Source organism: Rahnella sp. Larv3_ips, from assembly GCF_003697865.1.
GTDB classification, from domain to species: Bacteria; Pseudomonadota; Gammaproteobacteria; order Enterobacterales; family Enterobacteriaceae; genus Rahnella; species Rahnella rivi.
In genome coordinates this window covers 376,376-485,651 of record NZ_MJIB01000021.1, presented here as the reverse complement: position 1 = coordinate 485,651, position 109,276 = coordinate 376,376, and the positions used below count along the sequence as shown (strand labels likewise).

The window sequence follows — 109,276 nt, the reverse complement described above, 5'->3', positions numbered from 1 at the left end:
CGGCCCCCCGCCGACACCGCCGCGCCGCCAGTGGCTCAGCCGGTGCCCTCAGAATATGCGCCCCAGACCGATACCACGCCGGTCAACAACAGCGAGTCGGCAAATGCTGCGGCTGTGGCTGCCGATCCTGCCGCCGCGCCTGCTCCGGTGATCCCGCTGGTTCAGCCGGTCACCAGCAACGTGACCGTCGCCGAAATGGGCCAGCCAAACGGCCTGACCCTCAGCGGCGGCCAGTTACAGTCGGGTATTCTCTTCACCCTGCCTGCGGATGAAGTGGTGACTAACGCCCATCTTTCGCTGGCACTGAAAATTTCTCCCGCGCTTATCGCCCGCGATACCACGCTGGAGCTGATGCTCAACGGCCAGCCGCTGGGCAATCTGCCGCTCAACCAGAGCAGTAACGGCGGCGATGTCTATGAACTGGATATCCCGTCAGCGATGGTGGTATCGAGCAACAACCTGAGCTTTCGCGTGCATGACAGCAACACCATGACCTGCGAGAAAGATCAGTCGGATAAATATTGGGTCACGATTTTGCCTACCACCAGCATTGGTCTGGAAGGTCAGCAGCTGAACATTGGCCGCAATCTGGGCAATTTCCCGCGCCCGTTCTTCGACAGCCTGCAAATGCAGGAGTCTAAAATCACCATGGGCTTCTCCTCGGCGATGAAACCGGGAGATGTCAGCGCAGCGGCGATGGTGTCTTCGTATCTCGGCATGTTATCCGATTATCGCGACGTGGATTTTCCGGTGATCCTGAACGATTTGCCCGATCAGAACGGCATTCTGTTTGGCAAACCGGGGGACAAAATCGGTTCGCTCACCCTGCCGTCCAGCAGTGGTGCATCGATTCAAATCATCGATAACCCGATCAATCCGGTCTACAAACTGCTGCTGGTGCTGGGCAATGATGATAATCAGCTGCGCCAGGCGGCTTACCGTCTGATAAGCGGCGGTATGCCGAACAACACAGATCATCTGGGCGTCACGCAGCAAACTATTCCGTCGAGCAAACCTTACGATGCGCCACGCTGGATAGACACCTCGCGCCCGGTCACGCTGGGCGAACTGGCGGGTAAAGATCCGGATTCACTGATTTCTAACGGCATTTATCACGATGGTATTCAGGTTGCGTTCCGTGCTGCGCCGGATCTGTTCATGTGGGACGGACACAATATTCCGGTGCGCATTGATTACCGCTTCCCGACCGAAAACTGGATCGATGAAGACACCTCACGGCTCAATGTGTCCATCAACAGCAACTTCCTGCGCAGCCTGACGGTCAACAAAGTCGGTCTGGTGGAAAACCTCTGGCGTCGCCTCGGCGGTGACAGTCGTCAGGAACGCTACACCATGCAGCTCGCGCCGTACCTGATTTACGGCGACAACCAGTTGCAGTTCTATTTCGACATCAAACCGAAAAAAGACGCGCCGTGCAGCATTCTGACCAGCGACAACATCAAGAGCCGCATCGATCCGAAATCCTTCATCGACCTGAGCGGAAGTTACCATTTCGCACAGTTGCCGAACCTGTCGTATTTCGTGGGGGCTTCTTATCCGTATTCCAAACTGGCTGATTTCTCGGACACGCTGATGTTGCTGCCACCGCAACCGAGCGCTGATGAAATTCACACCTTGCTGAACCTCGCCGCGCGCGCAGGGAAAGCCACCGGCGTGCCGGTGAGCCATGTGCAGGTTGCCTTTGGCCTGTCGGGTGATGAACAGGGAAACCCGCTGTTTGACCGCGATATTCTGGCTGTCACGACGCTGGGCGACGCCGCCTTCACGCAGCAGCTGCTGGCCGATTCCCCCTTTGGCGTCAACGCGAACTCGATGGGCGTGAAAACACCGACGCAGGTGCAGCGCATGGTGGCCTGGCTGACCGGCGACTGGTATCGCCAGCCGGTGGATGCCGACCGCTATCTGTCGTCAACCGGCGCATGGCGCGGCTTTGTCAGCTTCCGCTCCCGCTGGTCAAACGATCACGTCGTGGTGGTCGCCACGGGGACTGACGATCAGCAGCTGCTGAAAATTCACAACGATCTCAAATCGCCACAAATCAACGCCAACGTGCGTGGCGATCTGGCGATCATCACCGATGAAAACGGCATCCGCAGCTTCTCGGTCGGCCAGCAATTCCCGACCGGACAAATGCCGTGGTACATGATGGTGCTCTGGTACGCCAGCACGCACATCGTGATCCTGTCGCTGATTGCCACGCTGGTTTCGCTGGTGGTGGGCCTGAGCCTGTTCGTCGTTCTGCGCGGGCACGCGGCCAAACGTCTGGGTCAAAAATGAAAAGCCTCGAACGAAGAAAAAGAACAATAAAGGTGGCCGTTACTCCCGGCTATAACCTGGCGATTACCGGAGCTGGAAAATGAAAAAACATAAACTGTCCCTGGCGGTGATCAGGGCTATTTATCTGGTAGGGATCGCCGGAGCCGTAAGTTTCAGCGCCGCCACATTGGCGGCGGACACCACCAATCCGGCCATGAAAGCGCTGTTTGATCAGGCCGCTTACTGGCACGAACGCGCCCATGACGATCTGGCAAAAGACGCCTTGCAGAAAGTGCTGCTGGTCGAGCCGAACAACGCACAGGCGCTGTACCTGATGTCGCTGTACTCCATGCAGAGCGGTGACAAAACGGCGGCGAACCAATGGCGCGAAAAACTCTCGGCTGCCTCACCGGACGATCCGCGTCTGGCCTCGCTCAACAGCGCCAAAGCCATGCAGTCGATTCCTCCGGCGCAGCTCGCCTCTGCCCGCCAGATGGCCGCGCAGGGCAACGTCAGCGGTTCACTCTCGGCCTACCGCACCATCTTCAACGGCAATCAGCCGCTCGACAGTCTGGCGACCGAATATTACCTGACCATGGCGGGCGATAAGTCGCTCCAGCCGCAGGCAATTCAGGGATTACAGCAGCGCGTGGCCTCACGCCCGGACGATACTCAGGCGCGTCTGGCGCTGGGTAAAGTGCTGACTTATCAGGAATCGTCGCGCCGCGATGGCATCAAACTGCTGAGCACGCTGGCGGGCAGTAACAGCGATGCTGACCGGTCACTGCGTCAGGCATTGCTGTGGATGGCGCCGCAGGAAAGCGATCGCGACCTGTATCAGGGCTATCAGGCGCGTCACCCCAATGACACCGGCGTGATGGCCTACTTCCAGAAAAATATCGGCGGCGCAGCCAAAGGTCAGGGCTTTACCGCGCTCAACAGCGGCAACGTCACCGACGCTAAAGCCAAGTTCGAAAGCGTGCTGGCAGGCGATCCGAACGACGCCGACGCGCTGGCCGGTCTGGGGTATATCGCGCAGCGCAGCGGTGATTTCGAAGCCGCCTCGCAATACCTTAGCAAAGCCGCCGCACAGGGCGGCCCGAACAGCGCACAGCTGAGCAATCAGGCGCAGGACTCGGCATTTTATGCCCAACTGGCGAAAGCCAAAGACGCAGCCGGTTCCGGCAGTTACGACGCCGCACTGGCGGCGGTCACGCCGCTGACCCAGGTTGGAGGCGAGAAAGGTCAGTCAGCCGGTTTGCTGCGCGCCGACATTCTGCGCCGTAAAGGCGATCTGGCCGGTGCCGAGCAGCAATACAGCGCGCTTGGCGACAATGCTGATGCCCGCGCCGGGCTGTTCTACGTGCTGCGTCAGCAGAACAAATCTGCCGAAGCCAGCGAAGTATTGAAAACGCTGCCTGCGGATATTCAGAACAAAATGAATCCGCCGAAAGTGGCGGATGTCATCGAGCCGTTACGCCGTCAGGCGGCGCAGGCCGTGGCGAATAACGATCCGCAACGGGCGCTGAATTTACTTCAGCAGGCGCAGGAACGTCAGCCGTCAAACGTCTGGGTTAAACTGGATATGGCGCGCATCCTGCAATCGCAGGGGCAAAGCGCGCAGGCGCAATCCATCATGGCGCCGTCTTCGCGTCCCGGCGCGTCTTCAGCCGATCTCTACGCGGCCGCCTTATTTGCCTCCGAAACCAAAAACTGGTCCACCGCCAGCGCCCTGCTCTCGCGCATTCCGCGTGGCAGTCAGAATCAGGGTATGCGTGAACTGGCACAGCGCGCCAACTTCAATGCGCAAATGGCCGATGCGGAGAACTATCTGCAACAGGGCAACAGCGCGGCCGCCGCCAACACCTTACGCGCACTGGCGCAGAATCCGCCTTCCGCGCCGGCTGACGTCGGTGCGCTGGCGAAAAATCTGGCCGCCACCGGGCAGCTTCCGCTGGCGGTACAACTGGTGCGCCAGAACATGCGCAACGGTGTGAAAGGCAACGCCGGGGATTACGCCGATCAGGTGACGGTGCTGAATCAGGCCGGGCTGAGTAACGAAGCACAGGCCTTCCTGCAAAATCCGGAGATTCAGTCCGGCACCTCACCGACCGCGCTGGCGAATCTGCGCAACGGTTTCGTCATCACTCAGGCCGATCAGCTGCGTGAACAGGGCCAGTATGCCGCGGCTTACGACAAGCTTATCGTCGCCCTGCAGGCCGATCCGCAAAACCGCGATCTGATGCTGGCGATGGCACGCCTGTATCAGTCCGGCAAGCTCAATAAACAGGCCGGTCAGGTCTACAACTACCTGATGACCAACGACACACCGAATCAGGATGCCCGCGTGGGGGCGATCAATATCGCGCTGGGCGAAGGCGATACGGCGCGCGCGCAGCAACTGATGAATGGGCTGACCGGCCCTCGCACGCCGGACCGCCTGTTACTGGCTGCCCGCGTTGCCGAAGCGCAGGGCGACCACCAGCAGGCGATGGCGCTGTTGCGTTCCGCGAAGGGCAAGATGATCGGTCTGGAAGGCGCAGACGGTTCGGCGCAGGTCGCCGGATTGCAGCTTTCCGACAATCCGTTCATCAACCGTTCGACGCGCACCACGCGTTCCACCACCCAGTCCACTTATGGCACGGTACTGCCGTGGCAACAAACCGATCAGACCTCGGTTAACAGCACGGTGCCGGTACCGGGTGCTGCGCCAACCGCCGTGGTGCAGCGTAATGCAACGGAAAAACAGATCGACGACATGCTCGACGATTTGCAGGGCAAAACCGCGACCTGGGCGCAGGGCGAGATGTCGATCCGTGGACGTGACGGCGAAAGCGGCCTCAGTCAGCTGACCGAAGCCAAAGCGCCAATGACTTTCGCCTTCGTGCCGTTCGATACGTCGCGTCTGAGCATCGGCGTCACGCCGGTTTCCCTCAGCGCAGGCAGCCCGGCCGGTACGGCCAATGCCCGATTTGGTCAGGGGGCGCTGGCACAGGCGCAGTCTGCACAGAAAGATGTGGCAGCGGCGGCAACAGCGGCAGGTCTGAACATCGCCGATTACAGCACTTTCGCCAAACTGCAGGCGGCGGCTTCCACCAATTCCAGCGCAAACTGTAGTTCGACCAACGCGGCCTCGGCGCAGTGCGTGGCCTATAACACCATTACGGGTACCGATCCGACCACCTATTCCGCTCCGGATGCCGGTAATCAGAAAGCCACCGGTGTAGAAGTCAACGCCGCGCTGACCGGTGACAGCTATAAAGCCGATGTGGGCAGTACGCCGCTCGGGCAGGATCTGAACTCGCTGGTCGGTGGCGTGCAATGGGCACCAAAACTGACCGACTTCACCACGCTGACGGTCACCGCAGAACGCCGCGCAATCACCGACAGTATTCTGTCTTACGTCGGTACCAAAGATAACTACAGCGGAAAAGAGTGGGGCCAGGTCACCAAAAACGGCGGCAGCGTCAATCTTTCCTATGATGACGGCGACGCCGGGTTCTATGCCGGTGCCGGTTATTACAGCTATCTGGGTAATAACGTGAAGAGCAACCAGTCGGTTAACGCCAACGCCGGGTTGTACGTTCGTCCGTATCGTTACGATGATCGCGAGCTGAAAACCGGCATCAACGTCGGTTACATGGATTTCGACAAAAACCTCAGCTACTACAGCTACGGCCAGGGCGGTTACTTCAGCCCGCAGAACTACGTCAGCGTCTCCTTCCCGGTGGAATACACTCAGAAGTATGACGACTGGGATTTGAAATTGTCCGGCTCTGTGGGTTATCAGTCCTATTCTCAGGATAAGAGCGCCTACTTCCCGAACAACCCGGACTTGCAGAAACAGCTGGAAGATCTGGTGGCCGCGGGCTACGGCACCGAAGCGTACTATTCCGGTAAAACCGAAAATGGTATCGGCTGGAATGCGGGCGTGGGCGGCAACTATCATCTGAACAAGAACATGCAGATTGGCGGACAGGTTGGCTACGATACTTTCGGTGATTACAACGAGAGCAAAGCGCAGGTCTACTTCCGCTATCTGATGGGCCAAAATTAAACCGGTGGAATAAAACCATGCAGGAACAGAACTATACTCAGGTCGCGCAGGATTATTACCGCCAGCGTCACACCACACCGGGCTGGCAAAGTCTGGTGCAGGTGCTATTTTCAGGTATTCTGGCCTCCGCCGACGACGAGGATGGCCGCCGGTTTCTCACGCTGATGGGCGGCAATCTGGCGCGTCAGCATGCGTTACCGGTTTCCGCCACGCTCGGCGAACTGGAAGAAAACATTAATCACCTTCTCAGCCGCTTTGACTGGGGCGTGGTGAAAATTGAAGCCACCCAGCAGCAGCTCACGCTGGTGCACATCGCCTGGCCGGTTTCGCCTCAGGGCGAGAACGACGAACTGTGGCGCATCGCGCTGATTTCGCTGTTTGAAGGGCTGTATGCACAATGGTTGCAGGCGCAAGGCGGGCAACCTTACGTTCCGCTGCGCTGGCAGGAAAGTACACCCGAAGGCGCATTCGTCTTCCGTTATCAAAATGGTTTGTAAGGAATTTTTATGTTGGCATTTCGACGCTACGGCCTGGTGCTGTGGTTCGGTCTGGTTTTCTCATTATTCACCACGGCAGTAATGGCGCAGGATCAGGGCTGGTCAGCCTTCAAAAGTCGTTTCCTGATGCCTGATGGCCGGATCATTGATACCGCCAATAAAAACGTCAGTCACACCGAAGGCCAGGGGTTCAGCATGCTGCTGGCCGTCTTTAACGACGATCAGGCGACCTTCGACAAACTGTGGCAATGGGCGAACAACACGCTGTACCGCAAAGACATTGGCCTTTACTCCTGGCGCTATGACCCGAATAACAGCGTCCACGTGGCCGACAAAAATAACGCCTCCGACGGTGACCAGCTTATCGCCTGGGCGCTGCTGCTGGCGGGCGATAAATGGAGTGATTCGCGCTATACCAAGGCTTCAGAGAAATTGCAGTCGGCGCTGATCAAATACAACGTGATTGATTACGCCGGTTACAAAGTGATGTTGCCGGGCGTGACCGGGTTTAATCAAACCAGCAACGTCACCGTCAATGCGTCCTACTTCATCTTCCCGGCGTGGAAAGCGTTTTACGCTCACAGCCACCTGAAGGTGTGGAAAGATCTGGATGAAAGCGGCACCGCGATGCTCAGCAAAATGGCCTTCGGTGAGTTCCGTCTGCCGACTGACTGGGTTGATATGCAAGCCTATGGCAGCATGAAACCCGCCAGCCGCTGGCCGACGCGCTTCAGTTACGACGCAATACGTATCCCGCTGTACCTCGGCTGGGCACATCCGGGCAGCCCGCAGCTGGCACCGTTCATTCTGTGGTGGCAAAAATCGCCACGCACCGCGACCCCGGCCTGGATTGACGTCATGACCGGCACCAAAGCGGGCTACAACATGTCACCGGGATTACTGGCCATCCGCGACTTCACCATGGCCAATGCCGGTGCAATCAGCCCGAACCTGGCCCCGAAAGACGATTACTACTCTTCAACGCTGCAACTGCTGAGCTGGTGGGCGAGTCAGAAAGGGTAAGTGCGGTTTGAAATAACACTGACTAATTTCGATGGTGTATTGAGTTTATGAGGATCATCGCCACAAAATGGATGTTAATATTCATTTTGTGGCTGCTTCACTATTTGATCATCACCTATCAAATAAGAAATTTTATTATTTTCATCGTGTAGGACCGTCATTATTTCACTATTATCTTTCTCATGGTCTTCCACCTGACAGGTAAATGTCCGTTTCCATTTCAGTAATGAAAGGCCTGAACCCGAACTTTTCATAACGTTGCAAAACAAACCAAATTCTGAAAAATCTCAGAGCACTATATTTTACTTTCAAAATATTTCCTTATTCAGATAGAAGAAATTGTAAAAACCTTCACTGATATAATTCATAAGAATGGTTTGATAAATTCATTCATCACCGAAAATGTAATTTATTTCACCCACTCTTTTACTTGTTACTCGCATAAGAATATTTTTCTCGATACAGCTGTCTTCTGATTTAACTTCATCAAAACAAATCAGATCAGTAGTAGAAAAAGAAAACCATATTGAATCAGCCTCTGAATTTTTTTTGAATCCATCTCCTATATCAAAAATAAAAATATGATAATGGCCGAACTCATCAGCTTTTGGTATTCCATATTTTCCCTTTAAATATAACTGGTTATCTTCCCACCATTTAACTCTTCCTCTCTGAGTCAAAGGGAATTTGTTCACCACTATATCTGTGAATTCATCCCCCTGGTGTACTAATATAACTTCAGGCTCCCTTAAAGAAAGAAGTAAAGAAATTACAAAAAGTAGTATTGCAATAACGAATAGTGTTATCTTAATCCTCATGGCTTACGCCATGAAATACGTATAGTACACTCCATCTCTGTGACGAAAGGTTTGAAAGCCATTTTGTTATAGTGCTGTAAAAAAACCAAATCCTAATAAATCTAAACGAATTATATCCTAATCCCAGAACTTCTCGTTTATCTAGACCGAAGTGTTTTTCTACTTTAGAATGAATTAACTCTTTAAGTGAACTACTGATAAGCGATAGTGATTTAAAAGTTATTTGTGTAGCAAAAGTATCATGTACTGTCATCCCAATAGCATTAACGCTGTCTTTGAATCGGTAAATGTTTGTAACGATCCACCGGCTTATCGACAAGCAATTTTCGCCTGCGGTGGTGATATATATTATTTCTGGCGGTCTGATTTTTGACATATAAATTCCTTTTAAAGAAAAATTTATAATTATTTTTGTGGCGATTGTATTATTTCATCATTCCCAATTCGGATCATCGCTTTTCCGTTTTCCCAATTTTCTATTTCCATAAATATATTTTTCTCAATACAATTTCTCTCGGAATCTATTACCGAAAAACAATAAAGATCGTTGGTTCCAAGACTAAAAAGTGTTGAACCCACAGGTATCGTCTTAAAGCCATTACTCCCATCCCAAATAACGATATTATAGTTTCCATCTGGATCTGGCTTGGGTATTTGGTATTTGTTTTTTAAAGCAAATTTATTTTCATTCCACCACTTTATTTTTCCATACTTTGTTAAATGGAAATTTTTTGCCACTATATCTGTGTAGGCCTCGCTTTGCTGAATAAGCATAATCTCAGGGTTTCTTATGAAAGAGTAATAAAGCGTTATAAATCCCGCCGAGATAAAGATAATCGTCTTTTTCATTTTCATAACTTACACCTTAAAACCTTATGTTATAATCATTCCATTAATTTATAATATATTTTTCATTTAGTAATGTACCTCCCTTCTATAAAATAGTCTGTTTTGTTTTTCATTCCATTACTGATCAGCATAAGAAAACTTTTCTCAATGCATCGATCATCTGACTTAATCTCATCGAAACAATAGAGATCAGTATGTTCAAAACTAAACGAATATAGATTAGCTTCTGTAACTTTCTTAAAACCACCACTGCCATCTAATATAGCAACGTAATAATTTCCATCAGTATCAACTCTGGGTAGTTTATATTTTTCTTTAATTAAATTCTTATGATTTTCCCACCAGTAAATCTTACCCCACCCCGTAATGGGGAAATTTCTTACTATGATAAAGGTACTATCTTCATCTTCTTGAACATAGATGATTTCCGGCTCTCTTGAAAAAAATAAATAAGTGAGTACAAGAATTACAAAGATTATAAGGATAGCGAATTTCTTATTCATCGAATGCCTCCTTTAATAGAAACATTTACTTCCATCTCAGTCGTAAATGGTTTAAACCCAAATTTTTCCCAGCGTTGAAGAACAAACCAGATTCGGAAAAACCGTAAGGTTTTAAATTGAAAATTTGAAATATCTTCTTTATCAAGTCCGAAATGATCCTGAACTTTATAATTAATGGTGGCCCTATAATCATTTTTTATAATAGAGAGTGATGTCAGAGTTATCTGAGTAGCATAAGTATCGTGAACAGTGATACCCATACCATTAAAGTTATCTTTGAATCTTTTGAATTTTGGAAGGACGCAGGACTGTAAATTTTTTCTCAGTAATACCTCAATATTTTTAGGGTAAAGGTTACCTCCAAAATTTATGTTCTTCAGCAGTGTCTCTTTTATAATGTTTAAACTGCTAATCTGGGAATAATCATATTTAATCTGTCTCTCCAGTGCCTTATTTAAAAGATAATCCCTGAATGGTAACCCGCTGTTCTTTTGCATATGGTTGATCATCTTCACGATCAGTCCGCTGTAAACACCATATAATGCGAAAGGCTTAGACAGTTCCCTCATCTCATCAAAAAGAATGTCGCTGCATTCTTTTGTTGAAAGTATGTTTTTTCTTTCTTCGTGTAAATGAATAAAGCGCGACTGTATTTTAGGGAAGTAATCGACGAGAAAAGAAGCGGGCCGGTCTGGAAAATTGCGATCCATAAACGGAGAGAGTTCCATAGATGGATCACGTTTTATCTCTTCAATTTTAGTCAGGGTAAAAGGGTTTACTCTTGCTGAAACATCATCCAGATGGTAGACAGACCGGAGTTGCTGCTCCGTCATATCACCATACTGCAAATCGTCCGAGGATTTCGCTCCTGCGGGGGTTGTATATATTCTGGCAGGCAATCTGATTTGTGACATATAAATTCCTTTTAAATAAACTCAAAGTACTCCATTCATAAAGCAAATAGATAAAATTCACTGATTTTAATTAGCAATAAATTCACGCGGATAATGCATTACACAACTTTGTGGTCAACATTACATTAATATGATTATTTAAATAATCATTGATCTGGATTGCATACTTCAGGAATTAGGCATCCGTGATTTCATCATGGCCTACCCCGGTGCTATCTGCCCAACTCTCGCCTCGAGAGACGATGACTACGCTACAACATTGTCACTGCTGAGCGGGTAGGTGAGTCAAAAAGGAAGGGCCTTTTTGATGAATCACAGTTTAATTAATTTGATAGCTAAAATTAGCCGTATAGCTGTGGCTGTTATAGATATAGCTCGCAGCGTTGCTTAACGACAAAACGTTTCCGCTATAGGTAACATTCACCCGGTTATTCGCACCGGTGCTGATATCCACAATGGTTCCACTTCCTGAAATAAACGGAAAACCTTCCGCCAGCGACTTAACGACGTCACCATTGTTACCCTTCAGTTCCCCCGCCAGATAATATCTGTAATGGAATGGAACCGTTGCGCCACCACTTTGGCTTTCAGTCATGTACAACCACATATGGTCATTGATTTTTTGGGTGCGGAGCAATTTATCTCCGGCGGGATCATCTACGCTATGACTAAGCCACCAGAAACCAATGACCAGAAGTAACAGCGTAAGGGTCACAACACGATGCAGCCATTTAATAGCCATTCTGAATGGCATAATCGATCCCTTCTTGTATGTTGCGCTGATCTGTCGGGTCATCGCCATATGGCGGCTTTTGAGTCCATTTTCCCCACTCAGGTTTCGATGTTCCTGCGCGTCCTTGCGCAAACCCTGCGCCCATAAGGAGTGTATTTGCCGGTATACCTGCTGCTGTTCCTGCAGCACCGAAGTTAAAATTCCCGAAGGCCGCCCAGTAAGGATCATACGCTTTATAATCCCAGGGGCCGTGGTTCCTCACTTTCTGATAAAACCAATAATATGTACTTGCTGTCGCCATGTTTCTCGATGTTCCATGCTGCCTTGATTCTCTCATATTATTTTGAATAACCAGAGAACCGGGTCCGGATAGGGGAACGGATGCCATCATAAACGTCCTGTTATTGTAGGGTGAAAGCATCATATCAATAGCCCATCAGCCAACGTGTCTGAAAATCGCCCACAAAAAAGCCCGCTTTCGCGGGCTTATTCATTTTTGGATTTCAGCGCTTCAGCCAGATTTATGCGACAGTCTGCGCAGTGCCATTTTCATCCTGATCCACTGCAAAACAGGCGACAAGCTGGTCGCCGTACTGTTTCAGCTGTGGCTGGAACTGTTTGCAGGTGCCGAAGGCGCGGCGGCAGCGGGCGTTGAACGCGCAACCGGCTGGCGGATTCAGCGGGCTTGGCAGCTCGCCGGTCAGTTTGATGCGTTCGCGGCGTTCGTCCGGGTTCAGACGTGGCGTCGCGGAAAGCAGTGCCTGGGTGTACGGATGGCGCGGATTGCTGAAGATGGCGTCTTTCGGCCCCTTCTCCACGCAGCGGCCAAGGTACATCACCATCACTTCGTCCGCGATATGTTCTACCACCGACAAATCGTGTGAGATGAACACGTACGACAGCCCCAAATCCTGCTGCAAATCCATCATCAGGTTCAGCACCTGCGCACGTACGGAAACGTCGAGCGCAGAAACCGGTTCGTCGGCGATCACCACGTCCGGATCCAGCATCAGACCACGGGCGATAGCAATACGCTGACGCTGGCCGCCGGAGAACATGTGCGGATAGCGGTCGTAATGCTCATTTTTCAGACCGACTTTCGCCATCATCGCCAGTGCTTTTTCACGGCGTTCGGCGCTGCTCAGCCTGGTGTTGATCAGCAGAGGTTCTTCGAGGATCTGGCCGACTTTCTTACGCGGATTCAGCGATCCGTAAGGATTCTGGAACACGATTTGGATCTTCTGACGGCGCAGCTTTTCCGCTGTGGCATCAGGTTTAAGCAAATCCTGCCCGCGATAATAGAGTTCACCGCCGGTCGGCACTTCAATCATGGTCAGCAAACGGCCCAGCGTGGATTTACCACAGCCAGATTCGCCCACCACGGCCAGCGTTTTGCCGCGTTCAAGCGTAAACGACACGCCGTCGAGCGCTTTTACCGTGCGTTCCGGGGCGAACATCCCTTTCTTCACCGGGTAATGTTTTTTCAGGTCAATCGCGTGCAACAACGGCTGCGATGCGGTGTTATCAGGACTCATAAAGTAGGTCTCCCGGCATCATCCAGAGGATAATGGCACTTCGACTGACGCCCGTTCGCGAGGTCACGCAGCGCCGGTTCTTCTTTGCGGCAAAGATCGGTGGCATACGGACAACGCGGATTGAGCAGGCAGCCGTCAGGACGGTCATATTTGCCCGGCACCACGCCCGGCAGTGACTGCAAACGCGCCTTATCTGCCGCGAACTCCGGCAGCGAGCGCAGCAGCGCCTGGGTGTACGGATGGCGCGGCGCACGGAAAATCTCCGTGGCTTTTGCCGATTCCACGACCTGACCGGCATACATCACGATGATGTGTTGTGCGGCTTCCGCCACCAGCGCCAGGTCATGGGTGATCAGCATCAGTGCCATGTTCTCTTGCTGTTGCAGCTCAAGCAGCAGTTCGATGATTTGCGCCTGAATGGTGACGTCGAGCGCGGTCGTCGGCTCATCGGCAATCAGCAGTTTTGGACGGCAGGCGATCGCCATCGCGATCATCACGCGCTGGCTCATGCCGCCGGAAAGCTGGTGCGGATAGACGTCGAGGCGTGAAGCCGGGTCAGGAATACCGACCAGGTTCAGCAAATCGATGGTGCGCTGACGACGGGTCTTTTTATTGCCACCCTGATGCACTTTGATGGCTTCCATGATCTGGAAACCTACGGTGTAACAAGGGTTGAGGCTGGTCATCGGATCCTGGAAAATCATCGCGACTTCGGCACCGACAATCTGGCGGCGCTCTTTTTCGCTCATGCTTTTCAGGTCGCGGCCACCAAACTCCAGCTTCTCAGCCATCACTTTGCCGGGGAAGTCGATAAGGCCCATCAGCGCCAGTGAACTCACCGATTTGCCGGAGCCAGATTCACCGACAATCCCGACCACTTCGCCCTGTTTTACGCTGTAGCTGATACGGTCTACGGCGCGAAACGGCGTGCCTTCATCACCAAAGTGTACGGAAAGCTTATCGACGGTCAGCAGCGTTTTGCCAACCGGTACGTCTTGAATCAATGTGGTTTCCATCTCTCGTCCCCTACTGCTTGAGTTTAGGGTCAAGGGCGTCGCGCAGGCCGTCACCCATCAGGTTAAATGCCAGTACCGTCAGCAGGATGATCACGCCGGGGAAGGTCACAACCCACCAGGCACTTTGAGCAAACTGTAAGACGTCGGACAGCATCGTGCCCCACTCCGGCGTAGGCGGTTGCGCGCCCATGCCGAGGAAGCCGAGAGCCGCCATATCGAGGATGGCGTTGGAGAAACCGAGCGACGCCTGAACAATCAGCGGCGCTAAGCAGTTAGGTAAAATGTTGATGAACATCTGGCGGGCCGCACCGGCCCCCGCCACGCGCGATGCGGTCACGTAGTCGCGGTTAACTTCCACCAGCACCGCCGCGCGGGTTAAACGCACGTAGTGCGGCAACGCCACGAAGGTCAGCGCCAGCGAGGCGTTAACGATCGACGGGCCGAAAATCGCCACCAGCACCAGCGCCAGCAGCAGGCTTGGCAGGGCCAGCATGATATCCACCACGCGCATGATGATCGCATCGATCACACCGCCGTAATAACCGGCAAACAGGCCGAAAATCACGCCGAGGATCAGCGAAAGCACCACCACCAGACAACCGACCAGCAGCGACAGGCGCGCGCCGTACATCAGACGCGACAGAATATCGCGACCCACGTCATCGGTGCCGAGCAGGAATTTCCAGCTGCCGCCTTCCATCCAGACCGGCGGACGCAGCAGCGCGTCACGGAACTGTTCAGCGGGCAGATGCGGTGCGATCACATTCGCCCCGATCGCAATCACCAGCATGATGATGATGTAAGCCAGGCCGGTAACGGCCCCTTTATTACGCTTGAAGTAATGCCAGAATTCGCGCAACGGCGGCATCGGCACTGGCGCAGCCGTCACGATTTCATTCGCGACGGGCTCTGTAACCTGAGACATTTTGCGCCCCTTATTTTCTGTGACGAATACGCGGGTTGACCACGCCGTAGAGCACGTCTACCAGCAGGTTAACCACGATGATCAAAGTCGCGACCAGCAACACCCCGCCCTGCACGACCGGATAGTCGCGGCGCTGGAGTGCGTCGATCAGCCACCGGCCCAGCCCCGGCCAGGAGAAGATGGTTTCCGTCAGGATAGCTCCGCCGAGCAGCGTCCCGACCTGCAAACCAATGATGGTCACCACCGGCAAAAGCGCGTTGCGCAGTGCGTGGACGACAATCACCCGCATACGGCTGACGCCTTTGGCGCGCGCGGTACGGATATAATCTTCACCCAGCACTTCCAGCATGGAAGAGCGGGTCATACGCACGATAACGGCCAGAGGAATGGTGCCAAGCACCAGCGCCGGCAAAATCATGTGCATCACGGCGTCTTTAAAATCGCCCGGCTCGCCCCAGATGAGGGAGTCGATCAACATAAAGCCGGTCAGCGGCATGCTGTCATCAAGGAAGACCGTATCGCTTATTCGCCCCGATACGGGCGTGAGGTTGAGCTGTACCGAAACCAGCATCACCAGCATGATCCCCCACCAGAATATCGGCATCGAATAGCCGGTCAGTGAGATGCCCACCGCCGTGTGGTCGAATATAGATCCCCGCTTTACCGCTGCCAGTACACCCACCGGGATGCCGACAAGGATCGCGAAAATCATCGCGCAAATGCCCAGCTCCAGCGTCGCTTTGAAACGCGGGACAAACTCCTGCCAGACAGGCGTTCGGCTTTTTAAGGACGTGCCCAGGTCGCCGTGCAGCACCCCGTTCACATAGTGGAAGTATTGTTGATAAAGAGGCTTATCGAGCCCCATATCTGCCATTAACTGGGCATGACGCTCGGGGGAAACACCGCGCTCGCCTGCCATGATGGTGACCGGGTCGCCTGGTATCATGTGTACGAAGGCAAAAGTCAGCAAAGTTATGCCGATAAACGTTGGGATAACTAACCCCAAACGTCGGAGTATGAACTGAAACATATCCCGTACTCTCTGTATAAAATGCCCGGAGAACCGTAGCTCGCCGGGCTTATTGTGGCTCACATTTCTTTCTTGAGAATCAAAGCTGTACTGAATGGCCCGCGAGCACCACATAACGCAGCTCACGGGTTATTATTCAGCAGGCGATCACTCCATTGAGACGTTTTCGAAGTGATGCTTGCCAAGCGGATCAACCACATAGCCTTTAACTTCTTTACGAACAGGTTCGTACACAGTGGAGTGAGCGATGATCAGCGCAGGTGCCTGGTCATGCATCACAACCTGAGCCTGCTGGTACAGCGCAGCACGTTTGGCATGATCGGATTCAGCACGAGCAGGCTGGATCAGATCTTCAAACGGCTTGTAGCACCAGCGGGAATAGTTGGAACCGTCTTTAGCTGCGGTGCAGCTGAACAGCGTGGCGAAGAAGTTGTCCGGATCCCCATTGTCCCCGGTCCAGCCCATCATCACAGACTGGTGTTCGCCCGCTTTTGCACGCTTGAGGTATTCGCCCCACTCGTAAGTGACGATGTTGGCTTTCACGCCCACTTTCGCCCAGTCAGCCTGGATCATTTCAGCCATACGACGTGCGTTCGGGTTGTACGGACGCTGTACCGGCATTGCCCACAAATCGATAGTGAAACCGTCTGCGTGACCTGCTTCTTTCAGCAGCTCTTTGGCTTTTTCAGGATTGTATTCGTAATCCACCACGTCTTTGTTGTAGCCCCACATCGTTGGTGGGATCAGGTTTTTAGCCGGCTGGCCAGCACCCTGATAAACCGCATCAATGATGGCTTTTTTGTTCACAGCCATGGTCAGTGCCTGACGCACTTTCACTTCATCTAACGGTTTTTTCTCAACGTTGAAGGACAGATAACCGACGTTCAGACCTGGCTGTTGCATCAGGTTGATGGTTTTATCTTTCTTCATGGCAGCGATGTCAGCCGGGTTCGGGTACGGCATTACCTGGCATTCGTTTTTCTGCAATTTCGCATAACGCACGGAAGCGTCAGGCGTGATGGAGAAGACTAAACGGTCGATCTGCGGCTTGGTGCCCCAGTAGCCTGGGAAGGCTTTGTAGAGGATGCGTGAATCTTTCTGGTATTGCACAAGCTGGAACGGACCGGTACCGATCGGATCCAAATCGACTTTCTCAGGGGTTTTGGCTTTCAGCATGTTGTCAGCGTATTCCGCAGAAAGGATTGACGCGAAGTCCATCGCCAGGTCAGCCAGGAATGGAGACTCAGGGCGGTTCAGTACGAACTGCACAGTGTTGTCGTCCACTTTCACGATCTTGTTGATCAGATCGCCCATGCCCATACCTTCGAAGTATTCGTAGCTGCCGCCAGACACACCGTGGTAAGCGTTATTTTTGTCCAGCTGACGCTCGAAGGAGAACACAACGTCGTCCGCGTTGAAATCACGGGTCGGTTTGAATTCCTTGTTATCCTGCCATTTCACGCCTTTGCGCAGGTGGAAGGTGTAGGTTTTGCCGTCTGCCGACACGTCCCACTTTTCAGCCAGACCGGACTGAATTTCTGTGGTCCCGATCTTAAACTCAACCAAACGGTTGTAGATAGGCACGGAGCTGGCGTCATACGTGGTGCCTGAGGTGAACAGCTGAGGGTTGAAGCCTTCAGGTGAACCTTCAGAACAATACACTAACGTTTTTGCCTGCACGCTTGCCGCAACGGTCAGCGCAATCAGGCCCATACTGAATTTCAGTAGCCCCGACTTACCTAAAGAGATTGTCATCGCTTCTGCTCCATTGATGAATGGTGATGTGGATGTGTGTGTTGTGTTTTGCAGCTCACGGCACCCTTTATTTTTATTTGCGGGTGACTGTGTTGGTTGTGCGCTGCAATAAGTCCAACCAGAGCATGGTGAACTGCCATTTTTTTTCCATCGAACTGTAAAGCGGGCTTTACAGATCTTTACCGGAAATAATCACTGGTCTTCCTTGGGGCTATCAATTTGGCAACTCCTATCCCTGACGTCAATATAACCATCAGGCATTTACACAGACTGTGAGTAACAGCAAACAAACATAAAAAAACATTCTGTTAACCAAATCAGGATGAATGTTCAGTTTTTGAACCCAAAACCCACACAATCAACTTTGTAAAAGAATATTCACGGGTGTTTCACTCATATTAAATCCCTAAAAATTTCTCGCTAAATGATGAATATATGAACGGTTATTTTTGAGATAGGGGTGGAAACCAGCGGAAAATGCTGGGAAGAGCCGCGATTGTCGCAAAGCTGTCATAAAAAGCGTCCGCCAGCGGCACCGGCAAAACACCCCAAAATGGCGCAAATGTGCCGTGATGGTGCATCTCCTCCGACACCCCCTTCCTGCTTATTTTTTCAACGAAAGCGCGCGCAAGGGCTGAAATATATCGAAACGATCATGTTTCCCAAATTTGAATTCTGGCGTGTTTATTGCTTTGCGCGATAGATGCAGTATCCGGTCAGCATTTTGCAAAACGAAAATGCAGGTTTAAGAGGCAATCTGACGCAGATTTGCGGCACGTAACGCATAAACGATCACGTACATTCGGGGCATTTGCATTACCAATGCATTTGCATTACCAATGCATTTGCATTACCCTGCCGAAATCGCTCAATTAAGCATCACAAGGAGTCTCGTCTATGCCTGCCTCAGTCACATGGGGAATCAAACTCGAAGCCGAGTCTAAAGTGACCCGTCGCTTTCAAACCACCATCCCCGCAGCCATACGCAAGGCGTTAAATCTTAGCGGGAACGATCGCATTCAATACAAGATCTTACCGGACGGACAGGTGGTTATTTCGAGGCAACTCGAAGAACCGGAAGATCCTGTCATCAATGCCTTTCTGGATTTCGTGGCGACGGATATGCTCAATCATCCGGAAAATATGCAAACGGTGACCTTATCTCTGCATGAAAAGATGAGTGTACTGACCACTGGCGTTGCCGTTGACTTTGAGAGCCCGCTTTCTGACGATGATGAGTAAAGGACTATGCATAATCAGGCCATGGAGAGTAATGGGTGGACGCTGCTCGCTCACCCGTTGATTCTGCAACAGATAGAGAAACTCACCGAGCAGGTCGTACAGCTGCGCCGTAAAGACCCTGTGGGTTACAAAAACAGGAATGCGACCAAGAGACTGGCGGCGATTAATAAGTTGATGTTTGAAGTCATCCCGCAAGACCCTGCCCGGGCGGAGTTTCGACAGGGAGATACGTTAGGCGGGGAGTTTACTCACTGGTTCAGGGCAAAATTCTTTCAGCAATACCGTCTTTTTTTTCGCTACAACTTTAAAAGCCGGATCATCATTTACGCATGGGTTAATGATGATAAAGAACTGCGAGCCTATGAGAGTAAAACAGACGCTTACCGGGTATTTCGCAAAATGCTCAAAAGCGGTGAGCCGCCTGACAGCTGGGTGGCGTTGTATGAAGCAGCAAAAAAGGAAAACCTGAAGGAAGAAACAACCTGAGGGGTATCGTACAAAACAAAAAGCCCGCAACCAGAAGGCTGCGGGCTTTTCGTTATCTGATGACTGAATGCATCATCAGACGGGGATATGGTCGGCGAGAGAGGATTCGAACCTCCGACCCACTGGTCCCAAACCAGTTGCGCTACCAAGCTGCGCTACTCGCCGAGTGGGGCGCATCTTACTGCGACGGTTTCAGAGCGTCAACGGCTTTTTAATGCATATTCACCGACTGCCCAGAAATCATCCGATACGCCGCCAAATTAACCTATAACTTCTGATCCGTCTGAGGTTTTGCACACCAGTTGTTCGCCGGATTGATGCCACCGTCCGGTGAGGTGTAACCCAGGCAGCCCAAAATTGAATCGAACAACTCAACATGACGCTTCTTCGCCCCGACGCGTTGCTGCGCCTGGAGCTGCTCGAACGCCTCTTTATGATCCGGCTGCTCGAGGAAACTGTCGGATGCCCACACCATCATCGGCACGCGGAACTGCTCCGGCGGCGCCATCTCGCGCGGTGTTCCGTGCAGATGTGAGTTTTCATCAATGGATTCGCCGTGATCGGACGCGTAAAACACCAGCGCTTTCTTATCACGCAGCTGATCTATCACGTTGTCGATAAAGGTGTCGGTGTACAACACGCTGTTATCGAAGGCATTTATCAGCTCATCTTTGGTACAGGTGTTGCTCTTACACTCCGGCGTATAACGTGCGTAGCTGCGCGGATAACGCTGAGAGTAGAGATAATGCGAACCTTTGGTATGCAGGATCACCAGATGTTTGCCTTTCGGATGATTTTTCAACGACTCCTGTAATTCATTCACCAGCAACATATCGTCCACCGGCTTACCGTCATTACGCTTTTCAGAGGCGATGATTTCACGGAAGGAGAAATTGTTGGTGTTGGCATTGTTGTAGAACCACAACTCGCTTTGCATCGCGAACAGTTCAGAGGTGAAACCTAATGATTTCATCACTGCAAAAATGTTCTGCTCTTTCAGGGTGCGCTGAGGATTATCTTCCGTACCGCCTTCCCTCACGAACATACAGCGCAGAGAGAGCTTGGTCGCCGTGTCGCACGACGTCCCGCGAAACGCCACCAGATTCTTCTCTTTCGACAGGCGCGGCGTGGTGTCGCGCTCGTAGCCCAGAATACCCATATGATCCCAGCGCGTGGTTTCACCGATGATAAATACCACATAGGTATCGTCGATATCTGCCGGTGGCACGTAGGTAAACTCTTTCGCCGGATCAAGGAAATGGCTGGCATCCTGACCTTCATCCACCTGGGTATAGGCATATAAACCCAGCGCGGCCAGCCAGTTAGACGGTAAATAAGAGTGGGCGACAACGCCGCCATAGCTCGGCAAATCGACGTTGGTTTTCTTCTCGTTCACACTTTGTTCGTGATCGAGATACCGCAGCGGCAGCCAGACCAGCAATGCCGTTGCCAGCAGAACCATCAGCGGCAACGCACGCTGCCCCGGTGTTTTAATCTGCTCAATCAGCGTCAGCCGCAGGTTGTTTTTCCAGATCAGGAACAGCGGGATCGCACTGACCAGCGCCATCCAGACAAACAAATGCAGGCCAATGATCTCTTTGCTGAGGTCAATGTCAGTGGTCATCACCGACACCACGATGCCGTAGCCGATCACCACATTGAACATCACCATGTAATAGCTGGCGGCGACGGAAATCAGCACCAGCAGGCTGGCGACGATGCGGAAAAACAGCCGTCCGCCCAGTGACACCAGGCGCAGTACGAAGAAGGTAAACAGCACGATGGCGCAGACTTCAGTGACAGCCTGCATCAGTTCAATGGAAGTGAAGTGATTAATTAAGGCGGCAAAGCGGCGCTGAAACACGGAGACATTCAGGAAAATGCCAATATAAATCGCTAACAATAATGAAATATTTTGCTGCGATAGAGTCTTCACTCTATTCATGTAATGTGGTTTTCCGGGAAGTTTTTTGAAAGATTCTGAATCATTGTGACATGTTTATGCCCGGCGAGTTCACAGATTATGCTGAGATTACGTTTATATACACACCGGCCAAATGCCTGAGCGCAAGCGCCCTGCAGAGGAGATGAGAAGATCGTGGCGGGAATTTCAGACAGGAAAAGGGAGGCCGAAGCCTCCCGGATAGTGCATTAAAACGCCCTGGTGAAGGCGGTACTTCTCTAAAAATTACTTAATATTCAAGGTTACATCGATGTTGCCACGGGTGGCATTGGAGTACGGGCAAACCTGATGTGCTTTGGCCACCAGCGCTTCTGCGTCGCTGCGTTCAAAGCCCGGCAGAGTGATATCAAGCTGAACTTCGATACCGTAACCGCCCGGGATTGCCCCGATACCCACCGCGCCTTCAATTTTCGCGTCAGCAGGGATCTTAATTTTTTCCTGCGCTGCCACGGCTTTCAGTGCGCCGAGGAAACAGGCTGAGTAACCGGCAGCAAACAGCTGCTCAGGGTTGGTACCGCCGCCCATGCCGCCCATTTCCTTTGGTACACCCAGTTTGACATCCAGCACGCCGTCGTCAGAAACAGCGCGGCCGTCACGGCCACCGGTTGCAGATGCATGAGCACGATACACAACTTTTTCGATAGACATATTTCGTTCCTTTTCGGGTCAGATGACTGAATGACAAGAGTGATGTAATCAGAAATTTATACACGATTTAATCGTGCGCTATGTATTAGATACTAGCAGACAAATTCGAAAGCGCACGTCGGATTTATCTGCTTGCTGCAATAGGTACCATCAATCACCGAAAGCGGCGGGCAACACCTCGCCCGCCGTTCAGGATTTGTCTTTCAGATTCTCGCGCAAAGATTCGAGCTGCTGTTTGAGCGTCATCATTTCACTGAGCTCGCACTCGGTCGCACACAAAATCGCTTCAGGAATGCCCTGAGCTTTCTCGCGCAACTGCCTGCCCGCCTCGGTCAGGGTGATGATGACCTGGCGCTCATCGGCTTTCGCCCGACGGCGCAGCAGTAAACCGGCGGTTTCAAGGCGTTTGAGCAGTGGCGTCAGCGTCGCCGAATCCAGAAACAGCTTGTCGCCGATCTCAGAGACGGTCACTTCGTCGCGCTGCCAGAGAACCAGCATCACCAGATACTGCGGATACGTCAGCTCCAGCTGGCTGAGCCATTTGCGGTAAACCTTATGCAACGCAAGATTCGCGGAATACAGTGCGAAACACATCTGTTGATCCAGATGCATGCGGTTGGGCGTGGAATCGTTGTCTGTTTTCATGTTCATGCCGCCAATCTATATAGCGCGCGATATAATCGCAATCGCTTTCTGGGGGAAATATCCGCTGACGCCAACAGTGCTGGCGCCCGGCAATCAGAATCCGTTCACTCTGTGCAACAGATAAGGATAAAACGGATTCGACGATACGCGCATCAGTTGATCCATACTGACGACCAGCGCGCCGTTTTCACCGCGGGCCGCCAGTGTACCCAGCCGGATGCCAAACTGTGCCGGCCCCTGAGGAGTACGGCCATACAGTGAATCATCTGGCGGGAACGGCAGCGCAACGTGCGAAAGCGAGAAAAATTCCGCGGGATAATCCAGCCCCAGCGGCGTCGTCACCACGGCAGTCTGACCTGCCGCCGTGATCTGCGCGACCGTCGCGGCCTGATCGGGCGCCGCATTGGTGATCACCGTGGTCTGGTATCGCCGTGGCGCGGGCGGAAGTAAACGCCCTACCGCCGTCTCTGACGCCACCCGCAGCAGCGGACCGACGTACGCGCTGCGGTTAATATCAAACAGCACCAGCTGGCTGCCGTTCGCAGGCAGCTGATTAAACAGCGCCGTCACGACTGCCCGGCTACTGACGGTGGAATCAACCACCGACTGGAATGCCAGCACCGGCGGTAACTGCGCCAGCTTGCCGGATTGCGCATCCCGGGTGATTTGCTGCTGCAACACATGGGTCAGCAGATAAGACTGGCGGGCAGCTTTGACCGGAAACGAGTTGTATTTAAACGGATTGAATTCCGGCATCAGGTTCAGCCAGGCGGTTTTGGCAAAGGCCGGGAAAATCGCAGGCCAGCCTGCATATCCGGCAAAGCGCGCGAAGCTCGTCACGCCGATCATCGGGGAAATCAGCACCACGCGGGAAGGCCGCACCAGCGCGGAGTCATCAAGGGAATCCAGCGTATATTTCATCGCCAGCGCGCCGCCGTTTGAAAAGCCCACCAGTTGCAGCGGCACATCCGGCCCGGCGACACGGCGCGCCTCGCGCACCGCCAGCCGCGTTGCCGCCATCCACTGCTCCCAGTCCACCCGCGTCAGGCCACCGGGCACCGTTCCGTGGCCCGGCAGGCGAATACCGACGGCCACGAATCCGCGACGGCGATAATCCTGCGCTATATGGCGCAGGCTGTAAGGGGAATCGGTCAGGCCGTGCAATAACACCACCGCGCCGACCGGTTTGCCGTCAGGCATCAGCTCATAAGACCGGTTCCAGTCCTGTGCAAAATGCTCAGGGTAAATCGGGCTGCGGTCGTAATAGCGGTTAAGCGGAATACGTTCTTCGGCGTCCAGCTTGTCCGTCACTTCCTGCTTCACTTCAAGAAATGCCTGCTGTTCCGCGCGTAAATACGCCGCCCAGTCACTCTTATCCAGCTGCTCCGCACTCAGTTCGTCCGGTACCAGTTTGTGCCACGGCTCAAGCGGCGGCCCCTGCAAGGCGTCATAAGTGCGCACAGCCAGAAGCGTAATAATCACCAGAATCAGCGCCAGCAGCAGCTTTTTCAGGCGTACATAGAGACGACGAAGTTGCATTAATTAGGGGTTTCCTCTGGCTAATGTTGCGAGGTATGCACCAGCCTCTGCCAGGCACATTACTGCGCAATGATGGATCGTTTTCTGGACATGAATCCGCCCGCTTTTCTGCAAAGAATAATAAATCATCAGTTCATACAACTGTATACCGGAACCTTTATCGGGCCACGTTTATCTTTTTCCTGCGGGATATCGCGCAAATTTTCGCCCCATTTTTGCTCAGTTGCCTTGCGTGCGTGGTGCAACAAACGTACAACGCTTTCACGCGATAAATAATAAATCATTTAAAATCAACAAATAATGATTTGGCACGGCCCTTGCTTAAGTGAATTCAATCTTGTGTACCAGATGGAATTCAACCTATGACCGACGCCTCACATTCTACAAGCTCACCTTATCGCGGTTTTACCTTGCGGGACTGGCAACAGCATTATCGCACTGCGCCGGGCAGCCTGCGCACCACGCTGTCGATGGTGTTGGGTAGCCTGAGCCCCGCCGATAACGCCTGGCTTTATCGCGCCAGCGCCAACCAGCTTGAAGATCAGATTGCGCATCTGGAAAGCCTGCGCCAGAAGGCCGAAGGCTCGCTGAAAGACCTGCCGTTGTTTGGCGTCCCCTTCGCCGTCAAAGACAATATTGATATTGCCGGCTGGCCGACCAGCGCCGCCTGCCCGGCGTTCACTTACACCGCCGAAGCCGATGCCACCGTGGTCGCGAACCTGAAAGCCAAAGGCGCGATCGTCATCGGCAAAACCAATCTCGACCAGTTTGCCACCGGTCTGGTGGGAACCCGCTCGCCGTTTGGTGCCGTGCGCAACACCTTCAACCCCGACTATGTCAGCGGCGGCTCCAGTTCCGGGTCGGCCTCCGTTCTGGCACGCGGCCTGGTGGCCTTTTCCCTCGGGACCGACACCGCCGGCTCGGGCCGTGTCCCGGCCGGATTCAACAATATCGTCGGGCTGAAACCGACCAAAGGCTGGCTGTCGAATACCGGCGTGGTGCCTGCGTGTCGCCTGAATGACTCGGTGTCAATTTTCGCGCTGACCGTGGCCGACGCGCAGACCGTCGCCCATGCTGCGGGCGGATACGACGCCACGGATGCCTATTCGCGCCGCAATCCGCGCACTGCGCCGGTGGCAATTTCGGCTCATCCACGCTTTGCGGTGCCGGACAGCCTGGAATTCTTCGGTGATGCGCTGGCTGAATTTGAATTCGATCAGGCACTGGAACGCCTGAGCAGCAGCGGCGTCACGCTGGTCCCGGTGGATTTCACGCCGTTCCGTGAACTCGCGGAGCAGCTGTATTACGGCGCATGGGTGGCGGAACGTACGGTTGCAGTCGGTCAGATTTTCGAAGAAAACCCGGAAGCGATGGATCCGGTGGTGCGCGGCATCGTCGCCAGTGGTCTGAATTACAGCGCCTGCGATGCCTGGCGTGCCGAATATTTACGCGCAGAGCTGTCGCGCAAAATCAATCTGGCGCTGGAAGGGTTTGATGCGCTGGTGGTGCCGACCTCACCGACCATCCGCACTCAGGCAGAAATGGCGCAGGAGCCGGTGCTCTACAACTCGCAGTTCGGCATTTACACCAACTTCACCAATCTGGCGGATTTGTCTGCTCTTGCGCTGCCCTCCAGCCTGCGCGCCGACGGCCTGCCCGCCGGGATCACCCTGGTCGCCCCGGCCTGGCACGATGATGCGTTAGCCAGTTTTGGCCGTCAGTGGCAGCGCAGCCTGAGCCTGCCGCTGGGCGCAACCGGGCTGGCGATGAAGCCCGAAGAATTCATGATCTCCGCGCCGGTCAGTGCTGCCAGCGTGCGCGTCGCCGTGGTTGGCGCGCACCTGACCGGCATGCCGCTCAATGTCCAGCTCACCAGCCGGAACGCGGTGCGCGTCGAGCAAACCACAACCGCCGCGACCTACAAACTTTACGCCCTCGCGAATACCACGCCGCCAAAACCGGGGCTGGTACGCGCCGGATCGGGCAGCGCGATTATCGTCGAACTCTGGGATATCCCGCTGGCACGCTTCGGGGAATTCGTCGCTGAAATCCCGGCACCGCTGGGTATCGGTTCGCTCGAACTGGCCGATGGCCGCACCGTGAAAGGCTTTATCTGCGAGCCGTGGGCGATTAGCGAAGCCACAGACATCACTCATTTTGGCGGCTGGAGAAGTTATATCCAGAGCCTGAATTCACCGGTCAAAAGCTGAGGGCGCGCACATGTTTACTACCGTGTTAATTGCTAACCGTGGCGAAATTGCCTGCCGCGCCATCCGCACGCTGAAACGTCTGGGCGTCACCAGCGTGGCCGTGTATTCCGATGCCGACCGCAATGCACCGCACGTTACGCAGGCGGATATCGCCATCGCGCTGGGCGGCGAAAAGGCCAGCGAAAGCTACCTGATGATCGACAAAATTCTGGCCGCCGCGACAGAAACCGGCGCGCAGGCGATTTATCCGGGATACGGCTTTTTATCCGAAAGCGCGGAATTTGCCGATGCCTGCGAAGCGGCGGGCATTGCCTTTATCGGGCCAACCGCCGGGCAAATCCGCGAGTTTGGCCTCAAGCACCGCGCCCGTGAATTAGCCGGTGCCGCAAATGTGCCGATGACGCCGGGCACCGGTTTGCTCGCAAGCCTGGAAGACGCCGTGAAAGCGGCCGCAGACATCGGTTATCCGGTGATGCTAAAAAGCACCGCTGGCGGCGGAGGCATTGGCCTGACGCGCTGTGACGACGAAGACGCCCTGCGCGCTGCGTGGGACAGCGTGAAGCGTCTCGGCGAGCAGTTTTTCCGCGACGCCGGGGTGTTTCTGGAGCGCTTTGTCGACCGCGCCCGTCACGTCGAAGTACAGATTTTTGGCGACGGCAAAGGCCGCGTGGTGGCACTCGGCGAGCGCGACTGTTCATTGCAGCGCCGTAATCAGAAAGTGGTGGAAGAAACGCCTGCGCCGAACTTGCCGCAGGCCAGCCGCGAAGCGTTGCATCGTGCTGCCGTGGAGCTGGGCGAATCGGTGAATTACCGCAGCGCCGGAACCGTGGAATTTATCTATGACGCCGCGCGCGACGAATTTTATTTTCTCGAAGTAAACACCCGTTTGCAGGTGGAGCATCCGGTCACCGAAATGGTCACCGGTTTGGATCTCATCGACTGCATGCTGAAAGTCGCCGCAGACGAGCCGCTGGACTGGCCTGCGATGGAAAAAGCCCCGCAGGGCGCGTCGATGGAAGTGCGCATTTACGCCGAAGATCCGCTGAAGAATTTCCAGCCAAGCCCCGGCGTGCTGACTGAAGTGTTCTTCCCCGAAGACGTGCGCGTCGATGGCTGGGTGTCTACCGGCAGCGACGTGTCGGCGTTTTACGATCCGATGATCGCCAAACTGATTGTTCACGGCACCGACCGTCAGGACGCACTGGCAAAAATGTCGGCCGCGCTGGCCGCCACGCGCCTGCACGGCATCGCCACCAACATTGATTATCTGCGTCAGGTGGTCGCCACGCCGGTGTTCCGCGACGGCGACATGTGGACGCGCATGCTCGACAGTTTTGCTTATGCCCCCAACGCCATCGAAGTGATCGCGCCCGGCACCTACAGCAGCGTGCAGGATTATCCGGGGCGTCTCGGTTACTGGGATATCGGCGTGCCGCCGTCCGGCCCGATGGACGATTTTGCCTTTCGTCTCGCCAACCGCATTGTCGGTAATCATCTGGATGCCGCCGGTCTGGAATTCACGTTACAGGGACCCACGCTGCGTTTTCATTGCGACGCCATTATCGCCCTGACCGGCGCGCGTTGCCCGGCCACCATCGATGGCGAGCCGGTTTCTTACTGGCAGCCGGTCGATGTGAAAGCCGGTCAGACGCTGACGCTGGGCCGCGCCACGCAGGGTTGCCGCACCTATCTCGCCGTGCGTAACGGTTTCGACGTGCCGGTGTATCTCGGCAGCCGCTCGACCTTTGCGCTCGGGCAGTTTGGCGGTCACTCGGGCCGTACGCTGCGTGTCGCCGATATGCTGACCGTTTCGCAGCCGGAACTCGCGGCCTGCACCACGCCTGCGCCGGTGGGTTTACCGCAGGCGGCAGCCGAAAACATCGTGCCGCCTTACGGCGATATCTGGAATATCGGCGTGCTTTACGGGCCGCACGGCGCACCGGATTTTTTCACCAAAGCTTCTATCGACACTTTCTTCGCCGCCGAATGGCAGGTGCATTACAACTCCAACCGCCTCGGTGTGCGGCTGGTTGGCCCGAAACCGCAATGGGCGCGGCAGGACGGCGGCGAAGCCGGGCTGCATCCGTCGAACGTACATGACTGTGAATACGCCATCGGCGCGATTAACTTCACCGGCGATTTCCCGGTCATTCTGACCCGCGACGGGCCAAGCCTCGGCGGTTTCGTCTGCCCGGTGACCATTGCCAAAGCCGAATTGTGGAAAGTCGGCCAGGTAAAACCGGGCGACAAAATCCGTTTCCATCCGATCAGTTTTGAACAGGCGCAGGCGCTGGAACTGGCGCAGCAAGGCACGCTCGACTCGCTGATGCCGATCAACGCCATGGCGCTGCCGGTGCCGTCGCTGCTGCCCGATACCACCGCCTCCGCCACTATTCTCGCGGCTTTACCGGCGACAGCCGATCGTCCGTCGGTGGAATACCGCCAGGCTGGCGACGGCTACGTGCTGATTGAGTACGGCGATAACGTGCTGGATCTGGCGGTGCGGATGCGCATTTACCTGCTGATGAACGCCATTAAAGCCGCCGGTCAGGAAGGCATTGAGGAGTTGTCGCCGGGCGTGCGTTCGCTGCAAATCCGCTACGACAGCGGCGTGCTGCATCAGACGGCGCTGCTGCAACATTTACTGACGCTGGAAAACAGTCTGGCCGATATCAGCCAGCTCAAAATCCCCACCCGCATCGTGCACATGCCGATGGCCTTTGAAGATTCCGCCACGCTCGGCGCGGTCGAACGCTATCAGCAGACCGTGCGCGCCGACGCGCCGTGGCTGCCGAATAACGTCGATTTCATCCAGCGCACCAACGGGCTGGCGAGCCGCGACGAAGTGAAAAACATCATTTTCGACGCCAGCTATCTGATCCTCGGGCTGGGCGATGTGTATCTCGGCGCGCCGTGCGCGGTGCCGGTCGATCCGCGCCACCGCCTGCTCAGTTCCAAATACAACCCGGCGCGTACGTTCACCGCCGAAGGCACGGTCGGCATCGGCGGCATGTACATGTGCATTTATGGCATGGATTCACCGGGCGGCTATCAGCTGGTGGGCCGCACGCTGCCTATCTGGAACAAGTTCCTGAAAAACGAGCAATTCAAAAACGGCGAGCCGTGGCTGCTGCACTTCTTCGATCAGGTACGGTTTTACGAGGTCACCGAAGCCGAACTGGACATCCAGCGCGAGGCGTTCCGCGAAGGCCGCGCACAAGTTCGTATCGAAGAAACCGAATTCGACTTTGCGCAATACACGCAGTTCCTTGCTGACAACGCCGCCGATATTGCTGAATTCCGCGCGAAACAGGCCGAAGCCTTTACCCGCGAAGTCGCGCACTGGCACGAAGCCGAAAGCGCCGCGGTGGAAGCCGCCGCCAACGCCGTGCAGTTAGCGGAAGACGACGCGGATCAGGACGGGCATCTCGTCAGCGCCGATCTGAACGGCAATATCTGGAAAATTCTGGTCGAGCCGGGTCAGCAGGTCGAAGAAGGCCAGCCGCTGATCGTCGTCGAAGCCATGAAAATGGAACTCTCGGTGAACGCGCCGTGCGCCGGCACCGTTCTGAAAATCAGTTGCCAGCAGGGCCGTCCGGTCGGGCCAGGTGATGCGCTGCTGTGGCTGGATTTAGCGGTTTAAGCGGGTTGAACCCACAAGGGACTCTTTATGCAACTGACTGACGCCAAATCGGCACGCAGTAAAAATAACCGCCCGGAAGGGCTGGCAGAACGTATTTATCAGCAGCTGAAAACCGACATTTTCAGCTTCCGCCTGCTGCCGGGCGATCGGTTCAGCGAAAACGACATCGCCGATCGCATGGAAGTCAGCCGCACGCCGGTGCGTCAGGCGCTGTTCTGGCTCGAACGCGAAGGTTACGTCGAAGTGTTTTTCCGCAGCGGATGGCAGGTGCGGCCTTTCGATTTCGACTTCTTCGAACAGCTTTACGACCTGCGCATTGTGCTGGAACTGGAAGCGGTCAAACGCCTGTGCGCCTGTGCGCCGGCGTCTCAGCCCCTGCAACTGGCGGAGCTGAAAGATTTTTGGATAGACAAGCCACGGCTGCAAGACGGGCAGGCGGTATCGCGCTTTGACGAAGAGTTTCACATGACGCTGGTGGCCGCGGCCGGTAACGCCGAAATGGCGCGTATTCACCGCGAACTGACCGAGAAAATCCGCATCATCCGGCGGCTGGATTTCACCAAAGATGAGCGGATCAACGCCACTTATCAGGAACACGCGAGCATTTTGCTCGCCATCATCGGGCAACGCACTGAGGAGGCACAACGCCAACTACACGACCATATTGCCGTCAGTAAAGCCGAGGTGCGCAAAATTACCCTGCACATGCTGCATCAGGCCCGGGCGGAGAATAACGGAAATCTTCCGTCATGACTTTTTTAAACATTTTTTCGACTTTCTACATACCAGCGTTCTCTTAATCATCTTTTCATTTCGAGGGTACATCTATGCAACGTCGACGTTTTATTAAAGCCTTTGCTCTGTCCGCCACCGTAGTCAGCATGGGGTTAGCCTGGAGCGCGCAGGCAGCCGACACCATCAAAATCGGGATCATGCATTCCCTTTCCGGCACCATGGCGATTTCAGAAACGCCGCTGAAAGACATCGCGCTGATGACCATTGACGACATCAACGCCAAAGGCGGCGTGCTCGGCAAAAAGCTGGAACCGGTGGTGGTTGATCCGGCCTCTAACTGGCCGCTGTTCGCCGAAAAAGCCCGCCAGTTGCTGACGCAGGATAAAGTCGCGGTGGTGTTCGGTTGCTGGACGTCGGTATCGCGCAAATCCGTGCTGCCGGTGTTTGAAGAGCTGAACGGTCTGCTGTTCTATCCGGTGCAGTACGAAGGCGAAGAGATGTCGCCAAACGTGTTCTACACCGGCGCCGCGCCTAACCAGCAGGCCATTCCGGCGGTGGAATATCTGATGAGTGAAGACGGCGGCGCTGCCAAACGCTTCTTCCTGCTCGGCACCGACTACGTTTATCCGCGCACCACCAACAAAATTCTGCGCGCCTTCCTGCATTCCAAAGGCGTGAAAGACAGCGACATCGAAGAAGTCTATACGCCGTTCGGTTACAGCGATTATCAGACCATCGTTTCCAACATTAAGAAATTCTCCGCAGGCGGCAAAACGGCGGTGATCTCCACCATCAACGGCGATTCCAATGTGCCGTTCTACAAAGAGCTGGCGAATCAGGGCGTGAAAGCGACCGACGTGCCGGTGGTGGCGTTCTCGGTCGGTGAAGAAGAACTGCGCGGCATCGACACCAAACCGCTGGTTGGTGACCTCGCGGCCTGGAACTACTTCCAGTCCGTGGATAACCCGACCAACAAGAAATTCGTCGCTGAATGGAAGGCGTACGCCAGGGCTCACAAACTGCCTAACGCCGATAACGCGGTGACCAACGACCCGATGGAAGCGACCTATGTCGGCATCCATATGTGGGCGCAGGCGGTGGAAAAAGCCGGTACGACGGACGTGGATAAAGTCCGCGCCGCCATGGCCGGCCAAACCTTCGCCGCCCCGTCCGGTTTCACGCTGACCATGGATAAAACCAACCACCACCTGCACAAACCGGTGATGATCGGCGAAATCGAATCCAACGGTCAGTTCAACGTGGTCTGGCAGACCGACAAACCGGTCCGCGCCCAGCCGTGGAGCCCGTACATCGTTGGGAACGATAAGAAGCCGGATACCCCGGTGAAAACTGCTAATTAGGAATGGGAGCCCAGGCACGCTGAGAGCTTGGGCTTGGCGTCCAAACTGCCTAAGACCTTGGGCTCGGCGTCCAAACTGCCTAAGACCTTGGGCTCGCCGCCCAAACTGGCCCAAAGGAGGCATAAACGTGCCTCCTTTGGAATCCTGCGTTTTTTCTCTGAGACACCGACAGCATCGCGCCATACAGGCACCGTGTTCCAGGAGCATCCGTTCTCGCCGCAAAATACCGCCGCGACGCGGTACCTTCGCGGCGGGTTCGAGCCATAGGTCTCGAACCTCTTGCTCAGCGGAATTTTTGAATGCGGCCTAATGGCTATGTAAGTCAAAAAAAATAGCAGAGCAGGTCTGTTTTGACCTTAAAAATGCCTCAAAGGCGCACTCAAAACGGCGGCGAATGAACGGTGAGAAACCGCACGGGTCTTTTTCCGGGCGGGTCCGAACCTGAAATGAGAGCACCGCGCAGCGGCGCCGTTTGCGCCGTGAACGGAAGTCTCTGAAACACGTTCCCTGCCAGCAGCGATAGCTGTCGGTGTCACAAACAAAAAGGCGCGGGATGTCCAGAAGGGGCGCGCCTTGGCGCTCCTTCTGGGCGGGTGTGGGCTGCAGGCCCACGGTCTTAGCCAGTTTGGGCGGCGAGCCCAAGGTCTTGGCGGGTGTGGGCTGCAAGCCCGCGGTTTAAGCCAGTTTGGGCGGCGAGCCCAAGGTCCTGGCGGGTGTGGGCTGCAGGCCCACGGTCTTAGCCAGTTTGGGCGGCGAGCCCAAGGTCTTAGCAGGTGTGGGCTGCAAGCCCACGGTTTAAGCCAGTTTGGGCTGCAAGCCCGCGCTCCCAGAGGTATTACTTTTATGGCGAAAACATGATGAAAACTTTACTTCGATCTCTGTTTTTCCTGCTTGGCTGCCTGCCATGGCTTGTTCACGCCGGTCCGGCCAACGATTTTGCTGCCGCCAGCCGCAGCCAGCAGGCCACGTTATTGCAGCAATGGGCGGCAGATCCGCAGCCGGAAAGGCTGCCGCTGCTCGAGGCGCTGAAACAGGAAAACGTCGTCATCGACGAAGCGAAACACGCATTCACACAGAATGGCGATCAGCTGACGCCGCTGGAAGGCGACGTTAAACCCCAGGGCGAAGCCAAAAAAGTCTGGCTGAACAACCGCCTGCGAATTTTGATCGCCAATGCACTTTCCGCGCACCGTCTGGTGAGCACCGACAGTACCGTTCGTTTGCAGGCCGCCAAAGCCTTACAGCGCGACGCGCAGGCCGACCAGTTGCCGCTGCTGACCCGTCGTCTTGAGCTGGAAAAAGACAGCACGGTGCACGATGCCCTTTCCATCGCGCTGGCGAATTTACAGCTCGCCGACGCCAGCCCGCAGGTGCGCCTGAAAGCCGTTGAGCTGCTCGGCACCTCGGGCGATCCGGATACACAAGGCCGTCTGCAAAGCCTGACCGACCCGAAAACTGAGCCAGATGCCACAGTGCGTAACGCCGCGCTCACCAGCCTGAAAGCGGTGCAGCATCGTCTGCTGATCGGCGATTTACTGGGTCAGGCGTTTACCGGCTTGTCTCTCGGCTCAATTCTGCTGCTCGCCGCGCTGGGTCTGGCGATCACCTACGGTTTGCTGGGCGTGATTAACATGGCGCACGGCGAAATGTTAATGCTCGGCTCTTACTCGACCTACATGGTGCAGTCGCTGTTTCAGCACTACGCGCCGGGGCTGCTGGCGCTGTATCCGCTGGTCGCGCTGCCGGTGGCTTTTTTCATCACCGCCGGAATGGGTATGGCGCTGGAGCGCACCGTCATCCGCCATTTATATGGCCGTCCGCTGGAAACCCTGCTGGCGACCTGGGGCATCAGCCTGATCCTGATCCAGGGCGTGCGCGTGCTGTTTGGCGCGCAGAACGTCGAAGTGGCGAATCCCGGCTGGCTCTCCGGCGGCATTCAGCTGCTGCCCAATCTGGTGCTGCCGTACAACCGCATCGCGGTGATCATCTTCGTCTTGCTGGTGCTCGGCCTGACCTGGCTGCTGCTCAATAAAACGCGGCTCGGCATGAACGTGCGCGCCGTGACGCAAAACCGTGCGATGGCGGCCTGTTGCGGCGTGCCGACCGGCCGCGTGGATATGCTGGCGTTCGGCCTCGGCTCCGGCATCGCCGGTTTAGGCGGCGTCGCGCTGTCGCAGCTGAGTAACGTCGGGCCGGAACTCGGTCAGGGCTACATCATCGATTCCTTCTTAGTCGTGGTGCTCGGCGGCGTCGGGCAACTGGCTGGCACCGTGGTGGCGGCCTTTGGTCTGGGCATTGTGAACAAAATTCTTGAGCCGGAAATCGGCGCGGTACTGGGAAAAATCCTGATCCTCGCGCTGATAATCCTGTTTATCCAGAAACGTCCGCAGGGACTCTTCGCCTTCAAAGGCAGGGTGATTGACTGATGAGCCAGCCGCTGACGATAACCGGCGTACAAAAAGCGCCGAAGATTGCGATTTCTGTGGGCACGCTGGTGCTCATCCTCCTGATTGTGATGCCGTTTCTGGCGCTGCTGCCCGCCAGCAACCCGCTGGCGATCTCCACTTACACGCTGACGCTGGTCGGCAAGATCCTCTGTTATGCGATCGTCGCGATCGCACTCGATCTGGTCTGGGGCTACGCCGGTTTGCTGTCGCTCGGTCACGGTTTGTTTTTTGCGCTCGGCGGCTACGCGATGGGCATGTATTTGATGCGCCAGGCCGCAGGCAGCGGGCTGCCGGACTTTATGTCGTTTCTGTCGTGGACCGAACTGCCGTGGTTCTGGGCGGGTACCCAGCATTTCGCCTGGGCGCTGTGCCTGATCGTACTGGTGCCGGGCGCGCTGGCGTTTGTGTTCGGCTATTTCGCCTTCCGTTCAAAAATCAAAGGCGTGTACTTTTCGATCATGACGCAGGCGCTGACTTACGCCGGTATGTTGCTGTTTTTCCGCAATGAAACCGGCTTCGGCGGCAATAACGGCTTCACCGGTTTTACCACCCTGCTCGGCTTTCAGGTCACCGCCACCGGCACGCGCGTGGGATTATTTCTGGCGACGGTTCTGGTGCTGGTCGCCAGCCTCGCGCTCGGATTCGCGCTGGCGCGCAGTAAATATGGCCGCGTGCTGACGGCAGTGCGCGACGCCGAAAACCGGCTGATTTTCTGCGGCTACGATCCGAAGGGTTTCAAGCTGTTCGTCTGGACGATTTCCGCCATGCTGTGCGGCCTGGCGGGCGCGCTGTACGTGCCGCAGGTCGGCATTATTAACCCCAGCGAAATGTCACCGACCAACTCCATCGAAGCCGCCATCTGGGTGGCACTCGGCGGGCGCGGCACGCTGATCGGTCCGGTCATCGGCGCAGGCATCGTTAATGGCGCGAAAAGCTGGTTCACCGTCGCCATTCCCGAATACTGGCAATTTGTCCTCGGCGGCATGTTTATTCTGGTGACGCTGTTCCTGCCGCAAGGCGTGATTGGCCTGCTGCGTAAGAGGAAATCCTGATGAGCCCGATGACCATGACCGAAGACCTGTTTACCCAGCCGCACCTGGCGGACCGCCACCGCGCACAGACCGATCCGATTTTGCAGCTGGAAAACATCAACGTCAGTTTTGACGGATTTAAGGCGCTGACCAATTTGTCGCTCAACATCGGCGTCGGTGAACTGCGCTGCGTGATCGGCCCGAACGGCGCAGGGAAAACCACGCTGATGGACGTGATCACCGGCAAAACCAAACCACAAAGCGGCCGCGTTTATTACGATCAGCGCACCGATCTGACGAAGCTGGATCCGGTGCGCATCGCGCAGTCCGGCATCGGGCGAAAATTCCAGAAACCGACGGTGTTTGAAGCGCTGACGGTGTTCGAAAATCTGGAGATCGCGCAGAAAACCAATAAATCGGTATGGGCGTGCCTGCGCGCCAAAATGAACAGCGAACAGCGCGACCGCATTGATGAAATGCTGGGCACGCTGCGTCTGGCGGCGGAACGCCATCGCCCGGCGGGGTTGCTGTCCCACGGTCAGAAACAGTTTCTGGAGATCGGCATGCTGCTGGTGCAGGAGCCGCATTTATTACTGCTCGATGAACCGGCCGCGGGCATGACCGATGCCGAAACCGAATACACCGCCGAGCTGTTCAAACAGCTGGCGGGCAAACATTCGCTGATGGTGGTCGAGCACGATATGGGGTTTGTGGAAACCATCGCCGACCACGTGACGGTGCTCCATCAGGGGCAGGTGCTGGCCGAAGGTTCACTGCGCGACGTGCAGGCCAACGAGCAGGTTATCGACGTGTATTTAGGGCGCTGAGGAATCGCATTATGTTGCAGGTAAATGAACTGAATCAGTTTTACGGCGGCAGCCACATTCTGCGCGGCCTGTCTTTTGAGGCAAAAATCGGCGAAGTGACGTGCCTGCTCGGGCGCAACGGCGTCGGCAAAACCACGTTGCTGAAATGCCTGATGGGGCTGATCCCGGCGAAATCCGGCACCATCAGCTGGCAAAATCAGGTGATCAATTCCCGCAAACCGCACCAGCGCGTGCAGGCGGGAATTGCCTACGTCCCGCAGGGACGCGACATTTTTCCGCGCCTGACCGTCGAAGAAAATCTGCTGATGGGCCTGTCGCGTTTTTCCGGCAGCCAGGCAAAGCAGGTGCCGGATGAAATCTACCATCTGTTTCCGATCCTGCTGGAAATGAAACACCGACGCGGCGGGGATTTGTCCGGCGGCCAGCAACAACAGCTGGCGATTGGCCGCGCGCTGGCCTGCAAACCGAACCTGCTGATCCTCGACGAACCGACCGAAGGCATTCAGCCGTCGGTGATCAAAGAAATCGGTGCGGTGATTAAACAGCTCGCCGCCCGCGGCGACATGGCGATCCTGCTGGTCGAACAATTCTACGATTTCGCCGCCGAACTGGCCGACAGCTATCTGGTGATGTCGCGCGGCAGCATCGTCAAACGCGGTCGCGGAGAGGAAATGGAGGCCGAAGGCGTGCGGGGGCTGGTGGCAATTTAACTCTTCTTAGGATTGCACCCATTATTAATTTTGGCTGATAATAACTGAGTTCCGTACCCATCAGCCTTCAAATACATATTCAAAACTAAAATTAACATGCTAAATAATAACTTCTCTGCATGATCAATTATGTATTAATCTAATAACTATGGAGAGTAAATTGAGCCAGATCATCTAATAATAAAAACATAGTGAATTATATTGTAATATCAGCAACCATTGGGTATTAAAAGGCACAGAAAAAACTTTTGCACAGGAAGTGAAACCATGGCTTTTTTTAAAGAAGAAATCAGTAAGGAGGATTTTGAGAAGTATCAGATTGGGCGTTACCGCGAGCGGATCCCTACTGGCTTTCGCCCTGGTGACGACTGGGCAGTTGACCGTGAAAGAAATATATACCTCATGATCATTTCCATCAGCGGACGTGAACCTGAATACTTTGGTTTAAATACAATTTTATTCTTTTTTGATGGCGATGTTTACATTGCAAACATATTTTTAGACTTGAATAAAATAGGGGAAAAACATTGGTCACTCCATTGGAGACAGCATTCATGGCGTACTGTTCCCTATTTCTCTTGTAATAAAAATGATAGGGGATCAATGCGTGACGTTGCATTAGCACTTAAAGAAGCACTGTTGGTTTATCGTCTAAGAGGTGTCGATAGCAATTACGATGCAATATTAGATATTACTTTTGATTTCTAATTAAATTTTTTACCTCCCTAAAAACAAGGAATATTTATGGATTTTATATCGGCTGATCAAGCACTCGAACTGTTAAAATCCAACCCGGAAAATTATACTACGCCAGATTCGATACGCGGCTTAATAAGCCGGGTACATATGAATACACCGGGCGAAATAACCCTTCTTTACAGTGGGTACTATACTGACGGTGGTCTCCCAACCAGCGCCAATGGCATTGTTCAGGCGATGGCGCATCGAAGCGTTTTATTGCCGAAACCGTCGGTGAAGTTCGTACGGTACCGCCAATGCCCGCAATAACCGCCTACATACCTAAATCAAATAGTAGCCTGCTAAACAATAGATTAAATACATATTAAATAAGTCGTTCCTTCAATTTAATCCCCCAAATTAATTGCACCCGATCTCTGTTCTGGAAAATAGTGATCACTGGCATTTCCTTTTTTGAATTGAAGATATTAAGTGGCATAATGTGAATCAATATTTATTATCAGTAAAGGATAACATCATGGCTTTTGTCAAAGAAGAAATCAGTAAAGAGGATTTTGAGAAGTATCAGATTGGGCGTTACCGCGAGCGGATCCCTACTGGCTTTCGCCCTGGTGACGACTGGGCAATTGACCGTGAAAGAAATATATACCTCATGATCATTTCCCTAAGCGAACGTGAGCCTGAATACTTTGGTTTAAATACAATTTTATTATTTTTTGATGGCGAGGTTTATATTGCGAAAGTATTTTTAGACTTGAATAAAATAGGCGAAAAACATTGGTCACTCCATTGGAGAGAGCATTCATGGAGTTTTGTCCCCTATTTTTCTTCTAATAAAAATGATAGAGGATCAATGCGTGACATTGCATTAGCACTCAAAGAAGCTTTGTTGATTTATCGCCTAACGGGTGTCGATAGTAATTACGATGCAATATTAGATATAACTTTTGATTTTTAATCAAAATTTTCACACCCCCTAAAACAAGGAATGTTTATGAACTTTATATCGGCTGATCAAGCACTCGAACTGTTATAATCCAACCCGGAAATTATACTACGCCAGATTCGATAGCGGACTAATGAGCCGGATAGATTTGAATACACCGGGCGAAATAATCCTTTTTAACAGCGGGTATATACTGACGGTGGTATCCCAACCAGCGCCAATGACATTGTTAAGGCGATGGTGCATCGAAGCGTTTTGTTGCCGAAACCGTCGGTGAGGTTCGTACGGTACCGCCAATGCCCGCAATAACCGCCTACATACCTAAATCAAATAGTAGCCTGCTAAACAATAGATTAAATACATATTAAATAAGTCATTCCTTCTATTTCTCCCCCCAAATTAATTGCACCCGATCTCTGTTCTGAAAAATAGTGATCACTGGTATTTCCTTTTTTTTGAATTGAAGATATTAAGTGGCATAATGTGAATCAATATTTATTATCAGTAAAGGATAACATCATGGCTTTTGTTAAAGAGATAATCAGTAAGGAGGATTTTGAGAAGTATCAGATCGGTCGTTACGACGAGCGGATCTCTAATGGTTTACACCCCGGCTCAGAGTGGGCAATTGACCGTGAAAAAAATATATACCTCATGACCATTTCCTTAAGCGGACGTGAGCCTCAAGATTTTGGTTTAAATACAATTTTATTCTTTTTTGATGGCGAGGTTTATATTGCAAAAGTATTTTTAGACTTAAATAAAATAGGAGGAAAACATTGGTCACTCCATTGGAGAGAGCATTCATGGAGTTATGCCCCCTATTTTTCTTGTAATAAAAATGATAGAGGATCAATGCGTGACGTTGCATTAGCACTCAAAGAAGCTTTGTTGATTTATCGCCTAACGGGTGTCGATAGTAATTACGATGCAATATTAGATATAACTTTTGATTTTTAATTAAAATTTTCACGCCCCCCTAAAAACAAGGAATGTTTATGGACTTTATATCGGCTGATCAAGCACTCGAACTGTTAAAATCCAACCCGGAAATTATACTACGCCAGATTCGATAGCGGACTGATGAGCCGGAAAGATTTGAATACACCGGGCGAAATAATCCTTTTTAACAGTGGGTACTATACTGACGGTGGTATCCGAACCAGCGCCAATGACATTGTTAAGGCGATGGTGCATCGAAGCGTTTTGTTGCCGAAACCGTCGGTGAAGTCCGTACGCTAACCGCCTACGCAGAACATGGCCGCACCTTTGATTTGGTGGAATTACCTGGGGTGTTGCGTAACCCAACATTACCTATATTGATGGGGTTAATAATTCATTACTGCTGAACCATTACAACACGCTACTCGCCAATGGGAATAATAATGACGCGACGAGAGGTGCTATTTTTGACGCCGTAACCGCCCGCTCCTACGATGCCTCTGCCTCATTGCATTATAACGTCGCCAATTTTGTAAATGCGGTCTCAAAAGTTAGGGATAATCACCCTCAAAAAGGGCAGTAAACAGTTTTCACCAATGCAAAATCTCGATGATGTTTTTTTAATCGATGACGTCGTCGACTCAAAATGGACGCTGACCGTGATCGCCGCATTATTACAACAAGCCGGGAGCGGCTGTGTTTATCCAGTTGCTCTCGACTGGCTCAAACGCGCTGAAAATGAAGGTGCCGTTAAAAAGTTGCTTAAGCCAGTGCGCTACCAGTTTATGAATCCCGACTGACACAGAACTTCAGGTCAGCCGATACTCATCACACTCCTTCAACAAAAAACTTCTCGCCAGCGGCGGGTCAGCATCAAATTATTTGCTGCTCGCCGTCGCGGTTTGCGGCATCTCACACTTCTTTCCGGCTAAAAATCCTGCTGCAAAATATTCGGCGCTCACCGGAAAATCATTTCGCTGTCACCCTTTCATCGCCTCTCTATACTTGCGCACAGGTACTTCTTTTCCCCACATCGGATGTTCAGGAGAGTAACGATGACTACGCATCAATTTCAGGCAGAACCCTTCCCGTTAGCCTTTGACCCGCAAACGACGGCGTTAGTGATGATTGATATGCAACGCGATTTCGTTGAGCCCGGCGGGTTTGGCGAAGCGCTGGGCAATGACGTGTCGAAAGTCCGCATAGCGATTGCGCCCTGCAAAAAAGTGCTGGACGCCGCCCGCGCGCAGGGAATGCTGGTCATTCATACCCGCGAAGGCCATCGCGCCGATCTGAGCGATTGTCCTCCGGCTAAACTGACCCGTGGCGGCCAGACGTTTATCGGCACCGACGGTCCGATGGGTCGCATTCTGGTGCGCGGCGAAGCCGGTCACGACATCATTCCTGAGCTGTATCCGGTTGCCGGTGAGCCGGTTATCGATAAGCCAGGCAAAGGCGCGTTTTATCAGACAGACCTGCATCTGGTGCTGCAAAACCACGGCATCAGAACCCTGATTGTCTGCGGTGTGACTACCGAGGTGTGCGTCACCACCACCGTGCGCGAGGCCAATGACCGTGGCTTTGAATGCATTATTCCTCAGGACTGCGTCGGATCTTATTTCCCGGAGTTCCAGAAATCCGCGCTGGAAATGATTAAAGCACAGGGCGCGATTTTCGGCTGGGTCAGCGACGCGAACGCCATCATCAACGGCTTAAAGGCATAACGTGCAACTGCCCGTGGTTTCGCTCGGCTATCTGGCTAAAGACCGCCTCGCGCAGCCGCTGACGGCGCACAGCCGTTTTCAGCATGCAATGAACCTGATGGCGGATGACGGGCAGTTACTGACGCTGCTCGATGCCAGCCGCTACCCGAATTTGCCGGATGCCATCCGGGTTCAGCTTCCACACGGCTGGGACTGGCGGCGAATGACCGGCGAATTAACCGGGCTGGAGCACGCAGAAATCTGGCAGCCGCAGATAACGCCGGTGCCACCCGAACAGCGGCCACAACACTACGCCACGCTGGTGAAAGCGCTGATCAGGCAGCCGGTGGAAAGTGAACTGATGCTGCTGCCCGGCGGTGACAGCACGAAGCGCCAGCCACATATTTTTGCGCAGGACAGCGCAGAAAAGCTGACGTTTCAGGTGTTACGGCTGATCGGCTTCGGCGGCGGGCTGACGCCGGACGGCGACGATTATTTGCTCGGTTATCTGGCCGGATTGTGGCGCTGGCAGACGGCGCCGCGCATCGCCCGACATTACCGGCTGATGCAGGAGATCATCGCCAGCCATCTGACGCGCACCAACGATATCAGCGCGCATTACCTGCGCCGCGCGCTGGACGGGCATTTCTCTGAGCCGCTTTGTGACCTGCTGATGCTGCTGGCCACACCGGCCAGCGACGACATAGTGCACAGCGCGGCGCAGAACGTCATGCAGTTTGGTGCCAGTTCAGGCACTGACTGTCTGGCAGGCCTTCTGCACGGAATGCGCACGCTACAGACCACGTTGTAACTCACTCTTTTTCTCTTCATGCCGGTTGCCCCCTGCGCGCCGGCAGGGGATCCCTTTGCCTGAAAAAACAGGCAGTAAGCACAGGTATTAGTTATGAGTGTCATTTCTCAGGTTTTCAGCAATATGTATCAGGACTCGGTGTCGCTGATGCAAATCTCCGCCAACATCAGCAAACAGCCGGGTATCGAACAGGCCTCTGTGGTGATGGGCACGCAAACCAATCTGGCGCAGCTGGCGGATGCCGGTCTGGGTCAGGAGATGAAAGCCGGTCCAAACGATTTGATTATTGCGGTCAAAGGCGATGAAGCGGCCTGTCAGGAAGCGATGACGCTGGCGCGCGAACTGCTCAGCAGCAAACCGCAGGAAGCCGCCACAGACGGCGTTTTCGCGCCAAATCTGGTGAGTCTGGATATGGCGCTGGAACGCCATCCCGACATCAATCTGGCGCTGATTTCCGTGCCCGGTGATTACGCCGCCGCCGAGGCGATTAAGGCGCTGCAACTGGACATGAACGTGATGCTGTTCAGCGATAACGTCAGTCTGGCGCAGGAAAAGCAGATCAAAACGCTGGCGCGCGAAAAGAACCGGCTGGTGATGGGGCCGGACTGCGGCACCGCAATCATCAACGGGATGCCGCTGGGTTTTGCTAACGTTGTGAAACGTGGCGCGATCGGCGTGGTCGGCGCGTCCGGTACCGGCGTGCAGGAAGTCACCTGCCGCGTGGATCATCTCGGCGCGGGGATTTCTCAGGCGCTCGGCACCGGCGGCCACGACCTGCATGAAGAGATCGGCGGCATTTCCATGCTGCACGGCCTGAACATGCTGGCAGGCGATCCGGATACCCAAGTGATTGTGCTGATTTCCAAACCTCCGGCCCGCGCCGTCGCCGAACGCATCCTGCAACAGGCCAGCGCCTGCGGCAAGCCGGTGGTGGTGAATTTCCTCGGCGCAGATGCGGCAGATATCGCCCGCGATCGCGTTTTCCCGGCAACCACTCTCGCAGACGCCGCTGATAAGGCAGTGGCGCTGCTCGACGGCAGGCCATCCGTGACGGCTTTCGGTGAAATCATCCGCCCTGAGCAATGCCACGCCTTACCGGCGACGCGCACCGATATTCGCGGCGTCTTTGCCGGAGGCACCTTCTGTTATGAAAGCCAGCTGATTTGTCAGCAACAGGGTTTTCACGCCGCATCCAATACGCCGGTTACCGGCAACAAAAAACCGGATGATGTGTGGCGCAGCCGCGGTCACACCCTGATCGACATGGGCGACGACGATTACACCCGTGGCAAACCGCACCCGATGATCGATCCGACGCTGCGCAATCAGCGCATTGCCGCCGAGCTCAGTGATCCGCAAACCGCCGTTCTGCTGTTCGATCTGGTGCTCGGTTATGGCGCGGCCACCGAACCGGCAGCGGAATTACTGGAAATTCTCGCACAGCATCCGCGCGATCAGCGCCCGCTGCTGGTCGCCCACGTCTGCGGCACCGAAGCCGATCCACAACAACGTTCACGTCAGATCGACGCATTGCGCCAGGCAGGTGTGATGGTTGCTGAATGCAACGCACAGGCCGCGCTGTGGGCCAGCCAGATTGCCCGCATTCAGGCAGAAAAGAAGGGAGAAAAATAATGAATACGTTACTTAATCAGCCACTTTGCGTGGTCAATGCCGGTCTGAACAGCTTTGCTGAAAACCTGAAGACCGCCGGTGGCGACGTGGTGCCGCTGAGCTGGCAGCCGCCTGCGCTGGGCGATATCGCTGCCGGTCTGAGTCTGGCGGAATTGCTGCGCCATCCGCTGGTCGAAAAAGCCAACGACGTGGCGTTTGCCCGCTATCTCAGCGCGCAACCGGCGCTGGTGGATGTGCTGGCCGCGCGCGAGGCCATTCCGGCCATGAGCGAACGCAAACTCATTCTGCACTCCGGCCCGCCGATTGCCTGGCAAGACATGTGCGGCCCGGTGAAAGGGGCGATTATCGGCGCGGTGATTTACGAAGGCTGGGCAACCGGTCATCAGAATGCAGAGCAGATGATTGAAGCGGGCAACATTGCGCTCGAGCCTTGTCACCACTATCACGCGGTCGGTCCGATGGCCGGTATTATCAGCCCGTCGATGCCGCTGTGGGTGATTGAAAACAAAACCAACGGCAAACTGGCATTCAGCAATTTCAACGAAGGTCTTGGCAAAGTTTTACGCTTTGGCGCCAATAACGAAGAAGTTCTGGATCGTCTGCGCTGGATGGCTAAAGAGCTGGCTCCGGCGATGAAAGCGGCGGTGCTAAAACTCGGTGAGATGGAACTGAAACCGCTGATGGCGCAGGCGCTGCACATGGGCGATGAAGTGCATAACCGCAATGCGGCAGCCACCGGTTTGCTGATCAAGCGTCTGGTTCCGGCGCTGCTGGAATGTAATCTTCCCGCTGAACAGCTTCAGCGCTGCGTGGCGTTTATCACCGGTAACGATCACTTCTTCCTCAATTTGTCGATGGCGGCCTGTAAGGCAATGATGGATGCGGCGGCGGACGTGCCTTACAGCTCGATGGTCACGGTGATGGCGCGTAACGGCGTTAACTTTGGTATCCGTCTTTCCGGCACCGGCGACCGCTGGTATCAGGCTCCGGCCAATCCGGTAGAGGGCCTGTTCTTCCCCGGTTACGGCGTGGAAGATGCCGCCGCCGATCTGGGCGACAGCGCGATCACCGAAACCGCCGGTGTCGGCGGCTTCGCGATGGCGTCGTCTCCGGCCATCGTCAAATTTGTCGGCGGCACGCCTGCGGATGCCTCCAGTAACAGCCGCAAAATGCAGCTGATCACTCTCGGTGGCAATCCGGCATTTACCCTGCCCGCACTGAACTTCGCGCCGACGGCGGCAGGCATCGACGCCCGTAAAGTCGCCGACCGCGCCATCCTTCCGATCATCAATACCGGTATCGCCCACAAACTGGCGGGTGTCGGCCAGATTGGCGCGGGGATCACTACCGCACCGATGTCCTGCTTTACCGATGCACTTCAGGCGCTTTCTCAGGAGATCCCGGCATGAACACACCTTTAGCCGTGGTGGCCGTCGGCGGAAACGCGCTGATCGCCGATGAACACAAAAACAGTATTCCCGATCAGTATCAGGCGGTGATTGAGAGCGTGCGTCCGGTTGTGGACATGATTGAAGCGGGCTGGGACGTTGTGCTCACGCATGGCAATGGCCCGCAGGTCGGGTTTATTCTGCGCCGTTCGGAGCTGGCTGCCGGTGAAGTGGCGCCGGTGCCGCTCGATTACGCGGTCGGCGATACGCAGGGTGCGATTGGCTATATGTTCCAGAAAGCCCTGCTGAACGAGCTGCAAAAACGCGGCATTTCGCGCCCGGTCGTGGCGCTGGTGACGCAAACGCTGGTCAGCGCGCAGGATCCGGCGTTTCAAAATCCGGTTAAACCGGTCGGTGCATTTATGGATGAAGCGACCGCCCGCCAGCGTCAGCAGGAGCTCGGCTGGAGCATCGCCGAAGACGCCGGACGCGGCTGGCGCAGAACCGTGCCTTCGCCACTGCCGCTCGACATTCTGGAGCGCCAGACCCTCAGCACACTGCTGGCACAGGGCTGCATTGTGATTGCCTGCGGCGGCGGCGGCATCCCGGTGGTACGCGATGAGCATCAGCAACTGACGGGCGTGGAAGCGGTGATTGATAAGGATCTGGCGTCAGCGCTGTTAGCGGAACAACTCGGTGCGGATTTACTGCTGATCCCGACCGGCGTGAAGCAGGTCGCCGTGAATTTTGGCACGCCGCAGCAGCAATGGCTGAGCAATCTCAGCGTGGAACAGGCCGAAACGTTTATTCGCGAAGGGCAGTTTGGCGCGGGCAGCATGCAGCCGAAAGTCGAGGCCATCGTGAAATTTATCAACAACAGCCAGCAACAGGGAAAACACGCCAAAGGGCTGATCACCAGCCCGGAAGCGATTAAAGCCGCCCTGAATCATCAGACCGGCACCTGGATTTCACATAATTAAAATAAGGATATCAACATGGAAAACACTATTTTACTGGCAGTGAACGGCACGCTGATGCGCGGTCTGGAACTGAACCCGAACATGACCGGCGCGGGCGGCGTGTTCGTGCGCGAAGACAGCACCGATGCCCATTACCGTTTGTGGACCATCAACGACCGTCATCCGGGGATGATCCGCGTTCAGCAGGGCGGAAACACCGTCAGCCTGGAAATCTGGGCGCTGCCGCCCGCTTCTTTCGCCGCGTTGCTGAGCAGCGAACCGGCAGGGCTGAGCATCGGTAAAGTGAAGTTGCAGGACGGCAGCGAAGTGCTGGGCGTTTTGGCAGAACCCTGGCTGGTGGAAGGACAAACCGACATCACCGCGACCGGCGGCTGGCGCCAGTATACCGGGCATCATCACACCCGCTGAGAGAACGGCCTTCACTGAAAAGGAGTGGGTTATGCGTAAAACAGAAAATGCACCGAATACGGCGTCAGGCCTGCGTATCGCCATGATATTACTGGGCATTGCCGTCACACCGGTTTTGCTTTCTTCATCAAGTTTAGGCAATCAGTTGTCAGGTTCGCAGCTGATTACCGTGGTGGCGCTCGGCGGAATTATTCTCACGCTGCTGGCGGCCATCACCATCTGCGTGGGTGAAAAAGCCCGCCTGCCGACCTACGGCATTGTGAAATATGCCTTCGGTGAAAAAGGCGCGGTGGCGATTAACATTCTGATGGCCGTCAGCCTGTTTGGCTGGATTGCGGTCACCGCCAATATGTTCGGCCATTCAGTCCATGATTTGCTGGCAGAGCATGGGCTGGACGTGCCCGTGCCGCTGCTGGTGACGCTCGGCTGCGGCGTGTTCGTTGCTTCGACGGCGTTCGGTTTTGCGGTCCTCGGCAAAATCGCGCAGGTCGCCGTGCCGGTGATTGCGCTGGTGCTGGTTTACATCCTGTATGTGGCGATGCACGGCCACGCGCCGGTGGCGGAAAGCCTCAGCCAGATGAACACCGGCGTGGCGGTGTCTACCGTGGTCGGCACCATTATTGTGCTGGTCGCGACATTGCCCGATTTCGGCAGTTTTGTGCATAACCGCAAACATGCGCTGATTGCCGCAGCCGCCGCGTTTCTGGTGGCGTATCCGCTGCTCTACTGGGCCGGTGCCATGCCGAGCGCGCTGAGCGGTCAGGGTTCCCTTCTCGGGGCGATGGCTGTTTTCGGCGCGGTGCTGCCGGCGGCGATGTTGCTGATTTTTGCCTGCATCACCGGCAATGCGGGGAATATGTTCCAAGGCACGCTGGTGGTTTCCACCCTGCTGACCCGTTTCCCTAAATGGCAGATTACGCTGGCGCTGGGCGTGCTTGCGGCGATTATCGGCAGCATGGACATCATGGCGTGGTTCATCCCCTTCCTGCTGTTTTTAGGGATCGCCACCCCGCCGGTGGCCGGGATTTATATCGCGGATTTCTTCCTGTACCGTCGCAACGGCTATCAGGCAGAGGTCCTGACCCGCGAGCCACCCATCAAGTTACTGACTTTTGTCGCCTGGCTGCTCGGTTCCGCCGTCGGTTTCATGACGGTAAAAGGCATGATGACGCTCACCACCATTCCGTCAGTGGATTCAATTCTGGTGGCCTGCGTGTGTTATGCGCTGTTTAGCCGGATGCAAAAGCACTGACGGCGAAAAGGGTAAAATACGGCATAATTAAGGAAATCCGTCATGACGACGGGTTTCCTTTTTTTATGGCAGGAGCGCCTTTGTATGCTGATTTCTGATGAAAGTATTCGTATCGTCCATCTGGTCGCGAAATACCAGAGCATTACCACCGCCGCCGATCAGCTGAACAAAGTCCCTTCTGCCATCAGCTATACCGTGAAAAAGCTCGAGGAAAGCCTCGGCGTGGCGCTGTTTATCCGCAAAGGCAATCACATTGAACTGACGCCTGCCGGGCACTATTTTATCCGCCACAGCAAAACCCTTTTGAGCGATCTCGATGCCCTGAAACGCAACACCGCCCTTATCCATGAAGGCGTCGAGCAGGAATTTATCATCGCGGTGAATAACATCGTGCCGGTGCCTGTGCTGGTGGATTTTATCAGTGCCTTTGAGCGGGCATTTCCCTCGACGCGGCTGTCGCTGAACGTTGAGGTCTACAACGGCTGCTGGGACGCGCTTTACAGTAAACGGGCCGATCTGGTGATTGGCGCGCCGCATAACGTGCCGGGCAGCGAAGGGGTGGTCACCGAAAGTCTCGGCCAGCTGGAATGGGATTTTGTCGTCGGCCCGCAGCATCCGCTGGCAACGCTGATGCAACCGCTGACCAACGCCGAGCTGCGGCAGTATCCGGCGGTGTGCATTCGCGATACGGCAGTGAATTTCGCCCATCAGCAGGCGTGGCTGCTCGAGGGGCAAAAACCCTTGTTCGTCCCTGATTTTGCCATCGCCATTTCCCTTATCGAGCGCAATACCGGCATCGGCTATCTGCCTCATCACCTCGCCCTGCCGTTACTCAACAATGGCCGGCTGGTGAAAAAACCGATGCAGGAACATAAACATGCGACACAACTGTTCCTCGCCGCCCGCTCCGACGGCATGGGCAAAGTCTGCCAGTGGTGCCTCGATTATCTGCTGGAAGCGGGCGTTAAGGGGGAATTGTGCGGGAAGTGAAACCGGGTAGGGTGTTTCAATCTGACGAAAAAAGTCGCAATTCATCTTTCGCGGAGATCAAAGCTTTGTTTCGTTATTTAGAAGCAAATATCGTCAGGCTCAATGCTGAATGGGAGAAAATCCATGGCACCAATGACACGATTTGAAGCGGCGTTGAAACGGGGGGAACAAACGGCCAATGACCCTTCCCGCCCGGTTTCAGTCGAATATCGTCCAGGGCAACATGCTTTTATGATCATGCACGGCAATGGCGTCGGCTATCTTATAAACATTGATCTCATTGAAGAACTTCAGTTCGCCACGCAAGAACAGCTTAACAGCGCAGAGGTGGATGGTTTCAGCAAAGCACTGCGCATTCCGGCATGTGATGTGGACATCTACCTTCCGGGTTTACTGGCAAAAATTCTCTTTGACGCCAGCGATTTACAGAAAATTGTCGCCTCGATCAACGGCGCCATGCGCAGTGCTGTTAAAGCCAGCACCAGCCGGGAGAATGGCAAAAAAGGCGGACGTCCGCGTAAAAATGCAGAGTTAAGTTAATGCCCAAAATCAAAAGTCAGGAAGCGCTGGTACGCCAGCGTATGCGCGGGGTCATACTGGCGGTGCTGGTGATGGTTATCGCGGGGTGTTACCAGTGGTGGAAACAAGGGAAACTGATTTCCGAGCAGTGGAGCCCGAACAAAGAGTATGTGGTGCGCGAATATAAGACCTTCGATTTTATCCCGCGCATGACCATGCCGGGCGATGGCGGCCATTACTCAGGCTATATGCGGGTGTATAACCGCGACGGCAAACAGTTTTATGAAGAGTATTCCGACCTGCTCGACTTTATCGAAGGCCCGTTCTGGGCGAAGGAAGGCGTGTACTGGATGGGCAATGAAAATCAGGACATCGTGCGCCTGCCGACGTCGCCGGTGGAGTAAATCGCAGACACAAAAAAGCCGCGACAATGCGCGGCTTTTTTTTTATTTTCAGGCGTAATGGCGGACCATTAGCTCCTGATTTTGCGGTAGATAAACAGTACGACAATCGCACCGATCACCGCGACGACGAAGCTGCCGAAGTTGAAACCGTCTACGCGACCAAAGCCGAAGAAAGTACTGATGTAACCCCCGACCACAGCACCGACCACACCCAGGACTACGGTCAGAATGAAACCACCGCCATCTTTGCCCGGCATGATCCACTTAGCCAGAATACCTGCAATAAGACCAAAGATAATCCAGGATAAAATTCCCATTTTCGACTCCTCCGAATAAATTTCCGCTACCGTGAATATTGTTCAGCCAAGTCGGCCAAACAAATGCAGAATGATTGAAATCCTGCGGTTTGGGTGGCAGGTTTACTTTCATACCCCACGCACAACCCGTTTCTGATACTACCCTGAAAGCGTAGCACTCTTTAGACAAACCCGCCAAAAATCAGCAGGAAGGAGAAAACAGCAGCAAAGATGGGTGTTTTTACAGTCTGCGTCAGCATTATCGCGGTTTCGTCAGTTGCCCGCACAGGGACGTAAAATTGCGTAAAAAGTAGACCAAATATTTTGAATGACTTACTCAAATCAATCCGTTTTTCATCTCTGCGCATCAGGCTTATTATGCATCCATCGAAAGGCAACCACCTTTCAATCACATAAACCTGAATGGAATACACATCATGAAAAACGTCAAAATTTTTGCTGTAGCTGCAACCCTCTCCCTGATTTCTTTCGGTAGCTTCGCGGCTCAGCAGGTGAATCAGCCCTCTGGTGACATGCAGAAAATCGGTGTTATCTCCGCTGCCAACTCAACCACCCTGAGCGGCCTGGAAACCAAACTGTCAAAGCAGGCGAAAGAAGCCGGTGCTTCTTCTTACCGCATCATCTCTGTGACCGGTAACAACAAACTGCACGCTGACGCTGAAATCTACAAATAATCTCCTGCGATAAAACCCTCTGAAAAGCCTGTGGAAGTCTGACTTCCACAGGCTTTTTTGTATTTACCTCTCCATCTTCAGATTTTCTTTATCCGCGCATTGCCACTCCCCGGTCATATTCACTATTCTGATTTATCATTTCTGCACTCCGACTCACCACGATAAAACGCGAATAAAAAGGAATCCTGTCATGAAGACCCGTCTCAGCCATGCCCCGACCGAAAGCGATCTCGAGGAGATCAAAAGTGGCCTGCGTAATTTCAACAGAAACTTTATCCCTCAATCAAAATTCCGTGCGTTAGGGATTTTTGTGGAAGATGAAAAAGGCAACAAACAGGCGGGGATAGTGGCGGAAACCGTCGGGAATTGGATGTACATCCAGATGCTGTGGGTCGATGAATCGCTGCGTGGCAAAGATGTCGGCACGCAACTGATCGCCGAAGCGGAAGAAGAGGCCAAAGCGCGGGGCTGTCGTTACTCACTGGTGGATACGTTCAGTTTTCAGGCGCGCCCGTTCTATGAACGCATGGGCTATCACATGCAAATGGCGCTGGAAGATTACATCGCCGACTCCCGCGCACCGGACGATGCGCCTTCCACGCACACCCGCTTTTTCCTGACCAAATCACTGTAAACGTCTTTAGCGCAGTCAGCCTGTGATCTGACTGCGCCACTCATCTTATTTCGCGGAAAGCGCTAACCACGCCAAAACGGACGGGCGCTGCCACTGCGATTGGGCATAGGCGATGAGTTTTTCCGGCATCGGATCGCCGTTCAGACGCAGACGGTTCAGCATCAGCGCCAAATCCACATCCGCAATGCTCCATTCACCAAACAGATTCGTTTTATCACCGAGCAAACGTTCTGCGGCATCGTAGAGTTTTTCGGCGGCCTGCTGGCCTTTGGCTGTCAGCGGCGGGCGTTTCGCGCCAGCGAACACCACTTCAGTGGAGCGTTCTTCGCGGATTGGCATCAAATCACTGCGCAACCAGGCCTGAACTTCGCGGGCTTTGGCGCGGTTTTCAGGATCAGCCGGATAAATGGCAGGAAACGTCGGGGCAGGAAACAGCTCATCGACATATTCATCAATCGCAGAAGACTCGGATAACACAAAGCTCCCGTTGGTTAACGTCGGTACGCGGCGGGTCACGGAAATCGCCGAATAGGTTTCTTTCAGATTCTCCGCGTCAGCCAGATCCACTTTTTCCAGTTCGAAGGGGATGCCTTTTTCGGTCAGCGCGACAAAAGCGGACATCACGTAAGGGCTGTAAAAATTGGCATCGGAATACAAAATCAGCGAAGGCTGGCTCATGGCAAACTCCTGAAAGAAATCAAACAAAGGAACAAAAACATAGCGCAGAAAGCGGGGTGTGTCGTTAAAAAGCCTTCCACCCGGAGGCAGAAGGCGGTGAAGCGTTATTTCAGCCGGAATACCTGAACGATCTCATTCAGGCGGCGGGCCTGATCTTCGAGAGATGCAGAGGCGGCAGACGCCTGCTGAACCAGCGCCGAGTTTTGCTGGGTGACGCCGTCCATTTCGTGCACGGCCTGCGTCACCTGGCTGATGCCGCGCGACTGTTCGTCCGACGCCGAGACGATTTCGCTCATGATGTCACGCACGTCAGTGATGGCCTTCATGATCTCTTTCATCGTCTCACCGGCATTTTTCACCAGCCCGACACCGTGATCGACGCGTGAGGTCGATTCTGCGATCAGCGCGGAAATCTCTTTGACCGCATCGGCGCTGCGTTGCGCCAGGCTACGCACTTCCGAGGCCACCACCGCGAATCCGCGCCCCTGTTCCCCTGCCCGTGCCGCTTCCACTGCCGCGTTCAGCGCCAGAATGTTAGTCTGGAAGGCAATGCCGTTAATCACCGATGTAATGTCGGCAATGCGACGGGAACTGTCGTCTATTTCGCCCATAATGCCGACAACGTCAGACATAATGCGATCACCTTTACCGGCAATCGTGGTGGCATTTTCAGTGAGTTCCGTGGCGACATGCGCGTTATCGGCGTTCTGTTTTACGGTAGCGGTGAGCTGCTCCATACTCGCCGCCGTTTCTTCCAGCGCCGCCGCCTGTTGTTCGGTGCGCGAGGCCAGATCGATATTTCCTGCCGCAATCTGCGACGCGCCGCTGCCGACCGCATGGCTGGTGGAAATAATGTCCGTGACCACGTGGCGCAACTGCGCCTGCATGGTTTGCAGCGCGAAGAAGATGCTGGTGCGGTCGTTTTTCTGCGTCAGGATCGGATGCGTTAAATCGCCATCGGCCACCGTCAGCGCGATTTTCGCCGCATCTGCCGGCTCACCGCCGACCGGGCGCAGCACTTTGCGGGTAAAGATAATGCTGAGCACCGCAAACACCACCACAATGCTCAGCACCATCAGCACCAGCGCGGAATAGAGCTGGCGCGTGCTTTCCTTCATCACCGCGTTGACCGGCGCAACGATGCCCAGCATCCAGGGTGTACCGGTATCGCCAATCTGAATCGGCACAAACTCGGCAAAGGCGTTTTCACCCAGCACCGGATCCTGCTGTTCGCTGCTGTAGGGCTGGCCGGTCTGAATACTTTTCAACAGCGACGCATCGTTTTCCAGCTTCTGCGTGACCTGATCTTTTTTTGGCGAAGAAAGGTAATGGCCGGACTGCGAAAACAGCATCGCGTAGCCGGTGCCCTGATAGGGTTTGATGCCGTTGACCATGGTCTGCAAGGTTTGCAGCGAGAAATCCGCCGTGACCGAACCGAGGAATTTTCCCTCCACGATGATCGGTACCGCGATCGACGTCAGCAGCGTTTCCACGCCGTTGTAGGGGTAGCTGTACGGCTCAAGAATCACCTCTTTTTTGAGTTTGCGCGGCAGCAGATAGTAATCGCCGCTGCCCGGCGTTTCATAATCGGTGAGGTTGTGCAGCACCACGTTGCCACTGGTGTCGCGGTCAACATAACGGACGTAACGGCCATCCGGATCCTGCCCTGCCTGTGCGGCTAAGTCAGCGTCTTTCCCGTCGAACGCATCCGGCTCCCAGGCCAGAGACATCGACAGAAAATCCGGGTGATTTTTCAACGCATTTTGCAGCAAGGTATCGGCCAGTTTGCGGTCAGCATGTCCGGCTTCGCGCAGGCTTACCATGCTTTGCACCAGATCGCGGGCGGCATAGAGGGCGGTGTCGAGTTTCTGACGGGCGAGATAGCCGTCGGTATTGGCGGTTTGCTGAAGATAACGCCGGGCGATGTCGCGCTGCTGGTTGGCCGACTGCCAGCTGAGCAAACCGACCGTAATGGTATAACCCAGGCTGATGGTGAGCAGCCCGACGATCAGCATCAGCGTGCGGGTACGCATCGGCGGTTTCTGTGGATGTATATGCTTCTTTGGCGCAGCCGTGGCCGCAGGTGAGAACGCCTGAATCTGACTCATAAAACTCCCCGGAACAGTCAACGTGCTGTGAAAAACTCACTGTGAAAAATGGGTTATCTGTCCCTGATACGTGGCCTCTGAGGATGAGCAGGAATTCCGTTATCGTCTGAATTATCGGCACAGACTGAGGATGCTTTAGCCACAACGGTAAAAATCCGTCGCGAAAAGATAAACGTTCGCATCCTGCCCACGGCTCCCTATACTGCTGTTATGTCGGCTGATTCAGACCTGTTCAGGAAACTCCTATGAAGTCATGGCTTTTACCTCTGTTGCTGCTCGCACCGCTGTGCTCGCAGGCGGCATCGACGCCGAAAGAAATCAAAACCCGCTTCAGCCAGTTTAAGGTGGGGGATAAGACCATTTGCCTCGACGAAGTGATCTACGCTGATAACAAAAAAATGAAGGTTATCGAGAACGGCTTTGTGGTGTCGAAGCGCAAAAACATGCTGATTTACCAGAGTAATACGCTGTTTTTGCTGGGTAATAACGTCACGGTTAATATCAAGGCGATCATTGAAAGCCGGATCGGCAAAACCTCATTCAGCAATCAGTTTAAGCAGGCGATGATTCAGGTCGAAGGGCTGGATGATCCGGCGCGGGCAGATGACAAAGCTAAGATTATTCAGTCATTTGAAAACGTGGTGGCCGATAAAGACAATCAGACGCCGTACAGTTCTGTGGCATTGACCGAAAAAGGCTACATCATCACCCAGGCCGAAGCCCATTCGACGACCATCAGTGAATGCTACGTGACGCCTTATAAAAAACCGGATACCGCAAAATAATTCAGAGGGAAATGATGACCGTATTAGTACCAATGAACGCGGCGTTCTATGACGAATTTGCCGAACTGCTGGCAAAAGATTACGCCGGGGAGAATGTGACTGCCGGCCTTTGGGCCGCCGATACCGCGCTGGAACGCGCCCGTCATTCCATTCAGGCGTCGTTGCCGCAAGGGATTGAGACGCCGGATCATTATCTTTATGAGATCAAAACCGACGCGCAAAATGACAGGGTCGGCTATCTGTGGTTCGCCAACGTGGAACGCTACAAAGTACACAGCGCCTTCGTTTATGAGCTGATGATTTATCCGCAGTTTCGCCGTCAGGGCCATGCCGCTGCGGCATTCCGGCTGATGGAACAGCGCCTGCGTGAAATGGGCAGTGCGGCGATCGAACTCAATGTGTTCGCCAGCAATCCCGCTGCACAGGCGCTGTACGCCAGCCTCGGTTACGTCACCACGAAAATGACGCTGCGCAAGCCGCTTTAACGGACGTATTTCATAAAGTTAGTGGTCTGCCCCACCCGGTCGTAAAGTTTGCGGGCGGTGTGGTTGGTGGTTTGCGTCATCCAGTAGACGTTGGCTTTGTCGTTTTCATCAGCGTACGCGTAGACCGCTTCAATCAGTTTCTGCCCGATCCCCAGCTTGCGCGCACTGTCATCGACGTACAAATCCTGCAAATACACCACCTGGCGCATATGCCAGCCGTGATCGTGATTAATGCAGTTCACCAGCCCGACCAGTTTGCCCTGACATTGCGCCACAAAACCGAACATGCTGGCGTAGTCAGGCTGCGAAAGCCGCTCGAATGTGTAGTCAAACTGAGCCGGATCGAGTTTTGACTGGTAAAAATCCAGATAACTGCGCCAGAGAACCTCCCAGCTTTCGCGGTCAGCGGGCATTAACGGGCGGATCACAACATCTTGCGGCTGGCTCATCAGAGCATTCTCCTCACAAATAGAAAACGTTACGGACGTGACTGCGGGTAATGTATCAGGTCGTGGAAACGCACGGAATGCCCGCTGTTGTTGCGGTATGCATGCGGACAATCGGCAGCAAAACGCAGGGCTTCACCGGCGTGCAGCACACGCGTGACGCCATCGACGGTCAGCGTCAGTTCGCCTTCAATCACAATCACATGCTCAATCACGCCGGCTTCATGCGGTGTGGATTCACTGCACCCGTCCGGCTCGAGATCGATAACAAACATGTCCATGCGCAGCGTGGTATCGAACGGAAACAGCGGCACCACACGCATTCCCGAGGTGTCACTGTTGAACGTGGTCAGTAAGCCGTGGCGATGCAACGCCGCCGACTGCGCGGGTGGCGTTTCGAGAAATTCCGAAAACGAGACGTTCAGGCCGCTGGCGATTTTCCACAGCGTCGCGACGGTCGGGCTGGATTCGCCGCGCTCAATCTGCCCGAGCATCGCCTTGCTGACACCGGTCTGTTCTGCCGTCTGGCTGAGGCTCCAGCCGCGCTCGCTGCGCACGGCTTTCAGCTGGCTGCCAATATGGCGGGTAAGTTCCTGCATGGTGTCTCCTCTGCGATGATGATCGTTCATCGCGATTGTGCGTTATAACGCACAGTGATATCTTGAGCGCAACAGGTGTGCGCTATAACGCACAACAGCATAACGTCAGCGTCCGGTAACCAGAAGGATTTTCACAGATGGCCTCGCGTTTCAGTTGGCAGGATTTAACGTTTTCGGCGGTCATCGCCGGATTTGTCGCGGTATTGGTGGGTTACACCAGCTCGGCGGCGATTATCTTTCAGGCGGCGGAAGCCGCGGGCGCCAGCGTGGCGCAGATTGGCGGCTGGCTGAGCATGCTCGGGCTGGGGATGGGCGTCACCAGCATCGGTTTATCGCTCTATTACCGCACGCCGGTGGTGACTGCCTGGTCAACGCCCGGCGCGGCGTTACTGGTCACCAGCCTGCCCGGCACCTCGATTAACGAGGCCATTGGCGTGTTTGTATTTGCCACCGGCCTGATCCTGCTGTGCGGTGTGACCGGCCTGTTCGCCAAAATGATGCATTACATTCCGCAGGCGCTGTCGGCGGCCATGCTGGGCGGCATTCTGCTGCGCTTCGGGCTGAACGCCTTTACCTCGCTGCAAAGCAATTTTGCCCTCGCGGGCAGCATGTGTCTGGTGTATTTGCTGGCGAAACGCGCCCTGCCGCGCTATGCGGTGGTGCTCGCGCTGGCCGCCGGGCTGATTGTCGCCGGATGGCAGGGCGATATCGCCCTGCACGGCCAGTCGCTGACGTTCGCCGCACCGGCGTTTGTCATGCCCCATTTCACGTTATCTTCGATTATCGGCATCGGCGTTCCTTTCTTTATCGTCACCATGGCCTCGCAGAACGCGCCAGGCATTGCCACGCTGAAAGCCCACGGTTACAACCTGCCGGTATCACCGCTGATTTCATGGACGGCGCTGACGGCGCTGATTTTGGCCCCGTTCGGCGGTTTTACCGTCTGTATCGCCGCCATTACCGCCGCAATTTGTATGGGCGAGGATATCCATCCCGATCCGAAAAAACGCTATATGGCCGCCGTCGCGGCAGGCGTTTTTTATCTGATTGCAGGCGTGTTTGGCGGATCCATTGGCATGATGTTTACCGCGCTGCCGCAAGTGCTGATCCACACCATCGCGGGACTGGCGTTGCTCGGCACCATTGCGGGCAGTCTGTACCGCGCACTGGAAAACGAAAGTCAGCGCGACGCGGCAATCATCACTTTTCTGATCACCGCATCCGGCGTCACGCTGCTGGGCATCGGTTCGGCATTCTGGGGGCTGGCGGGCGGTGTGATTACGCATCTGATCCTGAGCATTCCGGCGCGCAAGCGTGATAAATCCGCCGGGAAAGGTTGAGTCCGTTCAAGTTATGGGTAACAGGTTTTCGTAACACGGCGCAAAGTGATGGCGGTCACGTTTTCGGATCGGTAAACCCTCTTTACTGGAGCCAATCAGGCCCTTTAAAGAGCGAGAATTCCATGACTATTGCCACACAATCCTGCGTCGTCACCGGGAAAAAAGACGTCGCGGTGATCAACCAGACCCTCGATTACACCGGCCAGGGCACGCTGGTGAAAGTGACCCGCGGCGGCATCTGCGGCTCGGATCTGCATTACTACGAACACGGCGCAGTGGGTGATTTCAAAGTGCGCGAGGCGATGGTGCTCGGGCACGAAGTGGTCGGCGTGGTGGAGAAATCGGATAACCCGAATTTACAGCCCGGCCAGAAAGTGGCGCTCAATCCGAGTAAACCGTGCAGAGCCTGTAAATATTGCCTGTCCGGCGACGAAAATCAGTGTACGACCATGAAATTTTTCGGCAGCGCGATGTATTTTCCGCACATCAACGGCGCGTTCACGCAGTATAAAATTGTCGACAGCGATCAGTGTATTCCTTACGACAATCAGGTCAGCGACAGTCTGATGGTGTTCGCCGAACCGCTGGCCGTCGCCATTCATGCCGTGAATCAGGCGGGCGATATTCATGGCAAAACCGTGTTTGTTTCCGGCGTCGGCCCGATTGGTTGCCTGATCGTGCTGGCGGCGAAAGCCAAGGGCGCGGCGCAGATTGTGGTGACCGACCCGAGCGAACGCTGCCGCACGCTGGCACTGGCGGTTGGCGCAAGCAAAGCGCTGGACGCCGCACAGGGCGATTTCAGCGAATATCAGGCAGAGAAAGGCTTCTTCGATGTCTCCTTTGACGCCTCCGGCCATCCGTCTTCCATCCGCCGTTGTCTGGAAGTGACCCGCGCACGCGGCACGCTGGTACAGGTCGGCATGGGGCCGGTAGTGAATGAATTTCCACTGATGATGCTGATTGCTAAAGAAATTAACTGGGTCGGCAGCTTCCGTTTCACGGAAGAATTCAACACCGCAGTGGAATGGCTGGCGAATAAAACCGTCGATCCGATGCCTTTATTGTCGTCGGAATTCCCGCAGGAAAGTCTGGTGGACGCGCTGGAATTCGCGATGGATAAATCCAAAGCCTCGAAAGTGCAGCTGGTTTTCTAGTCTGCCACCTCACTCACATTATCAAAACGTCGTTTCATTTTATGATGTCCTCTGATTTTTAACCTCAGAGGACATTTGCATTATGGTGAAGGACAACGCGAAAAAGCAGGTCGCCCTGCTGCTGGCCGACGGTTTTGAAGAAGGCGAAGCGGTGATTGTGCTCGACATTCTCGAGCGGCTGGACATTCAGGTCACTACGCTGGCGTGCCAGAAAAGCCTGACGCTGCGCACCTATCACGGCATTCAGATGCAGGCTAACGCACTGCTTTCCGCGCAGGGCGACCGTTTATTCGATGCCGTGGTGATGCCCGGTGGCCCGGAAGGATCGGTGGCGCTGGCGGCCAGCAAAGAGGTGGTGGAATTTGTCCGCCGTCACGACGAGGCCGGTAAACTGATCTGCCCGCTGTGCTCCGCGGCCGCCCGCGTGCTGGGCGGAAACGGACTGCTGAAAGGGCGTCGCTACGTCTGTTCCGGCGATTTATACAAAGATGTGAAAGACGGCGTGTACGTCAATCAGTCCTTCGTGGAAGACGGCAACTTACTGAGCGGCAAAGGATTAGGGCTGGCGTTCGATTTTGCCTTCCAGCTGGCCTACCGCCTGACCGGCGACGCCGAAACCACCAATTTCCAGGCCGATCATATCGATTATCACCACTGGCGTGCAGACCAGACACTCTGATTAAAACATTCTACTTCCGGCGGATGATGCAGGTCGTCCGCCCCTGTCAGCATCATGTCCGTTTTTGGCATTCTCCCTTAAGCATTCGAGGCGCAAACTGGCTTCACACTCATCTGATGGAGTCCGAAAATGGCACACAGCGCCCTGTTAAACATCGACGTTCAGCGTTCCTTCGAACAAAAAGATTTCTGGCAGCAGGATGATTTACCGGCTTTCAGTGCAGCCTTAACCCGCCTGATCGACGGCTGTCAGGCCCGCGACGTGCCGGTCATCGACGTCTTTCACGTCAATCCGGATGGCGTGTTTTCGCTGGATTCCGGGCTGGTAACGCCGATGTCTTTTCTCAGTCATCAGCCGCAACATGTGGTGCACAAACACGTCCACAATTCCCTGACCGAATCCGGCCTCGACGGCTGGCTGCGTGAAAACGGCATCACGCATCTGATCATCGCCGGAATGCGTACCGAACAGTGCTGTGAAACCACGGCACGCGTGGCGTCCGATCTCGGTTACTCGGTGACGTTTGTGACAGAAGCAACGCTGACCTTCCCGATGACGCACGCCAGCGGCGTCACCCTGAGCGCTCAGGAGATCAAACTGCGAACCGAACTGGTGCTCGATGACCGCTTTGCCACCATCACCGACGTAGCCGGTGCGCTGGCGGAACTCGACCGCGCTGTGTGAAGATAGCGTTTTCCCCTGCACACGGATCAACACTATGCAGCGACATGTCTACTTTGTGACGCTCCCCGGCGTGATGGCGTTAGATCTCGCTGGCCCGGCGGAAGCGCTACGGCTGGCCGGGCAATTTACGCTGCATTACATCGGGCCACAGCCTGAAGTCGTGATGTCGACCGGTCTGACGGTCAGCCATTTACAGCCGCTGCCGGAAAGTCTGCCCAAGGACAGTATTTTGATCATGCCGGGGGTGGCGGAATCCGCCGAAAACTTCGCCTCACCGGTCGCGCAAACAGCCTGCGACTGGTTGCATCAGCAGAAAAGCGCGATTGAAGCGGGAAGTTTAACGCTGGTGTGCATCTGCTCCGGCAGCCTGCTGGCCGGAAAAGCCGGGCTGCTCGACGGCTATCAGTGCACCACGCACCACGATGTGATCGAGCGCTTACGCCAGCAGGTGCCTGCTGCCCAGGTGAAAGATAACCGGATATTTGTTGAGGACCGTTTCGTGCTGACCAGCGCGGGCATCAGCGCCGGTATCGATCTGGCGCTGCATCTTATCGCCACGCATTCCGGGCCGCAGGCCGCGCTGGATGTCGCCCGCGAAATGGTGGTCTATTTCCGCCGCGCCGGCGATGATCCGCAGCTTTCCCCGTGGCTGCGTTACCGCAATCACCTGCACCCTGCCGTGCACCGCGCGCAAAACCTGATGGCCGCCGAACCGGAATCCCCCTGGCAGGTGGAAGACGTCGCTGCCAGATCGCACATCAGTAGCCGCCACCTCACCCGTCTGTTCCGCCAGCATCTGGGCATCAGCGTGCGCGACTACCACGAACAACTGCGCATCGGCGTCGCCCAACAACGCCTGCAACAAGGCGCGGGTATCGAAAAAGCCGCCCTCGCTGCCGGGTTTTCATCTGCAAGGCAATTGAGGCGGGCACAGGAACGGTGGGGGTGAAGGTGTTTAACTCACCCAGTTCCGTCTGTCTATTTTCCCCAGCCCCATCGCCAGTAATAAACCGCCGCCCAGGCCGCAGATAAACAGATACGCGATATTCAGCAGCGGATAGTGCGGGAAATCGAGATGCAGGCTGCGCAGGCCAATGATGATCAGTGCATGAAAGCCGTAAATGGCCATCGAATGGCGGGAGATCAGCGCAAATCCCGGCAGGATGCGGTGGGTCAGCGCATTTTTGAAAATGATAAACAGCGAGATGGCGGAGATAAAGACCAGCGGGCCGCTGTAGACGTAAAACGTGTCGGCGAAATTCTGGTTAATCTGCATTTGCCGGTAAGTGCCCGTCGCAACCGCCAGCGTGCTGAGTATGAACATGCCGCTGGCCGCCAGCGTGACCGGCGTTTTTTCGGTATGCAGCTGGCTGAGGGCGCGCCCCATCAGGGCATAGAGCACGTAATAGAAAGTATCGCCGCTGATGTACAAATCCAGCGGCAGGAGGTGGATTTTCTGCCACGTGATGGCCGGAAGTTGCGGGTTCGCCAGAACGCCGAGCAGAAGCCCGGCGATCAGCAGATATTTTCCGGAGACGGCTTTAACGTTAATCAGCGGGGAAAGCAGGTAAATCACGATGATCGCGTAGAAGAACCAAAGATGATAAAACACCGGTTTTTCGAGGATCAGTCGCAGAGATGGCCAAAATCCGATTTTTGTCATCGTGAGAATATAAATCAGCGAGACGGCACTGTAGAACAGCAGGCATAACGTGACGCGCAGAAAATGCCGTTTTTGCGCGCTCTTTTCGCCGAAAAACAATGCGCCGGAAATCATAAAGAACAGCGGCACACAGACACGCGAAGCCGAATTGAGCAGGTTAGCCACCGTCCATTCCGCGGTATGCACCGCGGCGAAATTGACCACCAGTGACGTGCTGGCGTGAACCATCACCACCATCATGCAGGCGAGCGCGCGCAGATTATCTATCCAGCTTATTTTTTCGCTCATTACCTGCAAATTCCTTCCTGTTGATGTGTTGTTTGCAGCCTAGCCAGCTTTGAGAGGGCTAACAAGGCAAAAGTATCATTCTCAGATTGTGCTGAACGTGAATCCGGTGATTGCGTTACGCTCAAATAATCGGCAAAATAGCCGGTATTACTGCCTCGCTTGCGAAACCCGCCCGGACAGTCTCTTATTTTCTGCTAATTTTCAACCGATTAGCCTTACGTCTGTGAAATAACTAAAAATGCATAATTCTCCAAACACTGCGTCCCTTCTGGGTCGGCAGGCGCTTTTGTTCCCTCTTTGTCTGGTGCTTTTTGAGTTCGCCACTTATATCGGCAACGATATGATCCAACCCGGCATGCTGGCCGTGGTGGCGAATTTCAATGCCGGAGAAGAGTGGGTGCCGACCTCCATGACGGCTTATCTGGCGGGCGGCATGTTCCTGCAATGGCTGCTCGGGCCGCTGTCCGACCGCCGCGGGCGTCGTCCGGTGATGCTCACTGGCGTCATCTTCTTCATCATCACCTGTCTGGCTATTTTGTTTGTACAAAACATTGAGCAGTTTATGGTAATGCGTTTCCTGCAAGGCATTAGCCTGTGCTTTATCGGGGCCGTGGGTTACGCCGCGATACAGGAATCCTTCGAGGAATCGGTGTGTATTAAAATCACCGCCATGATGGCGAACGTCGCGCTGATTGCGCCGTTGCTCGGGCCGCTGGCCGGTGCGGCGCTGATCCACGTCGCCCCCTGGCAGTCGATGTTTGTGATTTTCGCCGCACTCGCTGCCATCGCGCTGTGGGGGTTGTGGAAATCGATGCCTGAAACAGCGTCCCGCCTCGGCGAACCTTTCTCCATGCCGAGCCTGCTGCGCGATTATAAACACGTGCTGAAGAACCGTCAGTTCGTGTGTGGCGCGCTGGCGATTGGTTTTGCCAGCCTGCCGCTGCTGACGTGGATTGCGCAGTCGCCGGTGATTTTGATCAGCGGTGAAGGTCTTTCGACCTACGATTACGGTCTGCTGCAGGTGCCGATTTTCGGCGCGCTGATCGTCGGTAACGTCACACTGGCGCGCCTGAGCGGTAAGCGCACGGTGGATTATTTGATCAAACTGGGCGCAGGGCCGATGGTGATTGGCCTGCTGATTGCGGCCGCGGCGACACTGTTTTCCGCGCATGCGTACCTGTGGATGACCGCCGGTCTGAGCCTGTACGCGTTCGGGATTGGCGTGGCGAATGCCGGTTTGTACCGTCTGACGCTGTTCTCCAGCGACATGAGCAAAGGCACCGTTTCTGCCGCGATGGGCGTCATCAGCATGATGATTTTCACGGTCGGGATTGAGCTGGCGAAAGTGGCTTACGTCGAAGGCGGTGCGGGGATGTTTAACCTGTTCAACCTGATAAGCGGCCTCGCCTGGCTGGCGCTGGTGGTGGTTTTCCTGCGCAGCCGCCAAATCGTGCTGCCGACGAACAGCGTAGTGTGATGCAAAAAATGCCAACAACGCCGATGCCGGGGCGTTATTGGCGCAGGGAGTGTGGACACGGACTGCACCGAAGAACCGGAGCGTACACCGGGTACGTGAGGGTTCTGAGTACAGTCCGGGTTCAAAATACCAGGGTAAAATAGCCCCGTTAAAACTTAGAAAAGTCCCATCGGTTTACTCGAATAACTTACCAGCAGGCATTTGGTTTGCTGGTAGTGATCCAGCATCATTTTGTGAGTTTCCCGCCCGAGACCGGACTGTTTGTAACCGCCGAATGCCGCATGCGCCGGATAGGCGTGATAGCAGTTGGTCCAGACGCGGCCCGCCTGAATGTTGCGCCCCATGTGGTACGCCACGTTGCCGTCGCGGCTCCAGACGCCCGCCCCTAATCCATACGCCGTATCGTTGGCGATTTGCAGCGCCTCATCCATATCTTTAAACGTCGTCACCGCCAGCACCGGTCCGAAGATTTCTTCCTGGAAAACGCGCATGTTGTTTTTACCCAGCAAAATGGTCGGTTGCAGGTAATACCCCTCGTTCAGCGAGCCTTCGAGTTTTTTCTTCGCGCCGCCGGTCAGCACTTCCGCGCCCTCTTTCTTACCGATTTCGATGTAATCCAGAATGGTTTTCATCTGCCCGGCAGACACCTGCGCGCCCATCTGCGTTTCCATATCTAACGGATTACCGGTTTTAATGGCTTCGACGCGTTTAATGGCGCGTTCCATAAAGCGTTCGTAAATGGATTCCTGCACCAGCGCGCGGCTCGGGCAGGTACAGACTTCGCCCTGATTGAAGGCAAACAGCGCGAAGCCTTCCAGCGCTTTATCGAAGAATTCGTCTTCTTTGTCCATCACATCCGCAAAGAAGATATTCGGGGATTTACCGCCCAGTTCCAGCGTTGCCGGGATCAGGTTTTGCGCCGCGTATCCGGCGATTTGCTGGCCGACTTCGGTCGAACCGGTAAAGGCCACTTTGGCGATGCGTTTGGACGTCGCCAGATATTCACCGATTTCGCCGCCCGCGCCGTTAACCACGTTGATGACGCCCGCAGGCAGAATGTCCTGCACCATTTCCATCAGCAGTAAGACGGAAAGCGGCGTCAGTTTGGCCGGTTTGAGCACGATGCAGTTCCCTGCCGCCAGCGCCGGCGCCATTTTCCAGCAGGCCATCAGCAGCGGGAAGTTCCATGGGATGATTTGCGCCACCACGCCCAGCGGTTCGTGGAAATGATAGGCGACGGTGTCGCTGTCGATTTCGCTGATACCGCCTTCCTGCGCACGCACGCAGGAGGCGAAATAGCGGAAGTGGTCGATGGCTAACGGCACGTCTGCGCCGCTGGTTTCGCGGATCGGTTTACCGTTATCCCAGGTTTCGGCGTTTGCCAGCAGTTCGAGGTTTTGTTCCATACGATCGGCGACTTTCAGCAGCAGGTTTGCCCGTTGCTGTACCGGCATTTTGCCCCAGTCGTCTTTGGCTTTATGGGCGGCGTCCAGCGCCAGATCGACGTCGTCAGTGCTGGAACTGGCGACTTTGCACAGCACTTCACCGGTCACCGGCGTCAGGTTGTCGTAATACTCATTTTTTACCGGCGCGACCCATTCACCGCCAATGAAGTTGTCGTATTGTTTTTTGAGTTTGAGCGGGAAACCGTATTCTTCCGGTTTGACGGCATGAGGATTTTTATCATAAGCCATGATGGAACTCCTTTATGCAGCAGGTAATAGCAGAGCGCTGCATAAAGTTTAGGCAGTGGTTGGTTAACCCGCGGGATGTAAAGAGAACTCTTCGAGCGGCCTCACACCTTTTTTGCGATAAAGCTGGCGTTACCGCTTCCGGGTGGCGTCGTGCGCGCAAAACTCTCGCGCTGGAACAGGCGCTCGACCAGTTTTATCAGTTCAGGGCGCTCAACGCACCAGCCGGGCGCGATACGGCGAAAGTTAATGTAGCCCAGAGAACAGGCTACCGCGATATCGGCGACGTTCAGGCTTTCCGAGTTGAGCAGTGTGCGTTTTTCGGCGAGTTTTTCCAGCGCATCCAGCCCGCGCAGCAGCTTTTCCCGCTGACGCAACACCCAGGCTTCGTTACGTTTATCGGCATCGCGACGGCCTTCCAGCACTAACGCCACGGCGGCGTCGGTCACGCCATCGGCCAGCGCTTCGATTTGCTTCACCCGCAGAGCTTCCAGCGGCTGCCACGGTAACAGCGTCGGCGCAACGTTCATCAGCTCGATGAACTGCGCAATGATCGGGGAATCATAAAAAATTTCACCCTCGTCGGTGACGAGTGCGGGGACTTTTCCAAGGGGATTAAACTGGGTGATTTTGCAGCCCGGTTCGTGCGGCGTGTCATTAATGAAATCAAACGGGATGCCTTTTTCCAGCAACATCACCGAGATTTTACGTACATACGGGCTGGTGTAACTGCCGATCAACTTCATCAGACCCTCCTCGATTTCGCCGGAACCTTATTTAAAGCTAGCAGCCGTGCCGGGGTTTACCAGTCACGGCGGCCAGTTTTACAGGTTATTGTGCGGGAAACAGGAACGGGTTAATGCCGCTGCCGGAAAAACCTTTGTCTTCCATGCGGTCATCAAGCAGCAGCGTGGCGAGGTCATCTGCCACGGCGTCTGCCTGCGGATCTTTATCCTGATAAATCAGTTTCAGATAGGCGCCGCAGTCATCGCAGGCTTCGGCTTTTACCGTTGCCTGTTCGTCGTCGATGGACCACAGGTTGAGATGTTGCATCTCGTCACAGTTGCTGCATTTTGCCCGCACCACATGCCATTCGCTTTCGCACAGATTGCAGTGCAGATAGCGCAGGCCGCTGGCCGTGATCACCGCAGACACAGGAATGCTGCCGCAAACCGGGCAGAACTGACGGTTCTCGCCGTAATCCGCACGCCCGACGCCACGCAATTGTGCCGCCATCTGCGCCCAGTACAGTGATAACGCGGCCCAGATAAAGGGGGCGTGATCGGCCGGAACGTGTTTGAAATCCTGGCAAAGCAGTTCTGTCGCCATCATTTCACGCTGAAGGTTCGGGGACTGCTCAAGGCGGTCCAGCACCGCGCGCACCGGCTCAGAAGCGTCCGGCTTCAGGACAGCAATCAGCGCGTCCAGCAGCATCAGCCAGTGCGGCGTACGCGGAAACAGGCTGCAATCGAGCGGCGGTTTACCGGCGGCTTTTTGCAATTCGTCACTCAGACTGATGTCGAGCGGGAACGTCTCAAGCACCTGCTGCTGCGCGTCGCAAATCGAAGCCGCAAAGTTCAGATACCCGTCGAGCGGGCTGTCTTCTGCCAGTTTTTTCAGACGACCGGCGCGGTTCTGGTAGAGCTTTTTCAGGTTAGCGAACAGTACCGGCGGGATGTCCCCCGCCGTTTTTTTACCGTCAGCCAGCAAGTCCTGTGCAACTATCTGGATGCTCATCCGGCTTTCCTCTCGTCTTGTTCTTTTTTCTGCTCTTCATCGCGCACCTGACGATACCAGCGCGGATGGTGATACTTCGCCCATGACACCGGCACTTTGCCGCCGGTCATCGCCGAAATCGACCCTTTCGCCCATGTCGCGGCGTAAACGTGCATGATGATCACCAGAATCAGCCCGATACCGGCCACGGAATGCACCAGCAGCGCCAGACGGATCAGCGGTATCGGGAAATAATCCGCAAACCACGGACGCCAGATGATCACGCCGCTGGCCATCAGCAGTACCAGGCAACCGATCGCCGCCCAGAACACGCATTTCTGGCCGAAGTTATAGCGACCGGTGTCGCCGACTTCATGGTTGGTCAGCACTTTATCGATATTTTTCGCCCACACGAGGTCGTCTTTTTCCGGCAAATTGTGCTTCCAGTAACGGAAGAACATGCCGAGGAAAGAGACGAACATCACCACGCCGAAAAACGGATGGAGAATGCGCGCCAGTTGCGGGGTGCCGTACACGTTCATCATCCAGTTAAACGACGGGAAAAAGAAGCCGATACCGCTGAGCGCCAGCGTCACAAAACAGAACGCCACGATCCAGTGATTGAGGCGTTCCACCAGGTTATAGCGCTGGATTAACTTCTCTTTTTTCATGGCCGTTTCTCCTCATCGTCATGTTTATCCTCTTCGGCTTGCTCTTCCTCTTTGACGTAATTCGGTCCCACGCCGAGGAAGTGGAAGGCCGCTGCCGCAAAGGTCACCGCGAAGCCCACCGCCGCCAGCGGTTTCCAGACACCTTTCCACAAAGTGACCGCGGCGCTTATCGCCGGATCTTTTGGCAGGCCGTGATACAGCTGCGGATTGTCGGCGTGATGCAGCACATACATCACGTGCGTGCCGCCGACGCCCTGCGGGTCGTACAAACCGGCGTGCTCAAATCCGCGGCCTTTCAGCTCACTGACGCGTTCTGCGGCTAAATCCTGCATCGCGGTTTTGGTGCCGAAATGGATCGCGCCGGTCGGGCAGGTTTTCACACAGGCCGGTTCCTGGCCGACACTCACACGGTCAACGCACAGCGTGCATTTGTAGGCACGGTTGTCCTGTTTGTTGATGCGCGGAATGTTGAACGGGCAACCGGCGATGCAGTAACCGCAGCCGATGCAATGTTCAGACTGAAAATCGACGATGCCGTTGGCGTACTGCAAAATCGCGCCTTCCGCCGGGCAGGCTTTCAGGCAGCCAGGATCGGCGCAGTGCATGCAGCCGTCTTTGCGGATCAGCCATTCCAGCTTGCCGTTTTGTTCTACTTCCGAGAAACGCATCACCGTCCAGGATTTCGCGCTGAGATCCATCGGGTTGTCGTACACGCCGGTATTAATCCCGACGTCATCGCGCAGGTCGTTCCATTCGGAACAGGCGACCTGACAGCCTTTACAGCCGATGCAGGTGGTGACGTCGATGAGTTTCGCCACTTCCTGCTGATGATCGCGGGCACGCGGCGCTGGCGTAAACCCGTTGGTTGCGGACTTACGAAGTATGTCCTGAGATTGCATTGCCATAATTCGCCTCCGTTAGACCTTTTCCACGTTAACCAGGAACGCCTTGAACTCCGGCGTTTGCGAGTTAGCGTCACCGACTGACGGCGTCAGCGTGTTGGCTAAATAGCCCTTACGCGTCGCGCCTTCAAAACCCCAGTGGCAAGGAATGCCAATGGTATCGACGTGCTTGCCGTCGATGGTCAGAGGCCGGATGCGTTTGGTCACCACGGCTTTCGCCACAATGAATCCGCGCTTCGAGGAGACTTTCACCTCGTCGCCCTGCGCAATGCCTTTCGAGGCGGCCAGACCTTCGCCGATCTCGATAAACTGCTCAGGCTGCGCGATGGCATTCAGCAACGCGTGTTTGGTCCAGTGGCGGAACAATTCGGTGATCGAATAGGTGGTCGCCACATACGGGAAATCTTTGGCGGTGCCCATATTCGGCAGATCGCTGGCAAAAATACGCGCCACCGGATTCGAAATCACCGAAGGATGCAGCGGGTTAGTGCCAATCGGCGATTCGATCGGTTCGTAATGCTCAGGGAACGGGCCGTCAGCCATTTTGTCGGTGGCGAATAAACGCCCGACGCCTTCCTGTTGCATGATGAACGGTCCGACGCCGGAACCGGGCGCAGCGGCGCTGTAATCCGGCACGTCAAAACCAATCCACTTCGCGCCATCCCAGCGGATGATTTCGCGTTTTGGATCCCACGGCTGCCCCTGCGGGTCGGCGGAGGCGCGGTTATACAGAATGCGGCGGTTGAGCGGCCAGCACCACGCCCAGCCGGACGTACAGCCCAGGCCGGAAGGATCGGCGTTATCGCGGCGCGCCATCTGGTTACCGGCTTCGGTCCAGCTGCCGGCGTAAATCCAGCAGAAACTGGCGGTGCTGCCGTCGTTTTTCAGATGCGCAAAGGTCGAAATCTGCTGGCCTTTTTTCGCCAGCACATTGCCCTGATCGTCATGGATATCGGCCAGCGCTTTGCCGTTGGCTTCGCGGGCAATTTCTTCCGGCAGCGGGTCGAGCGGATCCTGATAATCCCACGCCATATTCATCACCGGCAGCGGATTGGCACCGCCTTCCTGCCGGTACAGCTCGCGCAGTTTCATGAACAGGCGCGCGATGATTTTGCCGTCGTGCAGCGCTTCACCCGGCGGCTCAGACGCCTGGAAGTGCCATTGCAGCCAGCGGCCGGAGTTCACGATCGAGCCGTTTTCTTCGGCGAAACAGGAAGACGGCAGGCGGAACACTTCGGTCTGAATATCGGCGGTCTGCACGTCGTTCATTGCGCCGTGGTTTTGCCAGAAGTTGGAGGATTCCGTCACCAGCGGGTCGATCACCACCATGTATTTCAGTTTTGAGAGCGCACGCGAGGATTTGTTTTTGTCCGGGAACGCGGCCAGCGGGTTGAAGCCCTGCACGATATAACCGTTCAGTTTGCCTTGCGTCATCAGCTCGGCTTGCTGCATCACGTCGTAGCTTTTGTCCCATTTCGGCAGCCAGTCAAAGCCCCAGTCGTTCTCTGCCGTGGCGTGATCGCCCCAGAAGCTTTTCATCATACTGACGAAGAAGTTCGGCGTGTTTTTCCAGAAATTGACCTGCCCGTCCACCAGCGGCGCTGGCGTGATCTGTTGCAGGTAATCGGTGAAATTGGTCTGTTTTTCTGACGGCAGAGGCATGTAGCCCGGCAGGTTCAGCGACAGCAAACCGAGGTCGGTGTAGCCCTGAATATTGGAGTGACCGCGCAGCGCATTGACGCCGCCGCCCGGCATACCAATGTTGCCGAGCAGCAACTGGATCATCGCCGCACAACGGATGATTTGCGCGCCGCCGGTGTGGTGCGTCCAGCCCAGTGCATACAGAATGGTCGAGGTTTTATCGCGCGCGCAGGTTTCCGCCAGAATGGAACTGATCAGCAGAAAATCTTCTTTCGAGGTGCCGCACAGACGCTCCACCAGTTCGGGGGTGTAGCGGGAAACGTGCTCTTTCAGCAGATTCCAGACACAGCGAGGGTCCTGCAGGGTTTTGTCTTGTTTCGCGAAGCCTTTCTCATCGAGCTGATAATGCCAGCTTTCTTTGTTGTAGGATTTTTTCGCCGCATCAAATCCACTGAACAGCCCGTCGTTAAATTCATAGTCTTCACGCACCAGCAGGCTGGCGTTGGTGTATTCACGGACGTATTCGGTCTGAATTTTATTGTGCGTGATCAGGTAGTTGATCATACCCAGCAGGAACGCGGTGTCCGACCCGGCGCGGATCGGCGCATAGATATCGGCCACGGCGGCGCTGCGGTTGAAACGCGGATCGACGACGATGACTTTGGCGTTATTTTTGGTTTTCGCCTCAATCACCCATTTGAACCCGACCGGGTGCGCTTCTGCGGCGTTTCCGCCCATAATCAGAATGACGTTGGCGTTTTTGATATCGACCCAGTTGTTGGTCATCGCACCGCGACCAAAGCTTGGCGCTAACGCTGCAACGGTCGGGCCGTGGCACAGACGCGCCTGGCAGTCGATCGCCACCATGCCCAGCGCGCGGGTGAATTTCTGATCCAGCAGGCCGGTTTCGTTACTGGCCGCAGACGAACAGAGCATGCCGGTGGTCAGCCAGCGGTTAACCGTGACGTTATTGTCATTTTTCTCGACGAAGTTGGCGTCGCGGTCATCTTTCATCAGGCGGGCGATACGGGAAATCGCCTCATCCCATGAGATGCGCTGCCATTTATCAGAACCGGGCGCGCGATATTCGGGATACCTCAGACGGCCTTCGCTGTGGATGTAATCCAGCACGCCTGCGCCTTTCGGGCACAAGGAGCCACGACTGACCGGATGATCGGCGTCACCCTCTACGTGGAAGATATTTTCAGTGACGTTTTTCGCGCCGTCGCCCTGGCTGTAAATCAGCATCCCGCAACCGACTGAACAGTAGGTGCAGTTGTTGCGGGTTTCACGCGAGCGAAGCAGTTTATATTGGCGGGTTTCCGCCAGCGCGATTGTCGGGGCAAACCCCAATAATGCCGCTGTTGTGCCGGCCATACCGCCCGCACATATTTTGAATAATTGTCTTCTGCTGACTTGCATGAAAGACTCCTTCCCATCATTTGTTAACACATTGCTTTTCAAATTGCCGCTTTCCGCCGCAGTGGCGTAAGCGGTAAAATTAAGGCCTAAAGTCCTGACAGTTTGTACGGCTTATGTAGCCGGAATGTTTATAAGGTTATTGCTAATGGATGTCCATCAAGTAAACGAACTGGGCAAAAAAGATGATAAAAAAGTGACTCAGATCATCGGAGCGAGCCAAAAAACGGTGATGCAGCGCGCACATCTTGATGAGCCCAAAGATGACTGGATTGCTCAGGAAGTGCCCGTTGCGCTGGTCTATAACGGCATCTCGCACGTGGTGATGATGGCCTCGCCAAAAGATCTGGAAGCCTTTGCGCTGGGCTTTTCGCTGTCAGAAGGGATCATTGAATCCCCCGGTGACATTTACGGGATGGAAGTGACACCCACCTGTAACGGTATAGAAGTGAATATCGAGTTATCGAGCCGCCGTTTCGCCGGGCTGAAAGAGCGCCGTCGCGCCATGGCGGGGCGCACCGGCTGCGGCGTTTGCGGCATCGAACAACTGGGCGATTTGTTCCGCCCGCTCGCGCCGCTGCCGTTTACCCAGACCTTTGCGCTGGCGAATCTGGATAACGCGCTGAATCAGCTGAAATCCGTGCAGGAAATCGGCCAGCTGACCGGCTGTACCCACGCTGCCGCGTGGATAACCTCGCAGGGCGAATTACTGGGTGGCTGTGAAGACGTGGGTCGTCACGTGGCGCTGGATAAAATGCTGGGTATGCGCGCAAAACAGAATGACTGGACATCCGGCGCGGCGCTGGTTTCCAGCCGCGCCAGCTATGAAATGGTGCAGAAAGCCGCGATGTGCGGCATCGAAATTCTGTTCGCCGTCTCCGCCGCCACCACGCTCGCGGTCGAAGTCGCCGAAAAATGTCACCTGACGCTGGTCGGTTTCAGCAAACCGGGCCGGGCGACGGTGTATACGCATCCGCAAAGACTGCGTTAACGCTTTAAGCACACCGTGCCTTTAGACAATTTAGGATTGTTTGCGGTTATCTGGTTCTAAGCCCCGTATAACAGGCGCTTACGAGTACCCGTACAAAGGGTGGAGCATAGATAATCATTTTCAATATCATTTAATTAACTATAATGATCCGACTGATTACGCGGTGCTCACAATGACGGTGCCGCCCTACACTATGGAGACGATGAACATGAGTTATTCACTGCCATCACTGCCTTACGCATACGACGCACTCGAGCCGCATTTCGACAAAGAGACGATGGAAATCCATCACTCTAAACACCACCAGGCTTACGTGAACAACGCGAACGCTGCACTGGAAAGCCTGCCAGAACTGGCAAAACTTTCTGTTGAAGAGCTGATCGCAAACCTGGACAAAGTCCCTGCGGATAAGAAAGTTGCACTGCGTAACAACGCAGGTGGCCACGCTAACCACAGCCTGTTCTGGAAAGGCCTGAAAACCGGCACCACCCTGCAGGGCGAACTGAAATCTGCTATCGAACGCGATTTCGGCAGCGTTGACGCTTTCAAAGAAACGTTTGAAAAAGCAGCAACCACTCGTTTCGGCTCAGGCTGGGCGTGGCTGGTTCTGAAAGACGGCAAACTGGCCGTTGTTTCAACTGCTAACCAGGACAGCCCGCTGATGGGCGAAGCCGTTTCCGGCGCATCCGGTTACCCGCTGCTGGGTCTGGACGTTTGGGAACACGCTTACTACCTGAAATATCAGAACAAACGCCCTGACTACATCAAAGCTTTCTGGGATGTGGTGAACTGGGACGAAGCTGCAAAACGTCTGGCTGAAGCGAAGTAATTTCGCCCTGCCGCCCTTAACGGGCACGATGTTTTCGCCAATGGCGGGTCTGTGACCCGCCTTTTTTATGCCCTGCTTATTCTGCTAAAAACGTTACTCTGATCACTGTTTTACAGCGAATTATCCGCCTGGTTTTCTCCCTTTTCAGACATCGCCCGCATTAATCAAAAATACACCGCAGATCCTATAAAGTTTACCGCCAAGCCTACCGATAGATTCTTCACAAAGGCGTAACAAAACCGCCAACTTTGGCAGGGATGTTTTACGGAGAACGATTATGGGTAACGGCACGGGTCTTTCGCAGTGGATGAATAATCTCAGAGTCGGTACGAAACTGGGTCTGGGGTTTGGGTTAGTGTTAGTGATCGCCGCCGTGATCACCGTGGCGGGCATGGTCAAATTAAATGACATCAGCCAGCGCGCTGAAAAAGTGGATTTCAGTAATCAGATGAATGCGTTACTGAATGACGCCCGCCTGAGCCGTACGCTGTATCAGCTGAAATATGAACCGACGTATCTCCAGCAAAATCAGGAGAAAATCGACGCACTTTCGCAGCTGATCGCTCAGTCAAAAGGCAAGCTTGAATGGGACGCCACCAGCCAGGCAAATCTCGATCAGGTACCGGTAAAAATCCGCGAATATCAGCAGGCACAAAACGCCTTTAAACAGGCCGTTGACAGAAAAGACGCCGTGCGTGCCAGCTGGAATCTTTCCGAAACCGAAGCCGTGGTAACACGTTTACAGGATCAGTTGCGCGTGGAAGATGCCGATCCGTCAATCCGTCTGTCTCTGGCGGAAGTGGTTCAGAAGCTTATCAGCGTGCGTTATTACGTGCGCGGCCTGCTGCTGAACATGGATAAAGAATCCGAAGCCACGCTGCTCAAAGCCATTGATGAAACCCAGGCAAATGCCAAAAAACTGAATGCCCTGTTACTGCCCAACCAGCAGGCCACTCTGGCTCCGCTGATGAGTGCGCTGGCGAATTATAAAAGCCACGTCGTCGCTTATATGCCCGCGTATGAAGATGAGCAGAAAAACTCGCAGTTGCTGTCAGTCAAAGCCAGTGAGATGAATACGCTGGTGGCAAAAATCTTCAAAAATGAACTGGCGAACACGCACCTCGATATCAGCCGCGCACAAATGATGATGATGGTGATCACGCTCGTCGTTCTGCTGGCCGGTATTCTGATCGCATGGCGCATTACCCGCCAGATCACCCAGCCGCTGCGCGATACGCTGAAGACCGCCGAGCTGATTGCCAAGGGCGATTTGACGGCAGCCCATCCGACGGCGCGCCGCGACGAACTGGGTATGCTGATGAATGCGGTGTCGGCGATGAGCCAGAATCTCAGCACCATGATTTATGAGATCCGCTCGGGTGTGACGCAGGTTTCCCATGCTGCCGCAGAAATCGCGGCGGGGAATACCGATTTGTCTTCCCGTACGGAACAACAGGCAGCCGCCGTGGAAGAAACGGCAGCCAGTATGGAACAGCTAAGCGCAACGGTGAAACAGAATGCCGATAACGCCCATCACGCCAGCAAACTCGCCAGTGAAGCGTCCGGGACCGCCACGCTCGGCGGCAAACAGGTCAGCGACGTGGTCGATACCATGCAGCAGATTTCCGGCAGTTCTAAGCGCATTGCCGAAATTACGTCGGTCATCAACGGTATTGCCTTCCAGACCAACATTCTTGCGCTGAACGCCGCAGTAGAAGCTGCGCGCGCCGGAGAGCAGGGGCGCGGATTCTCGGTCGTGGCTTCTGAAGTCCGTACGCTGGCACAACGCAGTGCGCAGGCCGCGAAGGAAATTGAAGGGCTGATTGCTGAGTCGGTTGAGCGTGTGAATACCGGCGCGAAGCTGGTGGAAAACACCGGCCGCACCATGCAGGACATCGTGAAATCGGTTTCTCACGTGCGCGATATCATGGGTGAGATTGCCTCGGCGTCTGACGAGCAAAGCCGGGGTATCGCGCAGATATCACAGGCGATTGTCGAGATGGACAGCACCACCCAGCAGAACGCCGCGCTGGTTGAGCAATCCTCTGCCGCCGCCGATTCGCTCGAAGATCAGGCTGCCACGTTGACGCAGGCGGTATCCGTATTCCGTCTCGCTGATAACCGCAACATGCAGCACGCACCTGCCGCCAATGCCCTGCGCCGCCCGACGTTACCGCCAGTGCAGAATAAATCCAGCCAGGAAAACTGGGAAACGTTCTGATATTCCCTTTCATCCGGCGTGCGTCTCCCCGACAACGCGCCGGATGATTCTTCCTACTCACACCCTCTAATGCAGGTTATGCTGAGCTCAACGACTGATGAGTGGCGGAGACCTTATGCATTATCCCGACGTTTATATTGGTGCTATTGAGCAGTATCCCGGCTATTCCCCCAGCGCGATTGCCAAACGTCAGGTCAACGGCGGCATGGCATTAACGTCGCTGGGTCTGGAAGGCGATCAGCAGGCTGAAACGTCTTACCACGGGGGCACTGACCGCGCGCTGTGCCACTTTCCCCGCGAGCATTACGCCTGGCTGCGTCAGCAATTTCCCGAGGATGAAGAGCGCTTTCATCCGCCCGCGTTCGGCGAGAACCTTTCCACGCTGGGCATGACGGAAGAAAATGTCTTTATCGGCGATATTTTTCGCTGGGGCGACGCGCTGATTCAGGTTACGCAACCCCGCTCGCCCTGCTACAAGCTGAACCATTTTTTCGACTGCAAAAATCTGTCGCCGTTACTGCAAGACAGCGGCCGCTGCGGCTGGTTGTATCGCGTCGTGGCAACCGGAAACGTCAGTGGCGACAGGCCTCTGGAACTGATGACCCGCAACAGCGAGGTGTCGGTCGCTGAAGCGATTTCCATCGCATTTTCTATGCCGTTCGATGAAGAACAGTATCGTCGTCTGATGTCTGCTGCGGGGATTTCGGCCAGCTGGAGCAAAACGATGCAAATGCGGCTGATTAATCGCAAGATTGAGGATTTTGGACGCAGATTGTTTGGTGCGCAAGGGAAGTGAGTTATAGCACCCTCCCCTGTGAAGGGGGAGGGTTGGCGTGACATTAAAATTCTTTTTTGGCGAAACCGGTCACGACTTTCAGGCCCATTTCGCGGCCCAGTGCAGTCATCGGGTGAACCACCACGATACCGCGTACGGTTTTCTTCAGCGTGCCCATATCAGCCTGTTCTTTCTTGGTGATTTCACGGCTGAACAGCTTTTCCAGTTTCTGCGCTTCGGTGCTGAGTTTTTTCACACGCACATCTTTCAGACGCGCAATCTCGGCGGCCAGCTTTTCTTTCTCTTCTTCATGTTTGGCGATCAGCTCAGAATTCCCCTGCTGAATAACGGCCGGGTCTTTGTGATTCAGTGCATCAAGCATGTCGCTGAGACGCTTGATCTCGGCTTTTTCAATTTCTTTCATGGTGACCAATTCGTGTAGTGAACAATTGGGGTAAGTGTAACAGCCCGATGCGCGAGATGCTCGATTTGTGGGGCATACATTTTCCTCTTAATACTTTCAGGATGTTTGCATCGGCATATCAGATTAAGGTGTGCGCCATTATTCTCCCTCATGGAAAGAGACATCATGAACCCAACATTCAGCCGCGATCACCGTCTGGAAATGCATTTAAACAACGGCATGTTCAATGGAAAACCGCTTTATATTCATTACACGTCTGCGCAAACCTTCCCCCAGATTATCAACAGCCGTTGTTTTATGGCCCGGCCAAATTATGACCGGCGCGGCGTCGCGGCCAAACCGGGTATCTATCTTGTGCGTAGCATACATGCCTTCAATGCCGAGAAAGCGTTTCAGCAACTGTTTCTCGGCGAAGCTAAATACCGCGAAAGCGCTAAGTTCTGCTTCCTCTTTACCTTCAACAGCGATCCCCATTTAACCGGACATCCTGTTTCTGCCGGAAGCAGCGTTGAAGAACTGATCCATCCCGGAAACATCAGTTTTTCAAAAATTAATATTATTTATCAGGGAATGAATCCGTTCCTGTGACTTCCAGCCCCGGCGGCAAACCGCACATCTCACAGGCGCGCTGACCAATGCGGATCATCGCCGAAATATAACGTGTGTCGAAGACATAGCAGCAGGATAAGCGCAGGCCGTTGATATAACGCCCGCTCGGCGAATAGAGTTGCCCCGGCGTCATGCAGATTTTATCTTCCAGCAGTTGGCGGAATAAGGTTACGCAATTCACGCCAGGCGGGAAATCCACCCAAATAACAAAACCGCCCGACGGTTGCGTCGCACGCGTTCCCTGTGGGAAATGCTGAGCAATCAGCGCGCGTGCCTGCTCGACCTGTGAGGCATAGCGCCGGCGTAAGGCGCGCAGGTGATGGTCGTAACCGCCGGATTCGAGAAATGCCGTCAGCGTTTGCGAGAGCAGCGCAGATTCAGCCATCGACGACACCGCTTTCAGCTTATGCAGCTTCGCGGCGAAACGCCCGCCTTCCATCCAGCCGATACGAAAATCCGGCGCCAGGGTTTTCGTAAAACTGGTGCAGAACAGGATCCAGCCATCGTGATCGAAGGATTTCACCGCCGGAGAGAGCGTCGCGCCGAACTGAATTTCCGCGTATAACCCGTCTTCTATCAGCGGTACCTGATGATCGTTCATCATCCGCGCCAGCCGTTTTTTCGCGGCGAGCGGCATGGTAAAGCCCAGCGGATTTTGCGCCGTCGGCATGGCGATCACCGCGTTCAGGCGCTTTTCGGTGAGCAGCATGTCGAGGACATCCAGCGAAAGGCCCGTTTGCGGATCGGTCGGAATTTCCACCGCTTTCAGCCCGAGGCTGGCAAGCAATGGCAGCAAATAAAAATAGGTCGGCGTTTCCAGCCCCACGCTGTCACCCGGTTTGGTGGTGACGCGCAGCGCCAGCTGTAACGCTTCCATACAGCCGTGGGTAATGGTGATGTCGGTCGGTTCTAATATCATGCCCAGCGTCAGCGCACGGCGGGCAATTTGCTGTCGCAGCGGCGGATGCCCCGGCGGCAGGGCATATTGGCCGATCAGATTGGGCTGACGGCGCAGCAAAGACGACATAATGCGCCCCAGTTTTCCGCCAGGATAAAAGTCATTGGACTGCGGACAGGCCAGCGAAAGATTGGTGTACGTCGGGTCAATTTGCGCGGCGAACACTTTGTCGATCAAATCCAGCACTTCATCTGCCGGTTCGGCGGCAGGCGTCTGCGGCTGCACGTGCGGCGCAGGGTTCAGCCCCGGCAACGCGGCGCGAACATAGAATCCGGACTGCGGCCTCGCCTCGATAAACCCGCGATCTTCCAGCCGCCGGTATGCCGCAACCACCGTATTAATACTGACCGACCAGGTTTGCGCGCTGCGCCGCACGGAAGGCAAACGGCTGCCCGGTGCGAGCGTGCCACGGCGGATGGCGTCCGCCAGTTGTTCCGCCAGCTGGTTGTAACGGGTATCGCTGAAATCCGCGGTGTCAGTCATGGTGTCAGTTCCGTGAAAAGTGATGGGCACAGTGTGTATTTATGCAATCTGTAACCCTGACAATAGCGTATTTCTGGCTCTGTTACCTTTGCTGTTCACTGTTTACTCTGGTTATCTGGAAAACAGGGGATGCAGGAATATAAAATGATCGATACCGCTTTTGTCAGTTACGTCACCGTGATGTCTATTACGCCCGGCCCTAACAATCTGTTGCTGGCGGCCTCCGGGGTGAATTTCGGGCTGCGTCGCAGCGTGCCCATGATGGTCGGTATCACGCTGGGCTGCGTGGTGCAGTGCGCGCTGATGACCTCCATGCTGGCGATCTTACTCAGCTGGATGAACGCGGTACGCCTGCCGATGGCGGCCGTGGGTTGCGCCTATCTTTTCTGGCTGTCGTGGAAAATTTACCGTTCAGGTTCGCCAAAAGAAGGCGAAAAACAACAGCCGATGAACCTGCTCAGCGGCGCGTTATTTCAGGCGGTGAACCCGAAGGCCTGGCTGATGGCAACCAACGTGGCGATTCTGTTCACGCCGCCGGACGGCAATATGCTGCATCATACGCTGTTGATTTGTGTCGGCTTCGCGCTGATCAATCTGCCGTGCATTCTGGTGTGGGTGGTGATGGGTGACAGGTTACGTCAGGCGTTACGCGTGGAATGGAAGCTGAAAATGTTCAATACGATCATGGGCGGCATGATGGCCTTAACCGCGCTGTGGTTGCTGGTGGGCGAAGTGCGCCATGCCATGATCTGAGGAAATTACTTCTGAACGGGCGAAAGTCTTGAGGGCTGCTGATTACTGATATGGGCGATAAGCCCGGTGACAGAAAGCACCATGGTTGAGCGGACGATTTGCTGGTAACGCTGGCGTTGCATGGCGATCAGCGATTCGTCGGCTTCGCCCGGTTTCAGGAACGTGGGGGCGGGCGGCAGTTCCGTCACACAGTGCAATTCCCCAAACGGACCGAGTATTTCATCATCGGTAAAACGGTACTCTTCGCCGTCGTAATTCAGTTCTTCACGCAGCGCCATCAGTAATTCCGCATCTTCATACTCATGACGGCTGATCACCCCCAGCGCGTAAATCAGTTTAAGACGCACGGAGAGATCGCCCAGCGGACCGGTGCCGGTCAGCAGGGGTTCAACGGCGTATTTCACCGCGTAATCGTCCTTACGGAAAACCTGCACCACCAGAATATCCAGCGCTTCGGCCAGCAACTCTACGGAGGTCATCAAAAAGCTGCGTACGGTTTTACCCGCATTGAGCTTCTCAAGAACACGGTTTTCAAATGCCTGAGCTTTTTCCATTGGGCTTTCTTGCGATAAAGAACGGATACTTTTAACGCCCTTGGCGTCATCCCTGAAACGCACATGTCGGGCAGTCACTGCCTGCCCGACAGGGCTTTCTTTGCCTGGTATTGGCGAAATCAAAACGAACGCAGTGTTAGTGCATGGATTCGTAGATTTTTACTGCTTCGGCGACCACTTCGCCCTCTTCCGGCAGCCCGGAAATCTGAGCAAGGGCAGCTTTCGGCCCCACTTTCTCCAGCAATTCGGTCAGCTCTTTCGCCTGCGGATCCTGCTCACTGCGGTAACGCATCGCAGCGGCAATCCCGATAACCAGATTATTGTGCGGCAGGCGATATTCCTGCGTGCCCAGCAACGGTTTGATCAGACGATCGCCCGCGCTCAGTTTACGCAGTGGCTGACGGCCAACGCGCTCCACGTCATCATGCAGGTACGGGTTTTCAAAACGAGTCAGAATTTTTTCGATGTAAGCGAAGTGTTTTTCCGGGTCAAAACCGTAACGGCGGATCAGCACTTCACCGCTTTCTTCCATTGCACCGCGCACAATCAGACGCACTTTCTCATCCAGAATAGCATCACGAATCGTCGCATGGCCTGCCTGCTGACCGAGGTATGCGGTGATGGCATGCCCGGTGTTGAGCGTGAATAATTTACGTTCGACGAACGCCATCAGGTTGTCGGTCAGTTCCATACCGCCGATGTCCGGCAATGCACCTTTGAACTGGGTTTTATCGACAATCCATTCGCTGAAGGTTTCCACCGTCACTTCCAGCGGATCGGTGGTGCCGGCTGCGGCTGGCGGAACGATGCGGTCTACAGCGGAATCGACAAAGCCGATATGCGCTTCCACCCAGGCTTTTTCTTCTTCCGGCAACGCATTGAAGACGTGCTGTTTGAACTGGCTGGTACCGCGCACCATGTTTTCACAGGCGATGATGTTCAGCGGCTTTTCGTTGCCCTGCTGGTGACGCAGCACCAGACCTTTGGCGACGTTTGGCGCGATTTTTTCCAGCACGGTCGGGCCGACGGCGGTGGTCATCAGATCAACTTCAGCGATCAGATTAATCGCCTCCTGGCCGGCGCTGTTGACTGCGCTGACGTTGCTGACCGTCTCAACGGTAGCCTGCTCGCCGACCACGTGTACGTCATAACCTTTACGGCTGTTCAGCGCGTCCAGCAGCACGGGGCTGACATCGGCAAAGGTCAGTTCGATACCGGCATCTGCCAGCAATTTACCGATAAAACCGCGGCCAATGTTACCTGCGCCAAAATGTAGTGCTTTCATAATATTTCCTTCAAATCGGGGGCTATAAGTAGGTAAAGCTGGGGAGCCGCCCGGCTCCGAATCAACAAGCGGGTCTCGTAAGACCCGCTGAGTGACGCTCTGTGACTGCTTTTACTTAAGGCTTAACCGCGCAGAATGCTCAGCACTTCGTCAACGCTGGTGGTGTTTGCCAGACGGTCGATGACGCCATCTTCGTCGAGCGCAGTGGTCAGTTTGGTGATCACGTTGATGTGCTCATTATTGCGTGCAGCGATACCGATAACCAGACGCGCGGCATCATCTTCATCATCGCCCCAGCGGATACCCGCCGGATACTGGCAGAACACGATGCCGGTTTTCAGTACGCGATCTTTCGCTTCGATGGTGCCGTGTGGTACCGCGATAGATTCGCCCAGATACGTGGAGGTCAGCTGCTCACGGGCCAGCATCGCTTCAACATATTCTGCCTGAACATACCCGCCTTTCACCAGTTGCTCACCGGCAAAGCGAATCGCTTCTTCTTTTGTGGTCGCCTGCAGGCCGAGGAAGATGTTGCTTTCGCTCATGCGGAACAGGTTTTCGTTGTCATGGTCAGCCACGATGCTGTCGCCGAGCGTGGTGGTCACTTTCTCTTTGTACTGGCTGGCTTTGTTCACTTCCACCAGACGGGAAGTCAGATCAGTGTACAGGCCGCTGTCGAGGAAGTTGGTCAGCGAAATGTGCTGAGCGTGCGGCACCTGACGCATAGCGCGTTCAGTCAGGTCACGGTGGGTAATCACCAGATCCACGTCATCAGGTAAATTGTTGATGGCGCTGTTGGTGACGCTGATATTGGTCAGCCCCGCATCCTGCACTTTTTTGCGCAGCACACCGGCACCCATTGCGCTGGAACCCATACCGGCGTCACAGGCTACGATGATTTTACGCACGGTAGACAGGTCGCCCGCTACACCAGTCGCTGAAGGTTTGCCGCCTTTAGATTCTGCTTTCATGTCCTGCATGCGACGGGTCGCTTCGTCCAGATCGTCACCGTCTTTCGCTTTAGTGGTTTTCAGCAGCAGCGCAGAAACCACGAAGGATACCGCAAAGGCTGCCACGATAGCCGCGATGTTGGCGAAGTACGCGCCTTTTGGCGTCATCGCCAGAACCGCCAGGATAGAACCCGGAGATGCCGGAGAAACAAGACCGCCGTTCAGCAGCGTCAGGGTGAACACGCCAGTCATACCGCCCAGGATAACCGCCAGCAGCAGACGTGGATTCATCAGAACGTATGGGAAATAAATTTCGTGGATACCACCCAGGAAGTGGATGATTGCCGCGCCGCCAGCAGATTGCTTCGCGCTGCCACGACCGAAGAACATGTACGCCATCAGGACGCCCATACCCGGACCTGGGTTCGCTTCGATCAGGAAGAAGATAGATTTACCGGTTTCAGTCGCCTGCTGGATACCCAGCGGAGAGAAGATACCGTGGTTGATGGCGTTGTTGAGGAACAGAATTTTCGCCGGTTCAACAAAGATAGAGGCCAGTGGCAACAGGTTATGAATAACCATGATGTGCACGCCTGCAGCCAACACTTTAGAGAGAGCTTCTACCAGCGGACCGATCGCCAGGAAGGCGAGGATTGCCAGCAGCATACCGATAATACCGGCTGAGAAGTTGTTAACCAGCATCTCAAAGCCGCTTTTGATTTTACCGTCAACCCAACGGTCAAAGCGTTTGATACACCAGCCGCCCAGCGGGCCACCAATCATCGCACCGAGGAACATCGGCATATCCGCACCGACGATCACACCCATCACGGTGATAGCACCGACCACACCACCGCGATCACCACCGACCAGACGACCACCGGTGTAACCGATGAGCAGTGGCAGGAGATAAGTGATCATCGGGCCAACCAGTTTCGCTAGCGTCTCATTTGGGATCCAGCCGGTTGGAATGAACAGAGCCGTAATGATACCCCAGGCGATAAACGCGCCGATGTTGGGCATTACCATGTTACTCAGGAAGCGACCAAAGTTTTGAACTTTGATCTTAACGTCTGGTGAAAACATAAAACGCACCCCTATTGATACGCGCTGACAATAGAGCGCGTGATATCAGTTAATTATCGGTGACGGTTAATTCGGTTTTTGTGCCACTGCTTTAAAAATCCGTCCGTCGAATTGCTGTCTGCGAGGCGGACTCTACCACGTGATTATAGGCCCCGCGTACCCACCCGACATCCCGTGATGCAGATCACACGTATACCCTCACCACCCCCCGCCTTTTGGTGATCACCGTCACAAAAACACCCTGTAACCCGGCTACAGTGGCGATAATTTAAGCTTGCCACCGCTAAAAATGTGACTTGAGTCACCATTTGTTAACGAGTCTTTATCATTAAAACGTGATATTCGTCACAAAGTATTTTTCGACGAACTTGTGTATTTCGCTTAAAAAGCATTCAGACGTGTCCGAACCGCGCAGAAATGAGTTTACGGGAGGGGTGTTGAAAGAAAATTACAGGGGGGGAGTAGGGAAAAGCACCTTTCTGAAGAGGTTATCTGCGTGTTTGTTTAAGGAAGATTCGCATACAAGCGTTATAGACGGAAAAAGCGTTCACCATTCTCTCCTTCCTTATCTTTTAGAAGATACGGCAAACTACGGTTATCTTATCCGGCTTAATTTCATGATACAGCGCGCGCTAATTATAAAGTCATGGGTGGATAAGGGATTCAATCTGGTCATGGAACGCTCCCGCCTTGAGGATCACATCTTTATTAATTTTATGTTTAAGGCTGAATGTATCAGCAAAACACAATATGAGGCATATATTACCCCGTGGAATATTCACTGATTTATCTCCATAACGACGAAATACATGGAGTCCGGCCAGAAGAATTTCCTAATGAAATTGACATCTTTTCTGATAAAGTTTTTCAAAAAGCAATGTTATTAAGGAGAAATAATGCGCCAGAGAATAATTGTGTGCCCTGTAATACAAAATGAAGGAGAGTTTCTACTTTGTAAAATGGCCAATGATCGCGGGGTTTTTCCTGGGCAATGGGCTCTGCCTGGTGGAGGGCTAGAACCTGACGAAACCATTGAACTCGCTCTCAGGCGCGAAATCATGGAGGAGTTAGGAGAGGAACTTATTATCACTGACATTAAGCCATGGGCTTTTCGTGATGATACCCGAATAAAAACTTACCCGGATGGCACGACCGAAGAAATTTACATGATTTATCTTATATTCGACTGTGTAAGTGGAAATCGTAATATTACGTTCAATGAAGAATTTCAGGAAGTCATCTGGGTACTTCCTGAATTAATGAAAGATATGGATTTAAATGAGGCGACCCGGGTCACTTTTACCCAAAAAGGCATCATTTAAAGAGGTGCCTTTCGAGGTTATAGCCAGAAATAGCTGTTCATTTTTTTAATTAATGTCAGTGCGGGAAAACCCGACGCCTTGCGACGCCGGGTTTAATGTCTTACTTCCCGCCCTGCGCCTTCACAATGGCTGCCTGTAAATCGTCGGCTGATACAGCGCCTGGCAGCACGGTGGTGTTTTCTGCGGTGGCACCGCTGACTGGCATCACGACAAAACCTGGCGTGCCGCTGAAGCCCAGCGTACGGGCCAGTTCGTCGTTAGCGGCGATGGCTTCGTGCGTGGCTTTACGTTGTGCCTCGGTCGGCAGTGTGGCTTTTGCCGCTTTCACTGCGCCTGCGATATCCGCATCGGTCAGTTTGCCTTCGTCATGACCGGTGCGGTAAATGCTGTTGTGATAATCGAAATACGCCTGCGCGCCCTTCTCTTTCCACACGGCCATACCGGTTTCAGCGGCCGTGATGGAAGGTTTCCAGCGGTCACCGAAGATTGGCCACTCTTTGAAGACGAAACGCACATTCGGGTTCGCTTTCACGGTCTGTTCAACCACCGGTGCCATACGGCTACAGTACAGGCACTGATAATCGAAGAATTCGACAAACGCGACTTTCGCGTCTTTCGGGCCATAGCTTGGCGTCGCCGGATCGCTGGTCAGGGTTTTGGCGTTTGCCAGTACCGCGCTCAGGGTTTGTTCCTGCTGCTGATCGGCCTGTTGCGCCTGAAGCTTCTGGCTGACCTGCACCAGAATTTCCGGGTGTTGCAGCAGGTAATCCGCTGCAATTTTACCAATGGCGGCCTGCTGTGCAGGGGTGAAATCGGCGGTTGCGCTGTCGGCAGCCGTTGCCAGCGTCGGAGCCAGTATCAGGGAAGCCAGCAAAGTCATCGTCTGACGTTTCATTAAACATCCTTAAAGTGAATACGGGAAAAAGGGACAGTTGCCTTCAAAAGTAGAGGAATTCCACCGGCTTTGCAGGCTAAAAATTGTCATTTTTTATAAACCTGCACGTGATAGCTGCCGTCTGACGTCATCTCCAGCATGATGTCCGCCTGCCTGCTGTCTTGCAGCACCCGCGTCACATTCGGCCCGTCAGTGGCAGCATAAAAATCACCGGCCTGCTGCGGCGTAAGGCCGCCCCGAATTTTACGGTCGATCAGCCGCCCGCGAAGGTCGTCCGGGCTGGCATGAATAAAAATACTCAGATCGCAATATGAGGCCAGTTCCCGCCAGCCTTCATCTTTGAGCAACAGCCAGTTTCCTTCCACAATCAGCACCGGCGCGGTGACATGAATCGCGTCTTCGACCGGTTCATGAAGCGTCCGGCTGTACTCCGGCCAGCGACTGCCCGGCGTGCGTAAGTCGATCAGGGCATCGCGCAATTTATCCACATCAAATGTCTCCGCGGCGCCTTTTTTCTGACGTAATTGATGCGCTTCCAGCCAGGCATTGCGGCGATGGAAACCGTCCATCGGCAAGGTCTGGACCGGCACTAATCCTGCCGTCTCCGTGGAAAGCGTTTGCCAGAACGCCGAAAGCGTCGATTTACCGGTTCCGGGCGGTGCCACCAGAAACACAATCAGCGGGCGATGTAACTGACGTTGCTGCGCGGAAAAACGCTGTAAAAGGGGAAGATGTAACTGCCCGATATCGTGCTGTGGGAAAAACGCCTGCGTGATCAGCCCGTTAATGGTCAGCGTCACGTTCATAGGTCAGTTCCTTGAGTAAATCCGTCACGGCCAGCGACAACGCCGTTTTCACCAGACCGCCATAGCGCGCAGTATTGAAGATCTCAAAACCGGCATATTTCATTTTCTCAATCGACTGAAACATCAGCGGGTTATCCGTTACGCAACGTAAGTTCTTAACGAATTCATACGCGGTGTCGTCATGAAATTCGACGATCCCCGCCTGCGCGTTGAGATGCTCATCCAGTTGAGAAAACAGCAAAATATCGGCATAGACGGATTTTTTGATTTTCCCCAGGGCATAAATCAGCCGCAGGGAAACATCTATGCTGTCGAGCGGGCCTGATTTGGCGAGCAACGGCCTGACGGCAAATTCGCGAATATCCTCGTCATTATTGATGAAGAGATGAGGAAGGAACTGTTTAATGCCGCTGAGTAAAATAGCGTTCGCGGCATTCAGAAAATCATTGAGGTTCGTCCGGGCGGAAAGCGTCTCCAGCACCTGATCTTCAGTTAATCCAGTCATCCTTCCCTTAACCATCGTTTTTAATGAGGAGAATCGATGATATTACAGCCCGGTGGAAACACCAAAGTGGCTGAGCAGTACGCGTTCCGCCTGTTCATTCCAGACACCGTGCGTCGGTGCGACCTCCTGCGCCAGCCGGGCAAACAGCGGATCGGTTTTGCCTAATTCTGCAAAATCGTCAATGGCGGTCAGCGGCAGGGAAATGCCGTTATAAATAAGCTTTTTACCGCCAGGAATATGCGGCAGATTGAGCACCGTGTCGGGAACGGCATCCAGACCGCCGATATGCGTGATCATATAGGATGGCTGAATACGCCCTGCCGCCGTCAGCGCCAGCGCCTCCTCCATGTCGCCGGTCGAGCCGCCGGACGTGCCGACAATATGCGTCGAACCGTAGTGAACGTTGTAGAAATTGAAGGGAACGCTGAAATTTTTGTCGGTCGGCCCGGCAAAGAAGTTCAGGCAACCGTCTTCGCCCAGCAGCGCATCCCCCAGTTCAATCACTTCCGCCACCGCCGCGTACACAAATACATCATCAAAGCCTGCGCCGCCGGTCATTTCGCGCAAAGCCGCCACCGGATCTGGCAACGTTTTGCTGTTGATATACACCAGCTCGATGCCTTTTTCTGCCGCCATCGCCACCGGTAAAAGCTGTTCTGCGCGCGCCAGCCGTTGCTCGTCGATATCCACCACCACAACCCGCGCCGGGCGCACGTCGCCGTTGATCGCATAATCAATCGCGCCAATGCCCATCGGCCCCGCGCACGCCAGCAGCGCCAGATTCCCCCCCGCTTTGATGCCCATCTGATGCTCATACACATATTGCGTGGTGTGATAACTGGCGTGATATGCGCCGATGATGCAGCACATCGGCTCGGCGAGCGACGCAGCGGCGAAATATCGGCTTTCGTACGGCAGAACACAGCCCATATCGATAGCCAGTTTCGGGATGATCATGTACGTCGCATTGCCGCCAAAGGTTTCGTAGCTGTAACCGGCGGAATAGCCACTCGGCAGCCCCATCGCCGGTTGCAGCACGAAGCGTTTTCCCACTTCAAACCGGTTTCTGAGATTTTTGCCCACCTGCACAATCACACCCGCACATTCGTGCCCCGTGATGGCCGGATGTTCGGCGATATCCTCCGGCACACGTTTATGTTCGCCGCCCAGCAATGCCGCTTTGTAGGTCGAGAGGCAAACGCTGTCCGAGACGACGCTCACCAGCAATTCGTCATCGGTGATGTCCGGCAATTCAAACTCACGCAGTCTCACATCTTTTTTTCCGTAAATGGCGGCGACGTTGGTTTTCATGCTGTTGCTCCTTGCTGAACCGGGGAAGTGATATCGGCAAACAACGCATCAAGCGCCGGGTCGCCGAGATAGTTTTTTATCAGGATCAATGGCTGATCGGTCACCCGCTGCGCACGGCCTTCGAGGCTGGCATGGGTGACAATAATGTCGGCGTCGGCCGGAATGTTTTCGATGGAGTAGTGCTTCACTTCGATTTCATAACCGGCTTTTTGCAGCTTTTTGCGAAACGTTGTCGCGCCCATCGCACTCGATCCCATTCCCGCATCACAGACAAACGCAATCAGACGGATATTGCCGGTGACCGGGTGCACCGTATTTTTACCTTCAGCTTTACGCTTTTTACTGGCGGCCTGAGAATCTGCAAACGTGTCTTCCGCAGGCGATTTATCCAGTTTAAGGATGGCCGAGGCGACGACAAAAGAGACGACCGTACCGGCCAGCACGCCGGCGCAGGTTCCCAGAAAGCCCCCGCGCGGCGTCAGCGCCAGATAGGCAAAGATAGAGCCAGGGCTTGGCCCCGCCACCAGCCCCGCGCCAAACAGTTCGAACACATAAATGCCGGTCATGCCGCCCGCAATCATGGCGATAATCATCAGCGGTTTCATCAGCACATACGGGAAATACAGTTCGTGGATGCCACCGAGAAAATGAATGATCATCGCGCCGGGTGCTGACTTCTTACTCAGCCCTTTGCCGAACAGGGAAAACGCCAGCAAAATGCCCAGACCGGGGCCGGGATTGGAGGCCACCATGAAATAAATCGATTTTCCGGCGACGGCGGTGTCCTGCATGCCCAGCGGATAGTAAACGCCCTGATCTATCGCATTATTCAGAAACAGCACTTTGGCCGGTTCATTAATCACTGACAGCAACGGCAGATAACCGGTCGCCACCAGCGCCTCAATGCCCTCTTTCACCACGTTATTGGCGGCCATTACCGCCGGGCCGATCACTTCATAGGCCAGCAGGCACAGCAACATGCCGAGAATGCCGAGGGAGAAATTATTGATGACCATTTCAAAGCCCGCCGGAATGCGCTTCTCGAGCGCCTTATCGACGACTTTGATGACATATCCCCCCAGCGGCCCCATCACCATTGCGCCGATGAACATCGGAATATCAGCCCCGACAATGACGCCCATGGTGCCGATCCCGCCCATTACCGCACCGCGCTTTCCGCCAATTAAATGGCCGCCGGTTGAGCCAATCATCAGCGGCAATAAATAGGTGATCATCGGGCCGACAAGCTGACCAAAGTGCGGATCAGGGGTCCAGCCGGTGGGTATAAATAACGCGGTAATAAAACCCCAGGCAATAAATGCGCCTATATTGGGAATAACCATTGCCGTCAGAAAGCCGCCAAAAGCCTGCACTCTTGCGCGCATAGATTTATTAGCCATATTAAAATCCTGTGTGATGTTAGGATAAAACTAATAACGCTGAATGATATTAATTAATTCCTCTGAATTATTTGCATTGAGTAATTCATCAATAACTTCATCTTCGCAAAGCATTTCACTTAACGCCTGAATTGCCTCAATATGTGAATCAGAATCTTTCGCGGCTAATCCGATAAGCAAACGAACCGGCGGGCTTTCAGCATCAAAGCTGACGCCTTCGCGCAGCAATGTCAGGCTCAGCGCCGTACCTAACGCACCGCACTCCGGCCTTGCATGGGGCATGGCAATACCAGGGGCGAGCAAATAATAAGGGCCGATTTCACAGGTAGTCTCTTTAATCGCCTGAATATAGTCCGGCGTAATATATTTTCTTTGCAGAAGATTTCCCATCGATAAATCTATCGCCTCAGACCAGTTTTCAGCGCAAGAATATATCGCGATACTTTCACGTTCGAAAAAATCCATTAATGACGACATGACTCATCCTTATTTTATCGATGATTATTTACTTTCATGAGCATATTCTTTGAAATGGATTTAATCAAACCGGCAAGGATTTGTGACCGACATTATAAAAACTGTCATGGCGATAATAAAACCTAACCAAGATCACACGAATAACGTCATTTTCATAAATAAGGATTTAACGCAACAGGCTAATTGTGAATTAATTCACAGAATTCATTTTTATATTATTGTCTTAATTTGTGATGGAGATCTGATTCACCTGATTGCATTCACTCCAGACAATAAAAAAGCCACGCAGACATCGCGTGGCTTAACATAAATCGTTTTTTACCGGCTTAGCGGCTGAAATCGCCCTGCGCGACTTTCTGCGCCTCAAGCAATGTCTGCTGTTTGCCCACCAGATTCGACATCATGGTGTTGTACTGCGTCGCCTGCTGTTGCGTCGGGAACTGCACGCCGCCGTTGGCGAATGCCACTTGAGCGCCCTGCTGTTGCAGGTAATCACCGACAGAGACGATATCCTGCGTGAAGCTTTGCAGCGCAGGTACCAGCGGGGTCAGCACGTTAGCGGGTTGCGTCACTACGGTGCTGTACACCTGGCTGTAAACCGCTTTCAGATCGTCCGGCTGTTTCAGTGCAGCCATCGCGGTATCGGCTTTCACTTTCGAGTCACGCAGCTGTGCATTGAGCAGGCTCAGCGTACCGGCCGCCTGTTGCAGCGCACCGCGTTGCGTCATGTAATCCTGCGGTGTGCGCACCTGACCGATTGCGTTGACCACTGGCACGAAGCTGCCATCAACAGCGCCTTTCATCTGACGGGAGAATGACAAAATAATGCCGTAGTCATTCGCGTAATTACCAAAACGTTGTTTCTGATCTTCGCTCAGCGATGGCAGGTTTTGCCCGCTGCGCATCACGGTATTTTGCAAATAATCGATAAAGGCTTTGCGTTGTTCCGGTTCTTTATCGCCACATGCCGTGAGCTGGAAAACGACCAGCAGTGCGATAAACGGCGCCAGCCAGCGAGAAAATGCACCGCTTCTGATCCCTACAGCCATGAGTCCTGACTCCTGATTTCAATGTTCTTCTTCCGGCCAGTTCCCTGCCGATGCTGTGCATTCCATGCGGGTTATAGGATAGAACAATTGGGGGGAGAACGCTTTTTAAAAAAGCCTGTAAAAACGTTAAATTCAACTTAACGTTCAAGTTCAAGGTCAGGAGCAACGCCGGGGGCTTTTTAATTCACAAGCAGAATGGTTTTATTTTTAAAAGGTGTGGATTGGCGTGCTTAAAAATGGCACCGAATGAAGGGTTCGAGACGTGAGGCTCGACACCTGAAATGAGGGCATCGCGTAGCGCGCAGTGAAAAGAGCGGGGAGTCCAGAGGGAGAACGTTTATTCTCCCTCTGGTCGGCGTGGGCCGACGCCCGCAACCTTAATTTACAAAGTCACCGGCTTACTGAAGCAGCGAAATATCCGCTACCTGCAGGAACAACTCCCGCAGTTTAGACAGCAATGTCAGACGGTTGATACGCACCGCTTCGTTCTCATCCATCACCATGACGGTGTCAAAGAACGTATCCACGGTTTCGCGCAGCGCAGCCAGTTCCACCAACGCATCTTTGTACTGACCAGCGGCAAACAGCGGTTCCAGCTTGTCGCGCAGCACCACCAGATGCGTCGCCAGTTTCAGCTCAGCAGGTTCTTTCAGCACGGAGGCGTGAACGTGATCCAGCAGAACGTCGGTGGATTTCGCCAGAATGTTGGATACGCGTTTGTTGGCCGCAGCCAGCGTTGCCGCTTCGTCCAGCGTACGGAAGTAACTCACCGCTTTCACACGGGCATCGAAATCTGCCGGTTTGGTCGGACGGCGTGCCAGCACGGCCTGAATGGTATCGACCGCGTGACCTTCTTCCTGATACCACGCGCGGAAACGACCGAGCATGAAATCAACCACTTCATCGACAACCTTGGCGTTAGTCAGCTTGTCGCCGTACAGGCGCACCGCTTCTTCGGTCAGGGTTTGCAGGTCGAGTGACAGGTTTTTCTCAACGATGATACGCAGAACACCGAGCGCGGCACGACGCAGTGCAAACGGGTCTTTGTCGCCTTTCGGATGCTGACCGATGCCGAAAATACCGGCCAGGGTGTCCATCTTGTCTGCGATAGCCAGCGCGCACGCCACCAGCGAAGCCGGTAACTCGTCGCCCGCAAAGCGTGGCTGATACTGTTCGTTCAGCGCAACCGCGACTTCTTCCTGCTCGCCGTCGTGACGCGCATAGTGCATGCCCATCACGCCCTGCGTGTCGGTGAATTCGAAGACCATGTTGGTCATCAGGTCGCATTTTGACAGCAGGCCCGCGCGTTTGGCGTTCTCAACGTTGGCACCGATTTTATCGGCGATCCAGCCAGACAGCGCCTGAATACGGTCGGTTTTGTCACGCAGCGTACCCAGCTGTTTCTGGAACAGTACGGTTTCCAGACGCGGCAGGTTATCTTCGAGACGTTTTTTGCGGTCGGTATTGAAGAAGAATTCGGCATCGGCCAGACGCGGACGCACCACTTTCTCGTTACCGGAAATGATTTGCTGCGGATCTTTCGATTCGATGTTGGCCACAAAGATAAAGTTCGGCAGAAGTTTGCCCGCAGCGTCGTACACCGGGAAATACTTCTGGTCGCCTTTCATGGTGTAAACCAGCGCTTCAGCCGGTACCGCCAGGAATTTCTCTTCGAATTTCGCGGTCAGCACCACCGGCCATTCCACCAGAGACGCCACTTCTTCCAGCAGGCTTTCACTCAGATCGGCGATGCCGCCAATCTCTTTCGCCGCTTTCTCCGCATCCTGTTTGATCAGCGCTTTACGCTGTTCGTAATCAGCAATGACTTTGCCGCGTTCCAGCAGAATTTGCGGATACTGATCGGCGTTGTCGAGGGTGAATTCAGGTTCGCCCATGAAGCGGTGACCGCGGATCGTGCGGGCAGAATCGATACCGAGGATTTTCGCCGGGATCAGTTCATCGCCTAACAGCAGAGTCACGGTGTGAACCGGACGCACAAACTGCACGTCGGAATCGCCCCAGCGCATCAGTTTAGGAATAGGCAGTTTGGACAGTGACGTTGCGATCATCGCAGGCAGCAGCTGTTGCGCGCTTTCGCCTTTGACGTGCGCACGGTACACCAGCCATTCACCTTTGTCGGTGACCAGACGATCGGCCTGATCAACGGTGATACCGCAACCGCGAGCCCAGCCTTCAGCGGCTTTGCTCGGTTTGCCTTCGGCATCAAACGCCTGCGCCACAGCCGGGCCGCGTTTTTCAACTTCGCGGTCAGCCTGAGATTCATGCAGACCGGAGACTTTCAGCGCCAGGCGGCGCGGCGCGGCAAACCATTTTACGTCGCCGTGTGGCAGATTCGCCGCATCCAGCTCCGCAGTCAGGTTGGCTGCAAAAGATTCAGCAAGGCTGCGCAGAGCCTTCGGTGGCAGTTCTTCCGTGCCGATTTCCACCAGAAATGTTTTTTCAGTCATGGACTTATCTCACTTCTCGTTCTTTTTGCACATCGGGAAGCCCAGCACTTCGCGGGAAGCGTAATACGCCTCAGCTACCGCTTTAGTCAGGGTACGGATGCGCAGAATGTAGCGCTGACGTTCAGTCACAGAAATCGCTTTACGCGCGTCGAGCAGGTTGAAGCAATGGGCCGCTTTCAGGATGCGCTCGTAAGCAGGCAGCGCCAGTGGCTTTTCAAGCGCCAGCAGGGTTTGCGCTTCTTTCTCGTGCTGTTCGAAGCAGGAGAACAGGAAATCAACGTCGGCGTATTCGAAGTTATAGGTGGATTGCTCCACTTCGTTCTGATGGAACACGTCGCCGTAGGTGGTTTTGCCCAGCGGACCGTTGCTCCAGACCAGATCGTAAACGCTGTCCACGCCCTGGATGTACATCGCCAGACGTTCCAGACCGTAAGTGATTTCACCGGTCACCGGTTTACATTCCAGGCCGCCAACCTGCTGGAAGTAAGTGAACTGCGTCACTTCCATGCCGTTCAGCCACACTTCCCAGCCAAGACCCCAGGCGCCGAGCGTCGGGTTTTCCCAGTTGTCTTCAACGAAGCGAATATCGTGGATCAGCGGGTCGAGGCCCAGCTCTTTCAGCGAGCCGAGGTACAGCTCCTGAATGTTTTCCGGTGAAGGTTTGATCATCACCTGGAACTGATAATAGTGCTGCAGGCGGTTTGGGTTTTCGCCGTAGCGGCCATCCGTCGGACGGCGTGAGGGCTGAACATAGGCTGCCGCAAAAGGCTCCGGGCCGAGTGCGCGCAGGCTGGTCATCGGATGCGAAGTACCCGCGCCGACTTCCATATCCAGCGGTTGAACAATGGTGCAGCCCTGCTGCGCCCAATAATCTTGCAGTGTCAGGATCAGGCCCTGAAATGTCTTGGTATCAAACTTTTGCATGTTGGATTCGCACGCGAGAAAGTGGGTTTAAAGAGAGTCCGACAGTATACCCGCTGAACGGAAGATAATCAGCCAGAATCAGGCGAGTGAGCGTTACCGAGAGGGAGTGTTTAGGTTTTGGCGCGCATTTTTGGAAAGTAAAAGGGGCTCTGCGCCCCTTTCGTGGTTAAAACCGGGCACTGATCCCGGCGTTGTAAGACGTTTGTTCGCCGGAATCCAGGCCGGTGGTTTGGGAAATCGCCGCAAAAGCCGAGACGCTGTGGGTTATCTGGACGTTCGCCCCGACCGTCATATCGACCCAGTCGTTGTCCTGTTCGCCGGTGGTGCGGCTGAACCGGGTGCGGGTGGATTTGATCGCGCCGGTGGCGGTGTAAGTGTCATCGCCAAACTGACGGTCATAGGTCACCTGCGCATACGGATTCACGATCCCCAGATCTGCGTTCAGGCGCCAGCCCAGCGCGCCGATTTGCGAGTGAGACGTCTGGTCACCAAAGCGCATAGAAGTGCTGTTGTTGCCCTTCTCGCTGTATCCCTCAATGCTGCTGTAATCCCAGCTGTATTGCGCCACCGGGCCGGTTTTCAGCACCGGTAAAATCGGAAAATCCCAGCCTGCGGTGACGCGTCCGCCAATCTGCTTGCCGTCCGTTTCACCGCGCTCGGTACGGGTGGTGGGTCCGAGTTTGATGCTGCGGTTGATATCATCGTAATTCAGCGAGCCGTAATGCACATCGCCGTTGATCCAGCCATTTTCGGCGATTTTCACGCCGGTAAAGGCTGTCGCCATCCAGCCGCGCGTGCGGTAGCTGTAATGGTCCGTCGGATCCTGTTTATCGTCTGAACCGGAAATCATCAGCCCCATCATCCAGCGATCGGTCATCTGATAATCCATCCCGATATTGAGCGAGTTAGAGGTGAGATCGCCCTCGCCCAGCGACGGATTGATTTTGCTGTCGGCGCTTTGCCCGGCGTAACCGCCAAACATACCGAAAGTCCCGGCGTCATTCTCCTGCGTGCGTAACTGCTGATAGCGGCTGTCGAGCAATCCCTGCGTATTGCGCGCCAGCGCCAGCGAACCCTGATTCAGCGCGGTGACCTCCAGCGGGCCGTTGATCACGGACTGCATGTACTCGGCGATCAGCGCATGTGCCTGCGGTGTCGGGTGGAAATGGTCAGAGAACAGAAACGCTTTGCTGGCGTCAAAACCCGGCAGGCTGGAGGTACATTCTGAGGCTGAAGTGCCCACCGGACAGGCGGTCCCGGCGGTATTTGCGAAACCGTACAGCGCCGGATCGGCGACCACTTCATTGAACAGCCCGTTGATATCCACGCGTGCAATATTGCCGCCGGTTCTGGCCAGCGCGATATCTTCAGTGGTGTTGTACGTCTCGGTCAGGCCGCCCGCCACGTCTTTCAGCGCGTCATAGGCCGCTGCCAGCCCTTTGGCGATGACGTCCTGCACCAGCGGGATCCCCGAGCCTTCCGCCGCCGCTGCCGCCAGTGCGTTGTGAATCGCCTCGGTGCGGGCATCCGTATTCGGTGTGTTTTGCGCATTCAGGTACTGATAGGCCGCTGCCAGCGCCTGTTGCTGCACCGGCAGCAAGCCAACCTGAATCACGCCTTCCATCAGCACCGGCGTCAGACCGATATTGGGCACCGTCGGCACCACGACCGCTCCGGCTCCGGCTTTGAGTAAATCATTGACCTGAGAAGCCGCCTGCGTGGCGCTGTTGGTGGCAATCTCCACTGCCGTGATCGGGTTCAGGCTGAGCGCCGCGGCGGCCAGATCGTTGCCGCCAATCCAGTGAATATACAGCCCTTTCGGATCGGCTTTGCCGCCGGTCGAGGCCAGATAGCTTTTGACCTGATCCTGCGTGGTGTCATCAGAGTCCAGCCCCGGCACCGCGACGCCGCCGCCTTGGGCATAGTTCAGGCCGCCTTTGGCAGAAGGTGTCAGCGTCGTGCCGATATTGTTGGCGAGGATTTCGTCATAAAGCGGATGCGAACTGCTGTCGAAGGTCCAGCGTCCATTATTGCCGGTGTCACTCAGGCTGTCGCCGAAGACATAAAGTTGATCGTAAGCCTGCACCGGAGCCTGTAAACCCAGGCACAGCGCGACGGCGAATGCGCTTTGTGTCAGCCATAATGCGGCGGTTTTTCTGCCTGTCATTGTCGTCGCTTCCTCAAAAAATGAGCGGTTCTCATCCCTGAAATGTAAGGATTGAGTCATGAATGGCTTTAAATATTGTTCAGATCCGACCAGCGTCAAGCCGGAGCATGAGAAATTGCGACGTTGCAGAGTTATCCGAGAAGCCACACACTGGCCGACGTATTCAGGCTTCTTCTAAGGACAAAAGAATGGCGACCACCCGTTGTAGCTGGGTTTCAAAAGAACCGATTTATCTCGAATATCACGATAAAGAATGGGGCGTGCCGGTCAAAGATGGCCGTGAGCTGTTTGAAATGTTGTGCCTCGAAGGCCAGCAGGCAGGGCTCTCGTGGATCACCATCCTGAGAAAGCGCGAAAACTACCGCCAGAACTTCCACCATTTCGATCCGGTGCGCATTGCCAAAATGACCGATGAGGATGTTGAGCGCCTGGTGCTCGACGCCGGAATTGTGCGCCATCGCGGAAAAATCAAAGCGATCATCCTGAATGCACAGATTTATTTAGCCATGCAGGCCAGCGGCGAAGATTTTTCAGACTTCATCTGGCGCTTTGTTGATCATCAACCGGTCATCAATAATCCTCTCGGGCCTGAAGGCGTACCGGCAACCACCGCCGTGTCAGATGCCATGTCTAAAGCGCTGAAAAAGAAAGGGTTCAAGTTTACCGGTTCGACCATCTGCTACGCGTTTATGCAGGCCGCCGGGCTGGTGAACGATCATCAGGCTTATTGTTTCTGTCATCCGAAAAATCAACCCGCATGATCCGCCGCTCAGTACCAGCCGACACCGAAGCGATTATGCATCTGTGGCTGCGCAGTACGGTGGCGGCACACCCGTTTATTGAGGCGTCTTACTGGTACGAAAGTTTGCCGATGGTGCGCGAGACGTTTCTGCCACAGGCTCAAACCTGGGTTTCGACCGCCGAAGACGGTGGGATCAATGGCTTTATCGGCGTCTTAAATCAGCAGTTTATCGGCGCGCTGTTTGTGGATGAACGCGTGTACGGTAAGGGCATCGCGCAGCAATTAATGGACGTGGTCAAAAAACATTATCCGCTTTTGCTTCTCGAGGTTTATCAGCAAAATCACCGCGCCGTGGCGTTCTATCGCAAAGAAGATTTCTTAGTGGTCAACGACACGGTTCATCCCGGAACCGGTCTTCCGACCTGGGTTCTGCGCTGGCATCAGCCCCTTTTCGAATAATTTCCCAAAATCCCTTAAAAGACAAAAACGGATAACCGGAATTCTCCTACTGCTTAACGTCACGAAATTGCGCATAAATGGCGCCAGAACGCCGCAGGGCGGATGTCCGCCCGTTGCATTTGTTTATGTTTTGACACCTTTTTCTGTGCAACTTACCAGAAACCCGGCAGTCATAATGCAGCGGTCAGTTTCTAAATAAAAAACATCCTTAAAGGGAAAAAAGATGAGCAAAAGATTACTTGTGGTTGCTGGCGTACTTTGCGTCACGATGGGCCTGTCAGCCTGTACCACCAATCCGTACACCGGCGAATCAGAAGCAGGAAAATCCGGCATCGGCGCAGGGCTGGGTGCAGCTCTGGGCGCAGGCGTGGGGATGCTTTCATCTTCTAAACACGATCGCGGCAAAGGCGCCCTTATCGGTGCCGCAGCAGGTGCTGCGCTGGGCGGCGGCGCGGGTTATTACATGGATGTGCAGGAATCTAAACTGCGCGACAAAATGAAAGGCACCGGCGTCAGCGTGACGCGTCAGGGCGATAATATCGTGCTGAACATGCCAAACAACGTGACCTTCGATACCAACAGCAGCACGCTGAAACCGGCGGGCGCGAATACGCTGACCGGCGTGGCGATGGTACTGAAAGAGTATCCGAAAACAGCCGTGAACGTCGTGGGTTACACCGACAGCACCGGCACGCGCGCGCTCAACATGAAGCTGTCACAGCAACGTGCTGACGGCGTCGGCAGTGCGTTGATCACCCAGGGCGTTGATGGCAGCCGCGTTCGTACCACCGGTGCAGGCCCGGATAATCCGATTGCCAGCAACAGCACTGAAGCCGGTAAAGCGCAGAACCGTCGCGTTGAGATCACCCTCAGCCCGTTGCAGTAACGGCTTCACCTGCCGTATAACGCCGGGGCCAGATGGCCCCGTTTTTATGCATCCTGTGTTATTCTGGCGTTCTCACCTGCGTAACGGATGCCAGTATGTCTCTGAAAGCTATCGCGAAAGATCTCGGTCTGTCTGTGACCACCGTCAGCCGTGCGCTGAACGGTTACGACGATGTTTCAGCGGACACTAAAGCGCGGGTACAGGCAGCGGCGGATTTACGCGGCTACCGGCCCAACACCCTCGCCCGCCGGTTAAAAATGGGCAAGATCGATGCTGTTGGCCTCATTTTCCCCTTCACTTCACATCCGTTAAGCAATTCAGCCTTTGTCGAAATGGTGGGCTGTATCACCCGCGAACTCGCGAAATATGAAATTGATCTGCTGCTGGTGCCGGATGAACTGGGCACGTTTTCGTGGCGACGCCTGATTGAAAGTAAACGCGTGGACGCCATGCTGGTCGCCCATACGCTGGATGATGATCCGCGCCTGCTGGATTTGCAGCAGCGCAACTTTCCGTTTCTGGCGCTCGGGCGCAGCCGTTGCCTGACGCAGGATTACGCCTGGTTCGATTTCGATAACCGCGCTGGCATGCAAATGGCGGTCGATCACCTCGCCACGCTTGGGCATCAGCGCATCGCGTTTCTCGGCGAAAATAATCAGCAGTCGTTTATCGGCCAGCGTCATCAGGGCTATCTCGACGGGCTTCTGGCACACAAACTGCCGCTTTACGACGGGTACGTGAACAAAGTCAGCCCAAGCCGCCGGGCCGGATATCAGGCAACGCAGGCGTTGCTGGCCCTGCCGCTGCCGCCGACGGCGATTGTCTGTGACTGCAATATGCACGGTGAAGGCGCGGCGCTGGCGTTGTACGAAGCCGGATTGCTGCTTAACGGCGGCGTATCACTGATTATCTATGACGGTTTACCCTCTGACAGCCTGCCAGACGTGGCGGTCACCGCCATCCGTCAGGGCACCCGGGAAGCGGTCGGCCTGCAAATCGCCGGCATGACAATGGCACTGATCCGTAACGAACCGGTGAGCGGTTTGCAGGTGCTCTGGCAACCAGAATTGCAGGCGGGCGTCACCGCACATCCACCGCGTCAATAATTCCCCTTTCGGTTATTTTTCCACCCTATATCACAAATTTGCACCATCACATTTCCCATCCGAAACGTTTCGGATCAATAGTTACTCCACCAGATAACGTTTTATCGCTGCAAATTACCCTGTGGAGTAGTGACACTATGGAAAACCCGATCGTCCATTTAACCAGCGAACACAGCAGCCTGATCGTCCGTTGTGCGCCGTTCGCTGAAATCCTCTACTGGGGAAACCGCCTGAGCCAGTTTTCGGCAGACGACGTCATTTCCCTCGCCCGCGCCGTACCCAATGGCCGTATTGATGTGGAAGCACCGGTGAATTTCAGCGCCGATTCAGGCCGGGGCTCGTTTGGTACGCCGGGCGTGGAAGGCCATCGCGACGGGCTGGACTGGTCGCCGGTATTCGATACCACGGACGTGAAACAGCAGGGAAATCAGCTGATCATTACCACCGAAGACGCCATCGCAGGTTTGCAGTTTCGCAGCGAACTGCGCCTCGGTGACAGCGGCGTATTGCAGATGCGCAATGCGCTGACCAGCCTGAAACCCGGCACCTATCAGGTGACGCGGCTGGCCGTCACGCTGCCGCTGCCGGAGCGCGCCGCCGAAGTGATGGCGTTTCATGGCCGCTGGATCAAAGAGTTCCAGCCGCACCGCACGCTGCTCGATCACGGCGGCATCATTCAGGAGAACCGCCGCGGGAAAACCTCTTCCGAATATTTCCCGGCGATGATGATCGGTCATCCGGGGTTTAGCGAGGAACAGGGCGAAGTCTGGGGAATACATCTCGGCTGGAGCGGTAACCACCGCCTGCGTGCCGACATCAAAATCGACGGTCGCCGTCTGGTCCAGGCCGAAGCGCTGTATCTGCCGGGCGAACAGCGTCTTGAACAGGGTGAAACACTGGAAACGCCGTGGCTGTACGCCAGCTATTCTGCTGCCGGGCTTAACCGCATGAGTCAGCAGTTTCACCGCTTCGTGCGTGAAGATATTTTGCGTTTCCCCGGCGACAAACCGCGACCGGTGCACCTCAATACCTGGGAAGGGATTTATTTCGATCACGATCCCGACTACATCATGCAGATGGCGACACAATCCGCCGCGTTGGGCGTTGAACGCTTCATTATCGACGACGGCTGGTTCAAAGGGCGCGACCACGATCGCGCGGCGCTCGGCGACTGGTATCTCGATGAGAAGAAATACCCGAACGGCCTGAAACCGGTGATCGACCACGTCAAACAACTCGGCATGGAATTTGGTATCTGGGTCGAGCCGGAGATGATTAATCCGGATTCCGATTTATACCGCGCCCATCCCGACTGGCTGCTGGCCTTGCCGGGGTATCAGCAACCGAGCGGACGCCATCAGTTCGTGCTCGATCTGAACAATCCGCAGGTCTTTGATTATCTGGTGGAACGCATGAGCTGGCTGCTCGGTGAACACGATGTGGATTACGTAAAGTGGGACATGAACCGTGAAATCGTTCAGCCGGGCCACGAAGGCCGCGCAGCGCTGACCACGCAAACCCGGCAGTTCTACCGCCTGCTCGACGTGCTGGGCGAACGTTTCCCGCAGATTGAATTTGAATCCTGCGCGTCCGGCGGTGGCCGCATTGATTTTGAAGTGCTCAAACGCAGCCACCGTTTCTGGACATCCGACAACAACGATGCGCTGGAACGGCAGAAAATTCAGCGCGGCATGAGCTATTTCTTCCCGCCGGAAGTGATGGGCTCGCACATCGGCAACAAACTGTGCCACGCCACGTCGCGCCAGCACAGCATTGAATTCCGCGGCCTGACGGCGCTGTTTGGCCACATGGGCATTGAGCTGGATCCGGTGAAAGAAGGCGAAGCCGAACGCGCCGGTTTTGCGAAATACACCCGCCTTCATCAGCAGCTTCGCCCGTTACTGCACAGCGGCGACGTTTACCGCGTGGATACGCAGGATGAAACGGTGCTGATTAACGGCGTGGTCAGCGAAAACAAAGATCGCGCCGTGTTTCTGGTCAGCCAGTTGGCGATGCCGACCTGGTCATTACCCGGTGTGTTACGCGTGCCAGGGCTGAAAACCGATGCCCGCTATCGCGTGACGGTGCTGGACGAACCGGCGCTGCTGGCGGGTGGCGGCAGCGGTCACACCATGCGGGTGCAACCGGCGTGGCTGCATGCATCTGTGGCATTGAGCGGTGAATGGCTGGCGAATGCCGGGCTGACGCTGCCGGTGCTGGATCCGGAAAGCGCTCTGCTTCTGGGCTTCGAAGAAATCAGATAACAACAAAAAAACGCCGGTACGACAGTGCCGGTTTTCATGGTTTCGGCAAGGAAATCACTATGAACCCTACACAAACTTCCGATCGTTGCTTCTATAAAAAAAATACTAACTTCTGGATATTTGGCAGCTATTTCTTCCTCTATTTCTTCATTATGGCGACCTGTTATCCGTTTTTACCGATCTGGCTGTCAGACGTTATCGGCCTGAGTAAAACGGAAACCGGCATCGTGTTTTCCAGCATGTCGCTGTTTGCCATTCTGTTTCAGCCGTTCTTTGGCATCATTTCTGACAAACTTGGCCTGAAAAAACACCTGTTGTGGATCATCGCCGTCCTGCTGTTTCTGTTTGCTCCGTTCTTCATTTACGTGTTTGCGCCTCTGCTGAAAATCAATATTGTGCTGGGCGCAATCCTGGGTGGTGCGTACATCGGCTTCGTCTTCGCGGGCGGTTCAGGGGCTACCGAGGCCTATATCGAAAGGGTCAGCCGCAGCAGTGCTTTCGAATATGGCAAAGCGCGTATGTTCGGCTGTTTCGGCTGGGGGATTTGCGCTTCCACCGCTGGCGTATTATTTAACATCAACCCGGATATCGTGTTCTGGATGGGTTCCGGCGCGGCAGTTATTCTGATGGTATTGCTGCTGATCTCCCGCCCGCAGGAAAACAAAAATGCGCAGGTGATGGACAAACTCGGGGCCAATCAGCCGCAATTCTCGCTGAAAACGGCGGCATTGCTGCTGAAAGAACGCAAACTGTGGATGTTGATTTTGTACGTGGTGGGTGTCGCCTGCGTTTACGACGTATTTGATCAGCAGTTCGCCACCTTCTTCAAAACCTTCTTCTCCTCGCCGCAGCAGGGCACGGAAATGTTCGGCTACGTGACCACCGCCGGGGAATTGTGCAACGCGCTGATCATGTTCTGCTCACCCTGGATCATCAACCGCATTGGCGCGAAAAATACGCTGTTGCTGGCGGGGACGATCATGTCGATTCGCATCGTCGGCTCTTCGTTTGCCACCACGGCTGCCGAAGTGATTGTGCTGAAAATGCTGCATGCGCTGGAAGTGCCGTTCCTGCTGGTCGGCGTGTTCAAATACATCACCCAGATTTTTGATGTCCGGTTCTCGGCGACTATTTATCTGATCGGGTTTAACTTTGCCAAACAGCTGGCGGCGATTTTCCTTTCTGCTTTCGCGGGCAGCCTGTATGACCGCATCGGGTTCAGCGATACCTATCTGATCCTCGGCGGTATCGCCTTTGCGGTGACGATCATTTCCGCCTTTACGCTCAGCAGCAGACCGAAGCCTCAGGCGGTTTCGGCCGTGCGCACGGCCGAAGGTTTGCGCTGACTTGCGGTTACAGCCTTTCGACACTCTGTGCTAGTCTCCGTGGAATATGCATGAGGGGAGAAAGGTTGTGAGCAAAAAACAGGAACCGGGCGCGGCGGTTCGCGCTACGATACGTGACGTTGCCAGTGCAGCAAAAACCGGTAAAACCAGCGTTTCACGTTATCTCAACGGTGAAAAACACCTGCTGTCCGATGATCTCAAAGAGCGCATCGGACGGGCGATCTCCCTGCTGGATTATCAGCCCAGCCAGATGGCCCGCAGCCTGAAAAGCGGCCATACACGTCTGATCGGGCTGATCCTCGCCGATATCACGAATCCCTATTCTGTCGATGTGATGCGCGGCGTCGAAGCCGCCTGCCGTCAGGAAGGGCTGACGTTGCTGGTCTGCAACACCAATAACGAGCTCGATCAGGAAAAGCATTACCTGCAGTTACTCAGCAGCTACCGCGTGGATGGCATGGTGGTCAACGCCGTCGGGATGCGTGAAGCGGCGATCTCTACGCTGCAACAGGCCAATTTACCGATGGTGCTGATTGACCGCAAAGTCGCCGATTTTGCCTGTGACGTGATTGCACTGAACAACGTCGAAGCCACGCAGATGATGACCGATCATCTTCTGCAACAAGGCTTTGAAGCCGTGCTTTTCGTCACCGAACCCGCCAACGTCAATACCCGCCTGGATCGCCTGCGCGCCTTTTTGCAGCGCATGCAGCAATCGCCAGAATGTATCGCCGAACAGGGCGAAATCGAGCTCAGCAACACGGGCGGGCTGGAGACGTTGCTGCGCGATTTTGTCGCACGCCATCCAGACAAACATAAAGCGGTGATGTGTGTGAACGGAGCGCTGACGTTACAGGTGGCACGCGCCCTGCGCAGGCTGGATATCACCTGGGGGCCGGACATCGGTCTGTCAGGTTTTGACGAACTGGTGTGGGCTGATCTTGCCGGCGTTGGGATCACCACGTTCAGGCAGCCGACGTATGAGATGGGCGTCGCAGCACTCGGTCAGCTGGTGACGCGCATTCAGGGCAGCACCGCACCGGTCAAAGACCTCGAATTCTCCGGCGAGCTGATTGCACGCGCCTCCACCGCACGCCGCTGATCGCTTTCTTCTCCCCTTTTCTCTCCCGTTCTTCGTGAGCGGGATCATGTTTCTGACCTTCGGGTCTTTTGATTGGAACCGGTTCCAATTAGGTTATATAAAGCGAAACAAATTATTAACAAGAACACGCAGCGCCATTTGTTCCACTAAGATAATGTCTTCTAAACGCTCGCTGGCACCGCATTCCGGTGCGTTTTAACAGGACAAAGAGTCATGCAAAGAGAGATCGTCATCGTTACTGCCGCTTACGGTAACAGCGTCGTCCGCGCCCTTGGCGGGCAGTCAGAACTGCTGCCGGTCATCGCTGCCGCGAAGGCCGACGGCGTGGAAATCCGCCGTGAACTCTTCACCGGCGAAGAGCTGAACGCCCTGGCGCAACTTGCTGAAAAGATTAAACAGAACGGGCTGTTCGCGGTGTATTCCGTGCCCTTCGCGCTGTTTAACACCGGCGGCAAGCTGAACCCTGACGCGGAACAGTATTTCGATGAGGCCCATACTTTAGGTGCCCGCACCATCAAGTTCTCACTCGGCGAGTTTGAGCCGGGCGCGGACCTGACGCCGCTGAAAGTGCTGCTGGCAGCGAAGCCCGTGAAGCTGGTGGTGGAAAATGACCAGTCGAGCGAATGCGGGATACTTTCGCGCATTAATGCCTTTATGTTTGCGGCTGAATCCCTGCACCTGCCGCTGGATATGACGTTCGACATGGCGAACTGGCTGTGGGTGGGACAGGATCCGGCAACGGCAGCTGAACGGCTGGCGCGTCACGTCGGTTACGTCCATGTCAAAGCGGCAGAAAAGCGTGGCGGAAAATGGCACGCCGTGGCACTCGATGACAGCGATGGCAGCTGGATCCCGTTACTGAAAGCCCTGCCTCAGGATGTGCCGCGCGGCATTGAATTCCCGCTCGAAGGGGAAGATTTGGTCGCCGTGACACGGTATTACGTCGAGCTGTTGCGTAAAACATACTGAGGATCCATCAGGAGAAACCGTTATGAACCAGTCCAGGATTGCACCGCGTCGCTGGTGGTACATCATGCCGATCGTGTTCATCACTTACAGTCTGGCTTATGTCGACCGCTCGAACTTCAGCTTCGCGTCGGCGGCCGGTATCAATGATGATCTCGGCATCACCAAAGGGATGTCGTCCCTGCTGGGCGCACTGTTTTTCCTGGGTTATTTCTTTTTCCAAATCCCCGGCACCATTTACGCCGAAAGGCGCAGCGTTAAGAAACTGATTTTCTGGTGCTTATTGCTGTGGGGCGGGTTTGCCTCTCTGACCGGCGTGGTGAATAACATTCCCATGCTGGCCGCCATCCGCTTTGCGCTCGGCGTGGTCGAAGCCGCGGTGATGCCCGCGATGCTGGTGTACATCAGCAACTGGTTCACAAAGTCAGAGCGCTCACGCGCCAACACGTTTCTGATCCTGGGTAATCCGGTCACGGTGCTGTGGATGTCGGTACTTTCCGGCTATCTGATCGAATCGTTTGGCTGGCGGGAAATGTTTATCTTCGAAGGTATTCCGGCTGTGATCTGGGCGGTTATCTGGTGGTTTACCGTCAAAGATAAACCCGAAGACGTCGGCTGGCTGAGCGCGCAGGAGAAAAAAGCCCTGAGCGAGCAGCTGGCAAAAGAGCAAAAAGAGATCCAGGCGGTGGGCGGTTATCGCGAAGCTTTCCGCTCGCGCAGCGTCATTCTTTTGTGTCTGCAGTATTTCTTCTGGAGCATTGGGGTCTACGGCTTTGTGCTGTGGCTGCCATCGATCCTGCACGACGGTAAAGAGATGGGCATGGTCGAGGCGGGCTGGTTATCTTCCGCCCCCTATCTGGCCGCCACGCTCGCCATGATCCTGGTGTCATGGGCCTCGGACAAAATGCAAAACCGCAAACTGTTTGTCTGGCCGCTGCTGCTCGTCGGTGCGCTGGCGTTCTTCGGCTCCTGGGCGACCGGCAGCCACAACTTCTGGCTGTCTTACGGTTTGCTGGTCATCGCCGCGGCCGCAATGTATGCACCTTACGGCCCGTTCTTCGCCATCATTCCTGAAATGCTGCCTAAAAATGTCGCCGGTGGCGCGATGGCGCTGATCAACAGCCTTGGCGCGCTGGGCTCTTTCTTTGGTTCGTGGTTTGTTGGTTATCTGAACGGGAATACCGGCAGCCCTTCCGCCTCTTTTATTTTTATGGCCGTGTCGTTGCTGGTCTCCGCAGGCCTGACCCTGCTGGTGAAACCGCAGCAGGCCGCAACAAAACCTGAAGATGTTTCCTTAACCCAAGGGAGTAATAATTGATGAAGCCGTCTATTGTCCTGTACAAAAAACTGCCCGCCGATCTGCATCAACGTCTCGAACAGCACTTTTCTATCACTGAGGTGGATGGCATCACCGATGAAAACCGCGCTGCGGTGTTTGATGCGCTGCAAAATGCCGAAGGGTTACTGGGGTCTGGCGGCAAGATTGATAAAGAGCTGTTTGACCACGCGCCGCGCCTGCGTGCGGTATCCACCATTTCCGTGGGATACGACAATTTCGACGTGGCAGAACTGACCCGCCGCGAAATTCCGATGATGCATACCCCGACCGCACTGACCGACACCGTGGCGGATACGGTCATGGCGCTGGTGCTTTCCACTGCGCGCCGCGTGGTGAATGTCGCCGAACGCGTGAAAGCCGGTGAATGGACAGATAACGTCGGCCCTGACTGGTTCGGCACCGACGTACACCATAAAACCATGGGCATCGTCGGCATGGGCCGCATCGGTCTGGCTCTGGCGCAGCGCGCACATTTCGGTTTCGACATGCCGATTCTGTATAACGCCCGCAGTCAGCATAAAGAAGCGGAAGAGAAGTTTGGCGCGCGCAAATGCGAACTGGATGAGCTGCTGAAAACCGCTGATTTCGTCTGTATTCTTCTGCCGATGACCGAACAAACCTTCCATCTGATTGGCAAAGAAGAGCTGGGGAAAATGAAATCCAGCGCGATCCTGATCAGCGCCGGACGCGGCCCGGTTATCGATGAACCCGCTTTGATTGAAGCCCTGAAAGCCGGGACGATTTATGGCGCAGGGATGGACGTGTTCGAGACAGAACCACTGCCAAAAGACTCACCGTTGCTGAGCCTGCCAAACGTGGTGGCGCTGCCACACATCGGTTCTGCCACGCATGAAACCCGTTACGACATGGCCGCCTGCGCCGTCGATAACCTGATCGCCGCCCTGACCGGCGAGGTGAAAGAGTTCTGCGTTAACCCGGAAGTGTTGAAGAAGTAAGTTTCATCGCCTCGCAGTGATCCTCCCCTTCCGGCACGTCCGGGAGAGGAGGACATTTCAAAACCCGGTGGTCCGATTGCACTGCTTTGCCGCAGGCGTTATTGTGGACATCACATTTCGATAACATACAAAGCTTTCTATGACGTTTTCTGCTTTCGGTGACAAATTTACCCGTTTTTCAGGCATCACCCGCCTGATGGGCGACATGAATGACGGTTTACGCACGCCCGGCGCGGTGATGCTCGGCGGCGGTAATCCGGCGCAAATTCCTGAGATGCAGGATTATTTCCAGACGTTGCTCAGCGAAATGCTGGCCACTGGCAAGCTGACTGAAGCCTTGTGTAATTACGATGGCCCGCAGGGCAAAGACGTTCTGCGCCATGCGCTGGCAGAAATGTTACAGAAAGAACTGGGCTGGCAGCTGGATGCGCAAAACATTGCGCTGACCAACGGCAGCCAGAGCGCCTTCTTCTATTTGTTCAATCTGTTCGCCGGACGTCGCGCCGACGGCAGCATGTCAAAAGTGTTGTTCCCGCTGGCACCGGAATATCTGGGATATGCCGATGCCGGGCTGGATGAAAACCTGTTTGTCTCGGCCAAGCCGAACATCGAATTGCTGCCGGAAGGCCAGTTCAAATATCACGTCGATTTCGATCATCTGAACATTTCCGATGACATTGGCCTTATCTGCGTCTCACGCCCGACCAACCCGACCGGCAACGTC

General features: G+C 54.8%; 98 protein-coding genes, 1 tRNA gene and 3 pseudogenes (1 of these 102 only partly in view). 57 read left to right on the top strand and 45 right to left on the bottom strand.

Annotated features, from left to right (window positions below; translation table 11 throughout):
• From bcsB to ED901_RS21750, 4 genes are all read left to right on the top strand, one after another.
• A partial coding sequence (gene bcsB, locus ED901_RS21765) for a cellulose biosynthesis cyclic di-GMP-binding regulatory protein BcsB (protein ID WP_122097212.1) occupies nucleotides 1-2,298 on the top strand: 2,298 nt, incomplete at its 5' end.
• Nucleotides 2,299-2,377: 79 nt separating this feature from the next.
• Nucleotides 2,378-6,334, top strand: coding sequence for a cellulose biosynthesis protein BcsC (locus ED901_RS21760; RefSeq protein WP_122097211.1), 3,957 nt, complete (start codon nucleotides 2,378-2,380; stop codon nucleotides 6,332-6,334).
• Nucleotides 6,335-6,351: 17 nt separating this feature from the next.
• Nucleotides 6,352-6,831, top strand: a complete 480-nt coding sequence (bcsD, locus tag ED901_RS21755) for a cellulose biosynthesis protein BcsD (protein WP_122097210.1) — start codon at nucleotides 6,352-6,354, stop codon at nucleotides 6,829-6,831.
• 9 nt (nucleotides 6,832-6,840) lie between these two features.
• Nucleotides 6,841-7,854 (top strand): glycosyl hydrolase family 8, encoded by a 1,014-nt coding sequence (locus tag ED901_RS21750; RefSeq protein ID WP_122097209.1) that lies wholly within the window; start codon nucleotides 6,841-6,843, stop codon nucleotides 7,852-7,854.
• Nucleotides 7,855-8,034: 180 nt separating this feature from the next.
• Here the strand turns inward: ED901_RS21750 and ED901_RS25570 are convergent, their stop codons facing one another.
• The 13 genes and pseudogenes from ED901_RS25570 to dppA all read right to left on the bottom strand — a co-directional run bounded on the left by ED901_RS25570 (nucleotide 8,035) and on the right by dppA (nucleotide 17,932).
• Nucleotides 8,035-8,166, bottom strand: a complete 132-nt coding sequence (locus tag ED901_RS25570) for a DUF3289 family protein (RefSeq protein ID WP_256370291.1) — start codon at nucleotides 8,164-8,166, stop codon at nucleotides 8,035-8,037.
• Between the two features lie 74 nt (nucleotides 8,167-8,240).
• Entirely contained in the window at nucleotides 8,241-8,672 is a 432-nt protein-coding gene (locus ED901_RS21740; protein WP_122097207.1) for a DUF943 family protein, read from the bottom strand.
• Nucleotides 8,669-9,048, bottom strand: a pseudogene (locus ED901_RS21735) (DUF3289 family protein). The gene ED901_RS21740 and the pseudogene ED901_RS21735 overlap by 4 nt, the downstream one beginning before the upstream one ends.
• Nucleotides 9,049-9,077: 29 nt before the next feature.
• Entirely contained in the window at nucleotides 9,078-9,527 is a 450-nt protein-coding gene (locus ED901_RS21730) for a DUF943 family protein (protein ID WP_122097206.1), read from the bottom strand.
• Nucleotides 9,528-9,583: 56 nt separating this feature from the next.
• Nucleotides 9,584-10,024: a DUF943 family protein gene (locus ED901_RS21725; protein ID WP_122097205.1), complete on the bottom strand. Its 441-nt coding sequence runs from the start codon at nucleotides 10,022-10,024 to the stop codon at nucleotides 9,584-9,586.
• Nucleotides 10,021-10,938, bottom strand: coding sequence for a DUF3289 family protein (locus tag ED901_RS21720; protein WP_122097204.1), 918 nt, complete (start codon nucleotides 10,936-10,938; stop codon nucleotides 10,021-10,023). The genes ED901_RS21725 and ED901_RS21720 overlap by 4 nt, the downstream gene beginning before the upstream one ends.
• A 319-nt stretch (nucleotides 10,939-11,257) precedes the next feature.
• Entirely contained in the window at nucleotides 11,258-11,692 is a 435-nt protein-coding gene (locus ED901_RS21715) for a hypothetical protein (protein ID WP_205965132.1), read from the bottom strand.
• On the bottom strand, nucleotides 11,670-12,062 hold the full coding sequence (locus ED901_RS21710) for a polymorphic toxin type 44 domain-containing protein (RefSeq protein WP_238485180.1): 393 nt from the start codon (nucleotides 12,060-12,062) through the stop codon (nucleotides 11,670-11,672). The genes ED901_RS21715 and ED901_RS21710 overlap by 23 nt, the downstream gene beginning before the upstream one ends.
• Before the next feature lie 130 nt (nucleotides 12,063-12,192).
• Nucleotides 12,193-13,206 carry a dipeptide ABC transporter ATP-binding subunit DppF gene (dppF, locus tag ED901_RS21705; RefSeq protein WP_122097202.1) on the bottom strand — a complete coding sequence of 338 codons (1,014 nt, stop codon included), beginning with the start codon at nucleotides 13,204-13,206 and terminating at the stop codon, nucleotides 12,193-12,195.
• Complete coding sequence (gene dppD / locus ED901_RS21700; RefSeq protein ID WP_122097201.1) at nucleotides 13,203-14,222, bottom strand: dipeptide ABC transporter ATP-binding protein; 1,020 nt, start codon at nucleotides 14,220-14,222, stop codon at nucleotides 13,203-13,205. Before dppD ends, dppF begins: the two co-directional genes overlap by 4 nt.
• A 10-nt stretch (nucleotides 14,223-14,232) precedes the next feature.
• Nucleotides 14,233-15,147 (bottom strand): dipeptide ABC transporter permease DppC, encoded by a 915-nt coding sequence (dppC, locus tag ED901_RS21695; protein WP_056775740.1) that lies wholly within the window; start codon nucleotides 15,145-15,147, stop codon nucleotides 14,233-14,235.
• A 10-nt stretch (nucleotides 15,148-15,157) separates the two neighbouring features.
• On the bottom strand, nucleotides 15,158-16,177 hold the full coding sequence (dppB, locus tag ED901_RS21690; RefSeq protein ID WP_056775743.1) for a dipeptide ABC transporter permease DppB: 1,020 nt from the start codon (nucleotides 16,175-16,177) through the stop codon (nucleotides 15,158-15,160).
• Between the two features lie 147 nt (nucleotides 16,178-16,324).
• Nucleotides 16,325-17,932, bottom strand: coding sequence for a dipeptide ABC transporter periplasmic-binding protein DppA (gene dppA, locus ED901_RS21685; RefSeq protein WP_122097200.1), 1,608 nt, complete (start codon nucleotides 17,930-17,932; stop codon nucleotides 16,325-16,327).
• An 897-nt stretch (nucleotides 17,933-18,829) separates the two neighbouring features.
• On the opposite strand from dppA, the gene ED901_RS21680 reads away from it, so the two are divergent.
• The gene (locus ED901_RS21680) at nucleotides 18,830-19,174 is read left to right on the top strand and encodes a type II toxin-antitoxin system PrlF family antitoxin (protein ID WP_122097199.1); all 345 of its coding nucleotides are present in this window, start codon (nucleotides 18,830-18,832) and stop codon (nucleotides 19,172-19,174) included.
• Nucleotides 19,175-19,180: 6 nt separating this feature from the next.
• Nucleotides 19,181-19,660, top strand: coding sequence for a type II toxin-antitoxin system YhaV family toxin (locus tag ED901_RS21675; RefSeq protein ID WP_122097198.1), 480 nt, complete (start codon nucleotides 19,181-19,183; stop codon nucleotides 19,658-19,660).
• An 88-nt stretch (nucleotides 19,661-19,748) separates the two neighbouring features.
• Here the strand turns inward: ED901_RS21675 and ED901_RS21670 are convergent.
• The 5 genes from ED901_RS21670 to ED901_RS21650 form a co-directional block, all read right to left on the bottom strand.
• Nucleotides 19,749-19,825: transfer RNA gene (locus ED901_RS21670), tRNA-Pro, on the bottom strand.
• A 100-nt stretch (nucleotides 19,826-19,925) separates the two neighbouring features.
• Nucleotides 19,926-21,605, bottom strand: a complete 1,680-nt coding sequence (gene eptB / locus ED901_RS21665) for a kdo(2)-lipid A phosphoethanolamine 7''-transferase (RefSeq protein WP_122097197.1) — start codon at nucleotides 21,603-21,605, stop codon at nucleotides 19,926-19,928.
• A gap of 243 nt (nucleotides 21,606-21,848) precedes the next feature.
• The gene (locus ED901_RS21660; RefSeq protein WP_122097196.1) at nucleotides 21,849-22,271 is read right to left on the bottom strand and encodes an organic hydroperoxide resistance protein; all 423 of its coding nucleotides are present in this window, start codon (nucleotides 22,269-22,271) and stop codon (nucleotides 21,849-21,851) included.
• 189 nt (nucleotides 22,272-22,460) lie between these two features.
• Nucleotides 22,461-22,916 (bottom strand): MarR family winged helix-turn-helix transcriptional regulator, encoded by a 456-nt coding sequence (locus ED901_RS21655; RefSeq protein ID WP_056775757.1) that lies wholly within the window; start codon nucleotides 22,914-22,916, stop codon nucleotides 22,461-22,463.
• A gap of 93 nt (nucleotides 22,917-23,009) precedes the next feature.
• Nucleotides 23,010-24,455 (bottom strand): carboxylesterase, encoded by a 1,446-nt coding sequence (locus ED901_RS21650; protein WP_056775759.1) that lies wholly within the window; start codon nucleotides 24,453-24,455, stop codon nucleotides 23,010-23,012.
• A 362-nt stretch (nucleotides 24,456-24,817) separates the two neighbouring features.
• On the opposite strand from ED901_RS21650, the gene atzF reads away from it, so the two are divergent.
• The 22 genes and pseudogenes from atzF (at nucleotide 24,818) to ED901_RS21525 (ending at nucleotide 50,093) form a co-directional block, all read left to right on the top strand.
• A complete protein-coding gene (atzF, locus tag ED901_RS21645; RefSeq protein WP_122097195.1) occupies nucleotides 24,818-26,665 on the top strand; it encodes an allophanate hydrolase in 1,848 nt (615 codons plus the stop codon).
• 10 nt (nucleotides 26,666-26,675) lie between these two features.
• Nucleotides 26,676-30,308, top strand: coding sequence for an urea carboxylase (gene uca, locus ED901_RS21640; protein ID WP_122097194.1), 3,633 nt, complete (start codon nucleotides 26,676-26,678; stop codon nucleotides 30,306-30,308).
• A 27-nt stretch (nucleotides 30,309-30,335) separates the two neighbouring features.
• Nucleotides 30,336-31,061, top strand: coding sequence for a GntR family transcriptional regulator (locus ED901_RS21635; RefSeq protein WP_056775766.1), 726 nt, complete (start codon nucleotides 30,336-30,338; stop codon nucleotides 31,059-31,061).
• Nucleotides 31,062-31,135: 74 nt separating this feature from the next.
• On the top strand, nucleotides 31,136-32,404 hold the full coding sequence (gene urtA / locus ED901_RS21630) for an urea ABC transporter substrate-binding protein (protein ID WP_122097193.1): 1,269 nt from the start codon (nucleotides 31,136-31,138) through the stop codon (nucleotides 32,402-32,404).
• 857 nt (nucleotides 32,405-33,261) lie between these two features.
• Entirely contained in the window at nucleotides 33,262-34,830 is a 1,569-nt protein-coding gene (gene urtB / locus ED901_RS21615; RefSeq protein ID WP_122097581.1) for an urea ABC transporter permease subunit UrtB, read from the top strand.
• Nucleotides 34,830-35,903, top strand: coding sequence for an urea ABC transporter permease subunit UrtC (gene urtC / locus ED901_RS21610; RefSeq protein ID WP_122097190.1), 1,074 nt, complete (start codon nucleotides 34,830-34,832; stop codon nucleotides 35,901-35,903). Before urtB ends, urtC begins: the two co-directional genes overlap by 1 nt.
• An 8-nt stretch (nucleotides 35,904-35,911) precedes the next feature.
• Nucleotides 35,912-36,709: an urea ABC transporter ATP-binding protein UrtD gene (gene urtD, locus ED901_RS21605; RefSeq protein ID WP_056777157.1), complete on the top strand. Its 798-nt coding sequence runs from the start codon at nucleotides 35,912-35,914 to the stop codon at nucleotides 36,707-36,709.
• 11 nt (nucleotides 36,710-36,720) lie between these two features.
• The gene (gene urtE, locus ED901_RS21600) at nucleotides 36,721-37,419 is read left to right on the top strand and encodes an urea ABC transporter ATP-binding subunit UrtE (RefSeq protein WP_122097189.1); all 699 of its coding nucleotides are present in this window, start codon (nucleotides 36,721-36,723) and stop codon (nucleotides 37,417-37,419) included.
• A gap of 267 nt (nucleotides 37,420-37,686) precedes the next feature.
• Nucleotides 37,687-38,127 (top strand): hypothetical protein, encoded by a 441-nt coding sequence (locus ED901_RS21595; protein WP_122097188.1) that lies wholly within the window; start codon nucleotides 37,687-37,689, stop codon nucleotides 38,125-38,127.
• A 508-nt stretch (nucleotides 38,128-38,635) separates the two neighbouring features.
• Nucleotides 38,636-39,076, top strand: coding sequence for a hypothetical protein (locus ED901_RS21585; RefSeq protein ID WP_122097186.1), 441 nt, complete (start codon nucleotides 38,636-38,638; stop codon nucleotides 39,074-39,076).
• Between the two features lie 507 nt (nucleotides 39,077-39,583).
• Nucleotides 39,584-40,024: a hypothetical protein gene (locus tag ED901_RS21580; RefSeq protein WP_122097185.1), complete on the top strand. Its 441-nt coding sequence runs from the start codon at nucleotides 39,584-39,586 to the stop codon at nucleotides 40,022-40,024.
• A gap of 511 nt (nucleotides 40,025-40,535) precedes the next feature.
• Nucleotides 40,536-40,806, top strand: a pseudogene (locus tag ED901_RS25260) (hypothetical protein); the annotation flags it as partial.
• Nucleotides 40,807-41,061: 255 nt separating this feature from the next.
• Nucleotides 41,062-41,730, top strand: a complete 669-nt coding sequence (locus ED901_RS21570) for a cysteine hydrolase family protein (protein ID WP_122097184.1) — start codon at nucleotides 41,062-41,064, stop codon at nucleotides 41,728-41,730.
• Between the two features lies 1 nt (nucleotide 41,731).
• Nucleotides 41,732-42,520, top strand: a complete 789-nt coding sequence (locus ED901_RS25255; protein ID WP_205965131.1) for a DUF2877 domain-containing protein — start codon at nucleotides 41,732-41,734, stop codon at nucleotides 42,518-42,520.
• 93 nt (nucleotides 42,521-42,613) lie between these two features.
• A complete protein-coding gene (fdrA, locus tag ED901_RS21560; RefSeq protein WP_122097183.1) occupies nucleotides 42,614-44,152 on the top strand; it encodes an acyl-CoA synthetase FdrA in 1,539 nt (512 codons plus the stop codon).
• Nucleotides 44,152-45,561 carry a DUF1116 domain-containing protein gene (locus ED901_RS21555; RefSeq protein ID WP_122097182.1) on the top strand — a complete coding sequence of 470 codons (1,410 nt, stop codon included), beginning with the start codon at nucleotides 44,152-44,154 and terminating at the stop codon, nucleotides 45,559-45,561. The genes fdrA and ED901_RS21555 overlap by 1 nt, the downstream gene beginning before the upstream one ends.
• A complete protein-coding gene (gene arcC / locus ED901_RS21550) occupies nucleotides 45,558-46,520 on the top strand; it encodes a carbamate kinase (RefSeq protein WP_122097181.1) in 963 nt (320 codons plus the stop codon). Before ED901_RS21555 ends, arcC begins: the two co-directional genes overlap by 4 nt.
• Nucleotides 46,521-46,535: 15 nt before the next feature.
• Nucleotides 46,536-46,928 (top strand): hypothetical protein, encoded by a 393-nt coding sequence (locus ED901_RS21545; protein ID WP_056775786.1) that lies wholly within the window; start codon nucleotides 46,536-46,538, stop codon nucleotides 46,926-46,928.
• Nucleotides 46,929-46,959: 31 nt separating this feature from the next.
• Complete coding sequence (locus ED901_RS21540; protein ID WP_122097180.1) at nucleotides 46,960-48,180, top strand: cytosine permease; 1,221 nt, start codon at nucleotides 46,960-46,962, stop codon at nucleotides 48,178-48,180.
• A gap of 84 nt (nucleotides 48,181-48,264) precedes the next feature.
• A complete protein-coding gene (locus ED901_RS21535) occupies nucleotides 48,265-49,170 on the top strand; it encodes a LysR substrate-binding domain-containing protein (RefSeq protein ID WP_122097179.1) in 906 nt (301 codons plus the stop codon).
• Nucleotides 49,171-49,293: 123 nt separating this feature from the next.
• Nucleotides 49,294-49,710 carry a DUF2442 domain-containing protein gene (locus ED901_RS21530; RefSeq protein WP_122097178.1) on the top strand — a complete coding sequence of 139 codons (417 nt, stop codon included), beginning with the start codon at nucleotides 49,294-49,296 and terminating at the stop codon, nucleotides 49,708-49,710.
• Nucleotides 49,710-50,093 (top strand): hypothetical protein, encoded by a 384-nt coding sequence (locus ED901_RS21525; protein ID WP_056775791.1) that lies wholly within the window; start codon nucleotides 49,710-49,712, stop codon nucleotides 50,091-50,093. Before ED901_RS21530 ends, ED901_RS21525 begins: the two co-directional genes overlap by 1 nt.
• A gap of 68 nt (nucleotides 50,094-50,161) precedes the next feature.
• Here ED901_RS21525 and ED901_RS21520 read toward each other — a convergent pair whose 3' ends face one another.
• Nucleotides 50,162-50,410, bottom strand: a complete 249-nt coding sequence (locus ED901_RS21520) for a GlsB/YeaQ/YmgE family stress response membrane protein (RefSeq protein ID WP_056775793.1) — start codon at nucleotides 50,408-50,410, stop codon at nucleotides 50,162-50,164.
• A 416-nt stretch (nucleotides 50,411-50,826) separates the two neighbouring features.
• Here ED901_RS21520 and ED901_RS21510 point away from each other — a divergent pair, with 416 nt between their 5' ends.
• A complete protein-coding gene (locus tag ED901_RS21510; protein WP_122097176.1) occupies nucleotides 50,827-51,084 on the top strand; it encodes a YdgH/BhsA/McbA-like domain containing protein in 258 nt (85 codons plus the stop codon).
• Nucleotides 51,085-51,274: 190 nt separating this feature from the next.
• The gene (locus tag ED901_RS21505) at nucleotides 51,275-51,718 is read left to right on the top strand and encodes a GNAT family N-acetyltransferase (RefSeq protein ID WP_122097175.1); all 444 of its coding nucleotides are present in this window, start codon (nucleotides 51,275-51,277) and stop codon (nucleotides 51,716-51,718) included.
• 45 nt (nucleotides 51,719-51,763) lie between these two features.
• Here the strand turns inward: ED901_RS21505 and yfcF are convergent, their stop codons facing one another.
• Nucleotides 51,764-52,396, bottom strand: a complete 633-nt coding sequence (gene yfcF, locus ED901_RS21500; RefSeq protein ID WP_056775806.1) for a glutathione transferase — start codon at nucleotides 52,394-52,396, stop codon at nucleotides 51,764-51,766.
• Nucleotides 52,397-52,500: 104 nt separating this feature from the next.
• Nucleotides 52,501-54,429, bottom strand: a complete 1,929-nt coding sequence (locus tag ED901_RS21495) for a methyl-accepting chemotaxis protein (protein WP_240994015.1) — start codon at nucleotides 54,427-54,429, stop codon at nucleotides 52,501-52,503.
• Between the two features lie 320 nt (nucleotides 54,430-54,749).
• On the opposite strand from ED901_RS21495, the gene ED901_RS21490 reads away from it, so the two are divergent.
• The gene (locus tag ED901_RS21490) at nucleotides 54,750-55,289 is read left to right on the top strand and encodes a hypothetical protein (RefSeq protein ID WP_056775808.1); all 540 of its coding nucleotides are present in this window, start codon (nucleotides 54,750-54,752) and stop codon (nucleotides 55,287-55,289) included.
• Nucleotides 55,290-55,303: 14 nt separating this feature from the next.
• A complete protein-coding gene (locus tag ED901_RS21485) occupies nucleotides 55,304-55,774 on the top strand; it encodes an N-acetyltransferase (protein WP_122097174.1) in 471 nt (156 codons plus the stop codon).
• On the opposite strand, the gene ED901_RS21480 is transcribed toward ED901_RS21485, so the two are convergent.
• Both ED901_RS21480 and ED901_RS21475 read right to left on the bottom strand, forming a co-directional pair.
• Nucleotides 55,771-56,223 carry a GNAT family N-acetyltransferase gene (locus ED901_RS21480; protein ID WP_122097173.1) on the bottom strand — a complete coding sequence of 151 codons (453 nt, stop codon included), beginning with the start codon at nucleotides 56,221-56,223 and terminating at the stop codon, nucleotides 55,771-55,773. The two genes, ED901_RS21485 and ED901_RS21480, sit on opposite strands and share 4 nt — an antisense overlap.
• A 29-nt stretch (nucleotides 56,224-56,252) precedes the next feature.
• Nucleotides 56,253-56,819, bottom strand: coding sequence for a helix-turn-helix domain-containing protein (locus ED901_RS21475; RefSeq protein ID WP_122097172.1), 567 nt, complete (start codon nucleotides 56,817-56,819; stop codon nucleotides 56,253-56,255).
• Between the two features lie 137 nt (nucleotides 56,820-56,956).
• Between ED901_RS21475 and ED901_RS21470 the strand changes: the two genes are divergently transcribed.
• The 5 genes and pseudogenes from ED901_RS21470 to ED901_RS21450 all read left to right on the top strand — a co-directional run bounded on the left by ED901_RS21470 (nucleotide 56,957) and on the right by ED901_RS21450 (nucleotide 61,625).
• Nucleotides 56,957-58,159, top strand: a complete 1,203-nt coding sequence (locus ED901_RS21470; protein ID WP_122097171.1) for a benzoate/H(+) symporter BenE family transporter — start codon at nucleotides 56,957-56,959, stop codon at nucleotides 58,157-58,159.
• 122 nt (nucleotides 58,160-58,281) lie between these two features.
• Entirely contained in the window at nucleotides 58,282-59,313 is a 1,032-nt protein-coding gene (gene idnD, locus ED901_RS21465; RefSeq protein ID WP_122097170.1) for an L-idonate 5-dehydrogenase, read from the top strand.
• A gap of 82 nt (nucleotides 59,314-59,395) precedes the next feature.
• Nucleotides 59,396-59,992: a DJ-1/PfpI family protein gene (locus tag ED901_RS21460; protein WP_122097169.1), complete on the top strand. Its 597-nt coding sequence runs from the start codon at nucleotides 59,396-59,398 to the stop codon at nucleotides 59,990-59,992.
• A 129-nt stretch (nucleotides 59,993-60,121) separates the two neighbouring features.
• A pseudogene (locus ED901_RS21455) lies at nucleotides 60,122-60,664 on the top strand (isochorismatase family protein); the annotation flags it as partial.
• A 46-nt stretch (nucleotides 60,665-60,710) separates the two neighbouring features.
• Nucleotides 60,711-61,625 (top strand): GlxA family transcriptional regulator, encoded by a 915-nt coding sequence (locus ED901_RS21450; protein WP_122097167.1) that lies wholly within the window; start codon nucleotides 60,711-60,713, stop codon nucleotides 61,623-61,625.
• A gap of 6 nt (nucleotides 61,626-61,631) precedes the next feature.
• Here ED901_RS21450 and ED901_RS21445 read toward each other — a convergent pair whose 3' ends face one another.
• Entirely contained in the window at nucleotides 61,632-62,627 is a 996-nt protein-coding gene (locus ED901_RS21445) for an acyltransferase (RefSeq protein ID WP_122097166.1), read from the bottom strand.
• A gap of 238 nt (nucleotides 62,628-62,865) precedes the next feature.
• On the opposite strand from ED901_RS21445, the gene ED901_RS21440 reads away from it, so the two are divergent.
• Nucleotides 62,866-64,104, top strand: a complete 1,239-nt coding sequence (locus ED901_RS21440; protein ID WP_122097165.1) for an MFS transporter — start codon at nucleotides 62,866-62,868, stop codon at nucleotides 64,102-64,104.
• A gap of 155 nt (nucleotides 64,105-64,259) precedes the next feature.
• Here the strand turns inward: ED901_RS21440 and ED901_RS21435 are convergent, their stop codons facing one another.
• The 6 genes from ED901_RS21435 to fdnG all read right to left on the bottom strand — a co-directional run bounded on the left by ED901_RS21435 (nucleotide 64,260) and on the right by fdnG (nucleotide 72,147).
• On the bottom strand, nucleotides 64,260-65,798 hold the full coding sequence (locus ED901_RS21435; RefSeq protein ID WP_122097164.1) for an aldehyde dehydrogenase family protein: 1,539 nt from the start codon (nucleotides 65,796-65,798) through the stop codon (nucleotides 64,260-64,262).
• 101 nt (nucleotides 65,799-65,899) lie between these two features.
• A complete protein-coding gene (locus ED901_RS21430; RefSeq protein ID WP_122097163.1) occupies nucleotides 65,900-66,541 on the bottom strand; it encodes a glutathione S-transferase in 642 nt (213 codons plus the stop codon).
• A gap of 85 nt (nucleotides 66,542-66,626) precedes the next feature.
• The gene (gene fdhE, locus ED901_RS21425; RefSeq protein ID WP_122097162.1) at nucleotides 66,627-67,532 is read right to left on the bottom strand and encodes a formate dehydrogenase accessory protein FdhE; all 906 of its coding nucleotides are present in this window, start codon (nucleotides 67,530-67,532) and stop codon (nucleotides 66,627-66,629) included.
• Entirely contained in the window at nucleotides 67,529-68,182 is a 654-nt protein-coding gene (fdoI, locus tag ED901_RS21420; protein ID WP_122097161.1) for a formate dehydrogenase cytochrome b556 subunit, read from the bottom strand. Before fdoI ends, fdhE begins: the two co-directional genes overlap by 4 nt.
• Nucleotides 68,179-69,087 (bottom strand): formate dehydrogenase subunit beta, encoded by a 909-nt coding sequence (gene fdxH, locus ED901_RS21415; protein ID WP_122097160.1) that lies wholly within the window; start codon nucleotides 69,085-69,087, stop codon nucleotides 68,179-68,181. The genes fdoI and fdxH overlap by 4 nt, the downstream gene beginning before the upstream one ends.
• Nucleotides 69,088-69,099: 12 nt before the next feature.
• Nucleotides 69,100-72,147 (bottom strand): formate dehydrogenase-N subunit alpha, encoded by a 3,048-nt coding sequence (gene fdnG / locus ED901_RS21410; RefSeq protein ID WP_122097159.1) that lies wholly within the window; start codon nucleotides 72,145-72,147, stop codon nucleotides 69,100-69,102.
• A gap of 145 nt (nucleotides 72,148-72,292) precedes the next feature.
• Between fdnG and fdhD the strand changes: the two genes are divergently transcribed.
• From fdhD to yiiM, 4 genes are all read left to right on the top strand, one after another.
• Entirely contained in the window at nucleotides 72,293-73,135 is an 843-nt protein-coding gene (fdhD, locus tag ED901_RS21405; RefSeq protein ID WP_122097158.1) for a formate dehydrogenase accessory sulfurtransferase FdhD, read from the top strand.
• Nucleotides 73,136-73,343: 208 nt separating this feature from the next.
• Nucleotides 73,344-73,964: a superoxide dismutase [Mn] gene (sodA, locus tag ED901_RS21400; protein ID WP_056775847.1), complete on the top strand. Its 621-nt coding sequence runs from the start codon at nucleotides 73,344-73,346 to the stop codon at nucleotides 73,962-73,964.
• A 277-nt stretch (nucleotides 73,965-74,241) separates the two neighbouring features.
• The gene (locus ED901_RS21395) at nucleotides 74,242-76,185 is read left to right on the top strand and encodes a methyl-accepting chemotaxis protein (protein WP_056775850.1); all 1,944 of its coding nucleotides are present in this window, start codon (nucleotides 74,242-74,244) and stop codon (nucleotides 76,183-76,185) included.
• A 115-nt stretch (nucleotides 76,186-76,300) separates the two neighbouring features.
• Entirely contained in the window at nucleotides 76,301-76,981 is a 681-nt protein-coding gene (gene yiiM / locus ED901_RS21390; protein WP_056775851.1) for a 6-hydroxyaminopurine reductase, read from the top strand.
• A 43-nt stretch (nucleotides 76,982-77,024) separates the two neighbouring features.
• Here the strand turns inward: yiiM and ED901_RS21385 are convergent, their stop codons facing one another.
• Nucleotides 77,025-77,384 (bottom strand): YibL family ribosome-associated protein, encoded by a 360-nt coding sequence (locus ED901_RS21385; protein ID WP_056775854.1) that lies wholly within the window; start codon nucleotides 77,382-77,384, stop codon nucleotides 77,025-77,027.
• Between the two features lie 165 nt (nucleotides 77,385-77,549).
• Here ED901_RS21385 and ED901_RS21380 point away from each other — a divergent pair, with 165 nt between their 5' ends.
• Nucleotides 77,550-77,972, top strand: coding sequence for a hypothetical protein (locus ED901_RS21380; RefSeq protein WP_122097157.1), 423 nt, complete (start codon nucleotides 77,550-77,552; stop codon nucleotides 77,970-77,972).
• On the opposite strand, the gene ED901_RS21375 is transcribed toward ED901_RS21380, so the two are convergent.
• On the bottom strand, nucleotides 77,941-79,434 hold the full coding sequence (locus ED901_RS21375) for a PLP-dependent aminotransferase family protein (RefSeq protein WP_122097156.1): 1,494 nt from the start codon (nucleotides 79,432-79,434) through the stop codon (nucleotides 77,941-77,943). The genes ED901_RS21380 and ED901_RS21375 overlap by 32 nt on opposite strands.
• 144 nt (nucleotides 79,435-79,578) lie before the next feature.
• On the opposite strand from ED901_RS21375, the gene ED901_RS21370 reads away from it, so the two are divergent.
• Entirely contained in the window at nucleotides 79,579-80,187 is a 609-nt protein-coding gene (locus ED901_RS21370) for a LysE family translocator (RefSeq protein ID WP_122097578.1), read from the top strand.
• Between the two features lie 5 nt (nucleotides 80,188-80,192).
• Here ED901_RS21370 and ED901_RS21365 read toward each other — a convergent pair whose 3' ends face one another.
• From ED901_RS21365 to ED901_RS21355, 3 genes are all read right to left on the bottom strand, one after another.
• Nucleotides 80,193-80,741, bottom strand: a complete 549-nt coding sequence (locus ED901_RS21365) for an MltR family transcriptional regulator (RefSeq protein WP_056775860.1) — start codon at nucleotides 80,739-80,741, stop codon at nucleotides 80,193-80,195.
• Between the two features lie 136 nt (nucleotides 80,742-80,877).
• On the bottom strand, nucleotides 80,878-82,026 hold the full coding sequence (locus tag ED901_RS21360; RefSeq protein ID WP_122097155.1) for a mannitol-1-phosphate 5-dehydrogenase: 1,149 nt from the start codon (nucleotides 82,024-82,026) through the stop codon (nucleotides 80,878-80,880).
• A gap of 122 nt (nucleotides 82,027-82,148) precedes the next feature.
• On the bottom strand, nucleotides 82,149-84,062 hold the full coding sequence (locus ED901_RS21355; protein WP_056775864.1) for a PTS mannitol transporter subunit IICBA: 1,914 nt from the start codon (nucleotides 84,060-84,062) through the stop codon (nucleotides 82,149-82,151).
• A 398-nt stretch (nucleotides 84,063-84,460) separates the two neighbouring features.
• Here ED901_RS21355 and ED901_RS21350 point away from each other — a divergent pair, with 398 nt between their 5' ends.
• Nucleotides 84,461-84,847 (top strand): deoxynucleoside kinase, encoded by a 387-nt coding sequence (locus tag ED901_RS21350; RefSeq protein WP_240993994.1) that lies wholly within the window; start codon nucleotides 84,461-84,463, stop codon nucleotides 84,845-84,847.
• A 111-nt stretch (nucleotides 84,848-84,958) separates the two neighbouring features.
• A complete protein-coding gene (gene nudI / locus ED901_RS21345; protein WP_056775869.1) occupies nucleotides 84,959-85,384 on the top strand; it encodes a nucleoside triphosphatase NudI in 426 nt (141 codons plus the stop codon).
• A 100-nt stretch (nucleotides 85,385-85,484) separates the two neighbouring features.
• On the opposite strand, the gene ED901_RS21340 is transcribed toward nudI, so the two are convergent.
• The 10 genes from ED901_RS21340 to ED901_RS21290 form a co-directional block, all read right to left on the bottom strand.
• Nucleotides 85,485-86,279: a DsbA family protein gene (locus ED901_RS21340; RefSeq protein ID WP_056775870.1), complete on the bottom strand. Its 795-nt coding sequence runs from the start codon at nucleotides 86,277-86,279 to the stop codon at nucleotides 85,485-85,487.
• A gap of 86 nt (nucleotides 86,280-86,365) precedes the next feature.
• Nucleotides 86,366-87,085 (bottom strand): nucleoside/nucleotide kinase family protein, encoded by a 720-nt coding sequence (locus ED901_RS21335; protein WP_122097154.1) that lies wholly within the window; start codon nucleotides 87,083-87,085, stop codon nucleotides 86,366-86,368.
• On the bottom strand, nucleotides 87,063-87,590 hold the full coding sequence (locus tag ED901_RS21330; RefSeq protein WP_122097153.1) for an MltR family transcriptional regulator: 528 nt from the start codon (nucleotides 87,588-87,590) through the stop codon (nucleotides 87,063-87,065). Before ED901_RS21330 ends, ED901_RS21335 begins: the two co-directional genes overlap by 23 nt.
• A 42-nt stretch (nucleotides 87,591-87,632) precedes the next feature.
• Nucleotides 87,633-88,901 (bottom strand): zinc-binding dehydrogenase, encoded by a 1,269-nt coding sequence (locus ED901_RS21325; protein WP_122097152.1) that lies wholly within the window; start codon nucleotides 88,899-88,901, stop codon nucleotides 87,633-87,635.
• Entirely contained in the window at nucleotides 88,898-90,301 is a 1,404-nt protein-coding gene (locus tag ED901_RS21320) for a PTS mannitol transporter subunit IICB (RefSeq protein WP_122097151.1), read from the bottom strand. Before ED901_RS21320 ends, ED901_RS21325 begins: the two co-directional genes overlap by 4 nt.
• A 30-nt stretch (nucleotides 90,302-90,331) precedes the next feature.
• Entirely contained in the window at nucleotides 90,332-90,778 is a 447-nt protein-coding gene (cmtB, locus tag ED901_RS21315; protein WP_122097150.1) for a PTS mannitol transporter subunit IIA, read from the bottom strand.
• 326 nt (nucleotides 90,779-91,104) lie between these two features.
• Entirely contained in the window at nucleotides 91,105-91,827 is a 723-nt protein-coding gene (locus ED901_RS21305) for a DUF3053 domain-containing protein (protein WP_056775880.1), read from the bottom strand.
• Nucleotides 91,828-92,225: 398 nt separating this feature from the next.
• Nucleotides 92,226-94,295 carry a glycine--tRNA ligase subunit beta gene (gene glyS, locus ED901_RS21300; RefSeq protein ID WP_122097148.1) on the bottom strand — a complete coding sequence of 690 codons (2,070 nt, stop codon included), beginning with the start codon at nucleotides 94,293-94,295 and terminating at the stop codon, nucleotides 92,226-92,228.
• 9 nt (nucleotides 94,296-94,304) lie between these two features.
• Complete coding sequence (gene glyQ, locus ED901_RS21295) at nucleotides 94,305-95,219, bottom strand: glycine--tRNA ligase subunit alpha (RefSeq protein WP_056775883.1); 915 nt, start codon at nucleotides 95,217-95,219, stop codon at nucleotides 94,305-94,307.
• 166 nt (nucleotides 95,220-95,385) lie between these two features.
• Nucleotides 95,386-97,386, bottom strand: coding sequence for an autotransporter outer membrane beta-barrel domain-containing protein (locus tag ED901_RS21290; protein WP_122097147.1), 2,001 nt, complete (start codon nucleotides 97,384-97,386; stop codon nucleotides 95,386-95,388).
• A 188-nt stretch (nucleotides 97,387-97,574) separates the two neighbouring features.
• On the opposite strand from ED901_RS21290, the gene ED901_RS21285 reads away from it, so the two are divergent.
• The 11 genes from ED901_RS21285 to ED901_RS21235 all read left to right on the top strand — a co-directional run.
• Nucleotides 97,575-98,147 (top strand): DNA-3-methyladenine glycosylase I, encoded by a 573-nt coding sequence (locus ED901_RS21285; RefSeq protein ID WP_056775886.1) that lies wholly within the window; start codon nucleotides 97,575-97,577, stop codon nucleotides 98,145-98,147.
• The gene (locus tag ED901_RS21280; RefSeq protein ID WP_122097146.1) at nucleotides 98,144-98,587 is read left to right on the top strand and encodes an N-acetyltransferase; all 444 of its coding nucleotides are present in this window, start codon (nucleotides 98,144-98,146) and stop codon (nucleotides 98,585-98,587) included. Before ED901_RS21285 ends, ED901_RS21280 begins: the two co-directional genes overlap by 4 nt.
• A gap of 223 nt (nucleotides 98,588-98,810) precedes the next feature.
• Nucleotides 98,811-99,473, top strand: coding sequence for an OmpA family lipoprotein (locus ED901_RS21275; RefSeq protein ID WP_056775889.1), 663 nt, complete (start codon nucleotides 98,811-98,813; stop codon nucleotides 99,471-99,473).
• 95 nt (nucleotides 99,474-99,568) lie between these two features.
• Nucleotides 99,569-100,579: a LacI family DNA-binding transcriptional regulator gene (locus ED901_RS21270; RefSeq protein WP_056777172.1), complete on the top strand. Its 1,011-nt coding sequence runs from the start codon at nucleotides 99,569-99,571 to the stop codon at nucleotides 100,577-100,579.
• A gap of 137 nt (nucleotides 100,580-100,716) precedes the next feature.
• Entirely contained in the window at nucleotides 100,717-102,843 is a 2,127-nt protein-coding gene (locus ED901_RS21265; protein WP_122097145.1) for an alpha-galactosidase, read from the top strand.
• A 59-nt stretch (nucleotides 102,844-102,902) separates the two neighbouring features.
• Nucleotides 102,903-104,189 carry an MFS transporter gene (locus ED901_RS21260; RefSeq protein WP_122097144.1) on the top strand — a complete coding sequence of 429 codons (1,287 nt, stop codon included), beginning with the start codon at nucleotides 102,903-102,905 and terminating at the stop codon, nucleotides 104,187-104,189.
• Between the two features lie 67 nt (nucleotides 104,190-104,256).
• The gene (locus tag ED901_RS21255) at nucleotides 104,257-105,291 is read left to right on the top strand and encodes a LacI family DNA-binding transcriptional regulator (RefSeq protein ID WP_122097143.1); all 1,035 of its coding nucleotides are present in this window, start codon (nucleotides 104,257-104,259) and stop codon (nucleotides 105,289-105,291) included.
• Nucleotides 105,292-105,504: 213 nt separating this feature from the next.
• A complete protein-coding gene (locus ED901_RS21250; RefSeq protein WP_122097142.1) occupies nucleotides 105,505-106,260 on the top strand; it encodes a sugar phosphate isomerase/epimerase in 756 nt (251 codons plus the stop codon).
• 22 nt (nucleotides 106,261-106,282) lie between these two features.
• Entirely contained in the window at nucleotides 106,283-107,575 is a 1,293-nt protein-coding gene (locus ED901_RS21245) for an MFS transporter (protein ID WP_122097141.1), read from the top strand.
• Complete coding sequence (ghrB, locus tag ED901_RS21240) at nucleotides 107,575-108,552, top strand: glyoxylate/hydroxypyruvate reductase GhrB (protein ID WP_056775900.1); 978 nt, start codon at nucleotides 107,575-107,577, stop codon at nucleotides 108,550-108,552. The genes ED901_RS21245 and ghrB overlap by 1 nt, the downstream gene beginning before the upstream one ends.
• 139 nt (nucleotides 108,553-108,691) lie before the next feature.
• A protein-coding gene (locus ED901_RS21235) for a valine--pyruvate transaminase (protein ID WP_056775902.1) crosses the window boundary here: on the top strand, nucleotides 108,692-109,276 show its 5' portion. The gene runs 675 nt beyond the window's last position; the window shows 585 of its 1,260 coding nt (coding positions 1-585); the start codon lies at nucleotides 108,692-108,694; its stop codon lies off the right edge, out of view.

Bases quoted from the DNA above. Each gene is read 5' to 3' on its own strand.
- ED901_RS21760 (WP_122097211.1), top strand. From the start codon at position 2,378: ATGAAAAAACATAAACTGTCCCTGGCGGTGATCAGGGCTATTTATCTG.
- bcsD (WP_122097210.1), top strand. From the start codon at position 6,352: ATGCAGGAACAGAACTATACTCAGGTCGCGCAGGATTATTACCGCCAG.
- ED901_RS21750 (WP_122097209.1), top strand. From the start codon at position 6,841: ATGTTGGCATTTCGACGCTACGGCCTGGTGCTGTGGTTCGGTCTGGTT.
- ED901_RS21740 (WP_122097207.1), bottom strand. From the start codon at position 8,672: ATGAGGATTAAGATAACACTATTCGTTATTGCAATACTACTTTTTGTA.
- ED901_RS21730 (WP_122097206.1), bottom strand. From the start codon at position 9,527: ATGAAAATGAAAAAGACGATTATCTTTATCTCGGCGGGATTTATAACG.
- ED901_RS21725 (WP_122097205.1), bottom strand. From the start codon at position 10,024: ATGAATAAGAAATTCGCTATCCTTATAATCTTTGTAATTCTTGTACTC.
- ED901_RS21720 (WP_122097204.1), bottom strand. From the start codon at position 10,938: ATGTCACAAATCAGATTGCCTGCCAGAATATATACAACCCCCGCAGGA.
- ED901_RS21715 (WP_205965132.1), bottom strand. From the start codon at position 11,692: ATGCCATTCAGAATGGCTATTAAATGGCTGCATCGTGTTGTGACCCTT.
- ED901_RS21710 (WP_238485180.1), bottom strand. From the start codon at position 12,062: ATGATGGCATCCGTTCCCCTATCCGGACCCGGTTCTCTGGTTATTCAA.
- dppF (WP_122097202.1), bottom strand. From the start codon at position 13,206: ATGAGTCCTGATAACACCGCATCGCAGCCGTTGTTGCACGCGATTGAC.
- dppD (WP_122097201.1), bottom strand. From the start codon at position 14,222: ATGGAAACCACATTGATTCAAGACGTACCGGTTGGCAAAACGCTGCTG.
- dppC (WP_056775740.1), bottom strand. From the start codon at position 15,147: ATGTCTCAGGTTACAGAGCCCGTCGCGAATGAAATCGTGACGGCTGCG.
- dppB (WP_056775743.1), bottom strand. From the start codon at position 16,177: ATGTTTCAGTTCATACTCCGACGTTTGGGGTTAGTTATCCCAACGTTT.
- dppA (WP_122097200.1), bottom strand. From the start codon at position 17,932: ATGACAATCTCTTTAGGTAAGTCGGGGCTACTGAAATTCAGTATGGGC.
- ED901_RS21680 (WP_122097199.1), top strand. From the start codon at position 18,830: ATGCCTGCCTCAGTCACATGGGGAATCAAACTCGAAGCCGAGTCTAAA.
- ED901_RS21675 (WP_122097198.1), top strand. From the start codon at position 19,181: ATGCATAATCAGGCCATGGAGAGTAATGGGTGGACGCTGCTCGCTCAC.
- eptB (WP_122097197.1), bottom strand. From the start codon at position 21,605: ATGAATAGAGTGAAGACTCTATCGCAGCAAAATATTTCATTATTGTTA.
- ED901_RS21660 (WP_122097196.1), bottom strand. From the start codon at position 22,271: ATGTCTATCGAAAAAGTTGTGTATCGTGCTCATGCATCTGCAACCGGT.
- ED901_RS21655 (WP_056775757.1), bottom strand. From the start codon at position 22,916: ATGAAAACAGACAACGATTCCACGCCCAACCGCATGCATCTGGATCAA.
- ED901_RS21650 (WP_056775759.1), bottom strand. From the start codon at position 24,455: ATGCAACTTCGTCGTCTCTATGTACGCCTGAAAAAGCTGCTGCTGGCG.
- atzF (WP_122097195.1), top strand. From the start codon at position 24,818: ATGACCGACGCCTCACATTCTACAAGCTCACCTTATCGCGGTTTTACC.
- uca (WP_122097194.1), top strand. From the start codon at position 26,676: ATGTTTACTACCGTGTTAATTGCTAACCGTGGCGAAATTGCCTGCCGC.
- ED901_RS21635 (WP_056775766.1), top strand. From the start codon at position 30,336: ATGCAACTGACTGACGCCAAATCGGCACGCAGTAAAAATAACCGCCCG.
- urtA (WP_122097193.1), top strand. From the start codon at position 31,136: ATGCAACGTCGACGTTTTATTAAAGCCTTTGCTCTGTCCGCCACCGTA.
- urtB (WP_122097581.1), top strand. From the start codon at position 33,262: ATGAAAACTTTACTTCGATCTCTGTTTTTCCTGCTTGGCTGCCTGCCA.
- urtC (WP_122097190.1), top strand. From the start codon at position 34,830: ATGAGCCAGCCGCTGACGATAACCGGCGTACAAAAAGCGCCGAAGATT.
- urtD (WP_056777157.1), top strand. From the start codon at position 35,912: ATGACCATGACCGAAGACCTGTTTACCCAGCCGCACCTGGCGGACCGC.
- urtE (WP_122097189.1), top strand. From the start codon at position 36,721: ATGTTGCAGGTAAATGAACTGAATCAGTTTTACGGCGGCAGCCACATT.
- ED901_RS21595 (WP_122097188.1), top strand. From the start codon at position 37,687: ATGGCTTTTTTTAAAGAAGAAATCAGTAAGGAGGATTTTGAGAAGTAT.
- ED901_RS21585 (WP_122097186.1), top strand. From the start codon at position 38,636: ATGGCTTTTGTCAAAGAAGAAATCAGTAAAGAGGATTTTGAGAAGTAT.
- ED901_RS21580 (WP_122097185.1), top strand. From the start codon at position 39,584: ATGGCTTTTGTTAAAGAGATAATCAGTAAGGAGGATTTTGAGAAGTAT.
- ED901_RS21570 (WP_122097184.1), top strand. From the start codon at position 41,062: ATGACTACGCATCAATTTCAGGCAGAACCCTTCCCGTTAGCCTTTGAC.
- fdrA (WP_122097183.1), top strand. From the start codon at position 42,614: ATGAGTGTCATTTCTCAGGTTTTCAGCAATATGTATCAGGACTCGGTG.
- ED901_RS21555 (WP_122097182.1), top strand. From the start codon at position 44,152: ATGAATACGTTACTTAATCAGCCACTTTGCGTGGTCAATGCCGGTCTG.
- arcC (WP_122097181.1), top strand. From the start codon at position 45,558: ATGAACACACCTTTAGCCGTGGTGGCCGTCGGCGGAAACGCGCTGATC.
- ED901_RS21545 (WP_056775786.1), top strand. From the start codon at position 46,536: ATGGAAAACACTATTTTACTGGCAGTGAACGGCACGCTGATGCGCGGT.
- ED901_RS21540 (WP_122097180.1), top strand. From the start codon at position 46,960: ATGCGTAAAACAGAAAATGCACCGAATACGGCGTCAGGCCTGCGTATC.
- ED901_RS21535 (WP_122097179.1), top strand. From the start codon at position 48,265: ATGCTGATTTCTGATGAAAGTATTCGTATCGTCCATCTGGTCGCGAAA.
- ED901_RS21530 (WP_122097178.1), top strand. From the start codon at position 49,294: ATGGCACCAATGACACGATTTGAAGCGGCGTTGAAACGGGGGGAACAA.
- ED901_RS21525 (WP_056775791.1), top strand. From the start codon at position 49,710: ATGCCCAAAATCAAAAGTCAGGAAGCGCTGGTACGCCAGCGTATGCGC.
- ED901_RS21520 (WP_056775793.1), bottom strand. From the start codon at position 50,410: ATGGGAATTTTATCCTGGATTATCTTTGGTCTTATTGCAGGTATTCTG.
- ED901_RS21510 (WP_122097176.1), top strand. From the start codon at position 50,827: ATGAAAAACGTCAAAATTTTTGCTGTAGCTGCAACCCTCTCCCTGATT.
- ED901_RS21505 (WP_122097175.1), top strand. From the start codon at position 51,275: ATGAAGACCCGTCTCAGCCATGCCCCGACCGAAAGCGATCTCGAGGAG.
- yfcF (WP_056775806.1), bottom strand. From the start codon at position 52,396: ATGAGCCAGCCTTCGCTGATTTTGTATTCCGATGCCAATTTTTACAGC.
- ED901_RS21495 (WP_240994015.1), bottom strand. From the start codon at position 54,429: ATGCGTACCCGCACGCTGATGCTGATCGTCGGGCTGCTCACCATCAGC.
- ED901_RS21490 (WP_056775808.1), top strand. From the start codon at position 54,750: ATGAAGTCATGGCTTTTACCTCTGTTGCTGCTCGCACCGCTGTGCTCG.
- ED901_RS21485 (WP_122097174.1), top strand. From the start codon at position 55,304: ATGACCGTATTAGTACCAATGAACGCGGCGTTCTATGACGAATTTGCC.
- ED901_RS21480 (WP_122097173.1), bottom strand. From the start codon at position 56,223: ATGAGCCAGCCGCAAGATGTTGTGATCCGCCCGTTAATGCCCGCTGAC.
- ED901_RS21475 (WP_122097172.1), bottom strand. From the start codon at position 56,819: ATGCAGGAACTTACCCGCCATATTGGCAGCCAGCTGAAAGCCGTGCGC.
- ED901_RS21470 (WP_122097171.1), top strand. From the start codon at position 56,957: ATGGCCTCGCGTTTCAGTTGGCAGGATTTAACGTTTTCGGCGGTCATC.
- idnD (WP_122097170.1), top strand. From the start codon at position 58,282: ATGACTATTGCCACACAATCCTGCGTCGTCACCGGGAAAAAAGACGTC.
- ED901_RS21460 (WP_122097169.1), top strand. From the start codon at position 59,396: ATGGTGAAGGACAACGCGAAAAAGCAGGTCGCCCTGCTGCTGGCCGAC.
- ED901_RS21450 (WP_122097167.1), top strand. From the start codon at position 60,711: ATGCAGCGACATGTCTACTTTGTGACGCTCCCCGGCGTGATGGCGTTA.
- ED901_RS21445 (WP_122097166.1), bottom strand. From the start codon at position 62,627: ATGAGCGAAAAAATAAGCTGGATAGATAATCTGCGCGCGCTCGCCTGC.
- ED901_RS21440 (WP_122097165.1), top strand. From the start codon at position 62,866: ATGCATAATTCTCCAAACACTGCGTCCCTTCTGGGTCGGCAGGCGCTT.
- ED901_RS21435 (WP_122097164.1), bottom strand. From the start codon at position 65,798: ATGGCTTATGATAAAAATCCTCATGCCGTCAAACCGGAAGAATACGGT.
- ED901_RS21430 (WP_122097163.1), bottom strand. From the start codon at position 66,541: ATGAAGTTGATCGGCAGTTACACCAGCCCGTATGTACGTAAAATCTCG.
- fdhE (WP_122097162.1), bottom strand. From the start codon at position 67,532: ATGAGCATCCAGATAGTTGCACAGGACTTGCTGGCTGACGGTAAAAAA.
- fdoI (WP_122097161.1), bottom strand. From the start codon at position 68,182: ATGAAAAAAGAGAAGTTAATCCAGCGCTATAACCTGGTGGAACGCCTC.
- fdxH (WP_122097160.1), bottom strand. From the start codon at position 69,087: ATGGCAATGCAATCTCAGGACATACTTCGTAAGTCCGCAACCAACGGG.
- fdnG (WP_122097159.1), bottom strand. From the start codon at position 72,147: ATGCAAGTCAGCAGAAGACAATTATTCAAAATATGTGCGGGCGGTATG.
- fdhD (WP_122097158.1), top strand. From the start codon at position 72,293: ATGGATGTCCATCAAGTAAACGAACTGGGCAAAAAAGATGATAAAAAA.
- sodA (WP_056775847.1), top strand. From the start codon at position 73,344: ATGAGTTATTCACTGCCATCACTGCCTTACGCATACGACGCACTCGAG.
- ED901_RS21395 (WP_056775850.1), top strand. From the start codon at position 74,242: ATGGGTAACGGCACGGGTCTTTCGCAGTGGATGAATAATCTCAGAGTC.
- yiiM (WP_056775851.1), top strand. From the start codon at position 76,301: ATGCATTATCCCGACGTTTATATTGGTGCTATTGAGCAGTATCCCGGC.
- ED901_RS21385 (WP_056775854.1), bottom strand. From the start codon at position 77,384: ATGAAAGAAATTGAAAAAGCCGAGATCAAGCGTCTCAGCGACATGCTT.
- ED901_RS21380 (WP_122097157.1), top strand. From the start codon at position 77,550: ATGAACCCAACATTCAGCCGCGATCACCGTCTGGAAATGCATTTAAAC.
- ED901_RS21375 (WP_122097156.1), bottom strand. From the start codon at position 79,434: ATGACTGACACCGCGGATTTCAGCGATACCCGTTACAACCAGCTGGCG.
- ED901_RS21370 (WP_122097578.1), top strand. From the start codon at position 79,579: ATGATCGATACCGCTTTTGTCAGTTACGTCACCGTGATGTCTATTACG.
- ED901_RS21365 (WP_056775860.1), bottom strand. From the start codon at position 80,741: ATGGAAAAAGCTCAGGCATTTGAAAACCGTGTTCTTGAGAAGCTCAAT.
- ED901_RS21360 (WP_122097155.1), bottom strand. From the start codon at position 82,026: ATGAAAGCACTACATTTTGGCGCAGGTAACATTGGCCGCGGTTTTATC.
- ED901_RS21355 (WP_056775864.1), bottom strand. From the start codon at position 84,062: ATGTTTTCACCAGACGTTAAGATCAAAGTTCAAAACTTTGGTCGCTTC.
- nudI (WP_056775869.1), top strand. From the start codon at position 84,959: ATGCGCCAGAGAATAATTGTGTGCCCTGTAATACAAAATGAAGGAGAG.
- ED901_RS21340 (WP_056775870.1), bottom strand. From the start codon at position 86,279: ATGAAACGTCAGACGATGACTTTGCTGGCTTCCCTGATACTGGCTCCG.
- ED901_RS21335 (WP_122097154.1), bottom strand. From the start codon at position 87,085: ATGAACGTGACGCTGACCATTAACGGGCTGATCACGCAGGCGTTTTTC.
- ED901_RS21330 (WP_122097153.1), bottom strand. From the start codon at position 87,590: ATGACTGGATTAACTGAAGATCAGGTGCTGGAGACGCTTTCCGCCCGG.
- ED901_RS21325 (WP_122097152.1), bottom strand. From the start codon at position 88,901: ATGAAAACCAACGTCGCCGCCATTTACGGAAAAAAAGATGTGAGACTG.
- ED901_RS21320 (WP_122097151.1), bottom strand. From the start codon at position 90,301: ATGGCTAATAAATCTATGCGCGCAAGAGTGCAGGCTTTTGGCGGCTTT.
- cmtB (WP_122097150.1), bottom strand. From the start codon at position 90,778: ATGTCGTCATTAATGGATTTTTTCGAACGTGAAAGTATCGCGATATAT.
- ED901_RS21305 (WP_056775880.1), bottom strand. From the start codon at position 91,827: ATGGCTGTAGGGATCAGAAGCGGTGCATTTTCTCGCTGGCTGGCGCCG.
- glyS (WP_122097148.1), bottom strand. From the start codon at position 94,295: ATGACTGAAAAAACATTTCTGGTGGAAATCGGCACGGAAGAACTGCCA.
- glyQ (WP_056775883.1), bottom strand. From the start codon at position 95,219: ATGCAAAAGTTTGATACCAAGACATTTCAGGGCCTGATCCTGACACTG.
- ED901_RS21290 (WP_122097147.1), bottom strand. From the start codon at position 97,386: ATGACAGGCAGAAAAACCGCCGCATTATGGCTGACACAAAGCGCATTC.
- ED901_RS21285 (WP_056775886.1), top strand. From the start codon at position 97,575: ATGGCGACCACCCGTTGTAGCTGGGTTTCAAAAGAACCGATTTATCTC.
- ED901_RS21280 (WP_122097146.1), top strand. From the start codon at position 98,144: ATGATCCGCCGCTCAGTACCAGCCGACACCGAAGCGATTATGCATCTG.
- ED901_RS21275 (WP_056775889.1), top strand. From the start codon at position 98,811: ATGAGCAAAAGATTACTTGTGGTTGCTGGCGTACTTTGCGTCACGATG.
- ED901_RS21270 (WP_056777172.1), top strand. From the start codon at position 99,569: ATGTCTCTGAAAGCTATCGCGAAAGATCTCGGTCTGTCTGTGACCACC.
- ED901_RS21265 (WP_122097145.1), top strand. From the start codon at position 100,717: ATGGAAAACCCGATCGTCCATTTAACCAGCGAACACAGCAGCCTGATC.
- ED901_RS21260 (WP_122097144.1), top strand. From the start codon at position 102,903: ATGAACCCTACACAAACTTCCGATCGTTGCTTCTATAAAAAAAATACT.
- ED901_RS21250 (WP_122097142.1), top strand. From the start codon at position 105,505: ATGCAAAGAGAGATCGTCATCGTTACTGCCGCTTACGGTAACAGCGTC.
- ED901_RS21245 (WP_122097141.1), top strand. From the start codon at position 106,283: ATGAACCAGTCCAGGATTGCACCGCGTCGCTGGTGGTACATCATGCCG.
- ghrB (WP_056775900.1), top strand. From the start codon at position 107,575: ATGAAGCCGTCTATTGTCCTGTACAAAAAACTGCCCGCCGATCTGCAT.